This is a genomic window from Mariniluteicoccus endophyticus (assembly GCF_054780035.1).
The window spans coordinates 1-112,332 of sequence record NZ_BAAGXC010000016.1 but is presented as its reverse complement, the minus strand read 5'-3'; the positions used below and the strand labels follow the sequence as shown (position 1 = coordinate 112,332).

Below are 112,332 nucleotides of genomic sequence, written 5' to 3'. Positions count from 1 at the left end.
CGCGAGCGCGACCTCGGCATCTTCGACGGCCTGACCGGTCAGGGCATCCGCGAGCGCTACCCCGAGGAGTCCGAGCGCCGCAGTCGCATCGGAAAGTTCTACTACCGGCCACCGGGCGGCGAGTCGTGGTGCGACGTCGCGCTCCGCGTACGCAGCGTGCTCGCCGACATCCGCCAGGAGTACGCCGACGAGCACGTCTGGGTCTTCAGCCACCAGGCGGTCATCATGAGCTTCCGCCTCGTCGTCGAGGGTCTGGACGAGCAGTCGCTCATCGGCATCGACAACGAGTCGCCCATGGCCAACTGCTCCATGACCTCCTACACGCGCACCGACGACGGCTCGCTCGAGCTCGAGGCGTACGCGGCCACGGCCCCGCTCGAGGACGAGGGCGCCGAGACGACCCACGAGGAGCCACAGGACGAGCAGGCGCAGCCGTGAGCGATCCGCGCGTCATCTCCCCCGGTTTCCTGCGCGACTGGCCGCTACCCGACGGCGGCGGCAACAAGGAGAGCCAGGGCCGCGTACTCGTCGTCGGCGGCAGCGTCCCCATGCCCGGCGGCGCCCTGCTGGCGGCCGAGGCGGCCCTGCGTGGCGGTGCCGGCAAGCTCCAGATCGCCACACCCGAACCCATCGCTTTGCCGATGGCCATGCAGGTCCCCGAGGCCTTCGTCGCCGGGTTGCCCTGCGACGACGAGGGCGACCTGACCGCGGCCGGCGCCGACCGTGTGGTCGAGCTGGCCGAGGGATGCACGGCGGTGCTGCTCGGTCCCGGCATCATGTCCCCCACCGCCGCGTGCGCCCTCTTGGAACAGGTGGTGCCGCGCCTGGACGTCCCCGTCGTGATCGACGCGCTCGGCATGGCCTACCTGACCAAGCACCGCGACGGACTCCACCACCTCGAGGGACGCGCCATCGTGTCCCCCAACGCCGGCGAGCTCGCCGAGACGCTCGGCGTAGACGAGGACGAGATCGGTGACGCCCCTCTCCCCCACGCGCTCCGGCTCGCCACCGACGCCGGCACCGTGGTCGTGACGGGTGGCTCGACCACCTTCGTCGTCGATCCCTCCGGGAGCACCTGGCAGGACGAGACCGGCGGTGAGGGCATGGCCGTCTCCGGCTCCGGCGACGTCAAGGCCGGGCTGCTCTTGGGACTGCTCGGCCGCGGTGCCGAGCCGGCCCAGGCGGCCGCGTGGGGCGCGTACGTGCACGGTCGCGCCGGAGAGCGGCTCGTCGCAAGCTTCGGCCGACGCGGCTATCTGGCTCGCGACCTGCTCCAGGCGATCCCCCGGGGGCTCGCCGAGCTCGACGGCTGACAACGACGTCCGGCGTTGTCGCCCGTGCGCTACTTCATCCCCGGCGAGGCGCCGAAACCGGAATGATCGGGCGCGCTCGCGCGGGCGGCGCTGCGGTGAGGCTTCGAAACCTGACACCGAGCCCAGACCCGCTGATCCGCGCTCACTGGACTCATTCGGATGCTCAGCGCCTCGGCCAGAGTGGGTGGAGAGGCCCTCGCGGCGCGAGGGGTTTTCGTCTTCCGGGGACAGTGAGCGGGGCCGCCGCAACGTCGCGACGACCCCGCGGGAGTGTCAGCCGAAGCTGACCTGGCGGCCCAGCGTGCCGTTGAGCGACTTGAGGTACGCCGGCGACCCGACGACCTGGGCCTGCTGCTGCAGATGGGCGAGCCGGTCCTTCAGGCCGAGACGAGCGACGGGCCGCTCGTTGCCGTCGGCCTGGACGAATGCGCCCAAGTCGGCCACTCCCTTCTTGAGCAGCGCCACCTCCGCGGACTGCTTCGCGGCCAGACGCTGCGCGTACCAGCCAGACGACAGGATGGCCTCGCGCCCGAACTGTGCCCGGAACTCCGGCGAGTCGAGGGTCCAGCCCTCCTCGCTGGTGCCGTTGGCCATGATCTCCAGCAGCGCCCTCAACGGCGGTACGGCCAGCTCGACCGTCCCGTCGGCGAAGTACGCCTGGGCCACGCGCCGGTGAGTGGTCACGACGACGTCGATGCTATCGGCGAACACGTCGCGGTCCTGAAGCTCGGGCTTGAGCATCTCCTCTGTGAACACCATGTCGGGATGCAGGAAAATCCGGCCGAAGAAGGTCGCGGCGAAAGCGGCGTTCATGCGGTACCCGAGCCGGCTGGCGGCGATGGTCCGGCCGTCGTGCTCGAAGTCCTCCAGCTTGTCGAGCATGCCCTGCTCTATGAGCGACGAGGCGCGCCGCTCGTCCGGCGTCATGCGGCTGAACAGCTCGGGGACCAGCAAAGAGATGTCGTGGTCGACGCGCACGTCCGGCCCGATGACGCCGGCGCTTGACAGCCAGCCGTCGGTCTCTGTCAGGGCATAGCTGAGGAGGGCGGCGTTCAGGTCGACCGGCGCGGGCATCGCGTTGAAGGGACCTTTGGTCATGGCACCCTCGGAGCCGGCGCCGGTGGTCGACGGCGACTTGCCTGTCATCGAGCTGATGAACTCCATGAACAGCTCGGGCAGCTCCATGTAGTGCAGCGGGTTGTAGGCGCACAGTGGCGGTACGCCGTCGTCGGCCGCGTTGTTGCGGCGGCCGGCTGCGACGACGTCGACCGGCAGGCGGACGGGCTCGTCGGCGCGTACGCCCTGATGGAGGTGAACCGCGAGGTCGGCCGCAGCCGTCGCCTCGGGGTTCATGAGGTCGGGACGCCGCTGCAGGTAGCGCGGGTTCTTCGTCCGCTTGCCTCCCGCGACGATCCGTGGCTCGGAGCTCACGGCCAGGAAGCGCGGCGACTCGTCATCCTCGCCCGCGGCGAACTCGCGCACGAGGTCGGCCATCGGCGCGGTGAAGCGGCTCATGCCGGGCGCGTCGGCGACCATCTCGCGGGCCTCGGCGCGTGTCAGCGGTTGGAAGTTCGAGATGAACGAGTCGGTGCCCGCGAGGTCCTTCTCGGTCTGCTTGTCGTAGCCGCGGTGGATCGCGTCGTCGGGCCGCTGGAACAGCAGCTGCTCGCAGTTGCGGACATACTTCGCCGACACCGGGCTCGACGTCGGCTCGACCGGCGGGGCCACCACCGAGGCGGTGATGTCGTCCTCGGTCTGGACCTTCATCGCGGGCGAGAAGTCCGGACGCAGGCTGAACAGGCGCCAGCTGCCGTCGGCCTCGAAGCCCACACGCAGCATGTTGACCTGGATCTTCTCGCCGTCGAGCTGGACCGAGTTGCCGCGGCGCCCGTTGATCTGGCCGACGCTGAAGTGGGAGCGCCAGTCGTCGCCCCACTCCGGCCTGTAGTAACGCTTCACGGTGAAGACCAGCTCGGTGATGTGCGGAGGGATCGTCGCGAGCCACTCGTTGTAGGCATCGGTGTAGTCCTCGCGCTGCGTGAGCAGCTTGATGACCGAGCCCAGCGAGCGGCGGTCCGACAGCAGCGGGCGGTCGTCGTGGCGCGCAGGGTCACTGAAGCGGTCGGAGTAGTCGCGCTCGAGGAGCTCCTGCACGCGGTCCATGTCGGCGTCGAAGTTGGCGGCGTACGCGGAGCCGAACACGAACGCGTCCAGCAGCGACTTGCTGATCTCCGACTTGCCGCCGCCGCTGACGGTGGCGGGCTTGTGGCACTGGGTCGACGTCGGCGACGTGCCGACCAGGTGCCACTGGGTGGGGTCGGCCTCGCGCGGCTTGCAGTGGACGCGGTAGCCGTTGGGTGCCAGGTAGGTCAGGCCCTCGCGCAGCGGGATCTCACCGGCCGAGCCGTCGGGGTTGGTCCAGGCGATCGTCTGCTCGCGCATCGAGTAGGCGGCCCTGCCCGGCACCACCACGAGGTGCGGCTGCTCGAGGTCCAGCGCGTGGCCCTCGGGCTGCATCTCGAACCGCTCGGGGTCGCGCTCGACGACCGACGCCACGGTCTGGTCCTCGGGCGTGTACGTGTCCTCCCACTCGGTGCCGAGGTTGTATGCCGGGAAGGTCAGCGCGCCGCCGGAGTGCTCCTCCTCCGCCAGGCCGAACAGGTTGGCCGAGTAGGAGATCTGCGTCTTGACCTCCTTCTTGCAGTAGCCGTAGTAGTTGTCGGCGATGACGGTGACCATGACACCGCGCTCGTCGCGGGCGCAGACCTTGAACGCCTGGCCGCCGTTGTAGAGGTCGGACTCGTCGCTCCAGCACATGCCGTCGCGGCGCTGGCGCTCGGTCGCCTCGGACTCGTGGGGCAGGCCGAGCTCCTTCTTCGTCACCTTCGTCAGGTGGGGCGCGAGGATGACGGCGCCGGTGGTCCCGGTCCACGACTCGGGGTCCAGGGAGGCGTCGTTCTCGGGCAGGTGCGGGTCGCCCGCGTTGCCGAAGATTCCCTCGACGAAGTCGAGGTTGCTCACCAGCCCACCGGGGACGATGAAGCGGGTCTCCATGGTGCGCTCGGCGGCGAAGCCCGGGACGGCGGGCACGACAAGCGGCCGCATCAGCAGCGAGACGAAGCACGCGGCGGGCTCGGGCTGGTTCGCGGTCCACGGAAGCACCATGTCGTCGTGCGGCGGCTGGAAGGCGCGCTCGACCAGCCGACCGAACACCGCGACGGGCACGGCCAGCTTGTCGTCTGGGATGGGCAGACCGCCCTCGCTGACGTGGAAGACCCCAGCGGTCGTACGCCGGTCGTTGGCCGGGTTGTGCAGGACGCCGTTGCCGAGCCGATAGCTGGTCAGCAGCTCGGAGGAGAACTCGTCGCCGTCGGCCGGCAGGCTGAGCGTACGCGCCAGGCCAGCCTGGTCGAGGACGAACGTCTGGTGAGGCAGGCGCGGGTGCGTACCCGTCCCGGCGAGGTAGTCGTCCAGGAACGCCTGGATGCGGTTGTCGGCCGCGCAGAGCCGGTCGGCCAGTCGGCGCGACAGCTCGCGCTGGCGCGCGATGAGCGGGCGGACGAGGGCGGCGGACGCGTCGTCCCCACCCCCGACCGGCGGCAGGCCCAGCAGGGCCAGACGCATGTCGATGGCTGCGGTCGTGTCGGCAGGAGAGGTGGCCATGCCTCCATTCAAACCCGGCGAGACATGCGCACTTTCAGGGGGGCCACCGACCCCGCCGGTTGGCAGTCTGTTCTCATGACTGTCCGCGTACGCCGGGGGGCCCTGGCGCTCCTGCTGGCCTGCACGTCCTGCGCGCTGCCCCAGCTCACGAGGTCGCCCAGCGCGCCGCCTGTGGCCACCACCTCCCAGGCGCCCACGAGCGAGGCCCCGGCGGCGAGCCCGACGCCCACCGCCGAGGAGACGCTGCCACCGCCCTCCCCCGCGGCCGAGCTGACACCGTCGCAGGTGCCGGTGAACCCGCCGCCGACCCAGGCGGCTCCCGCCCCGCGCGCGCAGAACCTCTCGCTGGTGGTCGGCCAGACCGCGCGGCTGTCGTACTTCGACGTGACGCTGCTGCAGTTCACCCACGGCAAGGACGGGGTGAGCGTGGGCTGGAAGGTCCAGGTCTGCTACACACGCCCCCACCCGCAGCAGAACTCAGACGGGTCGACGCGGGTGAGCACGAACCCGTGGTCGGCCCGGATCGCCGACGGCGAGACGGGATCGGCGCCGCGGTGGATCCGCATCGACGAGATGCCCCGCGACAACGCGTGGTCACCGAACTACGCGACCCGCACCATCAGGCTCGGCGAGTGCAACATGGGCTGGATCGGCGTCACGCACGGCAACCCCGACCTGTTGTGGTCGGGGTTGCGGTACGCGCCGGCGGACTTCGGCGACGTCGTCATCTGGACCCACTGATCCGGCCTGCTGCCACAGCCGACCGGTCCGCGGGTCAGCGCAGGAGCGCGGCCCAGGTCTGGTCGCCGACCGAACCGTCGACGGACAGGCGCTCCTTCTTCTGGAAGGCGCGTACGGCTCCCTCGGTGGCCGGGCCGAACGACCCGTCCACCTCGAGCGCATGGCCCCTGGCGCGCAGCGTCGTCTGCAGCGCCTTGACCGACTCGCCACGGGCACCCTTCTTGAGGGTGGGGGTGATGGCGGCTAGGGTCTTCGGGCCCGCGTGGCCGTCCACCTCGAGGCGGTGGCGGCGCTGGTAGTCCTTGACGGCGTCGGTGGTGGCCGGACCGTACGATCCGTCGACCGCGAGTCGCGCGCCGTTGGAGTTCAGCAGCATCTGCAGGCCCTTGACGTCGTCGCCCCGGTCACCGGGGCGCAGCACGTCGAAGCCCTTGGGGTCGGGCTTCTCCGTCGGCGGCTTGGGCGGGGTGGTCGGACCCTTGCCGCCGGTCACGCGGCGCAGCTCGTTGACCATGTTGGTCCCGGCCATCCTGTGGCCCTCGACGCTCGGGTGGATGCCGTCCCAGTGGAGGCTCTTCGAGGCGAAGCGGCCGTTGGCGTCGAGGCCCTTCCAGGGGTCGACGTAGTGGTAGCCGTTGCGCTTGGCGAAGGCCTCCAGCTCACGGTTGTAGGCGTTGCGGCGCGTCGCCTGGTCGTTGAACGGCGCGATGGCCGAGATGATGACGCGGTTGGCGGGCTTGCCCGACGCCTTGATGACGCCCTGGTAGCGCTCGATGACCCGGTCGTTGGAGTGCGTACGCGGGTCGACGGCCTGGCTGGCGACGTCGTTCGTGCCGCCCATGAGGAGCAGGTAGTCGGAGCGGTCGTAGCGCTTCGCCTCGCGCAGGAAGTGGGTGCTCATGCCGCCGCCACGGGCGAGCCCGTCGTTCACCTGGAAGTCGGCGGTGCGGCTGACGTTGCAGAGCCACCCCCAGCACTTCTCGGTGTTGACCTTCGACAGGTACGCGCGGTTCTTGCTGTCCTTCGGGAGGTCGGCGAGGGTGATGGAGTCGCCGACGGCAGCGATCGTGGTGGCCGGCGTGACGGCCGACGCGATGGTCGGAACGGCCGCTGCGCCGCCCAGGAGGGTGGTGACCAGTGCGATGGCGGTGCGCTTCATGACGGGCCCTTCGGGGTTGGGTCAGGAACGGCTCCCACGCTAGGTCGATCGACCCGATGCGGGCCAGCGATCTCCCGGGGAACCTTCCCCCGGTGAACCATCGTCCGCTCGGAAGGTGTGCGCGCCCTCGACGGCCATGGTGAACCCGCGCCCCGAGGCGGTCTCGACGCAGCGCATGCCGGCCTCGCTGGAGGTGCAGGTGTAGCCCGACACCGCGATCGAGCTGCCGTACGGCAGGACGGCGGCGCCCTCGGTGATGAAGCAGCCCTGGTTGGCGCAGCGGGCGCGCGCCCCGGCCGTGCCCCCGTACGCCATCGGCGCGTTGGAGTCCATGTCGGAGCACTGCGGCAGGTTGGCGACCTTCACGAACATCTGGCAGCCGGCGCCCATCTCGCCGCGGGCGAGGATCGCGCAGCGGATGCGCCCGGAGGCCGAGGTGAAGTAGTGGGCGCCGTCCTTCGCGTACGCGCCCGGCCGCACGTCGCCGCCCTGGCCCCCCGGAGCGCCCTGGGTCGTGGGAGCGCCCGGGGTCGTGGGTAGGTGGAGGCCGGCGGGGGCGCCGGGGGCAGCGTCTCGCCCTCGTCGACCGGGCTCTGCGACGCCTCGGGCGTGGGGGCGTCCGCGGGCTCGGACGCGCTGGGCTCGACGGGGGCGCTGGGCTCGACGGGGGCGCTCGATGGGAGCTCGGGGCTCGCGATCGGACGCGGGCCGCCGGGCAGGCCCGCACACCCGGTGAGCATCAGGGCTGCGGCAAGCGCCAGTCCGGTCGTACGCATGTGTCCCCTCTCAGATCGCCCCATGCTGGCACCCGGAGGGGGTCGTCGGGGTGTGGCCACGGGCGTACGCGCGGCCACACCCCGGGCATTCAGCGGGGGGTGATGACGGCGAAGATCTTGCCGGCGGTGTCGTCACCCCGGGCATTCAGCGGGGGGTGATGACGGCGAAGATCTTGCCGGCGGTGTCGTCGGTGAACGAGCGGGTGCTGACCTTGCCCCGCCAGTTGCCGTCGACCGTGTCGTAGCGCCAGCGTCCGTCCTCGCGATGGGCGTCGGCCCGGATGATCGCGGTGTGCGAGGACCATCGGCTCTCGCGCTTCTTCCAGTGCCACATGAGCACGACGTCGCCCTCGCGCGGCTGGGACGACCTGGCGGCCCGCTGCAGGCGGTTGGAACGGGTGGCGTCGGCGAGCAGCCTCTCGTCCGACCAGCGCAGCCGGTCGTGCTCGCGGGCCCAACGGAACCAGCGGTTGGTGGAGGTGTTCACGGCGGTGCCGGGCTCGCCCAGGGTGAACAGCCGGTCGTAGCGGGCCTCGGTCCAGCACAGGCTCGCGATCTCCGAGCACCAGGCGGTGCCCGCCTCGGCCTGCTTCGGGGTGAGGACGATCGAGGACGGCTCGTCGAGATGACCGAGCGCGATCCTGGTCAGGGGGTGGCTGGTGGCGGCGTGGGAGGGGGTGGGACGGGCGGCCGGGGCAAGGACGAGACCTGCGCCGACGGTCGCCAGGAGGGTGCGGCGATTCATGTTCACGGGCGGGGACGCTAACGGTGTCCCGAGGCCCGACATGCCCACCGCCGAGGTGATGTCACGGGTGAAGTGGTCGCTCGACCAAGTCTGACGTCCAGGGCGCCCCGGCCATGGGCCGGGGCGCCAGGAGGATCAGGAGCGCAGGGTGGTGCAGGCCTTCGTGAGCGGGACGAGCTCGTCGAGCACTCCGGTCAGCTCGGCGGCACGACGCTCACCGGGCTGGAAGCCCTGGTCACCGAAGTCGGTGAACAGCGAGAGGGACACCTGGGCGCGGGTGGCCTTGAGGTAGACGTTGGCGGTGATGCCGCGCCAGTGCTCCACGGCACGGACCGCGCCGTCGGCGCCGTAGCCCACGAAGGCCACGGCCTTGTTGTTCCACTCGGGGTAGAGCACGTCCACCGCGTTCTTGAAGGCCGCGGGGACGCTGTTGTTGTACTCGGGGGTGACGAAGACGAAGCCGTCGAGCTCGTCGATCTTCTCGCTCCAGCGGCGCGTGTTCTCGCTGGCGTACTGGCGGTTGGCCGCACCGGGCACGGTCGGCTCTTCGAGCAGCGCGAGGTCGTAGTCGGCCAGGTCGACCAGCTCGAACGCCGCGTCGTCGCGCTGGACCGCGATCTCGTGGACCCAGCGGCCCACGGACTCGCCGGCGCGTCCCGGACGCGTGCTGCCGATGATGATGCCGATCTTCATGCGGGTGGTTCCCTTCGTCGATGTAGTTGCGTGCTCAACCATCTCGGCGCCGGGGAATATTCCCGCCCTCCCCCCTTGCTTTCCCCACGTACGCCAACCACACGGGAAGGAACCCCCATGGCAACGATCACGATCATCGGCGGCCACGGCAAGATTGCCCTGCTGGCCACTCCCCTGCTTACCTCCGCCGGCCACACCGTCCGCTCGGTGGTCCGTAACCCCGACCACTCCGACGATGTCGCCGCAACCGGCGCCGAGCCTGTCGTGGCCGACGTCGAGTCGATGGACACCGCCGCAATCACCGGGCTGCTGGACGGAGCGGACGTCGTCGTCTGGTCAGCCGGTGCGGGAGGCGGCGATCCTCACCGCACGAAGGCCGTCGACCAGGACGCCGCCATCCGGTCGATGGATGCCGCCAGGGCCGCCGGTGTCGACCACTACGTGATGGTGAGCTACTTCGGCGCACGTCGGGACCACGGCGTACCCGCCGACAACCCATTCTTCGCGTACGCCGAGGCCAAGGCCGCAGCCGACGAGCACCTGCGCGGCTCGGGGCTGGCGTACACGATCCTGAAGCCGAGCAGGCTGATGCTCGGCACGCAGACCGGGCGCATCAACATCCGTGCCACCGAGTCCGGTGAGGTCGACCGTGCCGACGTGGCCGCCGTGATCGCGGGCGTCGTCGAGCGCCGCGACACGCTGGCTGGTCAGGAGATCTCCTTCAACAACGGGCAGCAGCCGATCGGCGAGGCGTTGGACTCGCTCTGAGTCCTCGTCTCCGGCCGCGGGACGGCCTCCGCTCGGACAACAGAGGGTGGGACTGCGGCCTGATCGCACGACCCTCGTCGCGCTCCGAGTGAGCGCCAGTGAGACGAGGAGTCCGGAACCCGTATGGACAGGTGCTAGTGTTGACCCAAGCATCCGCCCCGTCTTGCCGCGGATGCCGGTGCAGTCGTAGCGATTCTTCGCCGCCCCATCCCTTGGGATGTTGCACGGGCGAGACCACCGTCATGTCCCAGTTGGAGCAATCTTCTTGACCACGCAGTCTTTCACCACCTTTGGCGTGCCCGCGAACCTGTCCCAGGTCCTCGCCGAGCGCGGCATCACCACACCCACCCCGATCCAGGCGGCGACGCTGCCCGACTCGCTGGCCGGACGCGACGTCCTCGGCCGAGGTCGCACGGGTTCGGGGAAAACGTACGCCTTCCTCCTGCCCCTCGTCGCCCGCCTGAGCGCCGACGGCCGCCGCCCCCGAGCCAAGGCGCCGCGTTCGCTCATCCTCGCGCCGACCCGCGAGCTGGCCAACCAGATCCACGAGTCACTCAGGCCGCTGGCCGAGGCCGCGGGCCTGCGTACGCACGCCATCTACGGCGGCGTCGGCCAGAACCCGCAGGCCGCCGCCATCAACCGTGGCCTCGACGTGCTCATCGCCTGCCCCGGCCGCCTCGAGGACCTCATCAAGCAGCGCCTGTGCAACCTGGGCGACATCGAGATCACCATCCTCGACGAGGCTGACCACATGGCCGACCTCGGCTTCCTTCCCGGCGTCAAGCGCATCCTCGACCAGACCCCGTCGACCGGGCAGCGCCTGCTGTTCTCGGCCACGCTCGACAACGGCATCAAGGTCCTGGTCGACCGCTACCTGCACGACCCGGTGACCCACCACGCCGACCCCGAACGGTCGGCCGTGTCGACGATGAGCCACCACGTGCTCCACATCTCCCCCACCGACCGGCTCGACGTGTTGACCAACCTCACCAGCGCCCCCGGCCGCACCGTCGTGTTCAGCCGCACCAAGCACGGCGCCAAGAATCTGGCCCGCCAGCTAAACGCCCGCGGCGTGCCGACAGTGGACATGCACGGCAACCTCAGCCAGAACGCCCGCAACCGCAACATGGCGGCGTTCCACTCGGGCGAGGCCACCACGCTCGTCGCGACCGACATCGCCGCTCGCGGCATCCACGTCGACGACGTCTCCCTGGTCATCCACGCCGACCCGCCCACCGAGCACAAGGCGTACCTCCACCGCTCGGGTCGCACCGCGCGTGCGGGCGCCGAAGGCACCGTCGTCACGCTCATGACCGACGCTCAGGTCTCCGACGTGCGCAGCCTCACGCGTGCCGCCGGCATCAAGCCAACGACGACGAAGGTCACCGCGGCCCATCCGCTCCTGACCGAGCTCGCCCCCGGCGAGCGCGAGCTCCTCGGCGGGCTCGCCCAGCCCGAGCCGCAGCCCCAGGGCCGTGGCCGCAGCGGCGGCCAGGGCCGCCCGGGACGTGGCGGCGGTCGCTCCGGCTCGTCGGACCGCGGCACCTCGCGCGCGGGCGGCTCGGGCCGCAGCGGCTCCGGCCGCAGCGGCTCCGGCCGTGGCGGCTCCGGCCGTGGCGGCGCCCAGCGCGGGTCCCGCACGACGACCTCCCGCTGAGCCTCTGGGTTCGGACGACCCGTTGACATCCGGACGGGGGCGATGCACTAGCGTCGCCCCCGTCCGTCATGTTCCCGGCCTCTCTCCTGCCCCGACCCCTCTCACCGACCAGGAAGGTCTCCATGAGCAACGAACTCGAGTTCATCAAGGGCGTGGACAAGCTCCACGCCTTCTACACCGAGAACGTGCGCATGCTGGCGCGCGCGTACGACCTCTCCGACGAGCAGGCAGCCCAGATGCTCGAGCAGTTCGAGTTCCGCAACGTCGCCCGCAGCATCCTGCGGCCGCCGCGCGTCGACATGACCGATATGCCCGATCTGAAGCCAGACTTGTGATCGCCGCTCCCCCTCGACCCTCGCCGCCCCGTCCAGCAGGACGGGGCGGCGTCATGTCGACACCGGGTTGTAGGGTCGGACGACCACGCGAGGGAGGACGACGATGACCGAGGCACCCGCCAGCAGACCGGGAAACCCCATCACCAACCGGCGCGTGCTGCTCGGCAGCCTGTCGGGCTCGGCGATCGAGTGGTACGACTTCCTGCTCTACGGCACCGCTGCCACGCTCATCTTCAACAAGCAGTACTTCCCACAGGGCGACATCTTCGTCGCCACGATGCTGGCCTGGATCGGCAACCTGCTCACGTTCGTCATCCGCCCGTTCGGCGGCGTGGTCTTCGCCCACATCGGTGACCGGATCGGGCGCAAGAAGACCCTCGTGCTGACCCTCACGATGATGGGTCTGGGCACCGTCGCGATCGGCCTGCTGCCGACCTACGGACAGATCGGGGTCGCCGCGCCGGCGCTGCTATACCTGTGCCGCATCGTCCAGGGCCTCGCCATCGGCGGCGAGTGGGGCGGCGCGCTCCTGCTCGCCTACGAGTACGCCCCGCGCGACCGCCGCGGCTTCTTCGGCTCGATCCCCCAGATGGGCGTCACCGTCGGCCTGCTTCTCGGCAACGGCGCCATGCTGCTGGCAGGGCTCTTGCCGGACGCCGCCTTCAACTCGTGGGGCTGGCGCGTGCCGTTCATCTTCTCGATCGTGCTGGTCGCCGTGGGCCTGTGGATCCGCAAGGGACTCGACGAGACCCCCGCGTTCCGCCGCCTGCAGGAGACGAAGACCGTCGAGAAGATGCCCCTGGTCGAGACCCTCCGCAGCCACTGGAAGGCCGTGCTGATCGCCGTCTTCACCAAGGCCGCGGAGACGGCGCCGTTCTACATCTTCGCCACGTTCGTGATCTCGTACGCGACCCGCCAGCTGGGATACACGCGCCCCCAGGTGCTGAACGCCGTCCTACTCGGCGCGCTGGTCTCGTGCCTCCTGATCCCGGTCACCGGTGCCCTGTCGGACCGGCTGGGACGCCGCCAGGTCTACTCGATCGGCATCGTGATGCTGGCCGCGGCATCCGCCGCGTACTTCCCGCTCCTGGCCACGAAGAACACCGCGGCCCTCTACCTGGCCTCGGTCCTCGCGCTGGGCGTCGCGTGGTCACCGGTCACCGCAACGCTCGGCACCATGATGTCCGAGACCTTCTCGGCCAATGTGCGCTACACCGGCATCACGCTGGGCTACCAGATCGGTGCCGCGCTGTTCTCCGGTACCGCCCCGATGATCGCCGAGTGGATGATCAAGCAATTCCACGGTGCGTGGTGGCCGGTCGCGGCGTACATCATCGGCCTGTGCGCCATCTCGTTCGTCGCCGCGCTCCTGTCCCGCCACGTGGCCGTCACCGAGGACGACCACGCCCACGCCCCGGAGGTCACCCGATGAAGCAGCCCCGCTGGATCGACGAGGAGGCCGTACGCGCGTTCGGCCCCGACCGTGCCCGCCGCGCGCTGCACGACGCGCTCGCCGCCGGGCTCGACCCCGCCACTGACCCGGCCCGGACCGCGCCCGCAGCGGGCACGGGTCACCTGCTGGTGATGCCGTCGGCCTGGGGCGCGTACGCCGGGGTGAAGGTCGCCTCCGTCGCACCCGAGAACCCGGCCAAGGGGCACCCGCGGATCCAGGCAGTCTATGTGCTGCTCGACGGCGGGACGCTGACCCCGCACACCCTGCTGGACGGCGCCGAGCTCACCGCCCTGCGTACGCCGGCCATGTCGGCGGTGGGCGTCGACGCACTGACCGCACCTGACGTCGACACCGTGGTCGTCCTCGGCACGGGGCCGCAGGCCGTCGGCCACGTCCACGCCGTGCTTGCCTGCCGCACGCCCCAGCGGGTGCTGGTCGCCGGCCGAGACGCCGCGCGTGCGCAGGCGTGCGTCGACCGGGTCGAGGCCCCTGCAGGGGTGGCCGTCGAGGCCGTGTCGACCGACGACCTGGCCGCGCTGGTCCCGCAGGCCCAGCTCGTCGTCTGCTGCACCAGCGCGAAGGACCCCGTCATCGACTCGGGCTGGGTCGCCGACGACGCGTGCGTCGTGGCCGTGGGCTCCCACGAACCCGACCGTCGTGAGCTCGACGCGGCACTCATGGGCCGCTCGCAGGTCGTGGTCGAGGACCGCGAGACCGCGCTGCGCGAGGCCGGTGACGTGATTCAGGCCATCGACGAGGGCCCGTTGACCGCCGACGCGCTCGCCGGCATCGCCGATGTCGTCGCCCGGCGGGCGGAGGTTCGGCGCGACTGTCCGCGCGTTTTCAAGACCGTCGGGATGTCGTGGCAGGACCTGGTGGTCGCGGCGGCCGTCGCCGAGGCCTGAGCGGCTACGACAGCCGCGTGCGGGCGTCGAGTGCTGCGAGGCAGAAGCCCACGATGATGAGCACGCCACCGATGGGCGTGATGGCGCCCAACCAACCGATGCCGGTCAGCACGAGCAGGTACAGCGAGCCGGAGAAGATCGTCAGCCCGGCGACGAGCAGCCATGCAGCGCGGCCGGCCGCCCCGGCGGCGCCCAGCGCGATCAGCGCGAGCGCGACGTAGATGTGGTAGCGGACGCCCGTCTCGAACGTGCCCAACCGCTCTGGCGTCACCATCGCCTGCAGCCCGTGGGCGCCGAACGCGCCGAGGGCCACCCCCAGGGCGGCGAGCATGGAACCGAGGAAGACCGTGGTGCGCTGGGACATGGGGTCATTCTCCCCCACCTCGTCCCCCCGACCGGACGCCGGCGCGCCACGGAGGCGGGGCTCAGAGCCCAGCCATCAGCGGCAGCGCGGCGGTGATGCCGGCGATCGTGACAAAACCGGCCAGGGTCGTGAGCGTGACCGAGTGTGCCACCGAGTCGACGTCTCCGCCGTACTCCATCGTCAGCAAGTAGCCGTTGACCGCCACCGGCATCGCCTGCGCCAGCACGAGTGCCTGCAGTGCTGTGCCGTGCAGACCGCACAGCAGGCCGATGCCCAGCGACACCGCCGGCAGGACGACGATGCGCAGCAGGGACCCGGTCACGACGGGCCGCGAGAGGCGTACGCGTCCGCTCGCGGCCAGCTGCATGCCGAGCGCGAACAGCGCCATCGGCAGGCAGGCGTCGGACAACAGCTCGATGCCGCGCATCACGCCCAGCGGAGGGGTGAAGCCGACCAGCCGCAGGACGGCCGCCACGAGCACAGCCCACAGCACCGGCAGACGCGCCATTTTCACCGCGGCCGCCCGCAACCCCTCCTCCGAGCCCATGATCATCGGCACGATGACGAACATCAGCACCGTGGAGGTCAGGAACATCAGTACCGTCTGGTCCAGCCCCGCCTGGCCCAGGGCGAACAACGAGATGGGCAGGCCCATGTTGCCGCTGTTCACGCTGCTGGCCGAGACCATCACCGCGCGACGTGCCGACGCGGCCATCCCCGGCGCCGCGACCAGCCCCAGCACGACGGCGACCACGGTCGCGATCGCGTACGCTACGACGATGCGCGCGCCGAGGCCGCTGGACACCTGGGTGGTCAGCAGCGTGTCGAGGGCGATGGCCGGCGTGAGCGCGTGCAGGGCGATGCGCCCCACAGTGCCGGAGTCGAGGGTGAACCGGCTGCCCATGACCGCCCCCACGCCCGCGACTATGACGACCGGGAGAATGACGTTCCACAGCGCACCGAGCAGAGCCACCCCGGCACTCTAGGGGTCCACCCCGATCCTGCGGCGACCGTCCGCCCCACGGAACCCGGGTCGTCCCCTGAACCGACCCCGGGAACGGTCCGGTCGTGGCCCGCGATGCCCCACACTGGACGCATGAACACCACGCACCCCCTGTCCCGACCCTCCAGCGACGAGTGCACCGCTGCCGTCCTGAGCCACCTCTCGGCGATCATCGCGATGATCGTCACCGCAGGCTGGCTGTCGTTCGTCGGTCCGCTCGTGCTGTGGCTCCTCTACAAGGACCGCTCGCGCTTCGTCCGCACCGCCGCGGCCGGTTCGTTCAACTTCAACCTGTGGGCCTGGCTCATGAACGTCGTCGGGTGGATCCTGGCCTTCACCGTCGTCGGCATCATCCCGGCGATCATCCTGTGGTGCGTCGCCGGCATCATGACCCTGTGGTGCCACATCCGTGGCGCCATGCTGGCCTCCCGCGGCGAGGTCTACCGCTACCCCGCCCAGTTGCGGATCCTCTCCTGATTCTCGGTCCCCCGGCGCCGGGCCCGCCCCACTACGGTGGGTGCGTGCTCGGCGCCTATCATTTCCGGCCGGTCGTCGCCCGGACGCGTACGCGGCCCCCGGCCGTTTTCCGGTCCGGGCTGCTGTGGCTGTCCACGCCCCGAGCCCGCCGGCGCATGGCCGCGCTCGGCATCACGTTGGTCGTCGACCTCCGCTCCCCCGCCGCGGCGCGGTCCTTCCCCGACCGGCCCGTGCCCGGCGCCCGTCGCGTCCTCGTCGACGTCATCGGGGCCGACGACGTGCTGGGCACGCCGGAGGGCCGCGACCTGTTCGGCGAGGGGCTGATGAAAGCCCGCTACGTCGCGATGGCCAACCGCACCGGCCAACGTGCCCGTGTCGCCGAGGTGCTGCGGACGATCGCCGACCACGACGGCGGCGTGCTCGTCCACTGCACCGACGGGAAGGACCGCACCGGCTGGGTCGCCGCCCTGCTGCAGCACATCGGCGGTGACGACGCCGCGGCGGTGCGTGAGGCGTACCTCGCCTCGGGCCGGCGCGTACGCCTCATGGGCGCCGCACGGCTCGTCGGCGACCTCGTGCGCCACGGTCCCGCGTACGCGCATCGCCGGATGCCGGTGAACACCGTCGCGGCGGCGTACCTGGACTCCGGCCTGAACGCGGTCACCGCCGAGTGGGGCGACCTCGACGGCTACCTCCGCGAGGGACTCGGCCTCGACCGGGCGACGCTGCATCGCCTGCGCGACCGCGTCGTCTGACGGGCTCAGGCCCAGCGGGGCCACCTCTGGCGGGCCCTCGCGGACACCCAGGCCGCCAGTGGCCACAGCGCCAGCGAGGTGCCGAGGCCGAAGAACAGGCCGGCGAGCACGTCGGTGGGCCAGTGCAGACCCAGGTACATGCGGGCGAACATCACCGCAGCCACGAGCAGGCCGCCGACGACGACCACCCAGCGGGCGCGGCGACCGGACACGTGCAACGCGAAGGCCAGCGCCACGACGAGCGCCGCCGCGAACGAGGTATGGCCCGACGGGAAGCTGTTGGCGCCGGGGCCCGAGTACTGGAACACGGGATTCACGTCGGCCGGCGGGCGCGGACGCATGAACATCTTCTTGGCGAAGAAGCCCGGAAGCCAGCCGAGGAAGGTGAGGGCGGCCACGAGCGCGCCCAGCACGGCCCGGCGCAGCACGACCAGCAGGATCGCCACGGCGACGGTGAGGAACGGGGTGACCTTCGGGCCGCCCACGAAGTCGAGGGCCATGGCTGCATTCGTGACCGGGTCGACGCGGTGGGTGCCGAGCCAGTGGAGGAGCTGGTGGTCCCCGAAGGAATGGGGATCGACCTTCTGCGTGAACGGCCCGAGCAAGAACGCCAGGGCCACCATGACGGGCCCGGGGACCTGCTTGGCGGCCTGCCAGGGCGACGTGTCGCCGCGGACGACTGTACCGTCACGCTCCTGGGCGCGTTCCATCTCGTGGGTGGCCATGCGTTGCCCCTCTCGGCCGTCCGGGCCGTCCCCGGTGAGGAGAAAGAATAGCGACAAGTCGCTGGAGATCCGCTACGGCGAGGTCGTCGACCTGCGCGACGGCGACCCCGAGCAGACCGAGCAGACCGACGACGTCCCCACCACCATGGACACCGTCCTGGAGGGGGACGGTGACTGATCGTCGAACGGCCGGGTGACGCAACCTGATCGTCACCTGGACGTAAGGTCGCCTCCCGCCGGAACGACTAACGTCGAGGCCATGGAACTTGGCATCGATCTCGGCACCACGAGGACGGTCGTCGCCTGCGTCGACCGCGGCAACTACCCCGTCGTCAACTTCACCGACCACCTGGGTGACACCGTCGACCACGTGCCGTCGGTCGTCGCCCTCGACGGTGACACGCTGGTGTACGGGTTCGATGCCATGGCCGCCGCCGAGGCCGGTGCTCCCCTGCTGAGGTCGTTCAAGCGGACGCTGGCCGACCCGACCGTCTCGCCGTCGACCACCGTCACGGTCGGCACGCGCGAGGTGCCGCTGCTCGACGTCATGACGGGATTCCTCGTCGATCTCCAGACCTCGCTGCGCACGAGGTCGAACCTCGGCCCCCAGCTCGCCGAGCTCGGCATCGGACGCACCGTAATCGCCGTGCCCGCCCACGCGCCGGGCGCCCAGCGCTTCCTCACCCTCGAGGCCTTCCGCAGGGCGGGGTTCGAGGTCAGTGCCGTCGTCAACGAGCCGTCCGCGGCCGGCTTCGAGTACACCCACCGCCAGGGCCGCACCCTGAACTCCAAGCGCACCCGCATTGTCGTCTACGACCTCGGAGGTGGCACGTTCGACGCCTCGCTCGTCCGCGTGGACGGCACCGCCCACGAGGTCATCGACACCATCGGCCGCAACCGGCTCGGCGGTGACGACTTCGACCTGCGCCTCGCCGACCTGGTCCTTGACGAGGCAGGTGTCACGGCCGACTCGCTCGGTCGACGGGCGTACGCCGAGCTGCTCGACGACTGCCGCGACGCCAAGGAGCACCTGTCGCCGCAGTCCAAGCGCATCACCCTCGAGGTGCGCGGCGAGGCCGTGACGGTGCGCGTCGCTGACTTCTACGAGGCTGCCGCACCGCTGGTCGACGACACGCTGTCGACCATGTCGCCCCTGGTGAGCGGGCTGGACGACGACACCCCGCTCACCACCGACATCGCGGGCATCTACCTGGTGGGTGGCGCCTCCAGCCTCCCGCTGATCCCCCGCCACCTCCGGGAGCGGTTCGGCCGCCGCGTCCACCGTTCTCCCTACCCCGGCGCGTCGACGGCCATTGGTCTGGCGATCGCCGCCGACCCGACGGCGGGCTACTCCCTGACCGACCGGCTCTCGCGCGGGTTCGGCGTCTTCCGCGACGCCGAGGGCGGCCAGCTGCTCCAGTTCGACCCGATCCTCTCGCGCGACGAGCTGGTGGGCGCGAAGACCCGCGTGGTCACGCGACGCTACCGCGCGGCCCACGACGTGGGCTGGTTCCGGTTCGTGGAGTATGCGTCGGTCGACGCCGACGGTCAGCCGACTGGGGACATCGTGCCGTTCGCGGACGTGATCTTCCCATTCACCCCGCAGCTGCAGTCGATCGACGCCCTGCCGCGCAACATCGCCGTCCAGCGTCTTGGCCACGGCCCGGAGGTCGAGGAGCGCTACGAGATCGACGCGAACGGCATGGTGTCGCTGACGATCACTGATCTCGACACCGGCTACTCGATGCGCCGGGCGCTCGGCGACTGATCCCTCGGCCCCCAGCCGAACCGATTCGTGCACAGTTGGGATCTCCGGCGGATCCGGGCAGGACGAGTCGGGCCCCGGGGATCTGCCCGGGGCCCGACTCGTCGTGGGGATCGATCACTTGAGCGCGGCGAGCGCGGCGTCGTAGTCCGGCTCCTCGGTGATCTCGTCGTTGAGGCGCGTGTATGCCACGTTGCCCTGCTCGTCGAGCACGACGACCGAGCGCGCGTTCAGACCGGCGAGCGGTCCGTCGGTCATGCGTACGCCATAGGCGTCGCCGAAGTCGCTGCGGAATGTCGAGGCCGACACGACGTTCTCGATGCCCTCCGCACCGCAGAAGCGGCTGAGCGCGAACGGGAGATCGGCCGAGACACAGACGACCTTGGTGTTCTCGAGGCCGGCGGCGAGCTCATTGAAGCGGCGCACGGACGCGGCGCAGACGCCGGTGTCGACCGAGGGGAAGATGTTGAGCACGACGCGCTGGCCGGCGAAGTCGCTGATGCGCACGTCAGCGAGGTCGGTGCCGACGAGCACGGAGTTGGGGGCGGTGTCTCCCAGGTTGGGAAGATCGCCGGCGGTGTTGACAGGATTGCCCTTGAACGCAGTGGTTGCCATGACTTGTGTCTAGCACACCGCGCCGCAGGCGGTCCGCTCAGCCCGCGTACAGGCCGTCCTCGCCGGGCTGCTCGCCGACAGGACCCGACGGGGTCCAGTCCTCGTCGTCCTCGTCGTCGAACTCGCTGAGGTCGGGCAGCATCACGGCGACGCGCTCGGCCAGGCGCCAGCGCTTGCGCGGCCCGAACTCGACGACCTTCTCGTCGCGTCCGCCGCACGCACGGACGGTGAGCTCGCTGCCGACCTCGCCGACGGGCTCGTTGCGGTTGGCGTCGAGGTCGTACGCGCGGCGCTTGGAGTCGGCGACGACGACGATCTGACCGCCCACGCCGACCTGGCCTGACAGCTTCTCCCACGGATGGGCCTTGAGCAGCGTGCGCATCGGTGACTCGATCGACCAGCCGGCCAGCGCCCCCGCGAGGCAGCCACCCGCGAGCGCCGCGAGACCCACGAGCAGCCACAGGCCCCAGGAGTGCTGGATGACACCGAGGACCGCGGCGACGAGACAGGCGAGGGCAGCCACGGCGCCGACCGAAGCGGCGACGATGGTGGGTCGCAGGCGGTCGGCGGCCCTTCGGCGGGTCTTCTCGTCGTCCCAGGCGGTACGCGCCGCTGCGGTGTCGCCGACCGGTGTCGCGGAGACCGCCGGCACGACCTGGGTCTCCTGCTCGTGGGCCCGGCCCGTCGCGGGAGCCGGGTGCGTGGCGATCCGGTGGGTGGTGTCGGCATCTGCGTGGGGGTGGGCTGGGGAGGGCGTCGGGTGCTGGCCATGCTGCACGGGCTGAGAACCCGACACGGACACCCGCGCGGGCGTGCGCTGAACCGGCTGGGTGGGCGCCTCAGGGGGGACGGGACGGCCTGCAGCGGGCGGTCGCGGTGCACGCGGCTGGTCCAGTGGTCCCACCTGTACGGTGCGCTCGACCCGCGGGATGACGCGGGTCTCGACGTGCATGCCCTGATCGGCGGCCTGGCCGGCGGTGACGGTCGGGTCGTTGCCGGTCTTCTTCTCGGGCGGGACGTCACTCATGCCGCCCAGTCTGCCGCACGGCGCGGGGCTGTCCAATCAACCGAAAGCGCGCGGCGCCGCGCTGACGGGCCTTCTCTGCCTCCACCTCCCGGTCCTTCGGGGGTGCGCTGGTGACGAGCCCGTAAAGCAGCTTCCGGGTCGCGCCAGCCAAGTTGTGGAAGACCCTGGTGTTGCGGCACATGCGTACACGGGTGCCACCGACCTTGACCGACGTGTCACAGTGGAGACGGTGGACTCCCGTCGGATCGCTGACCTCCTGTGGCCGGGACATCCGAGGACCTGGGCCGAGGTGCCCTACCGGATCGCCCCGGTGCTGCTGCACGCCCTCAGGCTGTCGTTCGGGGCGGTCGTCGCCTACCTGCTGACCATGCCGCTCATGTCGCCGGGAGTCGTCGACCTGACCGGCTGCCTCACCGCGCTGCTGGTCCTGCAGGCCTCCACGCAGGCCACGTTCAAGATGGCGGCCGTGCGCGTCGGCGCCGTCCTGACCGGCGTCGCGGTGGCCCTGGTCGTCACGAGCCATGTCGGTCTGTCGTGGTGGAGCCTCGGCGTCGTGGTGGGCGCCGCGCTGCTGCTCGCGCGCATCTTCCGCCTCGGCGAGCAGGCGCTCGAGACGCCGATCAGCGCCATGCTGATCCTCGCCACCGCCGGCCAGGAGATCGCCGTCGAGACCCGTGTCGTCACGACCCTCGTCGGGGCGGCGGTCGGCGTCGTCATGGGGGTCGCGCTCCCGCCGGTGGTGCCTGTCCGTCATGCCGCACACGCCGTACGCCGTGTCTCCGACCGGCTCGGGGGCTGCCTGCGCCAAGCCAGCGTCGACGTGGCCGATGGCCCGGTCACGCGCGAGCGCGTCGCGGTCTGGCTGGCGCGTACGCGCGAGACCCACGAGGCCCTGCTGGCGGCATCCACCCGGGTGAGCGACGTCGGCGAGGCCCGCCGGTGGAACCCCCGGGCGATCGGCACCGCCGATCTCGAGCCGGTGCTGAGGTCGGGCACCGCCGTCCTCGAGCAGACGTTGTTCGCCGTCCGCACACTCTTCGCCACGATCGAGCGCGAGGCACCGGCGAGCGACGACGCCGACGACCCCTTCGGCGAGGAGGCGCGGCAGGCCTTCGCCGTCGTGCTCGACGACCTCGCCGACGCGGCGGAAGCCTTCGGGCGGCTGGTCCAGGCCGAGGCCCACGGCACCGACGATCAGGTGCGCGACCAGCTCGGCGAGACGCTGGAGGTCCTGCGCGAGACTCGCGTACGCCTCACCGAGCTCATGTTCGTCGACGCCCGCGACCAACCTGGGCTGTGGCTGCTCCGCGGGACGGTGCTCGACTCGATCGAGCAGGTGCTGCGTCATCTCGACCTGGACGCCCACCTCGACTCGCAGCGCGAGTGGGCGACCCGGGAGGCCGGTCGGCGCCTGTCGTCGGGGCAGCTGGTCAACCGGGACACGCTGGCCGCGCTGAGGCGACGGCAGAGGCCAAGGCCCGCGCCACGCGTACGCCCACCGGGCACCCGTGCCGACGGAGGTCCCCCACCCTGACGACCCGAACTGGGTTGCGGACATCCCCGGTGGGTTCTGGGCGATCGCCCGCGTAGCCTCGATGCATGGACCCGATCTCTCTCGTCAAGACCGCCCTCACCTCCCGCACCACCGATGCCGGTGGCCCGACCGTGCTCGAGCTCGACCTCGCCCGCGGCGTGGTCAGCGCGCAGCCCTCGAACCCTCTGGAGGCGTTCCGCCAGCGCCAGTCGCCGTCGATGCGGGAGATCCGTGACTCGCTGCGTCGCGCCAAGGATGACGACGTCGCGGGCCTGGTCGTTCATCTGGGCACGTGCCCCCTCACGACCAGCCAGGGCGACGAGCTGGCTGAGGTCATCGCCGACTTCAGGCGGTCGAAGCCCGTCATCGCGTGGACCGAGTCGTTCGGTGAGCTGACCAGCGGCATGCTGGCGTACCGCATCGCGCTGGCCGCCAGCGAGATCTGGCTGCAGCCCACCGGAGCCTTGGGCTGGCCCGGTGTCGAGCTCCAGGTGACTCTGCTGCGCGGCGGTCTCGAGAAGCTCGACATCGAACCGCAGTTCGGTCAGCGCAAGGAGTACAAGTCGGCGGCCGACCAGTTCGCGGCCCGTGAGGTCTCCGAGGCCAACCGCGAGATGATGCAGCGCATCGCCGACTCCGTCGTCGACGACACCGTCGCCCGTGCGGTGGCCGCGCGCGGGCTCAGCGAAGAGGTCGTCCGCGCCGCCATCGACGACTCGCCCCTCCCTGCCCCCGTCGCCCTCGAGCACGGCCTGGTCGATCACCTCGGTTACCGCGACGAGGTGTACGCCGAGCTGCGCCGCCGCTGGGGTGCCGACGAGAAGGTGGAGCTGCGGTACGCCCACCGCTACCACCGCCCCAGCCGGGTCGAGGCCATCGAGGGGATGCTGAACCGCAACAAGCCGGCCATCGGGGTCGTGTCGCTGAGCGGGGCCATCGTGGACGGCCCGGGTCGGCAGGGGTCCCCGATGGGCGGCCGCGAGGCCGGTTGCGACACCGTGGGGGCCCATCTGCGCGAGGCGGCCCGCGACGACTCGGTGAAGGCCGTCGTCCTGCGCATCGACTCCCCCGGCGGCTCGTACATCGCCTCCGACGTGATCCGTCGCGAGGTGCTCCAGCTGAAGGAGGCCGGCAAGCCGGTCATCGCCACGATGGGCGATCTCGCCGCGTCGGGCGGTTATTTCGCGGCCATGGGCTGCGACACGATCGTCGCGAACCCGACCACCCTCACCGGGTCGATCGGTGTGCTCGCCGGGAAGATGGTCACCCAGGGCCTCTACGAGCGCCTCGGTCTGGTGCGCGAGGCGATCCGCTCGGGCCGCAACGCCGGCTGGTTGTCGCCGGTCGAGGGTTTCTCCGACGAGCAGTGGGCCAAGCTGGATGCCTGGCTCGACGAGGTGTACGCCGACTTCACCACCAAGGCCGCCCACGACCGGGGCATGGACCTGGCGGATCTCGAGAAGGTCGCCCAAGGACGTGTCTGGACCGGTGCCGACGCCCACGACCGGGGGCTGGTCGACGAGCTCGGCGGCATGGGCAGGGCCCTCGAGCTGGCCGCGGAGAGGATCGGTCGGCCCCTCGACAAGGTCGCAGTCCGCATGGTTCCGACGATGCCCTGGCTCGAACAGCTCAAGCCGGCCGAGTCGTCGGAGTCGCCCTCGGGTCTCAACGCCCGATCCGTGACCCTGGCGTCCGGACCTGAGGGTCTCATCCTCGGCGCGGCCCGGCTTGCGGGCGTCCACGTGCCCATGGGCGTTCTGTCGCTGCCGTGGGACATCCGCATCTCCTGACCCGCGCTCCCGCTCCTCCAAGCCCAGCTCGCACGGACGTCGACAGGTTGGCCCCCTGCTCGCCGGTACGGGACCAACCTGTCGACGTTGTGCACGAGTTGGGCTTCGGGTGGGGGTGGGGCCGGGTCAGCCGCGGCGCATGGGGACGTGCGGGATCCCGTCCTCGACGAATCCCGAACCGCTGACGGCGAAACCGAACCGGGCGTACCAGTGCTCGAGGTGGGCCTGCGCATCCAGCACCACGGGCGCGTCACCCCACTCGGCGAGCGCGGCCTCCATGAGCCGGGCCGCCACGCCGCGGCCGCGCGCGGCGCCCGAGGTGGCCACGCGCCCGATCCGGCGTACGCCCCCGGCATCGGTCAGCAGGCGCAGCGTGGCCAGCACGTCGTCACCCTCGTGGGCCCAGAACCATACGCAGTCCGGTTCGAGGTCGCGCCCGTCCAGCTCGGGGTACGCACACTCCTGCTCGACGACGAAGACGTCGGTGCGCAGCCTCAGCAGGGCGTACGCGGTGGCGAACGGCAGGTCGGCCGGGCGGGCCCGGGAGACCTCGATGTTCACAGCGCGATCCCGACGTACTTGGTCTCGAGGTATTCCTCGACGCCCTCCCGGCTCCCCTCGCGCCCGAGTCCGGACTGCTTCACCCCGCCGAACGGTGCGGCGGGCTGCGACACCACGCCGGAGTTGAGGCCGACCATCCCGGTCTCGAGGCCCTCGGCCGCCCGGAGGGCCTCCCCGAGGTTCTCGCCGAACACGTAGCCCATGAGCCCGTGCTCGACGTCGTTCGCGAGCGCCAGCGCCTGATCCAGATCGGTGAACGTCGTGATCGGCGCCACGGGGCCGAAGATCTCCTCGTGCATGACTCGGGCGTCGTCGGGCACGTCCACCAAGACCGTCGGCTCCCAGAACCAGCCGTCACCGGCCGACCGTTCGCCCCCGGTGAGGACGCGTGCCCCGCGGTGGACCGCGTCGGCGACGAGGCCGGACACCTTGTCGAGGGCCACATCGGTGATCAGCGGCCCCACCTCGACGCCGTCGGCCAGGCCGGGGCCGACCTTCATCGCGCCCATCCGCTCGGCGAGACGACGGCCGAACTCGGTGGCGTGCCTCTCGTGGACGAGGATGCGGTTGGCCGAGACGCACGCCTCGCCGCCGTTGCGCATCTTCGCCGCAAGGGCCCCGTCGACGGCGCGGTCGAGGTCGGCCGACTCCAGCACGAGCAGTGCGGCGTTCCCGCCGAGCTCCATGGACGTGCGCAGCACGTGCTCGGCCGACTGGGCGATGAGCTTCTTGCCCACGGCCGTCGAGCCGGTGAAGGTGAGCTTGCGCAGGCGCGGGTCGCCGATGATCGGAGTCGACACCCCGGCGGCGTCGGACGTCACGACGCAGTTGACGACCCCGTCCGGCACGCCCGCCTCCGCGAGGATCTCCATGAGCACCAGCGACGTCAGCGGGGTCTCGGCGGCCGGCTTGAGGACGACCGTGCAGCCGGCGGCCAGCGCGGGCGCGATCTTGCGCGTCCCCATCGCCAGGGGAAAGTTCCACGGCGTGATCGCGTACACCGGGCCGACCGGCTGCTTCATGATGAGCATTCGCTGCTCGTTGTTCGGCGCCTGGCCCCAGCGCCCGTCGATGCGTACGGCCTCCTCCGAGAACCAACGCAGGAACTCCGCCCCGTAGGTCACCTCTCCCCTGGCCTCGGCCAGCGGCTTGCCCATCTCGAGCGTCATGAGGGTCGCGAGGTCGTCGCCTCGCGCGATCACGAGCTCGTACGCACGGCGCAGGATCTCGGCGCGCTCGCGGGGCAGGGTCCGCGCCCAGTCGCGGGCGGCCGCGCAGGCCGCGTCGAGAGCGCGTACGCCGGTGTCGGCATCTGCATCGGCCACCGTCGTGAGGACCGCTCCGGTCGCGGGGTCGTGCACCTCCATCGTGGGCAGATCGGTGGACCACTGCCCACCGATGAACTGGGTGCGGGGTACACGACCCAGCAGGGCACGGACTTGGTCGGACTCGTGTGCACGGACGCTCATCATCCCACCATGCCACCTTCGGTGGCGCACGGCGAGGGCGCCTCCCCACCCACCGGGACGCCCCATCCCACGAGCAGGTGTCCCAATCGTTATTCGGAGCTGACCCACCGACCAGAGTGCAGGGTTTAACGTCTGTGCCATCTTCGGACAGAGGAGAGCCATGAGCACCAGCGTCAAAGACGACGACCTGATCCCGGGCGACGAACCTCGCCCGGTGCGCACCGATCCCGACCGGCCGCCCGTGGCCGTCGTGGAGGGTGCCCACAGCACCACCGCCAACAAGGCCATGTTCACCGTCATCGCCCTGCTGTGCGCAGTTGGCTGGACGATGATCGCGTTCATCCGCGGCGAGCGAGTCAACGCCGTCTGGTTCGTGGTCGCAGCCGTCGGCTCCTACCTGCTCGCGTTGCGCTTCTACTCGCGCTTCATCGAGCGGAAGCTCTGCGAGCCGCGTGACACGCGCGCCACCCCCGCCGAGCAGTACGCCAACGGCAAGGACTTCATGCCGACCGACCGCAAGGTCCTGTTCGGCCACCACTTCGCCGCCATCGCCGGCGCCGGCCCGCTGGTCGGCCCCGTCCTGGCGTCCCAGATGGGCTACCTGCCCGGCACGATCTGGATCATCGTCGGCGTCATCCTCGCCGGTGCCGTGCAGGACTACATGGTCATGCACCTGTCGATCCGCCGCGGCGGGCGCTCGCTCGGCCAGATGGCCCGTGACGAGCTCGGCCCGGTCGGTGGCTGGGCCGCCCTGATCGGCGTGTTCACGATCATGCTGATCCTGATCGCGGTTCTCGGCATCGTCGTCATCGGCGCACTGGCCGACTCGCCGTGGGGCGTGTTCTCCATCGCCATGACCATCCCGATCGCCCTCTTCATGGGCGTCTACCTGCGCTACCTGCGGCCGGGCAAGGTCACCGAGGTCTCGATCATCGGCGTCGCCCTGCTGCTGTTGGCGATCATCTCCGGCCACTGGGTCGCCGAGTCGGCCACGCTCGCCCCGATCTTCACCCTGACCAAGGTCGAGCTGGCGTACTGGCTGGCCGCGTACGGCTTCGCCGCCTCCGTGCTGCCCGTGTGGCTGCTCCTCGCGCCCCGCGACTACCTGTCGACCTTCATGAAGGTCGGCACGATCGCACTGCTCGCCGTCGCCATCCTGCTGGCCGCGCCGACCATCACGCAGCCGGCGGTGTCGAAGTTCGCCCATTCCGGCACGGGTCCGGCGTTCGCTGGCTCGCTGTTCCCGTTCCTGTTCATCACGATCGCCTGTGGCGCGCTCTCGGGCTTCCACGCACTCATCTCGTCGGGCACCACGCCGAAGCTCATCGAGAAGGAGTCGCAGGCTCGCATCATCGGCTACGGCTCGATGCTCACCGAGTCGTTCGTCGCGATCATGGCGCTCGTCGCCGCCTGCTGCATCGACCAGCACATCTATTTCGTCATGAACGCCCCGGCCGGCGTCACCGGCGGTACGCCGCAGACCGCCGCCGAGTGGGTCAACAAGATGGGACTGGTCTCCCCCGGCGGACAGCCACTGCCTGCGATCGACCCGAACGTGTTCGCCCAGGCCGCCCAGGACGTGGGTGAGAAGACGATCATCTCGCGCACCGGTGGTGCGCCGACGCTCGCCTTCGGCATGGCGGAGATCATGCACCAGATCCCGCTCATCGGTGGTCTGAAGGCCTTCTGGTACCACTTCGCCGTCATGTTCGAGGCGCTGTTCATCCTGACGACCATCGACGCCGGCACGCGCGTGGCGCGCTTCATGCTGTCCGACACCCTCGGCAACATCAAGGGCCTCGGCAAGTTCAAGGACCCGTCGTGGCGCGTGGGCGCCTGGCTGTGCTCGGCAGTCGTCGTGCTCGGCTGGGGCTCGATCCTCGTCATGGGTGTCACCGACCCGCTGGGCGGCATCAACATGCTCTACCCGCTGTTCGGCATCGCCAACCAGCTGCTCGCCGCCATCGCGCTCACTGTCGTGTTCGCCGTGGTGATGAAGCAGGGCAAGTTCAAGTGGGCGTGGATCCCGGGCCTACCGCTGGCCTGGGACCTCATCGTCACCATGACCGCGTCGTGGCAGAAGATCTTCTCCCCCGACACCAAGATCGGCTATTGGTCGCTCCACAGCGCGGCCAAGCAGGCCCTTGCATCCGGCAAGACCACGTTCTCGACCGCCAAGAACCCCGCCGAGATCGAGGCAGTCGTCCGCAACACCTTCGTCCAGGGCACCCTGTCGATCGTGTACGCGGTGCTCGTCCTCATCGTGTTCGCCGCCGCCATGTGGGTCTCCATCAAGGCTCTCCGCCAGGGCGGCCTGCCCACGACCGAGGACCCGGACGTCCCATCGAAGATCTTCGCGCCGAAGGGCTTCTTCGCCACCCCGACCGAGAAGAAGGTCGCCCAGGAGTGGAAGGACGCGGGCCTGGAGGCGAATCCCTACGTGGGGGCGCACCACGAATGAGTGTCGTCGACACGCTGAAGAAGGTGCGCTGGTACGTCCACGAGGTGATGGGCGACAACGCGTACGCGAAGTTCGTCGCCCACCAGCGCACCCACCACCCGGGCGCCCCGATCCCCACGGAGCGGGAGTTCTGGGCAGCTAAGCACAAGGACGCGGAGCTCAACCCGCGCTCCCGCTGCTGCTGAACGCCACGAGCGGCCCCGCCCTGGGGTGGGGCCGCTCGTCGTCTCGTGAACCGCCGGTGTCCTGGGATGTCGGCATGGCTCCTCCGATCCCCTCAGACCCGAAGAACGCCCTCGACGTCGTGTGCCGCATCGCGGCGCCCGATGACACGTCGTGGACGTCGCCCCACCGGAGCGCCAGCCCGGCTACTGTGAGGCGCGCCCACGCAGTGAGACGTTCGCCACATCGAAACACATTCGGGCTACTGTTCAGTAACACGCTAGACGACCCAAGGAATCGACCCATGACGACCACCGAGGCTCAGCCTTCGACGTCCACCCGCATCGGCCCCGAGCTCGCCCGCAGCTGGCTGCTCGTGAACGCCACGCACGTCGAGCGGTTCGACGCCGCCGTAGCTTCTGCAGCAGACGTCGTCATCCTCGACATCGAGGACGCGGTCGCCCCGAAGGACAAGGAGACGGCACGCCAGAACGTCGTCGACTTCTTCGAGCGCGGCGGCGAGGCCTGGGTCCGCATCAACGGCTTCGGCACCGAGTGGTGGGAGGCCGACTGCAAGGCGCTGGCCCAGTTCCCGAACTGCCTCGGCGTCATGCTCGCGATGGTCGAGTCACCCGAGCACGTCATCAAGACCGCCGGCCTGCTGTCCGACTCCCAGAAGATCGTCGCACTGGTCGAGACCGCGCGCGGTGTGCAGCATCTCGACTCGATCGCCGCGTCGCGCTCGACGTTCCGCCTCGCTTTCGGCATCGGCGACTTCCGTCGCGACACCGGCTTCGCCGACGACCCGATGACCCTGGCGTACGCCCGCTCGCAGTTCACGATCGCCGCCCGCGCCGCCGGCCTGCCCGGTCCGATCGACGGCCCGGCCGTCGGCGCCCTGGGCGTGAAGCTCGCCGACGCCGCCGCCGTCACCGAGCAGTTCGGCATGACCGGCAAGATCTGCCTGATGCCGGAGCAGTGCGCCACGGTCAACGAGATCCTGTCGCCGTCGCTCGAGGACATGTCCTGGGCGCTGGACTTCCTCACCGAGTTCGACGCCGACGGCGGCGAGATCCGCAACGGCTCCGACCTGCCGCGTCTCGCCCGCGCGCGCAAGGTGCTCGACCTGGCCGCGGCGTACGGATTGAAGCCGCCGGCCGGCTACGACGTGCACTTCCCCGCGCCGACCGACACCTACCACTGCTGAAGCTCCACCCGCTCGTGCGCATCTGCGCCAACGGCTTCGACTGACGCCGCAAGCCCCTCGACCGCCGGAGGCCCACGCCGAGGGGATCGCGCGAGCGATGGACGTGGCGCCCTGTCCCGGATTGTCCCCCGCGACAATGCGGCTCGACGAACCCCGCGGCACGCGTGACACCTACGACTACTGGATCTTCGGCGCCGGGATCATCCAGCTCCCGGTGATGGGCGAGGGCTCCGAGCTGCTCCGCCTGCGTGCGATCGCCCTCTGACACTCAGCCTTCACCACTGGTCGTCACTGCTCGATCAGGGTGATCACCAGCCGCTCGGGGTTCGAGGCGTCAACGCGGTAGGCACGGGCGGGCGCCCCAGCAAGCCCGACCCGCACGAGCGCGCGCCCGTCCTCGCCGCTCACGAAGGCTACCCAGGCCGCCCCGGGGTTCCGGTCCCTGATCTGTAGGTGCTGCGTCCCACCCGGCTGGCGGTCGCGGTAGCGGCGCGGCTCCCACGTCGGGTCCGCCGGCGCGAGCGCGACCGTCAGGACCTGCTCGCCCGGCGCGGCCTCCTGCGGCGCGTACTTACCCTGCGCCGCCGCGGGCAGTCCCGAGTAGCCCGCCTCCCAGGCCGGCGTACCGCCGGAGAGGTCCACGGTCACGCGCAGGCCGCAGGGGGTGTCGAGCAGCCCCACATCGCCCACGCGGATCGCGCCGGAGCCCCTACCGCCGCTGGTGCGCTCGAGCGTGTGCTCACCGCAGACCACACGCTGGACCGGGGCCCGACACCCCGTGACCAGGAGCGCGAGCAGGGCGGGGACGACGAGCAACTTCTTCATGCGTCCCACGCTAAAGACGCAGGGGTCCGCATCGGTCCGACCGCGGTTCCGGGTCGGCCCGCCGCCGTCAGACCTGGAACGGGGTGGGATCGCCCGCGCCGGCGCGGGCGATCACCGGCTCGTCGCCCGTCCAGTCGACCACCGTCGTCGCGGCGTTGCCCACGTCGCCGGAGTCGAGAACGGCGTCGATCTGGTTGCCCAGCTCGTCGTTGACCTGCCAGCCGTCGGCCAGCGGCTCGGTCTCTCCCGGCAGGATGAGCGTCGAGCTCATCAGTGGCGCGCCGAGCGCCTCGAGCAGGGCGAGGGCCGTGGTGTGTGGCGGGATGCGTACGCCAACCGTCTTCTTCTTGGGGTGCAGCATCTGGCGCGGCACCTCCTTGGTGCCGGGCAGGATGAACGTGTAGTGGCCCGGGGTGCGGGCCTTCACCGCGCGGAACACGTGGTTGTCCATCTGGACGAACTGCCCGAACTGGGCGAAGTCGTGGCACACCAGCGTGAAGTTGTGCTTGTCGTCGAGCTTGCGGATCGCGCGGATGCGGTCGAGACCCTCCTTGTTGCCGAGCGAGCAGCCGAGGGCATAGCCCGAATCGGTCGGATAGGCCACCAGACCACCGTCGTTGACTATGTCGACCACCTGCGACAGGGAGCGCGGCTGGGGGTTGTCGGGGTGAACATCGAGATACCGTGCCATGAACGGATACTAGACCGCAGGACGCGAGACGAGAAGAGGGCCACGTCCGCCGCGGCTACCCTCGTCCCATGGCAATCCTCGACCTGACCCTCGACCAGCTGCGGACGCGTACGAGCATGAAGTGGCGGGCCTATCCCGACGACGTCCTCCCGGCGTGGGTCGCGGAGATGGACTGCGTGCCGGCCGAGCCGATCCGCGACGCGATCCACCGCCTCGTGGACGCCGGTGACACCGGTTATCCGTCGGGGCGCCCCTACGAAGAGGCGCTGGCCGCGTACGCGCAGCAGCGCTGGGGTTGGACGTTCGACGTGGAGACCCGGGCCGTAACCGTTCCCGACGTGATGCAGGGCGTCGTGGCCGTGCTGCAGCGGTTCACCTCCGACGGCTCGTCAGTCATGATCAACCCGCCCGTCTACCCGTTCTTCTACCGCGCGCTGGAGGCCGCCGGGCGTGCGCCGCTGGACGTTCCGCTGACCGCCGACGGCCGTCTCGACCTGACCGCGATCGGTCGGGCGTTCGCCGAGCAGCGGCCGGCCGCGTACCTGCTGTGCTCGCCGCACAACCCACACGGCACCGTCCACACCGGCGACGAGCTCGCCCAGGTCGCGAAGCTCGCGGCCGAGCACGACGTGCTGGTCATCAGCGACGAGATCCACGCTCCGCTGGTCTCGTCGTCGGCGACGCACATGCCGTTCCTGTCGATCGCGGGCGCGCGGCGCTCCGTCGCGCTCCTGTCCGCCTCGAAGGCGTGGAACCTCGCCGGGCTGAAGGCCGCCGTCGCCGTGGGCACGCCCGACCTGGCCGCCGAGCTCCTCGCACTTCCCATCACCACCACCCACGGCGCAGGGCACCTCGCACTCATGGCCCATACCGCAGCACTCACCCAGGGCCAGCCCTGGCTCGACGAGCTGATGGGCGAGATCGAGGCCAACCGCCAGCTGCTGGTCGAGCTGCTCGCCGAACACGTGCCTGGCGCGGTCTACCGCCCGGGTCCGGCAACCTATCTGGCGTGGGTCGACTGCTCGGCGCTCGGCCTCGACGAGCCCTACCAGGCGTTCCTCGACCGGGGCCGGGTCGCGCTGAACCGCGGCGCCGACTTCGGTCCCGGCGGTGAGCAGTGCGTACGCGTCAACCTCGCGACCTCCCCGGAGGTCCTGCGGGAGGTCGTACGCCGGATGGCCTCCGCCCTCTGATCACCGATCAGAGGGGCCCGATGATCAGCCAGCCCCCAGCAGGACGAACCTGATCAGGTCGATCGCGCCGTGGGCGATGTCGGTAGCCACATCCAGCCGACCTCCGTGCTGTACAGCACCAGACGCAGCGCGATGAGCACGGCGCCCCAGCCGGCGAGGACGGCCCTGCCCAGACCATCCCACTCACCCCCACCGTGCCGCCGCCTCCTCTCGACGCCGATGCCACGCACGTGGCGACGTCAGGCGCGCAGCAGAACCGACTCGGCGTACGCGCCGGCGCTGACCTCGCGCACACCGACGATCGACAGGAAGATCGTGGGCGCACCCACCCTCGTCCGCACGCGCACGACGCCGCGGTCGAGCTCGACGCTACCCGCCACGCCGCTCGCCGTCAGGTGCGCGCGGGCCGCCAGCACCGCCACGCCCGGGTCGGTACGCCCGCCCAGCCGGCTCGTCGCCGCCGCGTCGGTGGCGGCGCGGGCGGCCCCGGACGCCGCACCCTCGGCCCGCCGGGCGGCATGGACGCGCTGCCCCCCGTCGACGGCCAGTCCTGCGATGACGACGAGGGCCATCACCCACAGCGTCACCATCACCGACATCGACATGCCCCGCTCGTCCCGCACGCGAGGATGGTGCCAGAGCGCCGGGGTGTCGCAGGAGGTCACCTCGGCGAACTCGAGGTGAACGATCAGGTCAGCCGCGCTGCCTCCGCCCGCGTGGGCAGGGGGCGCAGCCGGTTTCGGCCGTCGGGCATTCAGAGATCGTCGTTCGCGGCGATGGCCCCGAGCAGCGTCCGCCCGGGGCAGCTGATCGGGGTCAGACCTACCCCAATAGTGTTGGGGCGAACACGACGTCCACAGGAGGTTCCATGGTCAAGAAGGTTGCGATACTCACGGCGGGCGGCTTCGCGCCCTGCCTGTCCTCGGCGATCGGAGGCCTGATCCAGCGATACACCGAGCTGTCCCCCGAGACGGAGATCATCGCGTACAAGCACGGCTACCAGGGCCTCCTGAAGAGCGACTCGATCACCGTCACGCCCGAGATCCGGGAGAAGGCCCATCTGCTGCACGAGTACGGCGGCTCACCCGTCGGCAACTCCCGCGTCAAGCTCACCAACGCCGCCGACCTCGTCAAGCGCGGCCTGGTGAACGAGGGCGACGACCCGCTGAAGGTCGCCGCCGACCGTCTCGAGGCCGACGGTGTGGAGGTGCTGCACACCATCGGCGGCGACGACACCAACACCACCGCCGCCGATCTCGCCGCGTTCCTCGCCCAGCACGACTACGGCCTGACCGTCGTCGGCCTGCCGAAGACGATCGACAACGACGTCATCCCGATCAAGCAGTCGCTGGGTGCTTGGACCGCCGCCGAGATGGGGTCCCGCTTCGCGCAGAACATCGTGGCCGAGCACAACTCGGGCTCGCGCATGCTCATCGTCCACGAGGTCATGGGCCGCAACTGCGGCTGGCTCACCGCCGCGACCGCCCAGAAGTACCGCGAGTGGCTCGACTCGCGCGAGTGGCTGCCCGAGATCGGCCTGTCGAAGGAGGCCTGGGACGTCCACGCCGTGTTCGTCCCCGAGGCCCACATCGACATCGAGGCCGAGGCCAAGCGGCTGAACGAGGTCATGGACCGCGTCGGCAACGTCACGATCTTTCTGTCGGAAGGGGCGGGCCTCGACTCGATCGTCGCCGAGATGGAGAAGGCCGGCGAGGAGGTCCCCCGTGACCCGTTCGGCCACGTGAAGCTCGACAAGGTCAACCCCGGCAAGTGGTTCGGCGACCAGTTCGCCAAGCTCCTGTCGGCCGAGAAGGTCATGGTCCAGAAGTCGGGCTACTACTCCCGCGCCGCGGCGGCCAACCAGGCCGACCTCGACCTGATCAAGCAGTGCACCGACATGGCCGTCGACTGCGCCCTCAAGGGCGAGTCGGGCGTCATCGGCCAGGACGAGGAGAACGACGACAAGCTGTCGGCCATCGACTTCCCGCGCATCAAGGGCGGCAAGCCGTTCGACATCACCACTGACTGGTTCGTGGCGATGCTGGACGAGATCGGCCAGGGTACGCCGCAGGCCGCCGAGGGCGGCTCGGGCCACTGTCGCATGCCCGGTGCCGGCGCCCGGTGCGCGTTCCGCCGTGCCACCTCGGCGGACGCCGCACTGGTCGCCGGCCTGTTCGTGGACTTCGCACGGGAGTTCGACGACCCCGTCGGGCCGCGAGAGGTGGTGGAGCGGCGCTTCCACCGGCTGCTCGGGCTGGCCGAGGTGGTCGTGCTCCTCGCGGAGATCCCGACGGCCTGTGACCACGCCGACGACGGCGCCCGCCGGGACGTCGCCGGCTTAGCGTGGGCCACGCTGCGCCCCAGCCCCTACGACGACGGCCCGCTCCCCGTTCTCGACGAGCTCTACGTGCGGCCCCACCTGCGCTCCCGCGGCATCGGCGGGCGACTGATGGCAACCCTGGAGAGGACGCTGCGGACGCACGGCTGCGCGGAGCTCCACGTCAACACCGACGAGGAGGACGTGGACGCGCAGCGCTTCTACTCCCGGTTGGGCTACCGCAGCGGCGAGCCGGGCACGGGCAACCGGTGGCTGCTCCTGCAGAAGGACCTCGGCTGAGTCGACTGGTCCCAGACGCCCAGGATCACCCCCGGCCGAGCCCCTGGCGCCCCCGGACCCGCCGATCGTGGGACCGTGGGGCCACGGGTCAGCGTCGCCGGCGCAGCACCCAGGCCAGCACAGCCCCGAGGCCGGTCCCGGTCACGGCCCCGGTCACCCAGCCCAGGCCCAGGCTGGTGCGGGCGGCCGTCTCGGCCGCGTCGCGGGCCACGGTCGCCTTCGGGTCGCGCTCGACCCGCGCCCGCTCCTGCTGCTCGCGGCGGCGGGCCTCCTGCGCGAGCCCTGCAGACACCGCCCGTGCCTCGGCGGCGTTCTTGGCGGCCGTCGCGCCGCCAGCGCTCCCGCCGCCCCGGGACGGCGGGACGACCTCGGGCCCCGGAACGGGGTACGCCGGCGCTGCCTTGCCCTCCTTGGCCGCCTCCTTCTTGGCCTTCTCCCATTCCTTGACGCGCTTCTCGTGGGCCTGGCGCTCGCGGTCGGCGTCGGCCTCCTCCCAGTGGCCCTCGACGACGTCGGCCTTCTCACCCATGTCGCGGATCGGCTGGTCGGCGTCGGTCCACTTGCGGGCGATGGCGGGCTGCTTCGCCGTGGCGATCCAGGCGGCGATGAAGAGGATCAGCCGGGCGAAGAGGTTGAAGAACAGCATGATCACGATGACCGGGCCGAACAGCGCGGCCGCCGGGTTCTTCGTGAACGAGCCCATGAGGATGCCCGTCGCGTACTGGAGCACCGCCAGCAGGATCGAGCCAGCCAGCGCGCCCTTCCAGATGTCGCGGACCTTGAGCTTCTCCTCGGGCAGTGTCTTGTAGAGGTAGGCGAACAGCAGCCAGCCAGCACCGATGGACACGATCAGCGGCACAAACCTCAGCAGGAACGACACGCCGGGGATCTGCTCGAGGTGGAGCGCGGACACGATGGTCCCGGTGAGCGCGGTCGCTGCGGAAGCGAGGCCGAAGGTGATGACGATGAAGAGCAGCAGCATCACCAGGATGCCCATGTTCTTCAACGTCTCGACGACAATGTTGGACTTCTGCTCCTCCTGCTCGAAGTCGGGGCGCCACTGGGCGCGCACGGCCGACTTCAGGTTCGCGATCCAGCCGGCGCCCGCGTAGCCGGCGGACAGGATGCCGATGATGCCGATGCCCTGCCAGCTCTTGAGGGCGTGGGTGATGACGCCCATCACCTTGTCCTTGGTGTCGCCCGGGGCGCCCTGCAACTGGGACTGGACGGTGCCGAGGACCTGGTCCATGAGGTCGGGGCGGAAGACCGTGAGCGTCATGCCGGTCAGGGCGAACGCGAACATCAGGATGGGCACCATCGCCAGCACCGAGAAGTAGGTGATGGCGGCACCGAACTGGTTGCCCAGCCGGTTGCCGAACCGCGCGTTGGCGCGCAGCAGGTGGGCGATGGCCGGCTTGGCCATCAGTGCCTTGAGCTTGTCCACAGTGAACTCCCCTCGGGGTGGCTTTGCCGACACACTACCGAGGAGTTCGCCGACGACCCCCGGCCCCACACGACCCTGTGGGAAATCTCAGGCACGCGCCGGTCGCCCGGCGCGTCCCGAGTGCTCAGCCCTCGTACGCCTCAAGCGGCGGGCACGAGCAGACGAGGTTGCGGTCGCCGAACACGCCGTCGATGCGGGCGACGGCGGGCCAGTACTTGTCGCGTCCCGCTCCCGCGATCGGACCCAGGTGCTGACCACCGGGGTACGCCGCCTCACGCCGCGAGTACGGGTGGGGCCACTCGTCGGCCGTGACGCGCGCCAGCGTGTGGGGCGCGTTGTGCAACGGGTTGTCCCCGGCCGGCCACTCCCCCGCCGCCACCCGGTCGATCTCGCCCTTGATGGCGATCATCGCGTCGCAGAAACGGTCGAGCTCGGCCTTCGACTCCGACTCGGTGGGCTCCACCATGAGGGTGCCGGCGACGGGGAACGACATGGTTGGGGCGTGGAAGCCGTAGTCGATGAGGCGCTTGGCCACGTCGTCGACGGTCACCTTCGTCGCCTTCGTCATCGGGCGCAGGTCGAGGATGCACTCGTGGGCGACCAGTCCGCCCTGGCCGGCGTACAGCACCGGGAAGTGGTCGCCGAGGCGCTTTGCGATGTAATTGGCGTTGAGAATCGCGTTCTGGGTGGCCACCTTCAGGCCCTCTGCACCCATCATCGCGATGTAGGCCCAGCTGATCGGCAGGATGCCGGCCGAGCCGTGCGGCGCGGCGGAGATGGGACCGACTCCCGTCCCGGGTCCGGCGGTGTCGGACAGCGGGTGGTTCGGGAGGTACGGGGCCAGGTGCTCGGCCACCGCGACCGGGCCGACGCCGGGTCCGCCACCGCCGTGGGGGATGCAGAACGTCTTGTGGAGGTTGAGGTGGGACACGTCGCCGCCGAACCGGCCCGGCTGGGCGATGCCGCACAGCGCATTGAGGTTGGCGCCGTCGATGTACACCTGGCCGCCGGCGTCGTGGACGAGCGCGCACAGCTCGGTGACGGTCTCCTCGTAGACGCCGTGGGTCGACGGGTAGGTGATCATGATGGCCGCGAGCTCGTCGCGGTGCTTGTCGAGCTTGGCGCGCAGGTCGTCCATGTCGACCGAGCCGTCGTCGGCGCTCTTCACGACGACGACGCGCATGCCGGCCATGGCCGCCGATGCGGCGTTGGTGCCGTGGGCCGAGGACGGGATGAGGCAGACCTCGCGCTGGTCGTCGCCGTTGGCGCGGTGGTAGGCGCGGATCGCCATCAGGCCGGCGAACTCGCCCTGCGAGCCGGCGTTGGGCTGGATGGACACGCGGTGGTAGCCGGTGATGGCGGCCAGCCAGTCCTGCAGGCTCGAGATCAGCTCGTGGTAGCCCTCGGCGTCCTCCTGCGGCGCGAACGGGTGGAGGTTGGCGAAGCCCTCGTAGGAGATGGGCTCCATCTCAGCGGTCGCGTTGAGCTTCATGGTGCACGAGCCGAGCGGGATCATGCCGCGGTCGAGCGCGAAGTCGCGGTCGGAAAGCGCGCGCAGGTAGCGCAGCATCTCGGTCTCGGAGTGGTAGGTGTTGAAAACCGGGTGCTCCAGGAACGGCGTCGTACGCGTCCGCTCCCCCATCGAGCCGTGGGAGGCCGAGGCGTCGAAAGCGGCCTTGACGGCCTGGCACACGACCCCGAGGTCGGAGTCGTCACCGGAGCGCTCACCGACCGAGATGCCGACGTGGTCGTCGTCGACGAGGCGCAGGTGGACGCCGCCGTCGCGGGCGTCGTCGACGATGGCGCGGGCACGGCCGGGGGCCTTGACGAGCAGGGTGTCGAAGAACCGGTCGTGGACGACCTCGAGGCCGGCGGCCACCAGCGAGCCGGCCAGCGCGCGGGCGGCCCCGTGGATGCGCCCAGCGATGTTCCTCAGCCCTTCCGGGCCGTGGTAGACCGCATACATCGCCGCCACCACGGCGAGCAGGACCTGCGCGGTGCAGATGTTCGACGTGGCCTTCTCGCGGCGGATGTGCTGCTCGCGGGTCTGTAGCGCGAGGCGGTACGCCGAGGTGCCGTCTGCATCCTTGGAGACGCCGACGAGACGACCGGGCAGCGACCGCTCGAGCCCGGCGCGGACGGCGATGTAGCCGGCATGCGGGCCGCCGTAGAACAGCGGCACGCCGAAGCGCTGCGACGAGCCGACGGCCACGTCGGCACCCCACTCGGCCGGTGCTTCCGTCACGGTCAGCGCGAGCAGGTCGCAGGCGGCGATGACGAGGGCGTTGTTGTCGTGGGCCTTGTCGGCGATCTCGCGCAGCTCCTGCAGGGACTGGAGGCGGCCCGACGCGCCGGGGGTCTGGACGACGACGGCGAAGGCCTCGTGGGTCTGGAGGGCCTCGACCAGCGAGCCCTCGGCCACGACGACCTCGTGGCCCATCGCCTGGGCGCGCGTACGCACCACCGCGATCGACTGCGGGAGCATGTCGCCGTCCAGGACGACGACCGAGCCCTTCTTCGTGGTGCGGCGGGCCAGCATGATCGCCTCGGCGACGGCGGTGCCCTCGTCGAGCAGCGACGCGCCGGAGGTCGGCAGCCCCGTCAGGTCCGAGACCATCGTCTGGAAGTTCAACAGGGCCTCGAGGCGTCCCTGGGAGATCTCGGGCTGGTAGGGCGTGTACGCCGTGTACCAAGCCGGGTCCTCAAGGACGTTGCGTCGGATCACCGCCGGGGTGATCGTGTCGTGATAGCCGAGGCCGATCATCGCGCGCAGCGGGTTGTTCATGGCGGCGAGCCCCTGCAGTGCCTCGAGCACGCCCTGCTCGCCGACGGGCTGGGGCAGCTGGGGAAGGTCGGAGCGGATGCCACCCGGCATCACCGCGTCGACGAGGGTGTCGAGGCCGTCGAGGCCCAGCGCCTCCAGCATGGCCCGCTGCTCGGCCGGGTCCGATCCGATGTGGCGTCCGACGAAACCCTGCGTTGTCTGGTCCATTCCCCGTGCTCCTTCGCTCGCGGCGCCGTCCGACGTGGGGTGCCGTCCGGCCGGATTGCCGGGGCGCCGGCCGCCAACACTAGTCGACCCCCGCCCACCATGTGGACAGGGGCCGCGATGACGTCGGGGTGTGACGCAGGCTCAGCCGACGTCGCGCGCACGACGGCGACGGGACAGCTCGTCGTCGAGCATCGGCTGCTCGTGGGCGCGCTCGCCCGGCAGCTGCAGCAGGCTCCCCTCGAGGTCACGCCAGACCGAACCCAGCGCGATGCCGAACATGCCCTGTCCGCCGCGGAGGAGGTCGATGATCTCGTTGTCGGTGGTGCACTCGAACACCGAGACGCCGTCGGACATCAGCGTGACCTGGGTGAGGTCCTGGACGCCGCGGGCGCGGAGGTGGTCGATGGCGCGGCGGATCTGCTGCAGCGAGATGCCGGCGTCGATCAGCGACTTGATGACCTTGAGCAGGAGGATGTCGCGGAACGAGTAGAGGCGCTGGGAGCCGGAGCCCGACGCGCCACGGACCTCGGGGGTGACCAGACCGGTACGCGCCCAGTAGTCAAGCTGGCGGTAGGTGATGCCGGCTGCGCTGCAGGCGACCGGGCCACGGAAGCCCATGTCCTCGGGCACCGGCGAGAAGTCGCCGTCGAACAGGAGATCTTGCGCGACCTCGGGAGAGCTCTGCTGCTCCGGTTCGTGCCTGGTGTTCACGTGTCCTCGCTCAAGGGGGAAGGCGACGCGTGGAATACCACGCATGGGATTACTGGGAACCTATTCGCCGGTGGGTCCCCGGTCAACGAGCCCGGTCGCCGTGTCGGTCACGAATTGGTGGAGTTTTGCCCACGGACGTCGCCGCCGATGTGCTTCTGACTACGGAAAATGTACGCCGGCCCGAGCGGGGGGCAAGGTCTCGAGGACGCCTCGACCCCCACTTGAGGTGTGGCCCCTCCGTCTGTCCCCCAGCCACCCATCGTCCTGCCCCAGCGATGCGCGCCCGCCCCAGCGATCCGACCCCCTGCCTGCGCCACGAGTGCGGCCTTGGCGGCACAACAGGCCGAGAACTCCACAACAGGCGATCGATGACCTGTCGTGGAGTTCTCGACCTGTCGTGAGGTGGGAGGCGTGGGACTCAGCCGCGGTCGGGCGGGTCCTGCGGGTCGTCGCCTGTGAAGAAGTCGTCCGGGTTCACGTGGTCGAGGAACTCCCGGAACTCCTCGACGACGTCCTCGCTGGCCTCGTCCGGGTCGGCGGGGTCGCCCTCGTCGTCGGGCACCTCGATGCCTGCAGTGTCAAGAACCTCGTCGGCGCACAGGATGTCCGCACCGGCCCGGACCGCCAGCGCGATGGCGTCGGACGGGCGGGCGGAGACGGTGCGGCCGTCGATGACGAGCTCGGCGTAGAACGTCCCCTCGTTGAGCCTGGTGATGCGTACCTCGTCGAGGACGTGGCCGAGGTCGAGGATGATGTTCAGCATCAGGTCGTGGGTCAGCGGACGTGGCGGCACCAGGTCTTCCTGGGCATTGGCGATCGCGGCGGCCTCGTTGGCACCGATCCAGATGGGTAGGTATCGCTGTCCGCCGACCTCGCGGAGCAGGACCATCGGGATGTTGGAGGGCATCTCCACCCGCACACCCATGACATCGACTCGGCGCATGGGGCCAGCGTACGCGATCCCCGACCGGCGCGGTCGGGCCGCACGCCTGCTATCTGTCGGCGGCAATCCGCATCATCGCGGCGTGCACGTGGATCATGAGCTGGGTCGCCTCCTGCGCGACTGGCCGGCTGGAAGCCCGGCGCTGGTAGGGGGCCACCGCCTGCTCGATGAGGCTGTACTCGCGCTGGGCGTAGCTCTTGACCTGACGGAGGTGGCGGGCGTCGATGCCGTACTCGGCGAGGCGGCGTGCCGCGATCGCGATGGTGACGGCCTCACGGCCGTAGTAGGAGGTCCCGCGCCGCGGGGTGACCAGAAGCTCCTTCTCCAGCTCGATGAGCTGGGGCTCGCTGAGGCCGCTCGCCGCCAGCAGCTCTCGCCGCGACATGCGCAGCGGCGGCCGCTTCTGGGCCTGAGCGGGGGTGATGTTGCCCGCCCGCGCCCCCGTGGGCTCGTCGGGCCCGGCCTCGGCCACCGGGGACTCGGCGGCCGGCGTCGGCGGCTCGATCCGTGGCGGTGCCATGCCGCGGTCCATCATGTCGAGGTGTTCGCGGATGACCTTCAGCGGCAGGTAGTGGTTCTTCTGGACCGTGAGGATGTAGCGCAGACGCTCGACGTCGTGCTCCGAATATTTCCGATATCCCGACGACGGCGCGCGCTCCGGCGAGACCAGACCCTCAGACTCGAGGAACCTGATCTTTGAGATCGAGATATCGGGAAAGTCGGACTTGAGGATGGTCAGGACCTGCCCGATGCTGCGCATCGGACCGGGCATCACACCAAACCGTGGGGGCTGGCGAAGTAGACCATCCGGAACTTGCCGATCTGGACCTCGTCTCCCTGTTTCAGGGGGACCTCGCCGTCGATCAGTGTCCGGTTGACGTAGGTGCCGTTCAGGCTGCCCGTGTCGGCCACCATCGTCGTGTCGTCCTGGCGGGTGAACCGCACGTGGTGGCGTGACACCGTGATGTCGTCGAGGAAGATGTCGGAGTCGGGGTGCCGGCCCGCGGTCGTCGTCTCACCGTCGAGCAGGAACCGTGCGCCGGCCGACGGGCCGCGCAGCACGATCAGCAGCGCCCGCCCCGCGGGCAGCGACGCGATGGCCGCCTCCTCGTCGGTGGACAGCTCGTTGACGCCTGCGGTCAGCTGTTCGTCGACGACCGGGATGCGGCTGGTGTCGCCCTGGCTGATCTGGGTGGTCTCAGGGTTGGTGAGGGCATGGCCGCACTGGGCGCAGAAGTTGCTGCCTTCGGGATTCTTGTGCCCGCAGCGCGTGCAGTAAGGCATGCGTGGTCTCCTCGCCCTCTCGCGGCCGGGCGCCGCGTCCGAACAGTTTAGCGATGGCCGCCCGTGGTGGTGTCACCGCGGGCCACTTCTGGCGTGCCAGCCCCCCGAACACGGGGAGCCGGTCAACGCCGTGCGATCAGGCGCCGACCGACTCGGCGTACGCGTCGGCGTCCATGAGGTCGTCGACCTCGGACTCGCCGGAGACCTCAACCTCGAACAGCCAGCCGTCCCCGTAGGGATCGGCGTTGATGATCTCGGGCGAGTCGGACACGACCTCGTTGACCGATGTGATCACGCCGGACACCGGCGAGAACAGCTCGGAGACGCTCTTGGTCGACTCGAGCTCACCGCACGCGTCGCCGGAGCTGACCTCCTGACCGAGCTCGGGCAGGTCGACGAAGACGATGTCGCCCAGCTGGTCTGTGGCGTACTCTGACACGCCGACGCGGACGGTCGCGCCGTTGCCAGGACGCACCCACTCGTGCTCGGCGCTGTATTTCAGGTCCTCGGGAAAGTTCACCTTCGACTCCTTCGACTGGTGCGGCTGTGATCAGCGCGCGGGGCGAGCGTACTGAGGCGCCGCCACGGCGTGCAAGGACGTCACCTCGATGCGCTCCGAGCGCTCGATGGTGATCGCGGCGCCGACGGCCGGGCTGGTCACCTCCGTCGCGAGGCCACCGCGGAACCGTGCGGCCTCCTCGAGGGCGTGCGGGTCGCCGATCACGTCGAGGACGATCGTCCCGGCGACGGGGCGGCCGTCGACGGTGGTGGCGCCGGGGGTTCCGCCCACCCACGACTGGGCGACGACACGGACGGCGTCGTTGAGCTCGATGGCCTCGGCCCCCGCGTCACGCATCTCCTCCAGTGCGTCGAGCAGCATGGCCACGTCGACCTTGTGCTTCACGTCGGTGATCGTGATGCGTACGCCCGGGCCCTGCGCCGGCGCGGTTCCGGCCAAGATGGCCAGCTCGTCCAAGCGGGCGCGAGAGGCGCTGCGGGCGACCTCCGCGGAGCCGCGGTTCGATTCGAGCGCACGACGGGTCTCCTCCAGCGCCCGCAGGTCGCCCTCGAGACGACGCGCCTCCGCGTCCAGGCCGTCGGCCATCTGGACGAGGTCTGCGCGGCGCGCCGTGGCGTACGACGTGTCGTTGGCGCGGGCGCGGACCTGCATCACGAAACCCATGGCGAGCAGCCCCAGGACCACGGCGACGACGACCTGGGAGCGGCTGACGTGCAGAAGCGCCTCGCGCACCCGCACGCCGGCGGCAGTCGACGCGGCGTGGCGTGGGCTTTGCTCGTCGTACTCCTTCAACCGGTCGCCATCGATCTCGTGCCCGTCGTCGCCCCGAGACCTCGCCTCGCCGGCGGCCGCCCCAGGCTGGGCGTGTGGCGCCCCAGCACACTCCTGGCCGTCGGGCTCGGTGCACTGTTGGTGCTCGGCTCGCTCCTGGGGCTCGTCGCGCTCGAGATCAGGCATGGAACACCGCCCTGCGGATGGCGGCGGCGTTCGTGAAGATCCGGATGCCGAGAACGACGACGACACCGGTGGACAGCTGGGCGCCGACGCCGATCTGGTCGCCGATCCACACGATGAGCGCCGCGATCAGCACGTTCGACACGAACGAGATGACGAAGACCTTGTCGGTGAAGATCCCGTCCAGCCAGGCGCGTGCACCGCCGAACACGGCGTCGAGTGCGGCCACGATGGCGATCGGCAGGTACGGCTGGAGGAAGGGCGGCAACGTCGGCTCGAGCAGGATGCCGAGCACGATGCCGATGATGAGTCCCAGGATCGGGATCACGAAGCCCTCCTCGCGTGCCTCAGCGCGATGCCCGGGTCGGCGGGCAGCCGCAACTCCTTGTTCTCGGTGACGTCGTAGCGGAGGCCGTAGCGGTCGCGCAACAACGCCCAGGTGCGACCGCCGGGAGCGGCGGCCAGCTTGTCGGAAAGCGTACGCGGGTCGCCGATCACCGTGACCTCGTAGGGCCGCACCAGCGACCGGTAGTCCACGGTGATGCTGTCCCCCGCCCCGCGGATCGCGGTCAGCGACGACAGGCGGTGGCCATTGATGGCGACCGCCTCTCCCCCGGACAGCCACAGCGCGTTGACCAGCTGTTGCAGGTCGCGGTCGATGACGCGGTTCTGGGACCCGCCGCGCGCAGCATCGTCGACGACGATCACGAGTCCGGGCCCCGTGACAGGCATGGTGCCGGTGATGGCGCCGACGGTCTCGAGCTGGTCGGCGAGCCGGCGGTCCGTCTCGTCGTAGGCCTCGTCCAGGCGCAGCTGCCGAACCGTCGATCGCTCGGTCTCGACGTCGCTGCGCAGCGCGGTGTTGCGGCGCTGCCCCTCGGTGACCTGGTCGACGAGCGTGCGGTGCTCCAGTTCCGCAGCGGGCAGCTGTTGGGTCGTGTGGGTGGCCGCCAGCGTGAAGAGCAGGCCCACGCCGGCGGCCGCCGCGCCGAGTCGCCAGCGGTTCTGGGCGGGGCGGTCGGCGCTTTCGGCAACCCGCCGGTAGTCGGGATCGATGGGGTGGGACATCACGTCGTTGAGCAGGCTCATGCTCGCGTCGACCCGGCGTGTCGGCGGGGTCGCGCGCGCGGAGGTCGAGCCTGGGGACGCGGACATCTCCACAGCCTAACCCGGGTGGGCACCGCGGGCTCGTCGCGCGCGCGCCGTTGCGTACGCCGCCTCCAGGCGCGGGCCGACCGACGCCCAGTCGTAGCGTCCCACGTGGTCACGCCCACGCTCGTCGGCCGGCCGTCGGATCGCTTCGAGGACGGCTCGGGCCAGCGCGTCGGCATCGGCGACGGGGACGAGGTCCGCATGCACCCGGCCGTCGCCATCGGTCACGACCGCCCGGAACGACGCCAGGTCGCTGGCGACCACGTGGGCGCCGGCGGCGAGGGCCTCGATCACCACCAGCCCGAAGCTCTCCCGACCGGTGTTGGGGGTGACGACGACGTCCGAGGACCTCAGTAGCCGGGCCCGATCGGCGTCAGACAGGATGTCGAGACGCTGCATCGGCGCGGGCAGCGTACGCCGTCCCGGGCCGGCGACCACCAAGTGGGCGTCGGGTCGTGCGGCGTGGATCGCGCCGGCGGCCGCGACGAACGTGTCGAGTCCCTTGCGTGGCTCGTCCACGCGTCCCAGGAAAGTGATCCGGGGCCTCGCGGTGCGGGAGACGGCTCCGGCGAACTCGGCCTGCCGGAACCCGTTCGGGACGACGGCCGGGTCGACCCGGTAGGGCGCCCGCACCTGCTCGGCGGCTGCCTCGCTCACGGCCACGGCGACGTCGATTCGGGCGAGGCAGCGGCCGAGCACCGCCCCGGCCGCCTCCCGGAGCCGCGACGAGTCCGCCACGGAGTGGAACGTCGCTACGACCGCGGTCCGGCGGGGGGCGGCCCAAAGCGCATGCAGCGACGCCGACGGCGTGACCGGCTCGTGGAGATGGAGCACGTCGGGACGCAGCCGGTCGATCCACGCCCGCGTACGCGCCGCGGTGAGCGGGCCGAAGCCGATCCGCGCGGTGGATCCGTTGGCTGGCACGGGCAGTGCCAGACCCGTGCTGGTGACCCGCTCGGGTGTCAGCCCGTGGGCGGCGAGCTGGTCGGGTGCCGGGCTGCCGGGGGCGAGGACGTGGGCCTCGTGCCCGGCGCCGACGAGGTGGCCCGCGAGCCCGAGCACATGGTTCTGCACTCCTCCGGGCCGGGCCAGCGAGTAGGGGCAGACCAGGCCGATCGTCAGTCGTTCAGCCATGGTCGGTCGTGGTCCGGTCGACGGCGAGGAACGGCTGGAACATGTGCCAGTCCTGCGGGTGGCGGCGTACGGCGGCGCAGAAGTGGTCCGCGAGGTCCTGGGTCATGGCTTGGAGACCGTCGCGACCGGGACGGTGCTCGACCGGATCGGAGATCTCGATCACTATCCCGTCGGGCGTGTAGTGGGTCGCGGCGGCGAACAGCGCGGCCCCGGAGCGGCGCGCGACCATCGCGGGACCGGGCGGCAGGGTCACCTCGTGGCCCGCCCAGTCGACGGACAGCCCGGTTCCGGGCAGGTCGCGGTCCCCCATCAGGCACACGACGCGTCCCTCGCGGACCGCCGTGACCAGCGCACGCATGGCGCCGGGGTCGTCGTGGGCGTAGACCTCCATGCCGATGCGGCGGCGGATCGCGGTGAACGCGGCGAACTCCTGCTCGCCGAGACGCTCGGCGACCGTCGTGACGGGCATGCCCGTGGCGCAGGCCCAGGCACCAGCGAGATCCCAGTTGCCCATGTGCGGGAGCGCCACGACGGCGCCGGTGCTGGCGTACGCCTCCCGCAGGCGGGCCTCCTGGACGGGATCGACACACACCGAGGCGACCGCGCGGCCGGGGTCCCAGCCGGCCACGGCCTGGACCTCGACGTAGACCCGCACCCACGAGGCGATCGCGGCGCGCATGAGCGCCGGTGCGGGCTCGTGGCCGAGCGTCAGCGTGAGGTTGCGACGCAGTGTCTGCAGGTGGCTCCAGTCGACCGGGAGCGCGACGCGGCCGACGGCGCGCCCCAGCAGGGTCGTCTGGCGGGCCGACAGTCGGGGCGCGACGCGGCCCACGGCGCGGAAGACCCGTCGGTTGACCGCGTCGACGAGCTCGGCGCGGGCGCGCATCAGTCTCCGGCGTGCTCGGCCCAGGCCTCGGCCAGGCGGCGGCGCGAGTCCTCGAGGAGCTGGGGCAGGGGCTTGGTCTGGGCGATGATCGGCATAAAGTTGGAGTCGCCCTGCCAGCGGGGCACGACGTGCTGGTGGAGGTGGGCGGCGATCCCCGCCCCGCCGACCGCTCCCTGGTTCATGCCGAGGTTGAACCCGGCGGGGTTGGACACGACCCGGAGCACACGCATGGCCTGACGGGTCAGGATCGCGACCTCGATGGTCTCCTCGGGCGTGAGCTCGGGGTAGCCGGCCACATGGCGGTACGGGCATACGAGCAGGTGTCCCGGCGAGTAGGGGTAGAGGTTCATCACGACGAACGCGTGCTCGCCGCGATGGACGACCAGGCCGTCGGCGTCGTCGCGTCCAGGAGCCCGGCAGAACGGGCACTCCGGCTCCGAGGCGTCCTTCGGCTTGTTCTCGCCGCCGATGTAGACCATCCGGTGGGGCGTCCACAGGCGCTGGAACGAGTCCGGCACCCCCACCAGGCCCGAGGAATCCTCGGCCTGGTCGCGGTGCAGGTCGCCGTACTGGTCGGGATCGGTCATGTCAAACCTGCGCGCGGTTGGCGATGGCCTGCGTGATCTCGGCGATCGCCTCGTCGACCGGGACCTGGTTCTTCTGCGAACCGTCGCGGTAGCGGAAGCTGATGCCGCCGGCCTCGACGTCGTCGCCACCGGCGATGAGCATATAGGGCACCTTGGTCTTCTGCGCGTTTCGGATCTTCTTCGGGAAGCGGTCGTCGGAGTCGTCGATCTCGACGCGTACGCCGGCGGCCCGCAGCTTCGCCGCCACCTGCTCGAGGTACGGGAGGAAGTCGGCGGCCACGGGAATCATCTGGACCTGGACCGGCGAGAGCCACACCGGGAAGGCGCCGGCGTAGTGCTCGACCAGCACGCCCATGAACCGCTCGATCGAGCCGAACTTCGCCGAGTGGATCATGACCGGCTCGGCGTGGGAGCCGTCAGCGGCGGTGTAGTGCAGGCCGAAGCGGTGCGGCTGGTTGAAGTCGTACTGAATCGTCGACATCTGCCAGGTGCGGCCGATGGCGTCGCGGGCCTGGATGGAGATCTTCGGGCCGTAGTAGGCGGCACCGCCCGGGTCGGGGACGCACTCGAGGCCGGTCTCGTTGGCACACTCCTCGAGGATGCGCGTCGCCTCGGCCCACTGCTCGTCGGAGCCGATGAACTTGTCCTTCTTCTTGCCGTCCTCGTCGCGTGTGGACAGCTCGAGGTAGAAGTCGTCGAGGCCGAAGTCGCGCAGGAGGCCGAGCACGAAGTCGAGCAGGTGCTTGATCTCGTCGGGCGCCTGCTCCGGCGTCACGTAGGAGTGGGAGTCGTCCTGGGTGATGGAGCGTACGCGGGTCAGGCCCTGCAGCACGCCGGACTTCTCGTTGCGGTAGACGGTGCCGAACTCGAAGAAGCGCAGCGGGAGCTCACGGTAGGAACGGCCGCGCGACTTGAAGATCAGGTTGTGCATCGGGCAGTTCATCGCCTTGAGGCGGTAGGGCTGGCCGTCGTCGTCCATGGCGGGGAACATGCCGTCCGCGTAGTACGGCAGGTGGCCCGAGGTGTGGAACAGCTCCTCCTTGGAGATGTGGGGCGTGCCCACGTAGAGGAAGCCGGCGTCGATGTGGCGCTGACGGACGTAGTCCTCCATCTGGCGCTTGATGACGCCGCCCTTCGGGTGGAACACCGGCAGGCCAGCGCCCAGCTCCTCGGGGAACGAGTAGAGGTCGAGCTCGGCGCCCAGCTTGCGGTGGTCGCGCTTGGCGGCCTCCTCGAGCCGGGTCTTGTAGGCCTGCAGGTCTTCCTTCGAGGCCCACGCCGTGCCGTACAGACGCTGCAGCTGGGGGTTGGTCTGGTCGCCACGCCAGTACGCCGCGCTCGTCCGCATCAGGGAGAACGCGGCCTGGTTGATGTAGCCGGTGTGCGGCACGTGCGGACCGCGGCACAGGTCGCCCCAGGCGCGGGAGTCGTCACGGCGGACGTTGTCGTAGATCGTCAGCTCGCCCGCGCCGACCTCGACCGACGAACCGTCGTCGTCGGACGCGTTGCCCTTGAGCTGGACCAGCTCGAGCTTGAACGGCTCGTCGGCGAGCTCCTCGACGGCCTCGGCGTCGGTCACGACGCGGCGGACGAAGCGCTGCTTCTCCTTGATGATCTGGACCATCTTCTTCTCGATGGCCTTCAAGTCGTCGGGCTGCAGGGCGTTCTCGAGCAGGAAGTCGTAGTAGAAACCGTCGGTGATGGGCGGGCCGATGCCCAGCTTGGCGTCGGCGTACAGGTTCTGCACGGCCTGGGCTGAGACGTGGGCGCACGAGTGGCGCAGGATCGCCAGACCCTCGTCGGAAGTGACGAGCACCGGCTCGACCGTGTCGCCGTCGACGAGCACCACTGCCAGGTCCTTGGTCTCGCCGTTGACCTTCATCGCGACGACGCTGCGATCGTCGCCGAACAGGTCGAGGCCCGTGGTCGTCGTGTCCACCTGTCGCTCCTCGGTCGATCCAGAGCTGACCAGGGTAATGCTGAGGGACACGTCGTTTCCTTTCGGTGCGGGCCGCGGCTCGGCTCGGTGGCCCATTCTGCCAGCCCGCCGCCTCGTGGGCGACCGACCGCTCCCGCACCCGCGTGACTGCTCTCCCAGCCACGGCACAAGCCGCTCTCTCAGAGCGAGGGCCGGCGAGACAGGAGTCAGCCGCTCCACTCCTTGATCTGGCAGACGGCGTCGTCATGCCACGGATCGGGCCCAGGGTGGCCATCGGGTCGGCGGCCAGCCCGTTGATCGTGACGTCGACCTCGCGGAAGCCACGCATCATCGCGTCGTCCACGACCGGTGCGACCGACTCGATGAAGGACGTCTGCAGACGGTTGACCTCCGCCGGGGCGAGGTTGGTCGCGAGCGTTGAAACCAGCCAGGCACCACGAACCCGACCAGGTCGGGGACGACAAAGGCCCCCGACCGCTGTCAGGGGCCTTGCTCGGTGGGCGGTACTGGACTCGAACCAGCGACCTCTTCGGTGTGAACGAAACGCGCTACCAACTGCGCCAACCGCCCGTGCGTCGTTGAACTATAGCCGATCTGACCACCCTTGTCGCATCCGTGCATCCTCGACAAGCCCTGATCGTCAGGCAGGGTCGAGATCGGCCGAAGCCCGCTCGTCCCACACCTCACGCAGGCGCCTGGTCATGGGACCGGGTGCCTGCCACGTGGTGTCGTCCCAGCGCTCGACACCCTGCACGTCGCGCGACGACGACGTGAGGAAGACCTCGTCCGCGCCCTTCGCCTCGTCGAGGCTCATGTCGCGCTCGACCATGGATACGCCGGCCTCACTCCCCCATTCCAGGACGAGGCCGCGCGTCACGCCAGCCAACGGGGCCGCCGACAGCGGCGGGGTGACGACCTCGTCACCGAAGACGCAGAAGATGTTGGAGCCCGTGCCCTCGCACAGGTTGCCGTCGGTGTTGGTGAAGATCCCCTCGGTCGCGTCGCGGTCGATGGCGTACGCGAGCCCGCGGACGTTCTCCGCGTACGAGGTCGTCTTCACCCCCGACATCGCGCCCCGCACGTTGCGCTCCCACGGGGTGGTGACGATGGTCGTCGTGAGGGGCTTGGGCGCGGACGGCTGCAGGGCCACCACCAGTGTGGTCGGGCCGGATGCCTTGCCGGAGCCCAGCGGGCCGCGGCCGCCGGTGTACGTGATCCGGAACAGGCCCAGGGGCTGGTCGAACCCGTCCAGCACCGCGTCCATCCCCTCGCGTACGAGCCCCAGGTCGAGCTCCGGCAGCCCCAGGGAGGCCGCTGAGCGCTGCATGCGGGCCAGGTGACGGGTGGGAGTGAAGGCCGCGCCGTCGATCGCCTTGAACGCCTCGAAGACGCCATCGCCCACGACGATGCCGTGGTCGATCGCGGAGACCCTCGCCTCGTCAGACGTCTCATACAGGGTGCCGTCGACCCACACCCGGGTCTGGTCGAAGTCATCTGCAGCCATGGGCATATTGTGCCTCTTGCCGAGCGACGCGACGACGGCGGGCCGCAGGGGTGCCGCAACGATCCGTCGAGGTCGGCGGGAACCCGTCGAGAAGCCCGGCGCGCCCGCAGCGGCCGCGATCTCGAATCATGGACACGACGGGCGGGGAAGGGCCGAGCGCCCTGGCAGGTGGGCGACTTGGACGTCCATGGCCCGGGTTACGGCGATCGGTAGCGCGCCGTGTCGGTGTCCAGGACGACCACCCTCCTTCCATCGAAGAGACGGCCGTCGGGTTGGTGATGCGTCAGCTGCCGGCACCCACGTTACGAAGAGACCTCATCTGGACCGTGTCCCTATCAGCGGTCGGCTGGCGCCGCCGGACCCGCGCTTTTGGGTCTTGTGTTGCATGCGTGCTCAGGTCCGCCCCTACACGCATCAAGACTTTTCTCAGTCGCAACGCCGGCACGCGCGAGCTCACGCAACGTCCACTCGGTGAGGTGGGCGCCGGAACCGGAGTTTGCCACTTCGGCTGCTGCGACTCATCTCCTCTACACGGAGCCTGAGGAAGCCCTGCCTATTCAGTGCTCAACTGCTCCGCGACGTCAGTGATGCACACGGCGGTTCATCACCGACTTTGGCAGGTACGCAGTGACTACCCAGTTTGGTGCGTCGACGAGTTCGCTGATCTTGAGGTCCACCACGACGCTGCACAACAGATAGGCGTCCGCTGGTTCTAGCGAATAGTTTTGCCCTAGCAGTTCGATCATGCCTCGGACCGCTTCCTTACTGGCCGTCATGAGGTCAGGCGCGATACCCATCGTCGCGTGGTAGCCCGCGTCCTCTATGCCCGCTCGAAGCGGACCTGAGGTCTCGAACCGAGGAGCAGAGATGGTTCGCCCCTTGTGCAGACGAACGCGGACCTCGCCATACATGCTCCCCAGTTCCATGGCCGATACGCAGACCTCGCCAACTCCTTGCGCTCCATGGGGGACTCGACGTGAGCGAGCAGGTGGCGCGACGGATGCGCGCGGCCCCGGCCGACGTCCGCCCCGGTTCGACGAGGTCTCGTTGGGCCTGAACTGCACCAGAGGCATTTCTCTGCCTCCTTGTCGGCGGTCCGAAGAGGCCGCTGACGAGGGGTGTTGCTGGTGGGCGGTACCAGATTTGAACTGATGACCTCTTCCGTGTCAGGGAAGCGCGCTACCAACTGCGCCAACCGCCCGAGGTGGGTACCGGATTTGAACCGGTGTAAACGGATTTGCAGTCCGTTGCCTCGCCTCTCGGCCAACCCACCACGTGTGGGGCAGAAACCCCATGGGGGGAGGCCCCACTCCGAGCGGACGACGGGATTCGAACCCGCGACCCTCACCTTGGCAAGGTGATGCTCTACCAGCTGAGCCACGTCCGCATGCTTTTCACTCGGCGTTTCCGCCTCGTTCAGCGCGTGGATAAACATAGACCACCTTCTGCCAGGAACACAAATCGTCGGTCTGTGGCGTGTCGCGGAGGGCATCCGCCGGGCCGCAGATCCCCTCCGCAGACGTCATCTGCCGAGCCAGCCGCCGTCGACCGCGAGCACCTGTCCGTGCACGTACGCAGCCGCGTCGCTGGCCAGGAACACGGCCGCCCCGGCGATATCCGATGCCTCGCCCCAGCGTCCCGCAGGGATGCGCTCGAGGATCTGGCGGCTGCGCGTCTCGTCGTCGCGCAGCGCCTCGGTGTTGTCGGTGGCGATGTAGCCGGGCGCGATCGCATTCACGCGTACCCCCTTCGCGGCCCACTCGTTCGCCAGGCCCTTGGTGATGCCGGCGATGCCGTGCTTGGAGGCCGCGTACGCGGGGACGGTGATGCCGCCCTGAAAGCTCAGCAGCGAAGCCGTGAAGATGATGGCCCCGCTCCCCCGCTCCACCATGGCGCCGCCGACGGCTCGGGCCAGCACGAACGCGCTGCTTAGGTTGGTCTCGATGACGTGGTCCCAGTCCTCGTCTGTGGTCTCCGCGGCCGGCGCCCGCCGGATGGTGCCCGCGTTGTTGACGAGGATGTCCACGCCACGCAGTTCGTCGGCCAGCGCGCGAGTCGCGGCACGGTCGGACAGATCGCACTCCTTCGAGGTGAACGAGCGCCCGAGGGCGGTCACCTCCCGGTCGGCCCGACCGCCCGCGCAGCCGCGCGAGGAGACGCCGATGACGTCGGCGCCGGCCTGGGCCAGACCGATGGCGATGGCCTCGCCGATGCCGCGCGACGCGCCGGTGACGGCGGCCGTGCGGCCAGCGAGGGAGAACAGCGCGCCCGGGCCCCGCATCAGCGCAGCGCCGTGATCGGGGCAGGCTCGACGTCGGTGTAGTCGAGGTTCTCGCCCGCCATCGCCCAGACGAAGCTGTAGCTCGACGTGCCGAAGCCGCAGTGGATCGACCACGCCGGAGAGATGACGGCCTGCTTGTCGGACAGGATCACGTGGCGGGTCTCCTGCGGCTCACCCATCATGTGCACGACGCGCTGGTCCTCGGGCAGCCCGAAGTACAGGTAGCACTCGGTGCGGCGGTCGTGGACGTGGGCCGGCATGGTGTTCCACATCGAGCCCTCGGCGAGGTCGGTGACACCCAGCACCAGCTGGCACGACGCGGCGCCGTCGGCGTGGATGTACTTGCGGATCGTGCGCTCGTTCGACGTCTTGATGTCGCCGAGCTCGATCGGCGCGGCCTCCTCGGCGGAGACGTGGGTCGTCGGGTGCTCGGCGTGGGCGGTCGCCGACGCGAGGTAGAGCGCGGTGTCGCCCGAGAACGTGACGTCCTTGGTCCCGCGGCCCACGTAGAGGACCTCCTTGGGCTTCAGCGTGTAGTCGGTGCCGTCGCAGACAACCTTGCCGTCGGCCGTGCCGACGTTCACGACCCCCAGCTCGCGCCGCTCGCAGAAGAACTCGGAGCGGACCTCGGCCGGTGCCTCGAGCTTCACCTCGCCGGAGCCGGGGAGGACACCGCCGAGGATCATGCGGTCCTCCATGGCGTACGTCAGCGACACCTTGCCCTCCTGGAAGAGGTCGGTCACGACGAAGCGGTCGTAGATGTCGGCCGTGTCGAGCAGTGGCATCTGGTCGGGGGCGGTGCTGGGTCGGGTGTCCATGATCACTCCTGGTGGTGGTCGTCGGTGCGGTCTGATTCCTCGCGCCGGGCGCGTACGGCCTCAGCGTACGCACGCAGCGCGAGGCCCTGTCCCCAGGGCTGGATGCGGTCCGAACGGATGACCGCGTACCCGAAGGGGATGAGCTGGAGGATGGTGCCGGCACTCGTGAGGGCGAGCGTCCCATCCTGTTCGGTGTAGGCGTGGACCGCGCGCATCGCGAGGTCGGCGGCCCGGTCGTGGCCATCGTCGCCGACGCCCAGCCGGCGCGCCCGCCACAGCGCTGCGGCGATGCCCGCCGCGGCCGACGTCTCGAGGATGCCGCGTACCTCGGGGTGGGAGTCCACGAGGACGTCCCACACGCCGTGATCGGGCTGCACCGCGACGAGCGAGCGGAGCTGACGCCTCAGGCGTACGCGGACCTGGTCGGCGAGCTCGTCGAGCTCCGGGTCGCCCAGGTCGCGGGCCACCTCGAGGATGTCGGTCGCCGAGAGCGCGAGCCAGGCGTTGGCCCGGCCCCAGAAGCACCAGATCGTCTCCCCGTGGTGGGAGCCGTGGGCCATCAGACCACTGTCGGGGTGCTGGAGGATGTCGGCGTGGGCCAGCCACTGCCGGGCGATCGTCCGCGCGGGCTCGGGATCGACGAAGCGACGCGCCTTGGCGAGCAGGAACAGCCCCATCATGTGGACCGTGTCGGCCCACACGCCACCGGGCCAGTGCTCCACCGCGCCGTTGGGCGCCCGGGTCACGTCGGCACCGTCCAGCCACGCATCCAGGATGCGGACGAGGTCGGCGTGGTCGAGCCGCACGGCCGCCCCGCCGGGGGCGAGAGAGTTCACGTGGTCGGGGCGTACGCCGACCGCGCGTGCGTTGGCGAGGAACTCCCCCACCGACGCCGGCTCGGGGCGCCCGTTGGCGTCGGCCCAGTCGAGCAGGCCGTGCAGTACGACCCCCTCGCCCCAGAACCAGCGGTGCAGGCGCATGGCCTCGGCGCGCCGTGCGACCCGGTCGCCCGCATCGACGAGGTCCGCCGTCGACAGCGCGGGAGTGGGCGTACGCGGCGGCTCTGCAGCCTCCGAGACGGTCGGGTCGAGGCCCACGTCTTCGCTCACAGCGCCCTCCCTCGGGTGAGGTCCACGTGGTGCTCGAGGCCCCCGCACCGGGCGACCAGCGTGCCGTCGACCACCTCGCAGAACGGGGACTCGAACGGGACGAAGGGTCGCGGCGAGCCGTCGGGCTCCAGGTCGACGGGGCGGCCGTTCACCAGAAACGGCCCGTCCCAGGTGAGGGCGTGCTCGCGGCCGGCGTACGCCACCTCGACCAGGTCCCGGCCGAAGCGGGGCTCGGGCAAGCCCGCGGCGAACGTGGCGAGATCACCGTGGGTGGGCGCATCGCCCACCACGCACACCCACGCCCGGCCGTCGCCGCGCGGGCGGAGCTCGTGACGCGCGTCAGGGCCCGCCTGGGTGAGGTCGACACCACCTGCGCAGGCAATCGCCACATAGCCGTCCCCGCGACGCCCGACCGCCCACGGACCGGACAGCGTCCACTCGTCCAGCCGCGAGGTCGGGAACCAGGCGTGCGTGAACCCCATCGGGTCGCCGTCACGCAGACGGTAGAGCGCCAGCAGCACCTCGTGGTGCTGGCGTACGCGGGGCAGCTCGCGATTGCCCGCCCACGTATTGGGCCGAGCGGACGGCGAGTAGGAGGTGTTGGGCGCGTGGGTGACGAACACCTGGCACTCGGGGCCCAGCGTGGCGCCCCACACGTGTTCCTGCAGCCCGGGCAGCCCCGGGCGGTAGTCCTGCGCGGAGGCCAGCATCACGTGCGGCGTGGTGAAGATGGCGGTGTCGGAGCCGAACTGGCGGTCGAGCAGGTCGTGCTCGAACAGGTGACGCCCGCGGTAGCGCTGCACCGCCCAGTAGCGGTCGGGCTGGGCGACCGCGATCGCGCGGGCGACCTCGGGCACGCGGTAGAGCTCGGCGGTCGCCACGACCGCCGTCGGCAGGGTCATGTCGTTGAGCGCGCCCACGCCGAACAGTACCCACGACAGCGGGGCGGTCTCCTCCAACCGGGACGAACGGAGGGTCTGGACGTAGGAGCGACCATGGGCCGAGCCGTGGATGCCGCGCCACGAGTTCGCCGCCAGCGAGATGAGGACGCGGTCTGCCAGGCCGGCCGCCAGCTCGCGGAGCTCGGTGTCGTGGGCGTGCTCGGCGAGCGAGACCAGGGCGAGCGTGTCGATCGCCAGATAGGCGTTCGAGTCGAACTCGCTGAACCCACCAGCCAGGCGGGCGCGGATCCAGTCCTTGGCCAGCTGCAGGCCGTGCTCGGCGTGCTGGGCGCCGGTCCAGCCGTTGTTGGAGAACGTGCGGTCGGCCAAGAGCTGGCCGACCAGCAGCTCGGCGGTGTGCCAGACGAGCTGGTGGTTCTCGGTGAACCAGCACATGGCGTCGAGACCAGGCTCGTCGATCCAGTACTTCATGTCGGCCAGCGCGTCGAGCACGTCCTCGCGCAGGCCCGGAGCCCAGCGTCTGGCCCGGTGCAGGAGGTTGACGAGCCCGACGGTCTCGAAGTCGGCGCAGTCGCAGCGTGAGCGGACCATGCGCAGCGCGTCGGCCACGTCGTCAGGGGTGACCTCCCGGTCGGGGTCGAGGGCCACGGCGGACAGCGCCCCGCCCACGCCGCCACGGACCGACGCGTGCTCGAGGAACTCCCGCCGCCACGCCTCGGGCTCCCCCTCGGGGGCGTCCCGGTGACGCTGTGGCAGCCGTCCGACCGGGAAGGTCACGTGGACGGGTACGCGGACCGGGTCGGCACCGGCCAGGCGTACCTGGATTGAGCCGAACCGGGCCAGCAGGCCACTGGCCTGTGGTTGGACGCAGTCGAGGCTGGCGCAGCCGTCGACGAGCTCGACGACGTCCTCACCGGCCTCGGAGGTAACGGCGAGCCGGAGACCGTCCGGCCCGACGAGGCGTACGCAGCCGTCGTCGCTTCCCCAGCCGTCGGTCCCCACGGCCGCCAGGGCACGCTCGGCGACGGCGCTCTCCCACTCGTCCGCCCCCGGCGACGGCAGCACCACGCGCACGGGGAGGCCGGCCACGCGTACGCGCAGCACATGGCGACACTCGCGGCAAGCGACCTGCCAGCTCACGACGGTGAGCACGCTGCTGCGCGAGGGCAGGAAGACGTCGACCGACACCTCTGCCGGCTCCATGTAGGTGACGGTGTCACTCGCGGCCACCTCCCGCCCACCCAGGTAAGCCCGCCACGGGCCCGTCGACGCGATCAGCAGACGACGCCGGTCGGCCTGATCGACCTCCAGGACAGTGGTGGCGGCCGCGATGCGGTAGACGGGGGTGAAGCAGAACTGGCTCCAGTCGACGAGCCCGTCGGCACTGGTATGCAGGCGCGCCCACGTCCCGCTCAGGTCGTGTCCGGACCAGTGGTACGCCACCTCTCCCCCGGCCTCCGGGGCGCCGGTCGGCGGGTCGTCGCCGAGGGGGCGCCGCGCGTGCAACGCCTCCTTGCAGGGCGTGACGTCGGGGCCGTTGGTGAGGACCCAGCGGCCCAGCCCCGCCTCGGTGTCGTGCCAAGGGGAGCCGTCGGCGGCCAGGACCTCGTCCAGGTCGTCAGCGGGCACCTCCCAGGCGGGGCTGACCAGCCAGTGGCGGACGGTCCCACACTCGTCGAGCGCGTGGACCGTCCGCCCGGAGGCCGGATGGTCATCGGGTCGTGCGACCTCGTTGCTCACCGGGACTTCCTTCTCAGGGGAGGGTCTTCCTTCGGATCAGGACGTCACTTGAGGCCGGAGCTCGCGATGCCGGTGACGATCTGACGCTGGAGGAACAGGAAGATGATGATGACGGGGATCATCGAGACCACCGACATCGCCAGGATGTAGTTGAACGGCACGGTCTCCTGGCTGTTGAACTGCGCGAGCGCCACCGGGAGCGTGTACATGGCCTCCTTCTGACTGATGATCAGCGGCCACAGGAAGTCGTTCCAGCGCCACATCACCGAGAAGATGGTCACGACCGCGATGGGCGGCCCGCACAGCGGCAGCATCACCCGCAGGAACGTGCGGAACTCGCCCGCCCCGTCGACGCGTGCCGCCTCGATCAGCTCGTCCGGCAGCCCCAGCATGAACTGACGCAGCAGGAACACCCCCGTCGGCGTCGCCGCCGGCGGGATGATCAGGCCGAGGTAGGAGTTGACCAAGCCCAGCTGGGCAGCCACCTGGTAGACCGGGATCAGGATCACCTGAAGCGGCACCATGATCGTGGCGAGCACGAGGAGGAACAGGAAGTTGCGCCCTCGGAAGTTGTACTTCGCCAGCCCGTACGCGCACATTGTGTTGACGATCACCGTGAGCAGCGTCGCGCCCACGGTCACGATGACGGAGTTCTTCAGGTAGGTGGAGAAGCGGAACGTCTCAATCGCCTCGGTGTAGTTCGTCGGCGCGAAGCTCTCCGGCAGGACCCGCGGAGGGATCATGCCGAGCTCGGCCTGCGACTTGAAGCTCGACAGGACGGTCCAGACCAGCGGGGCAAGCACGATGATCGCCATCGCCACCAGCAGCACGTAGCGGATGACCGACCACGTGGCCGGGGGCTTGTTGCGCTGAGTGCCCGTCCAGGTCGGTTCCTTTCTTGCGGGCTTGTCCGCCACCTCGTCCGGGATGTTGGCCGTGGTGCTCATGCCGCCTCCTGCCGACGTCCGTTGAAGAAGTTGATCAGTGTGAACGCGAAGACGCAGAGGAACAGGATCACGCCGCCCGCGAAGCCGAGGCCGTACCGGATGGGGCTGTCGAAGGCTGCCTCGTAGATGTACTGCACGATCAGCGTCGTCGCGCCTACCGGGCCGCCGCCGGTGAGGGTGTAGATGAAGTCGAACGACTGGAAGCCCGAGATCGTCGACAGGATCAAGACGACCAGCGACGTCGGGCGCAGCAGCGGCCACGTGATCTGGAAGAACCGCTGCATGCCGGTCGCGCCGTCGACTTTGGCTGCCTCGTAGACGTTTGGGTCGATGCCCTGCAGTCCCGACAGCATGATGAGCGTGTAGAAGCCGGTGTGCATCCACAGCGCCACGAGCACGATGACGAACAGCGTCAGGCGGCCCTCCGTCAACCAGCCGGGCTGGGGCAGGCCCAACGAGCCCAGCATGATGTTGAGCAGGCCGTTGCCGCGGTCGAGGATCCAACCCCACAGCAGGCCGACGACGACCGCCGACAGCAGCGAGGGCAGGAACAGCACCGAGCGGAAGAACGAGCGCCCGGGGAAGGCGTCGTTCAGCAGCACCGCGAACAGGGTGGACAGGATCACCGTGAGGCCGACGAAGCCGACGGTGAAGATGACGGTGTGGAGGAAGACGCGGCCGAACTCGTCGCTGGTGAGCAGCTCGGCGTAGTTGGCCGTACCGACCCACTTGAACGTGCGTCCGTTGTTCGAGTCGTACAGCGAGTAGTTGAACATGTTGATCGCCGGGTAGATCGTGAAGAGCCCGAAGATCAGCATGTTCGGCAGCACGAACAGGTAGGGCGCGACGTTCTTGGCCGTGAAGATGCGGCGGCGGCGCCTGGGCGCCGCCGCCTGGGCCCCGGCCTTCACCGGGGCGTCCACGTCACTTCGTGGCATCCTTCAGCGCCTTGTCCGCGCCGGCCTTGATGTTGGCGGCGGCTCCCTCAGGGGTGCCCTTGCCCGCCAGCACAGCCGACAGCTCGTTCTGGACCGTCTTGGCAGCACCCGAGAAGGCCGGGGAGTACGCCGTGCCGAACGCCGCATCCGAGGTCTTCGACACATCGCTCAGGAAGACGTCCATGTCCTCGGCGCGCGTCGTGTACTTCACGCCGCTGGAGATGAGGTCCTTGCGGGTCGGCAGGAAGTTGGCCTCGGCCGACATCTGCTCCTGCGACTCCTTGCTGTTCATGAAGGCGATGAACTCAGCGGCCAGCTTCTGCTTCTTCGACTGCTTGAACGCCGCCATGAACTTGCCACCGGGGAAGCCACCGCAGTTGGCCTGACACGGGTTGGGGACGGCCTTCCAATCGAACTGGGCCGTCTTCTGGAACGCCGCGACCTGCCAGTTGCCCGAGATGTAGACGGGGGTCTGCTGGGCGAGGAAGATCTCGTTGGCGGCCTTGTATTTGGAGCCCGACTGGATGAACAGATCCTTCGGCATGGCCCCGGACTGGTTCAGGTCGTTGAACTTCTTGATGGCCTCGGCACCCTTGGCCTCGTCGAACGCGACCGACTTGCCGTCGGCCGAGTAGAGCGTCGTGCCGTACTGAGCCAGCATAGTGGAGATGCGGTGGCCGGAGACGTCCATCGCGATGGCGTACTCGGTCTTGTTCGCCTCCTTGACCTTCTGGGCAGCCTGGGCCATCTCGTCCCACGACTTCCAGGGGTTCTCCTTGGTCGGCAGCGGCACGCCGGCCTTCTGGAACAGTGCGGCGTTGACCAGCGGACCGTTCATCGTCAGGTCGCTGGGCGCGGCGATGAGTTCGTCTCCGTTGTGGGTGATGGCCTTGTAGCCGTCAAGGAACTGTCCGTCGAGGGCCGCCTTCTGGGTCTCATTGAGGTTGAGCAGGTCGTTCTTGAACGGCGTGACCGCCGCGAGGCGGGCGACGTCGGGCGCGTTGCCGCCGGCCAGGCGGGCCTGGAGCTGCTGCTCGAGGTTGGCGAAGGGAACGATCTCGATGTTGACCTTCGCGCCGGTCTTCTCCTCGAACTTCTTGACCAGGTTGCGCGTCGCCTGCTCGTCGGGGCCATCGGTGAAGTACAGGTAGGTGAGGGTCTTGTCCCCCTCGTCCTGCTTGGTGGGGGCCTCGGTCTGCGCGCCGGGCGCACATGCCGAGAGCGTCATGGCGCCCGCGACAGCAAGGGCGCCGACAGCTGTGGCGAACTTCTTCATGACTTTCCTTTCGTGGTGTCCTGCATGTTCGGTGTGACAGGTCTGGCGGTGTACGCGGTCGTCGGGCAGCCGAGCCGCAGGCTGATCTCACGGGCGGTGTTCATGACCCGGGCGCTCAGCTCGGCCGAGCGCGGCTCGATCCGTTCCCGCGGCCCGGCGATGGAGATCGCGTAGACGGGCATCTCCCGGTGGTCGAGGATCGCCGCGCCGAAGCACATGACGTCGGGGTCCTGCTCGCCGTCGTCGATGGCGTAGCCCCGGGCGCGGGTCGCGGCCAGCTCGGCGCGGAAGGAGGCGGCGTCGGTGAGGGTGGTGGGCGTGCCCGGCACGAAGCCGAGGAGGGGGATCAGTGCCTCCACATCAGCCGGCGGGAGCGCGGCCGCGTACGCCTTGCCCAGGGAGGTGACCTCGATCGGCCGGCGTACGCCGAGGAGGCGGCGTACCCCCACCACGTGGGAGCTGCGGTCCTCGTGGGCGACGTAGACGACCTCTCCCCCGTCGACGACGGCCATCAGGGCGGCCTCGCCGGTCTCCTCGGCGAGCGCGCGGATGAGGTTGTGCGCCACCTCCCAGACGTCCGACTGCGCCAGTGCGGTCATCCCGAGGAGGATGGCGGAGTCACCAAGGGTGATGCGGGCACTGGACGACGAGTCCCATCGCACGAGACCGTGGTCACGCAGGACGCCGAGGATGCGAAAGGTGGCGCTGCGACTGAGGTCGAGGCGCTCCATCAATTCGACGACGGTGGGCGCCTCGCCGGCGCCGAGATGGGCCAGGATCGCGAGGCCGCGCTGGAGCGTCCCGGACGGGAATGACTCCTCGCCCTGGGTGCGCAGTGCCATGTCGGCCGTCATCGCCCGCCTCCGAGTTCACTGAACGATCCAGCGAACCGCTCATAGGGATGAGCGTATTCCCTTCCCCGGGAGGATTCATAGCACCCCCCAACACCCATGGACAAACGTGACCAACCCGCAACTTCGACGTGACAGCCGTTCACAAATCCCACTATTCGAGATTTTATCTCAGATAGTGATATCCGGTTTGATGTGGTCCCCCAGAGGGGGATTCACTCGGGGCATCGAGCCCTTGGCCGCCGCGGTGACCCCGCTGCCCGAGGATCACCGACCCCCACAAGGGGCTGACCGCCCGAACCGGCACTGCTGCCGGCCCACACCACACGGTGTCGTCCGCGGGCGCGTGCCTGCCGACGCACCCCGATGCACTGCGAAAGGCACGACCATGACCGCTCCCGCGCTCATCCTGCTCGCCGATGGCTCCGCCGACCCGAAGGTCGCCGAGATCGTCCACGCCCTGCGCGTAGGCATGCAGTCGATGCGCAGCGAGGTGAGCGTCCACGTGTCCTTCCTCGATCACTGCCCGCCGTCGGGCCCCCAGGTGATCTCGCGACTCGCCCGGCAGGATGTCCGCGAGGTCGTGTTCGTCCCCTTGAACCTCTCGTCGGTCTTCGCCGACTCTCCCCCCATCGACGCGATGGTTGAGAAGGTGCGCGCCTCCCACCCGCAGATCTCGTTCACCGTGGCTCGCCCCCTCGGCCCCGAGGCGTCGCTGCTCACGATCGTCGATGCGCGCCTCCGCTCCGCGCTCGCCGCGCGCCACGTCACCGAGCTCGACGGCCTCGTGCTGGCGACCGAAGGTGCCACCGACCAGCGCAGCCAGAGCCTCATGGCCCGACGCGCCCGCCAGTGGTCGCTCCACCACCGCCTGCCGGTCGTCGTCGCGTCCGCCCACGAGTCAGGGCCGTCGATGACCCAGGCCATCGCGTCGCTGCGTGCCCAGGGCCGGCGCCACATCGCGGTGGGCTCGTTCCTCCTCACCCCGGGGGACGCCTGGACCCAGCAGGCGCGAGCGGCCCTGCGGGCCGGCGCGGTCGCCGTGGCCGCCCCGCTCGGCGCCGAGGAACCGGTGATGGACCTCGCCTGGGGCAGGTACGCGGTCGCCTCGATGGACCTGCTCGACTTCGGCTTCGCCGAGGCCACCGAGGAGACGCCCGCACGACGCCACCTCCACGTCGTCGGAGCCTGAGCCCACGGACACAGAACGGGCCGGGTCCCGCTCATCGGAGCGGCCCGGCCCGTTCGCCGTCGGTCAGCTGGACCGGCCGTCAGCTTGCCTCGACGCGCTTCTTCTCGGCCTCGACGTCGAAGTCGGCACCGGGCCACTGGGGGTCCATGTCGCGCAGCTCCTCGAGCAGGAGCCGCGTCACGGCCCAGTTGCGATACCACTTGCGGTTGGCGGGCACGTGGTACCAGGGCGCGGAGTCCGGGTTGCAGCGTTCCAGCAGCTCGGCGTACGCCTCCATGTAGGCTGGCCACTTCGAGCGGGAGTCGACGTCGCCCGGGTTGTACTTCCAATACTTCTCCGGGTTCTCAAGCCGCTCGAGGAGGCGGGCCTTCTGCTCGTCGTGACCCACGTTCAAGAAACACTTGATGACGCGCGTGCCCGAGGCGACGACCTCGGCTTCGAACTCGTTGATCTGGTCGTACCGCTTGCGCCACTGCGCCTCGGGGACCAGCGAGTCCACGCGCACGACCAGCACGTCCTCGTACTGGGAGCGGTCGAAGATGCCGATCATGCCCGGCTCCGGAAGCTCCTTGCGGATGCGCCAGAGGAAGTCATGCCTGCGCTCCTCCGCCGACGGCGCCTTGAACGCTTTCAGGTGGACGCCCTGCGGATCGACCAGCCCGATCGAGTGACGGATCACGCCGCCCTTGCCGGAGGTGTCCATACCCTGCAGGATCACCAGGACGCTCTGGGCGTCCTCGGCGCCCGTACGGCCCTGTGCGTACAACCGCTCCTGGAGATCAGACAGCTCGTCGGCCATCCCGGCGGTCGCGTCGGCCGCGTCCTCCTTGCCCTTGCCGGGATAACCGGGCTTCGCCCCGGGGTCGAGATCGGCCATGTCGACGGGGCCTTGCGGGATGCGCAGCAGGCTGCGCAGGTCGAGTTCTTCGGTCTTCGCCATCCCTCAAGTCTGCCGTACGCGGCCCTGCCGGGGCGGCAGCCCCACCCCCTGGGTCAGCTCGTCCGGTCCTCGACGGTGCGTGCCCGGCTGGGCTGCACGCGGCTCGGCTCGCCGGGCATCTTCGGGTATTCGGGCGGATAGGGCGCCTCGCCCTCACCGGCGGCCTCGTCGCGGGCATACCACTCCAGCGCGGTCTCGATCGAGCCCGGAACCTGCGCATACAGCGGCGCCCAGACGTCGCCCCGCTCGGCGAAGCGGACGGGCATGGTGCGGACCGTGAAGTCGTCGGGTCGGGCATCGCCGAGCTCGTCCCACGTCAATGGGGCCGAGACGCGTGCCTCGGGCACCGGCCGGATGGAGTACGCGGAGGCGATTGTCCGGTCGCGCGCCATCTGGTTGTAGTCGACGAAGATCTTCTCGCCCCGCTCCTCCTTCCACCAGCTCGTGGTGATCTTCTCAGGCATGCGGCGCGCCAGCTCGCGGCCGAGGGCGAGCACGGCATGGCGTCCTTCGACGAACGAGCAGCCCCGGATCGGGACGAACACGTGCACGCCGCGGCCGCCGCTGGTCTTGGGCATGCCTTCCAGCCCGGCGTCGGTGAGCACCCCCCGGAGCGCGTACGCGGCCTCGACCGCGTCGGCGAAGTCGGTGCCCGGTTGGGGGTCGAGGTCGATGCGCAGTTCGTCGACCACCTCGGTGTCGGCCATCCGCACGGGCCAGGGGTGGAAGCGCAGCGTTCCGAGGTTGGCCATCCACGCCAGGGTGGCGACCTCGGTCGGGCAGACCTCGTCGGCGGTCCGGCCGCTCGGAAAGCGGATCGTCGCCGTCTCCACCCACTCCGGGGCCCCCTTGGGCACGCGCTTCTGGTAAAACGCCTCCCCCTTCTCACCCGTCCGGGTCGTGAGCCTCATCCCGGGCTGGACGCCGCCCGGCCAGCGTTCCATCGTCGTCGGGCGCTGGAAGAGCGCGGCCAGCAGCCCCTCGCCGACGGAGACGCAGTAGGTCACGACGTCGAGCTTGGTGATCCCGAGCTCGGGGAAATACACCTTGTCGGGGCTCGACACGCGTACGACGCGCTCCCCGACCTCGACCTCAACGGATTTGGTCGCCATGCGGTCAGCCTAGGGGGTGCGCCTACCATTGAGGCATGACCAGCCAGGATAACGAGAAGCAGCCCTTCACCCCCAAGGTCCTCAAGACCGAGGCCGAGTGGCGCGCGCAGCTGTCCGACCTGGAGTTCGACGTGCTCCGCCGGGCTGGCACCGAGGCTCCGTTCGTCGGCGAGTACACCGACACGACGACCGAGGGCGTCTACCGGTGCAAGGGCTGTGGCGAGGAACTGTTCCGCTCCGAGACGAAGTTCTCGTCGCACTGCGGCTGGCCGTCGTTCTTCTCGCCGCTGGGCGAGGACCGCGTCGTCTATGTCGAGGACGACTCGCTGCCCGGCCGGCCTCGCGTCGAGGTGCGCTGCGCCTCGTGCGGGTCCCATCTGGGTCACGTCTTCGCCGGTGAGGGCTACGACACGCCGACCGACCTGCGCTACTGCATCAACTCCATCGCCATGACGCTGGAACCCACTCAGCGCGGCTGATGCCACTGTCCGCTCGAGGTCGTCTCTAGGTCGTCGTCGTGGGGGCGGCCCCTTGCCGCGGGTCGGCTCAGCCGCGCCACGAACGGACGATCTCGCCCAGCTCCCGGCGCCGTCCACTGTAGAAGGGGACCTCGACGCGTACGTGTCGACGGGCGCCCGAGGCGCGCAGGATGCGCATCAGGTCGACGATGCGGCCCATCTCGTCGGCCTCGAAGGCAAGGATCCACTCGAAGTCGCCCAGTGCGAATGACTGCATGGTGTTGGCGCGCACGTCGGGGTAGTCGCGGCCCATCGAGCCGTGCTCGACCAGCAGCGCACGACGCTCCTCGTCGGGCAGCAGGTACCACTCGTACGAGCGCACGAACGGGTAGACGCAGACATGGTCGCGCACCCGCTCGTCAGCCATGAAGGCCGGCACGTGGGACTTGTTGAACTCGGCCGGGCGGTGGACGGCCAGCTGGGACCACACCGGCTCGAGGGTGCGGCCCAGCGCGGTGGCACGGAACGTGTGGTATGCCTGCTGGATCGTCTCGTACTCCGGCGCGTGCCACCACACCATCAGGTCGGCGTCGGCGCGCAGCCCCGCCACGTCGTACCACCCGCGGACGACAAGGTCGCTGTCGCCACCGGTCAGCGGCTCCAACGCGGCGAGCGCGTCATCGGCGAGGCCAGCCTCCACGATCTCGGTGCGGCGGAAGACCGACCACATCGTGTAGCGCTGTGAGGCGTTGATCTCCTTGAGGCGGCTGGCGTTGGACTGGTGGTCGCTCATTCCTGCTCCTTCTTCTGATCCAGCGCGGCCCTGCGCAGCGCCGGTCCTTCGTCGTGGACGAGCTCGACGACACGGGTGAGCACCGTCGGGTCCGCCGACGGCGGGACGCCGTGACCGAGGTTGAAGATGTGACCGGGAGCGCTGGCGCCCTCGGCTACGACCCGTCGCACCTGGTCGGCCACGACCTCCCAGGGCGCCCCGAGGACAGCTGGGTCGAGGTTGCCCTGCAGCGCGAACCGCCCGCCGAGACGACGGTTGGCCTCGTCGAGCGGGATGCGCCAGTCGACGCCGACGACTTCGGCGCCCGCCTGGCCCATCAGCGGCAGCAGCTCGCCCGTGCCCACGCCGAAGTGGATCCGGGGGACGCCTGTTGCGGCCAGGCGGTCGAGGACCGTCGAGGCGTGCGGCATCGCGTACGTGCGGTAGTCGCGCGCCGACAGCGAACCGGCCCACGAGTCGAACAGCTGGATCGCCCGCGCTCCCCCGGCCACCTGGGCCTCCATGAACGTCGCCGACATGTCGGCCAGGCGCTGGCACAGCGCGTGCCACGTGTCGGGGTCGCCGAGCATCATCGCCTTGGTCGCGGCGTAGTCCTTCGACGGCCCGCCCTCGACGAGATAGCTGGCCAGCGTGAAGGGGGCACCCGCGAAGCCGAGCAGCGGGACCGGTGCGGCCTCACCGCCGAGCTCGGCGACCACGAGGCGGGCCGCCTCGGTGACGAATCCCAGCTGGTCGACGGTCAGCGGCGGGATCGCATCGACATCGGCCCGCGTGCGGACCGGCCGGCCGATGACCGGGCCGCGCCCGGGGACGATGTCGAGGTCGACCCCGGCCGCTTTCAGGGGGACGACGATGTCGGAGTAGAAGACCGCTCCGTCGACCCCGTGGCGTCGCACGGGCTGCATGGTGATCTCGCAGACCAGGTCGGGACGCATGCAGGCGTCCAGCATGGCGATGCCCTCACGGACCTGGCGGTATTCGGGCAGAGACCGACCCGCCTGGCGCATGAACCACACCGCCACGCGGTCCCCCTGGACGCCGCGGGCGGCATCGACGAGCGGGCTGGCGGTGGGGGTCGTCTCATTCACGCCCCACATCTTGGCACGTCCGACCGACGAACCCGCTCCCACAGGTCTCCGCGCCGGTGCCCCTCCCACCCGCTCCGCCGCCCGGCGCGCCTCACGGGCCGGGGATGGCCTTTGTGCGTACGCTCAGCAGGTGGCCGCACACACTGACTCGTTGATGGTCCCTCGGGCGTTCCGCCGCGTCGTCGCCGACATCGAGGGCCACGCCTGGAGACCCGAGCTCTCGATCGAGGAGATGCCCGCCCCCCAGCGCATCGCGCCGTTCGCGGCGGCGCTCACCGCCGACGTCGTGACCCACGAGGTCGAGGTGGGCAATGGTCGACTGGTGCTGCTGCACGACCCGCGCGGCAACGAGTCGTGGCAGGGCACCTTCCGCTGCGTGACGTACGCGAAGGCCGAGGTCGAGCCCGAGATGGTCGTCGACCCGCTGCTCGCCAGCGTCGGATGGTCGTGGCTCATCGATGCGCTCGACGCCCACGGCGCTCGCTACGAGGTGCCGTCCGGCACGGTCACCTCGGTGAACTCCGAGTCGTTCGGCGGCATGTCGGACGACCCGGCGCGCGCCGAGATCGAGATCCGGGCGTCCTGGACCCCCGACCTCGACGAGGACGGCTCCGGCATCGACGCCCATCTCGCCGCCTGGGGCGACCTCCTGTGCACCACCGCCGGCCTCCCCCCGCTGCCCCCGGGCGTCGTCATGATGCCGTCGCGGCGGGGATCCCACCGATGACCCCCCGCGGCGACGACGCCGCCCCCGCTGACACCGAGCCGGTCGAGGAGTTGCCCGTCCTGGCCGAGCCCGCCGACGGCACCCCCGCGGTCGTCGACACGCCGGAAGGGTTGCGTGCCACCGTCGAGGCGCTCGCCGCAGGCACCGGACCGGTCGCCGTCGACGCGGAGCGCGCCCACGGCTTCCGCTACTCCACCCGCGCCTACCTCATCCAGCTGCGCCGCGAGGGCTCCGGCACCCATCTGGTCGACCCCGTTGCCTTCCGACCAGACGGGCCCGGCAACGATGCCGCCGAGGCCGACCTCCACGAGCTCGCCGACGCCATCGCCGGCGCCGACTGGATCATCCACGCCGCCAGCCAGGACACCCCGTGCCTCGCGGCCGTGGGCATGGTGCCCAGGACGCTGTTCGACACCGAGCTGGCCGCGCGGCTCCTCGGGCTGCCGCGCGTGGGGCTCGGTGCGCTGGTGGAGCACTACTTCGGCGTACGCCTGCTCAAGGAGCATTCGGCGGCCGACTGGTCCAACCGCCCCCTGCCCGCCAACTGGCTGACGTACGCGGCGCTCGACGTCGAGCTCCTGATCGAGATGCGCGAGAAGGTCGCCGCCAACCTGGACGAGGCCGGCAAGTCCGAGTGGGCGCGGCAGGAGTTCGCACACCTCGCCGAGAAGGCGGCCCGGCCGCCCGTGGAGCGCACCGATCCCTGGCGACGCACGTCCGGGATCCACGGCGTACGCACCCCCGTCGGCATGGCGGTCGTCCGTGAGCTCTGGTACGCGCGCGATGAGATCGCACGTCGCCTCGATCGCTCACCGGGCAAGATCCTGCAGGACAGGGCGATCTCCGAGGTCGCCGCGGCCAAGGACCTTTCCCGCGCGACGCTGCGAGCCCACCCGGGCTTCCAGCGACGCTCGGCCAAGCGCTACGAGACGAACTGGATGGCCGCGGTCGACCGTGCGCAGGCGCTCGCCAGGGCCGACCTCCCGCCCGTCCACACCGCGCTCGACGGGCCTCCGCCCCCGCGCTCGTGGGAACACCGCCACCCGGAACGGTTCGCCCGTCACCAGCGCATGCGTGAGGTCATGAACGCGCTGGCCGACGAGCACACGATGCCCGCGGAGAACCTGCTGACCCCAGACACCTGGCGACGCCTCGCCTGGGAGAAGGACAGCCGGACCACCCGCGACGAGGTGGACGCCTTCTTGGCGGCGCACGAAGCGCGGCCGTGGCAGCGGGAGCTCACCGTGGCCGGTCTGCACGACGCGCTGGCCGACCCGGCCTGACGACCCGGGCGCACAAAAATAAAAAAGAGCGGCCACCGGTCCGCGAGACGCGCGCCTCCGGACTCTTCCGTCGCGATCCTACTTATGAGTAACATCACCCGCATGCGACGTGAGAACCACGAAGTCGTCTTCGTCGACGGCGTACGAACCCCCTTCGGAAAGGCCGGGTCCCTCTACGGGGAGACCCGAGCCGACGACCTGGTGGTGCACTGCATCCGTGAGCTGATGCGGCGCCACCCCGAGCTGCCCGCCGAGCGGGTCGACGAGGTCGCCATCGCGGCGACCACGCAGACCGGCGACCAGGGCCTGACCATCGGCCGCACCACCGCTCTGCTGTCCGGGCTGCCCAAGTCGGTGCCCGGCTTCGCCATCGACCGCATGTGCGCGGGCGCCATGACGGCGGTGACCACGACCGCGTCCGGCATCGGCTTCGGCGCGTACGACGTCGTCATCGCCGGCGGTGTCGAGCACATGGGCAACCACCCCATGGGTGAGGGCGCCGACCCCAACCCGCGCTTCATCGCCGAGAAGATCGTCGACGAGGACGCGCTGGTCATGGGCAAGACGGCCGAGAACCTCCACGACCGCTTCCCGGCCATCACCAAGGAGCGCTGCGACCAGTACGCAGTGATGAGCCAGGAGCGCGTCCAGAAGGCGTACGCCGACGGCGTCATCCAGGAGTCGCTCGTCCCGGTGGGCGTACGCTCCTCCGAGCTCGGCTGGGGCCTGGCCACGGTGGACGAGCCGCCGCGCCCCGGCACGACCGTCGAGGCGCTGGCCGGGCTGAAGACCCCGTTCCGCCCGCACGGCCACGTGACCCCGGGCAACGCCGCCGGCCTCAACGACGGCGCCACGGCCTGCATCCTCGCCTCCGGTGAGGTCGCCGAGGAGCTCGGGCTGCCGGTCGCCATGAAGATGGTCGGCTTCGCCTTCGCCGGCGTCGACCCGGCCGTGATGGGCGTCGGCCCCGTCCCGTCGACCGAGAAGGCGCTGGCCAAGGCCGGCCTGACGATCGACGACATCGGCGCGTTCGAGATCAACGAAGCCTTCGCCGTCCAGGTGCTCGCCTTCCTCGACCACTTCGGAATCGCGCAGGACGACGAGCGCGTCAACCCCTACGGCGGAGCCATCGCGCTCGGCCACCCGCTGGCGAGCTCCGGCGTACGCCTGATGATCCACCTGGCCCGGCAGTTCCGGGAGCGCCCGCAGGTCCGCTACGGCATCACCACAATGTGCATCGGACTGGGCATGGGCGGCACCGTCATCTGGGAGAACCCGAACTGGAACGGAGAGCAGGCATGACCGATCAGAGCACGGACTCCCTGACCATGTACGACGACTTCGACGCCATGCTCGCCCGCGCGGCCGACATGACCGCCGGCGACGCGGAGACCGGAGAGAAGGGCGAGGTCATCACCAAGGCGCTCGCCCGTGACATCGACCTGCCCCGCGGAGCGGGCAAGGCGGTGCTCATCACGCTCGACAACGGGCTCGACCACACGCGTCCGAACACGTTCGGCCCCGGCTCGTTGCGCGAGCTGTCGAAGGCGATCGACGCCGCCCAGTCGCGCGACGACATCGTCGCCATCGCCGTCACCGGCAAGCCGTTCATCACCGCCGCGGGCGCCGACCTGTCGCAGATCGCGAAGATCTCCGAGCACGACCAGGCCCGCCTGGTCGCCGAGGTCGGCCACGGCACCTTCTACAAGCTGTCGGAGTCGAAGGTCCCGACCTTCGCGTTCATCAACGGCCTGGCGCTGGGTGGTGGTTTCGAGGTGTGCCTGAGCTGCCACTACCGCACGATCAGCGCCTCGGCTCCGGCCGTCGCGTTCCCCGAGGTCTTCCTAGGCATCCTGCCCGGCTGGGGCGGCACCTACATGACGCCGAACCTCGTCGGTCCCCAGAAGGCCGTCGAGATCATCATCGGCAACGCGATGAACAACAACCGCATGATGAACGCCCCGCAGGTGCTCGAGGCCGGTCTGGCCGACGCCATGTTCGAGGGCGCCGACTATCTGGCGCGCTCGATCGACTGGATGGCCGGTGTCGTCAAGGGTGAGATCACGGTCGACCGACCCGAAATTCCGCGCGACGAGCAGACCTGGGTCGCAGCGCTCGAGGCCGGCAAGAAGATCGCCGACGGCAAGGTCTTCGGCGCCGCCCCGGCCCCCTACCGCGCTCTCGACTGCATCGCCGCTGCCCGCACCATGGACCGCGCCGAGGCCTACCGCAACGAGGACCAGGGCCTCGCCGACCTGGTGATGACCGAGGAGCACCGCGCGTCCCTGTACGCGTTCGACCTCGTCAACCGCCGCGCGAAGAGGCCCGCCGGTGCACCCGACAAGTCGCTGGCCCGCAAGGTCACCAAGGTGGGCGTCGTCGGCGCCGGTCTGATGGCCTCCCAACTCGCGCTGCTGTTCATCCGCCGCCTCGGCGTACCCGTCGTAATGTCCGACCTCGACCAGGAGCGCGCCGACCGCGGCAAGTCCTACGTGGACGGCGAGATCGACAAGCTGCTGGCCAAGAAGCGCATCTCCCCCGACAAGGCCAACGGCCTGAAGGCGCTCGTGTCGGTGACGACTGACCAGGCCGACTTCGGCGACTGCGACTTCGTCATCGAGGCCGTCTTCGAGGAGATGGGCGTCAAGCAGAAGGTGTTTGCCGGCGTCGAGGAGCACGTCCGTGAGGACTGCATCCTGGCCACCAACACCTCGTCGCTGTCGGTGACCGAGATGGCGTCGCAGCTCAAGCACCCCGAGCGTGTCGTCGGCTTCCACTTCTTCAACCCCGTCGCGGCCATGCCGCTGCTGGAGATCATCAGCGGTGAGAAGACCGACGACGAGACCCTCGCCACGGCGTTCGTCGTCGCCAAGGGCCTGAAGAAGAACGCCGTCGGCGTGAAGGACGCACCCGCGTTCGTCGTCAACCGCGTCCTGACCCGCCTGATGGGCGAGGTCATGGCGTGCGTCGACGAGGGCACCCCGCTCGAGCTCGCCGACCAGGCGTTGGCGCCGATCGGCTTGCCGATGACCCCGTTCACGCTGCTCCAGCTCGTCGGCCCCGCCGTCGCGCTCCACGTGGCCGAGACCCTGAACGGCGCCTTCGGCGGCGAGCGGTTCCCGGTGTCGAAGTCGCTGCAGGCGATCGTGGAGGCCAAGCTCCCTGGCGTCTACGACCGCGACGAGAAAGGCCGCCCGTTCATCCCCGAGCAGGTACGCGGCCTACTGGTGCAGGGCGACTCGCCGTCGACCGCCGAGCAGGTGCTCGAGCGTGCCGAGAAGGCGCTGGCCGAAGAGATCGGGCTGATGCTCGCCGAGGGTGTCGTCGCAGCCCCGATGGACATCGACCTGTGCATGATCCTCGGTGCCGGCTGGCCCTTCCACGCCGGTGGCATCACGCCCTATCTGGACCGTCGCGGCACGTCCGAGAAGGTCAACGGGCAGCGGTTCCTGCCGAAGGGCGTGGCCAGCCTCCCGGCCTGATCACCCCTGGTACGCGACGGCCCGGCACCCCCGAGGTGCCGGGCCGTCGTCATTCCCGGGTGCTTCTCAGCTGACGGTGATGTCGACGGCCACCGGGACGGTGTTGGTGCCGCGCCCGGCCTCGCACGGCACCGAGGTCTCCTGCCTCGAGCAGTACTGGTAGCTCAGGCTGGTCGTTCCCGGGCCCGTGGCCGTGACCTCCACGTAGGTTGGGCGCGTGTCTCCGCCGGGTGGCGGGTTGGCGGGTCCGGGTCCGGTGGTGATCCTCGCCGTGGCGATCGCCGGGTCAGGCTCGACCACGACCGCCCAACGGCCGCCGATGCTTGAGTTGGTCGTCCCGATCTCGATCTTCCTCGTCACACCGGGCTTCAACGTCAGCCCCCTCGGCTTGGGGGGTGTGGCCGTGCTCGTGCCGGACGGCGTACGCGTGGCCTCTGCGGTGGGCGAGGGGATGGAGGTCCCGGTCGGCGGCGTCGCGGTAGGGGTGGGCGTCGGGGCCGGGACGGGGATGCAGGCGGTCAGGGCAAGGCCCACGACCAGAAGGGGCGGGAACGGCTTCATCGACCAACGATCCCACTCGGCGGGGCCGTGCGGCCACCCGCACGACGTTGTCGAAGCGCTGCTCCCCTGCCAGGTTGTATCCCTCGCACGGCCCGGACCGGCAGAGACGGACGGTGACGCGCGTGCCCGTACCGGCACCGGGGGACGCTCTGAGGCAGGCAGTCCGTCGTCATCGACCGAGTCCGGACCCATCGGTCCCCTGCGCCCACGGTTCGTGGATCAGGCGAGCGCCTGCTCGATCTTGGTGATCACGCCCTGCTCGACGCCCGAGTTGCCCTTGGCCGCCTCGGCGACGTCGTGGGCCGACTGGAGGACGAAGGCGCGGAAGCCGTCGGCCAGTGCAGGCGACTTGGCGGCCAGCAGCTGCTTCGAGGCGGTCAGTTCGGCGAGGACGGCGGTCTCGAGGCCGGCCTTGTCCTGGGCCTTCGGCATGTCGGGCAGGCCGCCGGCCTTCATGATGTCCTGAATCTCCGGCGTGGCGCTCTGGAGCGCCTTGCCGGCGGCCATCGACTCCTTGAGCGCGTCGAAGAAGCCGGGCTCGGCACCCGACACGAGGGCACCAGCCATCATGGCGGCGGAGCGTACGCGCTTCTTCTCCTCGTCGGTCAGCGGGGCACCGCTGGGGGCCGCCTGGGGAGCCGCCGGCTCGGTCGGCACGTCGGGCGTGCCCTTCGGCTCGGTCTCGATGCTCTGGGGCTGCTGGTTTTCCGTCATGGGAACCCTCCGTCCCGCGGCCGTGGCCGCGTCGTGATGTGGCTCACCAGTCTGCCGTACGCGTCGGACGCGGCGGGAGGGGGTCCCCGAAAATGTCGACTTTCTCAGCGGGCTCAGAGCTGGGACGACTCGCGCTCGCGCAGGGCGGTCTCGGTGGCCGCCCGTGCAATGTCCTGGGCCGTCAGGCCCAGCTCGGCCAGGATCTCCGAGCGGGAGCCCTGGTCGAGGAAGCGCTGCTCGATGCCGAACTCGCGCAGCGGCGTGAACACGCCCCGGCGGCGGAACTCCTGCGACAGACGGGCGCCCATGCCCCCCACGAGGCCCGAGTCCTCGATCGAGAGAACGAGGTCGTGGTCGACGGCCAGGGCGGCGAGGGCCGGGTTCACCGGGAGCGCCCACACGGGATCGACCACGGTCACCCCGATGCCATGCTGGGCGAGGCGGTCGGCCGCCTCCAGCGCCGTCTCGACCATCGGCCCGTACGCCACCACGAGCACGCTGGCGTCCTCGTCACGGCGCAGGATGTCGAGGCCGTCGCGACAGTCGACGGGCTCGACGTCCGGACGCAGGTCCTTGCCGTATCGCACGACGGAGACGGCGTCGTCGATCTCGACGGCCGTGTCCAGCGCCGCGCGCAGGCGTTTCTCGTCACGGGGAGCCGCCAGATGGATGCCCGGCACGACGTTCAGGATCGACATGTCCCACATGCCGTTGTGGCTCGCGCCGTCGGGGCCCGTCACACCCGAGCGGTCGAGGGCGAACGTGACGCCCCGTCGATGCAGCGCGCAGTCCATCAGGACCTGATCGAAGGCCCGGTTGAGGAACGTCGAGTAGACGGCGACGACCGGGTGGAGGCCGGAGGCCGACAGTCCGGCGGCAGACGTCGCCGCGTGCTGCTCGGCGATGCCGACGTCGAAGGTGCGGTCGGGGAAGGCCGCTGCGAACCGGTGGAGACCCGTGGGGTGCAGCATCGCTGCGGTGATCGCCACCACGTCCTTGCGGCGGCGGCCGATCTCGACCATCTGCTCGCTGAAGACGTCAGTGCAGGTGCGGGTCACGGTCGCGGAGAGGGGCTCGCCGGTGACGTCGTCGATCTTGCCGACGGAGTGGAAGCGGTCCTCCTCGTGCTCCTCCGCGGCCTTGAAGCCCCGGCCCTTGTCGGTGATGACGTGGACGATCACGGGGCCGCCGAAGTTCTTGGCCTGTCGCAGCGCGCGCTCGAGCGCGGTGATGTCGTGGCCGTCGATCGGCCCCACATATTTCATGCCGACGTCGGCGAACAGGCCTTGGGGTGCAAGGACGTCCTTGAGGCCGATCTTCAGGCCGTGGAGCCACTCGTACGCAGGCTTGCCGACCACCGGGGTGTTCGTGACGGTCTGGCGGAGCACGTCGAGGGTCTGCTCGTAGCGGCGGTCGGTCCGCAGACCCGTGAGCTGGTCGGCGAGACCACCCACCGTCGGCGTGTAGGAGCGACCGTTGTCGTTGGCGACGATGACCAGCGGAAGGTCCTTCTGGACGGCGATGTTGTTGACCGCCTCCCAGGCCATGCCGCCGGTCAGTGCGCCGTCACCGATCACGGCGACGACCGTGCGGTCGTCGGCGCCCTGCAGGTGGAGACCTTTCGCCAGCCCCTCGGCCCACGACAGCGACGAGGACGCGTGCGACGACTCGACCCAGTCGTGCTCGGACTCGGCACGGCTCGGGTAGCCGGAGAGCCCACCCTTTTGTCGAAGGGTCGGGAACATCTCACGCCGACCGGTGAGGATCTTGTGGACATAGGACTGGTGACCGGTGTCGAAGATGAACGGGTCGCGCGGCGAGTCGAAGACGCGATGGAGCGCCATCGTCAGCTCGACGACGCCGAGGTTGGGGCCGAGATGGCCTCCGGTGCGACTGACATTGGTGACGAGGAACGCACGGATCTCGGCCGCGAGCTCGTCGAGCTGAATGCGGTCGAGGGCGCGGAGGTCGTTCGGCTCACCGATCCGGTCCAACAAGGGCATGCTGGCCAGTTTAGGGGGTTCGCCCCCAAAACGTCGTCAGCCGGCGGTCGTGGTCGGCCACGGGTCGCGTACGACCACGATCCCCGCCCCTACAGGCGGCGGATGAAGACCTTGCCGCGCAACGCCTCCTCGACCAGCGCGACGCCTCGGCGGACGCGTACGAGATGGGCCGACTCTCGCTGCCAGGCCTCGGCGGCGTCGTCGACGACCTGGGGCGGCACGTGGTCGCCCAGGCTCGCCCGCACCCCGGCGAGCCCCGTCTTCGTCGCTTCGATCTGGCTCTCGACGAACCGTGCGGCGAACCCGGCGAGCACGACCGGATGACGTCGCAGCACCGGGTAGGCACGGAAGTCTGCGGGGCACTGGTCGAACAGCCACGCGGTCGCCGTCGCCTCCCAGTCGGGCGCGCCCGGCGGGCGCACCTCGTCGGGCCAGCCCGGCGGCACGTAGATCGCGCTCGCCAACTCGTCGTCGCGTCGGCTCCCCCGCCGCATCGCCAGCTGTGTCATGACCCCTCCTCGGATTCGAACTCGTGTTCGATGCTAGGTGATGGGTCCGACAGTTTTCAATGGCGCTCCAACCGGGTGGACGCCGGGCGTCACCGCGGTCGGTCCTCCCGCTCGGCCAACTCGTCGGCCAGGACGCCGTCGCGGGGGAAGCCGCCCCGGCGGCTGGACGTGATGGCGTAGGCGAGCAGTAGGATCACCAAGTAGGGCAGCCCCGCCAACCACGCCACGCGCAGGCTCTCGATGAAGACCAGGCTCACGCCCACCGCGACCAGCGCCACGATCGCGATCCCAGCGGTAAGACGCGGGGCCGCAAGGGTCATGGACGCCCGGGGCAGGGCCAGCCGCGCGCGACGCACCTTGAAGGCCACATAGGTGCACATGATCATCAGCCAGGTCAGCCACAGACCGAAGACGAGCACGCCGAAGAGCATCTGGAACGCGTCGTCGGGACGCACGATCGCCAGCACCGACGCGACGGCCATGCCAATCGTGGCGAGCAGCACCGCGTTGCGCGGGGCGCCCGTGCGCGTCGTCCGGCCGACGGCCGCCGGGGCCATCCCCTGCTGACCCAGCGAGTGCAGCATGCGCGAAGACGCGTACAGGCATCCGTTGCCCGACGACATGGCCGCGGTGATCAGGATGAAGTTCATGATGCCGGCGGCGGCCGGGATGCCGGCGGCGGCCAGAACCCGCACGAACGGGGAACTGGCGACGGTGCCGTCGCCCTGGGCCGAGACCGTCCACGGCTCGAGGGTGACGACGATCGCGATGGCACCCACGTAGAACAGCACGAGGCGGAAGATCATGGCGCGCGCCGCACGCGGGATGTCCCGCTCGGGTTGCGAGGACTCGGCCGCGGTGAGCGAGACGTTCTCGGCGCCGCCGAACGAGAAGATCGCCATGACCGCGCCGACCAGGATCGCGCCCCAACCGTTGGGCGCGAAGCCGCCGTGCTCGGTCAGGTTGCCGAACCCCGTCGCCGGGCGTGACGGCAGGCCGACCACGATGAGCACCAGACCGAGCAGGATGAAGACGACGACCATCGTGACCTTGATGATCGAGAACCAGTACTCGGACGCGCCGTAGATCTTCACCGCGAGGATGTTGATCACCACCAGCAGCAACGAGAACATCACCGTCGCCAGCCCGAGGTTGACCTCGGGCCACCAGAACGTCAGATAGCTCGCCGACGCGACGACCTCGGCGCCGACCGCGATGCACATCGTCACGGCCACGTTCCAGCGGGCGATCCAGCCCCCGAGCGGGCCGAGGTACGCGTGGGCCGACGCGCCGAACCCTCCGGCGACCGGGTGCTTCACGGTCATCTCTGCGAGCGCGAACACGATGACCAGGGCGAGCAGGCCGCACAGGGCGTACGACACGATGATGCCCGGGCCGGTCACGGAGATCATCGATCCCGAGCCCAGAAACAGGCCGGTGCCGAGCGCACCTGACAGACCGATCATGGAGATCTGGGCACTCGTCAAGCCACGCTGCAGACCGTCGTGGTCGCCGTCGTGGAAGTCCTTGGGCTCGTCGTGCGGTGTTGCCATTGGGTGTTCCTTTCGTCACCGACGACCGTAGGACCGCCTGACCCCTGGGCACGGCGAGTGAGACCCACATACGGCGTGATGATGATCACGCGTGCTCACAGAAGGCGGTCTGCGGGAGACTCGGTGCATGGACCACGACATCGTCTGTGCCGCCGTCCGCGGCGACCTCGAGGTCGTCGAGGTGCTCCGTGACGACCACGTCATCGCCTTCCTCGACCACCGCCCGCTCTTCAAAGGCCACGTGCTGGTGTGCCCGCTCGCCCACGTCGACGACCTGATGACGCTGCCGGCCGAGTCGGTCGGCCCCTTCTTCGAACACGTCCAGCAGGTGTCCACCGCCGTCGTCGAGGCCCTGGGCTGCACCGGCACATTCGTGTCCATGAACAACCGCGTCTCGCAGTCGGTCCCGCACCTGCACTGCCACGTCGTCCCGCGCACGAAAGGCGATGGCCTCAAGGGCTTCTTCTGGCCGCGGACACGGTACGCCGACGGCGAGGCTGAGGGGTATGCGATCCGCATTCGCGCCGCCCTGCAGGCCGGGTGACGGGACTCCCCCCGATGGCACCCTGACCGTTCCCGAGGGCGACCCCGGGAACGGTCCCGGGGCGCACCGCGGCCACCTAGATTCTGGGCCATGACCACCGCACCGATCGTCGCGCACGAGGCCATCACCGACGCTACTCCTCGCCTGCCCCGTCTGGCCGCCCTCACCCTCGCACTGTCCTTCGTCGGCATCGTCGCCGCCACCGTCCCGTTCCTCGACCCCGCCACCGCCTACCCCGAGTGGCTGACCGCCGCCGGGCGATGGATCCCCGGCCTCGCGTCCCTCGTCGCCCTGCTGGTCCTCCGCCCGCGGAGCCTGCGGGACCTGCCGACCCTGTGGGGTCTGCGTACCGGGGGCTGGCGCACGGTGCTGGCCGGGATGCTGACCGCGGTTGCGTCTCTGCTCGCGGTGACCTTCGCCGTGGTCCTTCTCGGCACGTGGCTCGGTTGGGTCGAGATGAAGCCGCTGCCGCTGGTGGGCGCCGCGCTCCTCGCCCTGCCCCTCTACCTCGTCGTGGGCTCGATCAGCACGCTGGGAGAGGAGGTCGTCTGGCGCGGCCTGCTCCCCCGGACGCTCGGGTCCGGGATCTGGCCCACCGCAGCGCTCGTTGCGGTCCTGTGGATGCTGTGGCACGTCCCCCAGCTCGGGATGTTCGTGGCCCGTGGCGAGATGCCCGTGCGGGAGATGGTTGCCTCGCTGGTGGGCATCGCCTTCTGGTCGCTGCCGCTGAGCGCTCTGGCGCACCGGTTCGGGAGCGTCTGGCCGGCCGTCGTGGGCCACGCGCTGCCGTTCCGCCCGGGGTCTCTGGCGGCAGCCCTGCCCGCCGACACGGTGGCGTTCTGGGCGTTCTGCGCGGTGGAGTGCGCCGCGAATCTCGGCCTCGCCCTGTTCATCGCGCGCCGCTGATCCCGCCACGACCCATCATGGGCGGGGTCGACTCCACGGCGCCGTCACCCCGACATCGTCGCTGCGCTGAGGTCAGCCTCAGGGGACGCACGAGGGGCCCCGGGCGAACCCGAGGCCCCTCTGGGGTGCTGCTATGGCTGAGTATCAGGCTTTGGCCATGTTGCGCAACACGTACTGCAGGATGCCGCCGTTGAGGTAGTAGTCACGCTCACCCGGCGTGTCGATGCGGACGACCGCGTCGAACGTAGTGACCTTGCCGTCGGGCGCGGTCGCGGTGACCTTCATGGTCTTGGGCGTGACGCCCTGGTTGAGCTCGGAGACACCCGCGATGTCGAAGGTCTCCTCACCCGTGAGGCCCAGCGAGTCGGCCGACTCGCCCTCGGGGAACTGAAGCGGGAGGACGCCCATGCCGATGAGGTTCGAGCGGTGGATGCGCTCGAAGCTCTCGGTGATGACGGCCTTGATGCCGAGCAGCGCCGAGCCCTTGGCCGCCCAGTCGCGCGACGAGCCGGAGCCGTACTCCTTGCCGCCCAGGACGACCAGCGGGGTGCCGGCGGCCTGGTAGTTCACCGAGGCGTCGTAGACGAACCCGACGGGGCCACCCTCTTGGGTGAAGTCACGCGTGTAGCCGCCCTCGGTGCCCGGGGCGATCTGGTTGCGCAGACGGATGTTGGCGAAGGTGCCGCGCATCATGACCTCGTGGTTGCCGCGGCGCGAACCGTAGCTGTTGAAGTCCTTCGGCGCGACGCCGTGCTCGATCAGGTACTGACCGGCCGGGGTGTCGGCCTTGATGTTGCCGGCCGGCGAGATGTGGTCGGTCGTGACCGAGTCGCCGAGCTTGAGCAGCACGCGGGCACCGGTGATGTCAGTGACCGGGGTGGGCTCTGCCGGCATGCCCTCGAAATACGGGGGCTTGCGGATGTAGGTCGACTCCTCGGCCCACTCGAAAGTCTTGCCCTCCGGCGTCGGCAGCGACTGCCACTTCTCGTCACCGGCGAACACGTCGGCGTAGTTGCGCGTGAACATCTCCGAGTCGATCGCTCCGTCAATGGCGGCCTGGATCTCGTCGGTCGATGGCCAGATGTCGGCCATGAAGACGTCGTTACCCTGCTCGTCCTGGCCGATCGGCTCGGTGGCGAGGTCGATGTCCATCGTGCCGGCGAGGGCGTACACGACGACCAGCGGCGGCGAGGCCAGATAGTTCATCTTGACGTCGGGCGAGATGCGCCCCTCGAAGTTGCGGTTGCCCGAGAGCACCGCGGTGACGGCGAGGTCGTTGTCGTTGATCGCGGTCGAGACCTCGGGGATCAGCGGGCCGGTGTTGCCGATGCAGGTCGCGCAGCCGTAGCCGGCCAGGTTGAACCCGACCTTGTCGAGGTACGGCCACAGGCCAGCCTTCTCGTAGTAGTCGGTGACGACCTTCGAGCCCGGAGCCATCGTGGTCTTGACCCACGGCTTGCGGGTCAGGCCCTTCTCGACGGCCTTCTTCGCGACGAGACCAGCGGCCATCATGACCGACGGGTTCGACGTGTTGGTGCACGAGGTGATCGACGCGACGGTGACGGCGCCGTGGTCGAGGGTGAACGTCTCCCCGGTCGACAGCGTGACCTCGGTCGGGTTCGACGGGCGGCCCGGGACGAGCTTGCGGGCAGCGCCCACCACGTCACCGGCGACCTCGATGGCCTTCTCGACCAGGCCAGCGACGCCGACCTTCTCGCCCTCGGTGTCGGCGTTGGACGCCGGGGCGTCAGAGGCGGGGAACGAGTCGGCGACGGTCTTGTCGTGGCCGGCCTCGTCCGAGAGTTCCTTGGCGTAGTTCTTGACGTCGGCGCGGAACTGCTTCTTCGAGTCGGACAGCAGGATGCGGTCCTGCGGACGCTTGGGTCCCGAGATCGACGGGACGACCGTCGACAGGTCGAGCTCGAGGTACTCCGAGTACTTCGCCTCGCGCGTGGTGTCGAGCCAGAGGCCCTGCTCCTTGGCGTACGTCTCGACCAGGGCGATCTGCTGCTCGTCGCGGCCGGTGAGGCGCAGGTAGTCGACCGTCTTCTCGTCGATCGGGAAGACGCCGATGGTGGAACCGAACTCGGGGCTCATGTTGCCGATCGTGGCGCGGTTGGCCAGCGGGATCGAGGCAACGCCCTCACCATAGAACTCGACGAACTTGCCGACGACCTTGTGCTCGCGAAGCATCTGGGTGATCGTCAGGACCAGATCGGTGGCGGTGACACCGTCGTTGAGCTCACCGGAGAGCTTGAAGCCCACGACGCGCGGGATGAGCATCGAGACGGACTGGCCGAGCATCGCCGCCTCGGCCTCGATGCCGCCGACGCCCCAGCCCACGACGCCGAGGCCGTTGACCATGGTCGTGTGGGAGTCGGTGCCCACGCAGGTGTCGGGGTAGGCCTGAAGGACACCGTTCACCTCGCGCGGGAAGATGACGCGCGCCAGCTTTTCGATGTTGACCTGGTGGACGATGCCCGTGTCCGGCGGGACGACCTTGAAGTCGTCGAACGCGGTCTGGCCCCAACGCAGGAACTTGTAGCGCTCCTCGTTGCGCTCGTACTCGATGTCGACGTTCTTCTGGAACGCCTGCGGGGTGCCGAAGGCCTCGATGATGACGGAGTGGTCGATGACCATCTCGGCAGGCGAGAGCGGGTTCACCTTCTCGGGGTCGCCACCCATGTCGGTGATGGCTTCGCGCATCGTGGCCAGATCGACGACACAGGGGACGCCGGTGAAGTCCTGCATGATCACGCGGGCCGGGGTGAACTGGATCTCCTTGGACGGCTGGGCGTTCTCGTCCCACTGGGCGAGCGCACGGATGTCGTCGGCGGTGATGTTCGCGCCGTCCTCGGTGCGCAGGAGGTTCTCCAGCAGCACCTTCAGGCTGTAGGGGAGGTTCTCGGAACCCTCCACCGCGTCAAGCCGGAAGATCTCGTAGGTCGTGCCGGCCACATCGAGGTTGGCCTTGGCTCCAAAACTGTTGACACTCATGCGCTCAGCTCCTGGGCTCGTTCTTCGTCTTCGGCGGCGCTGTCACCGCGCAAAATCTCTTGACGTCAAGATATCACGTCAGGATCAAGACAAGTCTGCTCCCCCGTGCCCGCGCCACGTCACTTAGGTCCGCCTCACCTGCCGGGAGCGGTCACCGCATCTTGCTCGGCGACCGCCCGCATCACCGGCCGCAGGTCCATCCACCACTGGTTGCGCGGTCGGCGCACGACGGTGTCGGCGTCATCGAACATCCGGTCCATCCCTCGGGACTGGACCCGCCCCTCGACCAGCCCCACGTGGAACGAGCCGGGCTCGTCGCTGGCGATCTCGGCGTCGAGGCGCTCCAGCGCGTACGCCACCATGCGCGTGGCCAGCACCCGGTCCGCGGGGGTCGGGTTCCCGCCCTGCTGGAGGTGACCCAGCACGGCCTGGCGGACGTCGAACAGGTCGCCGCCCTCCTCCTCGAAAAGACGGGCCATGAAGTCGGTCGTGTAGAGCGGGTTGGCCTCCTCGTTGCGGATCGCGAGGTGGAGACGACGCCCGTTGCGGAATCCCTCGTTGAGCTTGCGGCAGTCCTCGACGAGGTCCGAGAGTGTGACGCCCTCCTCGTTGAGGTAGACCCTCTCGGCGCCCCCGGCCAGCCCACCCATCAGGGTCAGGTAGCCGCAGTGGCGCCCCATGGTCTCGACGACGAAGCACCGCTTCGACGCCGACGCGGACTGCTTGATGCGGTCGATGCACCCGACGATCTCGTTCAGCGCGGTGTCGGCGCCGATGGCCGTCTCGGAGAAAGGGAGGTTGTTGTCGATGCTCGCGGGGATGCAGGCGATCGGGATGCGGAACCCCGGGTAGCGGCCCTTCTCGTCGTGGAGGAGCTTCGCCGCCAGGTAGGCGTTCCAGCCGCCGATCACGAGGAGCCCGTCGATGCGCTGGTCCTCGATGGTCCGGCCGATCGGGTAGAGCTCCTCGACCGGCGGGATCGTCCGCCGGGTGCCCAGCTCGGCACCACCCAAGGGCGCCCAGCCCTCCACGTCACCCCATGACAGCTCGCGTACGCGACCGTCCCGCAGGCCCGGGAACCCGCCGTTGACGCCCAGCATCTGGTAGCCGCGCTCCAACCCGAGCCTTACGGCGGCGAAGGCCGCGGCGTTCATGCCCGGTGCCAGCCCGCCGGCGTGCACGATCGCGATGCGCTTCGCGTCGGCCGGCGCCTCGACCGCGGGTGGCTCAGACATGTTGGTGAAGATGTCGAACAGCTCGGTGAACGAGCCACCGCGCATCGCCATCGCCGCTTGGTGATCACCGGCCGCGATCAGTCGCGGCACCTCACGCGTACGCTCGACCGCCTCCATGAGCGGGACCTTCGCGATTCGGTTGAACCGGTCGCCGATCACGTGTGCGGTGGACTCCGGCGTGGCCTCGAGCACCTCGTGGGCCGCCGCGTAGCCCAGCCAGGTCGACATCCACCGGTCGAAGGCGCTCGGCGACCCGCCCCGCTGCACGTGGCCCAGGATCGTGACGCGTGTGTCTTCGTCGAGCTCGGCCTCGATGACGCCGCGCACGTACTCGGCGGTGATCGGCTTGCCGGAGGCGTCCTGGGCGCCCTCGGCGACGATCACAATGGAGTCGCGTCGTCCGGCGGCCCGGCCACGACGCAGCTCGGCGCACATGCGCTGCTCCCAGCCGTCGGCGGGCGGGGACTCGGGCAGCAGGACGAAGTCACAGGGTCCGGCGATGGCGGCCATCAGTGCGAGATAGCCGCAGTGGCGTCCCATGACCTCGACGACGAACCCGCGCTGGTGGGACGCCGCGGTCGAGCCCAGCGCGTCGATGGCGTCGACGATGCGCTGCAGGGCCGAGTCGGCCCCGATGGTGGTGTCGGTGCCAACGAGGTCGTTGTCGATCGACCCCACGATGCCGGCGATCATCAGCATCGGGTGGGCCTCGGCGGTCTCTGCGTCGATCTCGCCCGCGTCGCGCAGCGCCGCCACGTGGTCGGGCCACTCCTGACGGAACTGGTCGAGGCCCGACAGCGAGCCGTCGCCACCGATGACGACGAGGCGGTCGATCCCCGCCCTCAGCAGGTGCAGGGCCGCCTTGCGTCGCCCCCACTCCTCGCGGAAGTCCTTGGAGCGGTAGGTGCCGATCACCGTGCCGCCGCGGTGGAGGATCGAGCCCACGTCGTCCCAGTCGGCCCTGGTGATGCCCTCTCCCCCATCGACGAGCCCCTGGAACCCCTCGTGGACGAGGTGGACCTCGGCCCCCAGGTTCAGGGCGGTCCGGACGACTCCGCGGACCGCGGCGTTCATGCCCTGCGCGTCACCACCCGAGGTGAGAACGGCCATCTTGACGGGGGCGGCATCGGTCATGGGTCCTCCTTGGAGCGGGGCGTCGGCTCCCATCCTGCCGTTCGCCCCGACGCGGCCGGGGCGGGGGTGTGACCGTGACCCTCGCGCCCGCACGCCGCCGCAGATCGATCACGCCCGCGGCGCGCCCGTCGATCTGCGCGGGGTCCTCGTCGGAGGCCACGTGCGTGCCAGATCAGCCAAAAGTTCACCCCAGACCCGCCTGGATGGGCTTCCAGGGCCAACTTCTTGATGATTCGGCACGCCTGCGCGGCCGTCGTCTCATCGCCGCAGGATCGCCACGCACTCCACGTGATGGGTCTGCGGGAACAGGTCGAACGCCCGCAACCCGTCCATCCGCCAGCCGAGCCCCAGCAAAGTCGCCAGGTCACGTCCCAGCGCCGCCGGGTCACACGCGACGTACGCGATCGCCCGCGGAGAGCGTGCGTCCACCGCGGTCACGACCTTCCTGCCCGCGCCGGCGCGCGGCGGGTCGAGCACCACCAGATCGGTGCGCCGCGGCATCCGGTTGAGCACCTGCTCGACGCGCCCGGCGGTGAACCTCGCACCGGGGACGTTGGTACGCGCGTGGGCGATCGCGGACCGGTTCCCCTCGACACCCCAGACCTGGGCGCCCCGATCGGCGAGCGCGCCGGCGAACAGCCCCACACCGCAGTAGAGGTCGAACGCCCTCTCCCCCGCCCGCGGCTCCAGCCCGGCCACGACGGCGGAGACGAGCGTGTCGGCGGCCCGCGGATGGACCTGCCAGAAGCCCTGGGCATCGACGGAGTACGGCCGTCCGTCGGCCCGCTCGGTGACCACGGCGTCGTCGTCGCCGACGAGGGTCACGGCGCCCGAGGCCGCGTCGACGACCGACACGGGCGTCCCCGGGCCGAGTGCGGGCAGCGTCCCCGGCTCACCGCTCGCGATGAGGCAGCCGGTCTCCGGCACCGTGACGACGCGGCTGGACCTGTGGACCCGCAGGCCCAGCGGGCGCTCTCCGTCGCCCGTCGCGGTGTACCTCATGCGGGTACGCCAGCCGGTCACCGGCGCGACCCCCTCGACGTCGCCGTCCCAGACCACCCCCGCCATGCGTTCGAGCTGCTCGGCGACCACGGCCCGCTTGAGCCCGCGCTGCGTGGCGGCGTCGGCGTGCTGGAAGTCGCAGCCCCCGCAGCCGCCCGGCCGGGCCACCGGGCACGCCGGCTCGACACGGCCAGCAGCGGGCTCGACGACCTCGACGGCGTCCGCGCGCCAGAAACGGTCCTGGGAGGCATCGGTCACGCGTACGCGCACGACCTCGCCGGGCAGGGCGTGGCGCACGAACAGCACGCGCCCGTCGTGCCGGGCCACGCAGTGGCCCCCGTGGGCGACGCTCTCGATGATCACGGGTCCAAGCAGCTCGCCGGGCGGGATGGAGGTCACGCCGCCACTGTAGGCGCTGTGGCGACGCGGGCACGCCCGCTGCGGTAGCGTCGGTCGGGATCTTCGTCGAAGGAGCACCGTGCACATCGTGATCATGGGCTGCGGCCGCGTGGGCTCACGCCTCGCGCGCAGCCTCGAGAAGCGGGGCCACAGCGTGGCCATCATCGACACCAACCCGGAGTCGTTCCGTCGTCTCGGCCCTGGTTTCCAGGGCCGCACGATCAAGGGCGTTGGCTTCGACCGCGGCATCCTGATCGACGCCGGGATCGAGCACGCCGACGGCTTCGCAGCCGTCTCCAGCGGCGACAACTCCAACATCCTGGCCGCCCGCGTCGTGCGGGAGGCGTTCGGCGTCGACAACGTGTGCGCCCGCATCTACGACCCGGGCCGCGCCGAGGTCTACGAGCGCCTCGGCATCCCCACTGTCGCCACGGTGAAGTGGGCGTCCGACAAGGTCCTGCGCCGGCTCCTGCCCGAGGGCTCGGAGCCAGTCTGGCGCGACCAGGCCGGCCACGTCCGCCTCATGGAGGTACGCGTCCACCCGGCCTGGGTCGGTCGCACGGTCGGGTCGATGCAGGACGCCGCGCGTACGCCCATCCCGTTCCTGCTGCGCACCGGCACCGGGCTCGTGCCCCAACCGGGCACCCTGTTCCAGGACGGCGACCTCGCGTACGTCGCCGTCGAGACCGATCGGGTCGGCGACGTCGAGGCCATCCTCGGCGCCCCACCCGCCCGCTGACCCGCGCCAACCGCTGACCCGCACCAGGAGAAGCCATGAGAATCGCCATCGCCGGGGCCGGCAACGTCGGCCGCTCCATCGCCCGCGAGCTCATCGACCACGGCCACGACGTGCTGCTGATCGATCGCGACCCCAATTCGATCAAGCCCGACAGCGTGCCCCAGGCGGAGTGGCTGCAGGCCGATGCCTGCGAGCTGACCTCGCTCGAGGAGGCGGGCCTCGACTCGTGCGACGTATCGATCGCCGCCACGGGTGACGACAAGGCCAACCTCGTCCACTCGCTGCTCGCCAAGACCGAGTTCGGCGTGCCGCGCACCGTGGGTCGGGTCAACCACCCCCGCAACGAATGGATGTTCGACGAGGTGTGGGGCGTCGACGTGGCGGTGTCGACGCCGCGGCTGATGTGCGCCCTTGTAGAGGAGGCCGTGACCGTCGGCGACCTCGTCCGCCTGTTCACGTTCGAGAACGGCACCTCCAACCTCGTCGAGCTGACGCTCCCCGAGGACAACCCGGTCATCGGGCGACGCGTCGACGAGGTCGACCTGCCCGGCGACGCCATCCTGGTGGCGATCATCTCCCAGGGGCGCGCGAGCGCCCCCGAGAAGGACATCGTGTTCCGCCCCGGCGACGAGCTGCTGTTCATCACCAGCGACGCCCACGAACGCGAGCTGGCCGACCGGCTGTCACCCAAGGGCGTCACGCCGCAGGTGGTGCAGAACACCAACCTCCCGCTCTGACCTGCGCGCGGGCCCGGACGCGGGTCAGGCGTCCATGCGCAGCAGGCGGTAGCGCGGGTTGTAGATCTTGCGGACGGTTCCGTTGCACGAGACGCGGCCCTCGACCTCGAGGATGCTGCCGACGGCGATGCCGCCGATGGTCCGCCTGCCCATCCAGATGATGGTCACCGAGCCCGACCCGTCGTCGAGTTCCGCGACGAGCCGCGGCGCCTCGGCCTCAAGGCTGGGCGTGACCGATCGCAGCTCCCCCCGCACCGTCACCACGCTGCGATCGGTGCACGAGCGCACCGGCTGTGCGTCAGGGTCGGGCTCGGGCGGGCGCGCCGGGGCCGCCTCGACGGCACCGAGGCGACGCAGACGGTCGAACAGCCCGGGCACGGTCAGGCCTGGGCCTGCTCGGCGTCGGCCTGCTGCTGGGCGGCCTGGAGCTCCGGCGGGAGGGTGAGGGCGAGCACGTCACCCACGGGCATCGGGGTGTCGCCACGGCGCACGACGACATCGCAGAACGCGTCGTAGAACGGGCCGACCAGGTCGTCGTCGTGCTCGTCGGTCATCGCCGCCTGGCCGAACAAGACGCCGCGCAGGAGCCAGCGCGGCCCCTCGGCGACCCACGTGCGCGACGGCTGGAACGCGAGCTGACCCTCCGGCGTCTGGACCGGCAGGTTGCGGACGAGCTCGGTGCCGAACGGACCCTCGACACAGTCGGCGGTGCCGCCGGCGGCCTGGGTGCCCTCGATGATCTCATCGCGGATCTCGGCCCACATGCCGGGCGTGCGGGGGGCGGCGTACGCCGACAGCTCGATGGCCGACTCGTCCTTGACAAGCAGCGCCGCGATGATCTGCTGGGAGTCCTCGGTGACCTGGAGCCGGATTTCGCACTCGGGCAGCGGCGTGATCACCAGCGAGCCGAAGTCGAGCCGCTCGATCTCGTCGTCGTCGAGGTCGACCTCCTCGATGTCGAACGGGCCGTCCTCGCGCCAGTCGCGGGACCTGTCGAACTCGGCCCAGCGCTCGGCCTCCTCGTCGGTGTCGTCGCCCGCCCCCGGCAGGGGGCCCTCGGCCTCGTCGGCCTCCGTGTCGTCCGTGTCGACCGCTTCGTCGGGCTCAGCCTTCTCGTCGTCCGCCGCGTCGGCGTCGAGGGCCTCGGTCGTCTCGACCTCAGGTGTCTCGACGTCCTCGTCGGAAGCCTTCTTCTTGCGCCCAAAGATCATGGGGTGCCCTCTCCTCGCTCGGGGGTTCGACATCGCGGCGTACGACATCGCAGTCTGTCAGTTCGTGGGGCCGCCTTCAAAGGCCCGGGTGCCGGTCGATCCGTGTCCCAGCTCACCCCGTTCGCTGGCGCCCAGCTCGTCGACGACGACCAGCCTCGCGTACGCCACGCGCTGGACCACCAACTGGGCGATGCGGTCGCCGCGCTGCAGCCGGACCGGGGTGGCCAGGTCGGTGTTGAGCAGACACACCTTGATCTCGCCACGGTAGCCCGCGTCGACCGTGCCGGGGGCGTTGACGACCGTCAGCCCGTGCCGCGCCGCCAGTCCGGAGCGCGGGTGGACGAACGCCGCGTAGCCGGGCGGCAACTCGATCGCCACGCCCGTGCCGACCAGGCGCCGCTCGCCCGGGCCGAGCACGACGTCCTGGGTGGTCATCAGGTCGGCCCCTGCATCGTCAGCGTGCGCGTACGAGGGCGCGGGCAACCCGGCGTCGAGCAGGCGTACGCGGACCTCGGGCTGGTCCAGCCCAGCGATCGGTTCAGGACACATCGGTGCGCTCCTGGAGCCGTGCCCCGATCTGGGCGGCGAGGTGCTCGGCACGGCGCGACGACACCAGCCAGTAGGGGTGTGGGTCGGCCGGGTCGTCGATGGTGACCTCGACGGCCTCACGGATGTAGCTGCGCATCTCGAGGTGGGCGCGGGCATCGGCCTCGGTGCGAAGCCGCCGCTGGGTGGCCTCGGGGTCGAGATGGCGTACTCCGCCGACCCAGCGCCACTCGATCCGGCTGTCACCGACCTGGAGGGCCTCGTCGTCCACGACGATGCGGGTGCCGCCGTAGGACAACACGACCGCGAGGGCGACCGCGGTGAAGAGGACCGTCATGAGGGCCGCGGCCGCCGGGCCGAGGCTGAATGCTCCTGCGACGAACACCGACACGACGAACACCGCGAGGACGGCCCACCACGACGCGGGCACCGACAGCCGTTCCCGGAACGCTGGACTCGGCACGACTCACCCCTTCTCGACCGACGCCCCAGGTCCGGGCGTCCCTGCGAGCGTACTCCAGCGCCCGGTAGGGTTGGTGTAGTCGAACCAATACGAGGAGGCCCGCATGGGACCCACGCAGGGACTGGTCTGGAAGATCTACACCGGCGTCCTGGGCGCTGTCACGACGATCGCCGCCCAGAAGATCGTCACCAAGGGCTGGGAGCTCGCCACCGGCGAGGAGCCGCCGGAGCCCGGCGATCCCGACACCCCGCTCACCGCCGCGCTGTCGTGGGCGCTGGCCAGCGCGATCGGCGTGGGTGTCGTCCAGCTGATGACGAACCGCTTCACCGCACGCCGTTTCCGCGCCAACTTCGTCGAGGGGGAGCCGAACCCCCGGCCGATCAAGCTCAAGATCTGAGACCGCGACGACGACGGGCCCCGGAGCGATCTCCGGGGCCCGTCGTCGTTGGTTCGCGCTGTCCGTGCTCAGCCGGCACAGTCCATGCAGTAGGCCTTGTCGCCCTTCTCCTCCACGATCTGGGAGCGGTGGCGAACGAGGAAGCAACCGGCACAGGTGAACTCATCGGCCTGGCGCGGCAGCACCCGGACGGTGAGCTCCTCGTGGGAGAGATCGGCGCCGGGGAGCTCGAACGACTCGGCCGCCTCGACCTCGTCCTCGTCGACCTTGCCCGACTGGGCGTCGTTGCGGCGGTTCTTGAGCTCCTCGATGGAGTCTTCGGTGCTGTCCTCTTCGGTCTTGCGCGGTGCGTCGTAATCGGTCGCCATGGGGCCCCTTCCTCAACAATCCAAGCCCCGAAGAACGGGGACGTCGGGCGACAACGGCCTGCAGGGTCGGGATTATTCCCGGTCCTGCCTGTCGGTCCGGCGTATGGATATCACACCCCGTGGGCGCGTGCACCATCTGACGAGAACATTCTCAAGTGCCCTTCAGCCTCTCAGGTGGGTCGGTCGACCCGGTCGCACCGGCGCCGGGCAGCAGACGGCCGGGCACGTCGAGGTGCCGGAACACCCTCCGTCGACCACCTGCGCGTCGCCGGCCTCCCCCCGGGCCTCCGCCGCGCGCTCCTCCATGAGGTCGACGAGCGAAGCCACGAACGCCGGATGGGTGCGTGCGGTCGCCGCCCTGGCGAACGCGAGGCCCAGCTCGCGCGCCGTTGCGGCCGCCTCGGTGTCGAGGTCGTGCACGACCTCCATGTGGTCGGAGACGAAACCGATGGGGCTCACGACCACGGCGGTCACCCCGTCACCCGACAACGAGGCGAGGTGGTCGTTGACATCGGGCTCGAGCCAGGGCTGCTGCGGTGGGCCCGAACGCGAACAGTAGGCCAGGGTCCAGGCCGGGGTGCGCCCGAGGCGCTCCCCCACGGACTCGGCGACGCGCCGGGCAACGACGCGGTGCCACGCGACGTAGTGCCCCTCCGCGGGCCGCGGCTCGGTGCCGGACGTTGCGTTCATCGACGTGGGGATCGAGTGGGTGACGAACACCAGGTGAGCCTCGGGCCCGACCGCGCCGTACGCGTCGGCCACGGCATCCGCGTTGGCGGCGACGAAACCCGGGGTATGGGCGAGGTGGCGTACGCGGTCGACCAGGGGTGCCTCGGACCCGAGCGCGGCCCGGGCCCGCTCGATGTCCTCCAAGTATTGGCGGCACGAAGAGTAGGAGGGGTATGCGCTGGTAGTCAGCGCCAGCACCCGGCGGCGTCCGGCGCCGGCAAGCTCGGCGATGACGGCGTCGGTGTGGGGCACCCAGTTGCGGTTGCCCCAGGCGACGGGGACGTCGTGGCCCCGCGCGGCGAGCTCCGTTCGCAGGGCCGAGAGCAGCGCGCGGTTCTCGTCGTTGATGGGGCTGCGGCCCCCGCGGGCGAAGTAGTGCTCCCCCACCTCGACGAGTCGTTCGGTGGGGATCCCGCGCCCGCGCGTCACGTTCTCGAGGAACGGCACGACTTCGTCGGGGCCCTCGGGCCCCCCGAAGGAGAGCAGGACGATGGCATCGTAGGGGTCCAGAGACATATGACGAGTCTCTCACCACCACCGACACGCCCGCTGGCGAACGCGCCTCGGTGTCCGCCGACGGCCCCGGCCGCTAACCTGACCTGACACAACCGAACCCCGCGCACGGCGTGCCGCCGACCGCTAGGTTGGGCCTGCTCTTGTAACGTCGGGAGGAACGGGACGCCATGCGCATCGCGCGCCCACTGGGCCTCAGCCCCGATGGTGCGGTGCTCGTCGTCGTCACCGACGACGGCGAACAGCTCGGCGTCCCGGCCGACGCGCGACTGGTCGCGGCCCTGCGCCGGGACACGCCACGACTGGGACAACTGGAGATCGAGATGGACAGCCAACTTCGACCACGAGAGATCCAAGACCGGATCCGAGCCGGGCAGAGCCTCGACGAGGTCGCCCGTGAGGCGGGCGTGCCCACCGAGCGCATCGAGCCCTTCGCCGTCCCCGTCCTTGCCGAGCGCGCCCACGTCGTCGGTGTGGCGCTCTCGTCGGCCGTGCGCCGCCGGGGCGAGACCCACGGACACCGCAACCTCCGCCAGACCGTCGCCGAACGGCTCGTCTCGCGCGGCATCGACCCCGACACCGTCGACTGGGACGCGTGGCGCAACGCCGACCGTCGCTGGAGCGTCCGCGCGGCGTACAAGTCCGGCAGCGCCGACCGCGAAGCCCTGTTCGGCTTCGACCTGGCCGGGCGCTTCTCGTCGGCCCAGAACGACGACGCCCGCTGGCTTCTGGGCGAGCCCTCCCCGTCGACGGGTCCCCAGCCCGGCCGCAATCGCCCTGTCGCCGACGACGACTCCGACGAGCTCGCCCTCCTGCGTGCGGTGTCCGAGGACGTCGACGAGACCGACCCGGACGCCGAGCCCACCGTCCCCACGCCCCGGCCGGATCAATCGGGCCAATTCGACCAGTTCGATCGGTTCGACCAGTTCGATCAGGCGGTCGACGCCGAGGTCTCCGGCCCCACCCGGACGCTCCGCAGCGTGCCCGACCTCACCGACGAGCGCGACGCCGGCGACGAGGCCCACCAGGACGACTCCCCCGCCGGGTCACCCACCAGCCAGCCGAGCCCCCAAGACATCGGCGAGGAGGTCGAGGCCGAGCTCGACGCCTACGACGTCTTCCCCGAGGGACACTCCGAGCTCGACGTCCTCTACGACATGCTCGGCGGCATCAACGAGGACTCGATCAACGTCTACGCGGGGCTGGACCAGCCGGTGGTCGACTACTCGGGGTCCGACGACCTCGGTGCCGAACCGGCCGACGAGGACATATCCGAGCCGAACACATCGGCTGGGCAGCCGTCCGACCTGCCGGAGGCCGAGCCCACCGCCCCGGAGCCCGCCACCCAGGAACGCCGGACGTCCGACGACCGGCCCGACCGTGGTGACGAGGCCGCGCCCAGCTCGACCCACGCGCCCCGCCCGGTGCCGGAGATCGGCCCCGAGCCGGAGCCCGCACCGGACCTCGAACCCGTCCGCCCCGCCACGCCCGTCGAGCCGGAGCAGCTCTCGCTGATCGACGCTCTCGACGACCACGATGCCGAAGAGGTCGCCGCCCCGGTGGAGAAGAACCTCCCTGCCGCGTCCACCGACGCGGCCACGGAGGACGAGGTCCGACCCTCCAGCCCTGCGGAGGTCGCAGCCTCGGCGAAGAAGGCCGAGGAGACCGACGCCGGCACGCCGGCCACGCCCGAACGACTCAAGCCGAAGCCGCGCAAGCGCAAGGGACGGGCATCGGTGCCCAGCTGGGACGAGATCATGTTCGGCGGACCCGCGCCGAAGGAGTGAGGGTCGCGCCGCAGGGGCGATAGCTGGTCAGCCCCTCGCCACGGGCGGCGCGGGCGCCACCGAGGGCGAGGAACTCGGCCTCGCCGGTGTTGCGGGCGTGACGGGCGACGGGCGACGGGCGACGGGCGACTCGATCGGGCCCTCGTGCCCACCGTGGGTGATCACCACCTTTGTGTGCCACCGCCGGGACAGGATGCAGTCGCTCACGCTCCTCGGCGAGCATTCCACCGGAGGCCGGCGGGTGACCCGGTGAGCCCGGGCGTTGACCTTGGTGCAGAACTGCTCGCACGCGGCTTCCAGGACACCCTCGGCGGCTTGACGCCCATCGAGTTCGAAGTCATGCTGGCCAAGCCGCTCACACTCGCGGCCCAACCGAACCTGTCACCAGCTCGTTCCTCATGCCCGCAAGCAACCGCCGATCACGAGCCTGAACGGCGAAAGTGTGATGTCCCAGACAGGTCGTGCTCAACCCCCCGGTGTCGAACATCATCGGAATCTGGCTCATGCCGCTGCTGGTGTACTTCTCGTCCGCTGCGGTGCTGGACCGACTCCTGTTCAAGCGAACCCGCAACCCGTATCTGGGTGGCCTCATCATGGGGGTGCTGATGACCATCATCTCCTGCGCGAACACGCTCACGCAGGTCTGATCAAACGACCGGTGGCCGGGGCCCAGCCCCGGCCACCGGCCTTCCCTCGGACAGGAAGCGGCTTCGACGGGCGGCTGTCACGCCCCGGCCTGCGACACCTCGGCCGTCACGGCCGCCGCGTCGCCCCCACGGTCCACGAGATCAGCGACTCCATCCGCCCGGCCGCCCGCAGATCGTCCTCGACGGTGCGCAGGCGGTGCATCGCGTATCACCCTCCAGCTCGGCACTCAGCTCGTCGGCGCTGATCAGCACGTTCATCTCAGTCCTCCTGGTCCGGCGACCCGAACGGCAACGGGTCGGGGCTGAGGGTCGCCCGGGCCACCATCCGGCTCACCTTGCGCCGGTGGTGACGGCGGCAAAGGACCTCGTACGCCACCTCCGGCACGTCCTCGGCCGGGGTGTCGGCCGCGGTCGTGTCCCCGACGACGACCTGGCTCCCTTCGGTCACCATCTTGCCGTTGATCGTGCGCGCGTTGTGGGTGCCCCGCTGGCCGCACCAGCACAGCGGCTGGACCTGCAGGGTCTCGATGCGGTCGGCGAGCTCGACGAGCCGCTTGGAGCCGGGGAACATCTCGGTGCGGAAGTCGCTGAGGATGCCGAAGGCGAACACGTCAAGGTCGAGCTCGTCGACGATGCGGGCGAGCTGGTCGACCTGTTCGGGGGCGTAGAACTGCGACTCGTCACAGATGAGGTAGTCGATGTGCCCACCCTGGGTGAGCTCGTGCACGACGTGCTTCCAGAAGTCGAAACCGGGCGCGACCTCGGTGGCCCGCTCCTGCAGACCCAAGCGCGAGGTGATGACAGCCTCCCCCGACCGGTCGCGGCAGGTGAACAGCTCGCCCCGGCGTCCGCCGAGGCGCTGCGTGTGCTCCATCTGCAGCGCCAGGGTCGACTTGCCGCAGTCCATGGGGCCGGTGAAGAAGACGAGATCTGCCACGACCCCCATCCTCCCGGGGAACGCCTCCGAACCCCAAGTCGGGGGCGGCCGTCAGGAGACGAGGAGGGGAACCGTCATCTCGACCGGGGTCAGCGACCCGTGCATGCCGACCAGCCCGAGCTCGCGCGGCAGGCGGCGCGTCATCAGCGCCCAGTCGGTGCGCTGGGCCACCAGCACGTCGCCGAAGCGCAGGCGGACGTGGTCGGCCACGGGACCGAACCAGCCCTCGTCGATGGCCTCGTCGCGCGTACGCACCCAGGCGTGGTCACCGAGGCGGTCCGCGTAGCGGCGGGCGACCTCGTCGGGCCGGCGGGTGAAGAGCTGACGCAGGCGGCCCTCACCGGCGATCTCGTCGATGTCGGCGTCCAGACCGGGCTCGTCCTCGACGATCAGGAAGTTGCGGCCCGGGATGTCGATCATGCCGTGGTCACCGGTGACCACCAGGCGGACGTCGTCGGGCAGCTCGGCGCGCAGCCGCGCGCACAGGGCGTCGACCCGGCGCAGGTGGGCGTGCCACTGGGGTGATGCGACGCCGAGCCCGTGACCGGTGTGGTCGAGCTCGCGCTCGTACGCGTACACCAGGGTCCGATCGGCCCCGGTGGCCGCGGCGACGGTCCTGGCTACCCGGTCGTCCTCGTCAGCCTCGTCGATGCCGTGGAAGACCGGTCCGCGCAGGGAGGCCCGCGTCAGTCCCGACCCCTCGAAGCGGGCCGGGGAGACCGAGCCGACCGCGACCCCGGCCGCGGCGGCCATCTGGAACCACGTCGGGCACGCCTGGAAGTCGTCGGGGGCGACGTCGACGTCCCACAGCAGCGGGTTGAGGATCTGCCCGGTCTCGGGGACGCGGCACATGTAACCCGCCATGCCGTGCTCGCCCGGGGTCCGCCCCGTGCCCAGGCACGTCAACGAGGTCACGGTGGTCGACGGCACGCCCGACGTGATCGCTGTCGCGCCCTCGCGCAGCCTGGTCAAGAACGGCGCTTCGGCGGCGGCACCGGCCAGGACGAGGTCCCCGAGCCCGTCGACGAGCATCAAGACCCATCGCTCCGCCTCGGGCAGCCCCAGCACGTCCTCGGCACCGGGGACGCCGAGCTGGGATGCGATCGACGGGAGGACGTCCGACAGCGTCGAGCGCCCATAGGCAGGCAGGACCATCTCCTGCGGGAACACCGCCATCAGCGGCCGCCGACGTTCGTGGCCACCGTCCCGCGTCCGGTGACGCGTTGGAGCGCGGTCGAGAACGCCACGAGCCGGCGCACGTTGTCGGCGCCGTCGGCGGCCACCGACATGCGGACCGTCAGGTCCTCGGGGGCCATGGTGCCGGTCAGGCCGTGGTCGGCCTCGCACGACGGGTCGGCGCAGCCGGCGGGCTCGAGGTCGATGCGGCGCATCGCGCCCCACGACACCGACAGCCACGCCTCGGCGGCGACGGCACCGGGCCGGAACGTCTCCGGACGGTCGACGACGCGGGTGAGGGCGACGGCGTTGACGGAGGTGAGGTCGATCGACTCCGTGGAGGAGGCGGCCTGCGGGACGGCACCGACGCGTCCCTCGGCGGGCTGCTCGTCGGTGTGGCCGATGAGCAGGCGCGTCGGGGTGAGCACCAGCACGGTGAGGTGGCGGCGGATCTCGTCACGGTTGAACGTGGGCTCGTGGTGGACCACGTAGTCGGTGAACGGCTCATCGCCGAGCGCCAGCAGGATGGAGTCCTCGACCAGCGCCGGGAAGTAGCCGCAGTTCTCGAGGTCGGCACGCAGGCCGGTCAGAAGATCGGCGTCTTGGGAGGTCATTGCGCCATCCTTGCACGAATCGACCGGCGGCCGCCGCGCGCCGGGGCCGTCACTCGAGCGAGCGCGACTGGGCGTCGCGTTGGTCGGTGGACGGGCTCACGCGTACGGTCGCGCCGACGACGGCGAGGCCCTGCGCCGAGGCGATGCACGGGGTGAGCGTGACCTCGGCCAGCTGGGGATGGTCGTCGGCGAGCCGTGCGACACGGCCGAGCAGCTCCTCGATGGCTGCCCGGTCGGCGCCGGGTGCGCCGTCGTGCCCGGCCAGCGTGGGGGCGGCCCGGAGCTCGTCGATCATGCAGGCTGCGTCCGCCGTGGTCAGCGGCGGCACGCGGTGGGACACGTCGTCCAGGAGGTCGGAGGCCAACCCGGCGAGGCCGATGCTGATGATGGGTCCGAAACCGGCGTCCTCGCGGCTGCCGACGGTCAGCGCGACGCCGGTGGGTGCCATCGCCTGCACGACCGGCGCGGCGAGCCGTTGCGGCTCGACGCCGTCGGGCACGTCCAGACCGAGCTGTTCGACGAGGAGGCCGAGGTCGCACCAGGCCTCGAAGACCTCCGTGTCGGTCTGGAGGTGTCGGAAGACGCTGGGGGCGTCCGGCAGCCCGCGCACCGCCGGGTCGGTGGCCTTCAGGACCACGTCGCCCGCCACCGCGGCAGCGGCTGCGATGGCCTCGTCGACGGTCGTCACGTGGGTGCGGGGCACGACCTCGATGCCGTACGCGTCCAGCAGCGCCCGCGCCTCCGCAGCGGTCAGGGTTCGGCCTTCGGGAGATGCCTCGAGGACGCCCTCGATGACGCCGGTCGCCGCGGCCGCGTCGACGTCGATCTCCGCGACGGTGCCGTGGTCGGTCTCACGCCAGCGCGCGTACTCGGTGACCTGCCCGAGGGCGGAGATCGCGTCGGCATAGCTCGAGTAGGTCGGCAAGCCTCCCTCGACGTCGTCGTCGTGGTCGTCCGCGGCGACCCGGACGAAGTCGGCGAACACCCCCAGCACGGGCTTGGTGGCGTCGTGTGCCACCTCCGTGAGCGCGTCGTGGGTCGCGTCGGCGGTCGAGGAGAAGATGTCGACCACGCACACGACCACCGAGTCGACACCGCCGTCGGTCAGCGCGGCGCGGGCGGCCTTCGCGTACGCCTCCGCGGGCGCGCTGAGCGGGAGGACGACCTCGTCGCACACCAGCCCGTTGCGGCGGCCCACGCGCTTGATGTGGCCGTACAGCGCCGGCGAGTTCGTGATGACGCGTACGCGGTCGCCGGCCGGCAGCGGCTGGCGGGCGAGGATCTGGGCGACGTCGTACATGGCATCGCGGCGGGAGCAGACGATGATGCCCGACTGGCGGAACATGGCGTCGACGGCACGCTCGCCGGCCAGGGCGAGGCCGCGGGCCGCGCCGTGACGCGACTCGCGCTCCGACCGCCCCGGGGAGAACAGGACGACGGGCTTGCGAGACGCGAGCGTACGGGCGATGCGGGTGAACTTGCGCGGGTTGCCGATGCGGTCGAGCGACAGCAGGCACAGGCGCGTGGCGTCGTCGTCCATCCAGTACTGCATGACGTCGTTGGCCGTCACGTCGGCGAACAGCCCCGACGAGATGAACGAGGCCAGACCGAGGTTCTGGTCGATGGCCGTCGACAGCAGGATCACCGCGACGCCGGACGACTGGCAGAACATGCCGATCCCGCCGCGGCGCGGCATGGGGGCCGGGCTGGCGTTGAGGCCGGTGGCGGTGTTGATGATGCCGAGCGCGTCGGGGCCGAGCGCGCGCAGGCCAGCGGCGCGTACCTGGGCGACGACGGCGCGGTTCTGCTCGCCGCCGAACTCGCCGGCGTGCAGGACGTAGAGGCCGAACGCACCCGCGGCCTCGGCACGCTCGATGACCGGTCCGAGCTCGTGGTGGGCCAGCGAGGTGACAACGATGTCGACGGGGTTGGTCTCGCCGAGGTCCGCGAGCGCCAGCGCCGGGACGCCGTCGACGTGACCGTCATCGGTGCAGACCACGACGACAGAGCCGGTGAAGCCGCCGTCCAGCAGGGAACGCGCGAGCTGGCCGGCACGGTCGGCGGGGGCCACGACGGCGAGCCGCTCGGGGTGCAGGAGGCGGCGCACGGAGTTGGCCTCGGCACGGTGCTCGCGTCGCTGCATGACCTCGACCGATTTCTGCGTCGGCGAGATGGGGAACTCCACCATGATCATGCCGTCCTCGTACCCACGGTGGACGGTGTAGCCGGCGTCGACGAAGACCTGGGCCATGCGACGGTTCTGGGGCAGGATCTCGGCGACGAAGCGCTGGACACCGCGCTCGCGCCCGGCCTCGGCGAGGTGCTCCAGCAGGAGCTGGCCTACGCCCTTGCCCTGCACCGAGTCCTCGACGAGGAACGCGACCTCGGCGTCGGAGTCGCTGATGCGGTCGTAGCGCCCGACCGCGACCATGTTGCCCGCAACGGTGAGGATCAACGCCACGCGGTCGCAGTGGTCGACGTGGGTGAACCGGCGCACGTCGGCGTCCGACAGGACCGGGTAGGGGGCGAAGAAGCGCAGGTACTTCGACTCCGGCGACACCCGCGAATAGAAGGCCACGAGCAGCTCGTCGTCGGTGGGCAGCATGGGCCTGAGGTGGGCGGCGCTCCCGTCGGAGAGAAGCACGTCGGCCTCCCACTCCTGCGGGTACGCCGGGTCCGCCGCGGCGTCGTCGTCGCTGGTCACGATGCCAGCCTAGATGACCCTCGACCCGGGGTGGGGTGAACGCCCCCGATGCTGGGTCGTTAGGGTTTCCAGCATGTCGAAGCCCTTCATCGCCGCGCGCATCGAGGACAAGCTGAACCGCCAGATCGACCGCACCGTCCGCGGTCGGGGGTGGCAGGAACGCGTCATCGGCTACACCGGCTACGGCTCCTCGAAGTTCGTCCGCGTGCTCGGCCGCGTCATCCTGACCCCGCCCGGAACGACCGAGGAGGTCCCGTCGCCGGAGGCTCAGCGCGCCGCCGAACCCGCCGCCATGCTGGAGCAGCGCGGCTGGCGCAACTTCGTGACCGCGCCGGCGACAAACCAGAAGGTGACGGTCACCGTCGCCGGCTCCGACTGGGAGGTGCTCACCGACCGCAACGGCTACCTCGACCTGCGCCTGCCGGTGCGGGGTCTCGAGCCCGGCTGGCACGAGATCACCCTGCAGTCGGGCTCGTCGGAGCCCGTCCAGGTGCCCATGCAGATCATCGATCCCGAACAGGAGTGGGGCCTGGTCTCCGACATCGACGACACCGTGATCTCGACATCGCTCCCCCGCCCCCTGGTGGCTGCGTGGAACACCTTCGTGCTCGAGGAGAACGCCCGCCAGGCCGTGCCCGGCATGTCGGAGCTCTACGAGAAGCTCCTCGCCGACCACCCCGACGCGCCCGTGGTCTACGTCTCGACCGGTGCGTGGAACACCGCGCCGACGCTCGAGCGCTTCTTCCGCCACCACCGCTACCCGCGCGGCTGCATGCTGCTCACCGACTGGGGGCCCACCAACTCGGGCTGGTTCCGCTCGGGGCAGGAGCACAAGCGGATGTGTCTGCGCGACCTCGCCATCGACTTCCCGAAGGTCAAGTGGATCCTCATCGGCGACGACGGCCAGCACGACCCGGCGCTCTACGGCGAGTTCGCCGAGGCTCACCCCGACCGCGTACGCATTATCGGCATCCGCCAGCTGTCGCCGGGTGAGCAGGTCCTCGCCCACGGTACGCTCCAGTCGCTCGACCAGGAGGATCCGGCCGACCGCGAGGCCGAGGTCCCCGAGGTGCGCGCGCCCGACGGGCAGGGCCTGTGGCCGCTGCTCCAGCAGGCCATCACCGAGCGCGCCTGAGCCCGGCGTACGCCGTCAGCGGCGGCGCGCGTACGCCGTCAGCGGCGGCGCGTGAACCGCGGCCCGCCCCAGGGCTGGCGGTGTTCCAGCGGGCTCCTGGCGCGCACGTCGCGCACGACCCAGGCCACGGCCCCGACGGCGAGCAGCAGCGCGGCGGCGATGGCGATCCACTCGCCGACGGTGCGGTCGAGCAAGCCGGGCTCCTGGGCCTCGGCGGTCAGCCCCTCGGCGAGGTCACCGCTGTGGCGCCACACCACCGTGCGCCCCTCGACGGTGCTCGAGCCGCTGTGGCTGAGGACCTTCCCCCGGAACGACACCCTCATGTCGAGCTCGCCGACCGCGACCATCTGGTCGATGGCGTTCTTCATCGGCGCGTCCTCGGGGTCGTTGGCATCGAGGTCGGGCTTGGCGAACGTGAACCGCTGCCGGCCGTCGACGGTGTAGACCTGCACGCCGAAGTTCGCCATCTTCGCCGCGTTTGCGCGGCCCTCGATGCGGCAACCGACGCGGCCGTCCTTCGCGTAGTAGACAGGCTTGGGCGCCACCGTGGGCTGGCAGTCCTTCTTGAACTGGTCGCGCACCTTGCCGGAGTCGTCGACCGCGCTGATGTCGATGCGCAGGTCGGCGGTGTCGTCGGGGTGGACCGTGATCCGACCGTTCACCCGCCCGCAGCCCGCTAGGCCCACGGCCAGTAGGACCATCACGAGCAGGATCGCCGAGCGGCGGAGGGGCGTACGCATGCCCCAACCGTAGGACACGCTGGGCCGGATCCCACGGCGTCGCGCCGTCGCACGGGAAAATGGGGCGCTGCACGACGACCGGGGGCAGCACGACGACGAGAGACTGAGGGCATGGCGCGAGGTACCGACGTGGTGGACGACGAGTTCACCGAGAAGATCATCGACGTCGACGTCTCGTCCGAGATGCAGACCTCGTTCCTCGAGTACGCGTACTCGGTCATCTACTCCCGCGCGCTGCCCGACGCGCGCGACGGCCTCAAGCCCGTGCAGCGCCGCATCCTGTTCTCGATGGACGAGATGAGCCTGCGTCCCGATCGCAGCCACGTGAAGTCGTCCCGCGTCGTCGGTCAGGTCATGGGTCTCTACCACCCCCACGGCGACACCGCCATCTACGACGCACTGGTGCGCATGGCCCAGGACTGGAGCCTGCGCCTGCCGGTGATCGACGGCCACGGCAACTTCGGCTCGCCCGATGCCGGCCCGGCCGCCATGCGCTACACCGAGTGCCGCCTCGCCCCGGCGGCGCTGGCGATGACCGACGAGCTCGACCAGAACACCGTCGAGTTCAGGCCGAACTACGACGGCAAGGAGAGCGAGCCGGTCGTCCTGCCCGCCGCGTTCCCCAACCTGCTCGTCAATGGAGCGACCGGCATCGCCGTCGGCATGGCGACCAACATCCCGCCGCACAACCTCATCGAGGTCGTCCAGGCGCTGCGCCACCTGTTGAAGTTCCCGAACGCCACGCTCGACAAGCTGATGACGTTCATCCCGGGCCCCGACCTGCCGACGGGCGGCAAGATCATCGGGCTGGACGGCATCAAGGACGCGTACGCCACCGGACGCGGCTCGTTCAAGATCCGTGCCACCACGCGCATCGAGCAGGTCGCGCCGCGCCGCAAGGGCATCGTGGTCACCGAGCTGCCCTACATGGTCGGCCCCGAGAAGATCATCGAGCAGATCAAGGACGCCGTCGGCAAGAAGAAGCTCCAGGGCATCTCCGACGTCAAGGACCTCTCCGACCTCGACACCGGCACCCACCTGCAGATCGAGATCAAGAACGGGTTCAACCCCGAGGCCGTGCTCCAGCAACTCTACAAGTTCACCAAGCTCGAGGACTCGTTCGGCATCAACAACGTCGCCCTCGTCGAGGGCCAGCCGCGTACGCTCTCGCTGCGCGACCTGCTGACGGTCTACCTCGACCACCGGCTCGAGGTGACGCTGCGGCGTACGAAGTTCAACCGCGCGAAGGCCGCCGACCGGCTCCACCTGGTCGAGGGCCTGCTCATCGCGATCCTCGACATCGACGACGTCATCGCGATCATCCGCGGCTCCGACGACGTGGCAGCCGCGCGCGCGAAGCTCATCGAGGTGTTCGACCTCACCGAGGTGCAGGCCAACTACATCCTCGACATGCAGCTGCGCCGGCTCACGAAGTTCTCGCGCATCGAGCTCGAGTCGGAGCGCGACGACCTGATGAAGCGGATCGCCGAGCTCGACGAGATCATCAACAACGACGACCGCCTGCGCGGCGTGGTCAACGACGAGCTGGCCGCCATCGCCAAGGAGTTCGGCACGCCGCGGCGCACCGTGCTGCTGGAGTCGTCGGGCGAGGTCTCGGCCGCCGCCCCGCTCGAGGTCGCCGACGACCCGTGCTGGGTGATGCTGTCGGCGACCGGTCTCGTGGCCCGCATCGACACATCCGCTCCCCTGCCCGAGCGCACCGCGCGCGCCAAGCACGACGTGCTGACCTCGGTCATCCGCGGCACGGCCCGCGGCGACTTCGGTGTCATCACGTCGCGTGGCCGGCTGGTACGCGTCAACGCGCTCGAGCTGCCGAACGTGCCGCTGACGTCGAACGCGCCCAACCTCCAGGGCGGTACGCCGCTGAAGGACCTCGTCTCGCTCGAGCGCAACGAGCGCATCCTGTGCCTGACGACCCTGGCCGAGGACTCCCTCGGCCTGGCGCTGGGCACCGCCCAGGGCGTCGTGAAGCGCGTACGCCCCGAGATCTTCGGCAAGGACGAGTGGGAGGTCATCGCGCTCGCCCCGAAGGACGAGGTCGTCGGCGCGGTCGAGTTGACCAGCGAGGATGTCGACCTGGTCTTCGTCACCACCGATGCCCAGCTGCTGCACTTCCCCGCGTCCGCGGTGCGCCCGCAGGGCCGCGGCGGCGGCGGTGTGGCCGGCATCAAGGTCGGCGCGAAGGCCCGCGTGCTGTACTTCGGCGTCGCGCAGCCCGAGGGCTCGGTCGTCGTGACCATCACCGGCGGGTCGGAGGCGCTCATCGCCTCGGACGGATCGGTCAAGGTCACCGGCTTCGAGCACTTCCCCGCGAAGGGCCGGGCGACCGGCGGCGTCCGCTGCCACAAGTTCCTCAAGGGCGAGGAGGCCCTCGCCGTGGCGTGGGTCGGTCCCGCTCCCGCCGTCGCGTCCAGCGCGAACGGCGCGGCGATCGACCTGCCCGAGCCCGACGGCCGCCGCGACGGCTCGGGCACGCCGCTCAGCCGGCCCATCGCCGCCGTCGGTCACTGACCCCGGACGCACCACCGGTCCGGCCCGCAGTACTACGCTGACCCCATGCCCGGATTCGACGACCTGCTGGCGGCCAACAAGAAGTACGCCGAGACGTTCACCGACGGGGGGTTCGACGGCATCGCCAAGGCCGGTGTCGCCGTGATCACCTGCATGGACTCCCGCATCGAGCCCCTGCGGATGCTGGGCCTCGAGCTCGGCGACGCGAAGATCATGCGGACCCCCGGCGGCCGAATAACCGCCGACGCGCTCGTCGGCTGCATCCTCAGTGTGCATCTGCTGAACGTCGACCGCATCATGGTCGTGCCCCACACCCGATGCGCGATGGGCTCCGGTGACGACGCGATGATCGCGGAGAAGGTCCTCGCCTCCGGCGGCCCGGACGTCTCCGGCATGGTGCTCGGCTCCACCCCGGATCAACGTGCTGGCCTGCGTTACGACGTCGAGCTGCTGCGTACCCATCCTCTGATGGACGACCGCGCCGAGATAGGCGGCTTCATCTATGACGTGGACACCGGCCTGCTCGAGCAGGTCATCTGACTTCCCTGGTACCACGACCGCAACCCGCACTACCTCGGGCGCAACAACCAGGGGGTCAAGATCCTCGGGTACCGCATCGAACTCGGCGACGTCGAACACGCCCTCCGCGCGCTACCCCACATCCGTCAAGCCGCCGTCACCGTCGCCGACAGTCATGACCAGCCTCACCTCATCGGTCACGTCACCGGCACCACCCAACTCGACCCCATCGCCCTGCGACGCCAGCTGCAGGCTACCCTGCCCGCGTACGTGGTTCCCCGCACCATCCAGGTGCACGACACCATGCCCTACTCAGCCCATGGCAAACTCGATGTCGCCCGACTGCGTCACACGGCTCCCACTCACGCCGGCCACCCCTCAGCCAGTCACGCCGACTCAACCAACAACACCTCAACCAGCGAGGCTGCAGGAGCTCATGCGAGTCCAACCGTCGCCCTGTCGCAGCCAGCATGTCTGCCCACCGAGGTCGAATTGGCGCGTGCGTTCGCGGCCACGCTGCACGTCGAGACCATCGATCATCACACCAGCTTCTTCGACTACGGAGGCAGCTCCTTCGACGCTGTCCGCCTCATCCGCCAAATCCCCGGGGCGACCGTCGGCCTTCTGGCGGCCGACCCCTCGGTCCACTCTGGCCGCCGCCCTTGCTCCCGGCACCGACGAGCGACACCCCCAACTCCCGCGGCTCAGCCCAGCGCTGCCCGACTCCACCATGTTGGTCGGGGTTCCGTTCGGTGGCGGAAGTGCCATCGCCTACCGCCCTCTCGCCCAGCACCTCCCGCCACGTACCACCCTCTATGCCGCTTCGCTGCCTGGCCACGAAGAGGGAACCGACGAACCCCTGGCACGCGTGGAAGACACCAGCCAAGCCCTTGCCGAGGCCATTCTGGACCTCCAGCCGTCCCGCACCGTGCTCTACGGTCACTGTGTCGGCGTCGCTGTCTCGCTGGAGACCACCCGCATCCTGGAAGGAAACGACCACCGTGTCGACCAGCTGATCTTGGCTGGCTCTGCACCCTTCTTCCAATCCCGCGGCATCACCAAGCTCTGGCTCGACACCCAAGGCTTCCTTGTTGCCCGCGGCTGGGCGCCCATCACCGCCAACACCGTCGGCGCGCCCCTCCCCCCACCGGGCGAGTGAACAGGGCCACGAAGAAGTACCTTGCCAGCATCGGGGGCTTCACCGAGGACGTCGATGAACAGACCCTCGACTTCATCATGCGGGCGTTCCGCCACGACTTCCAGGACGCTGCCCGGTACTTCACCCAACACTGGACCATCACCGGCCTCCCCCCGCTCACGTATCTCACCGGCGCCGACGACCCCACTCACCCCTGACCCCCGCGGCGAAGCGCAGCAATGGCAGCGCTTCGGACCGTCACCGCCACTCACACGTTGCCCGCAGCAGACCAAAACTTCCTCCAGACCCACCCCGAGGCTGTCGCTGACCTCATCGCCGACACTCTGGACCCCGCCCCTCGCTCTTGTCGGCAGTCTCCCTAAGAACGACATCGGGTGCACCCCACTGGCCATGACAAACGGGCCGGGCTGGAGCAGAGGGCAGCTGGGGACACGCAAGGTGGCGGGACATGACAAGGGCGGGGAACGACCCTCGTCGTCCCCCCGCCCCGCCGAAGTCACTGCACGCGACCGGCTACGGCACTCAACACGTCGGCCAACTGATCAGGGCACGACACCATCGGCCAATGTCCGCTGTTCATGTCCGCCAACTCGACATGCTGAGCTGCCGCGAGCTCGGGAGCATCCCCGCCCTCCATCGCATCCTTGGCATCCTGGGGCGAGAACTCCGGACAGATCACCGTGACCGGTACACCAAAGCGATCCTCACTGCCCAACGACACCGTCCCTCGGCTGACCCCTTGCGGCACGCCCACCATCTGCTCTTCGATCAGGCGCTTCTGCTCGGCCGAGAGGTCCGCCGAATCGGGTCCCTCGAACTTCTCCCACCCCGGGAATCGCATCCACCCGTCAACGGGCTCAAAGAAGTCGGCATATGCCGCGCCATCAGCCTCCGGGAAGCCCCCGACGAACACCACCCCAGCCACCTCATCAGCCAGCCGATCAGCCGCCATCCATGCCAGTGACGCAGCTGCCGAGTGCCCCACCAGCAGCGGACGCTCCGCACCCTTCGCCGCGAATGTCACCGCCCGCAGCTGGTCCGCCAAGGTCGCCGTCGCGTTGTCGTCCCCCTGCCCGGGAAGTGCGACCGCGATGCCTCGGTGTCCTCGCTGAGTCAACTCTTCCACCACTGGGTCCCACACGTCAGCGGTCAGCCACAAGCCGCCGATCAACACCATATCCATGTCATTGTCCTCCTAGCAGGCAACACTTACCCACCCCAGCATCCCCCAACCGGCCCGGCCGCAGGGTGTACCTTTTTTCGACACCCCCCGCCGCTCACCTGCCGTACTCTCCACCCATGGATGCCTACACCACCGGCCCGCTCACCCCGGCCACCTGGCCGGACTTCGCCGAACTCATCGAACGCAACAACGGCGTCTACGGGGGCTGCTGGTGCATCGCGTACCACACCCCCCAACAACGCCAGGGCCTCAGCAACCGGGAAGCCAAGCTCCGACTCGTCGAACACGACAGCGCCCACGCAGCCCTGGTCTACGACACCGACGGCAAGGTTCAGGGTTGGGCGCAATACGGGCCGCCAGCCGAGCTCGAGGGCTTCAAGCACAAGCGCGAGTACGAGAAGGAACCGCCGGCCCGACCCGACTGGCGCATCGCCTGCGTCTTCGTCGACAAGCAACACCGCGGCCAGGGCGTCGCTCGCACCGCCATCACCGGGGCATTCGAGCAGATCGCCGCCGCCGGGGGCGGTCTGGTGGAAGCCATCTCCGAAGTCACCGACGGTCGCAACGCCCAGCCCCGATTCCTGTTCACCGCCACTGCGGAACTCCTCGAAGAACTCGGGTTCAGCAAGATCCGTCAGGTCGGCAAGCACGCCTGGATCCTCAGCCGCACCGTAGAGGCCAGCAACTAGGCGCCGTTCGCCGGCCGTGTACTGAGGCCGACCGGTGGCCCAACGGCGATGATCCGCGCAAGATCGGAGAAGCGACCTGGTCGGCCCGCTCCCTAGCGTGGGTGTCACCGAACGGAACACCCACGAGAGGAACCACCATGACCGCCCACCTGGCCCCCTACCTCCACCTCACCGACAACCGCACCGCCGCCGCCTTCGAGTTCTACGCGTCCGTCTTCGGCGGCGAGCCGAAGTTCATGCGCGCCGCAGACATGCCGATGGGTGAGGGCATCGACCCGCAGGCCGTGATGCACGCCGAGCTGCACACGCCCGATGGCTTCCACCTCTACGGCACCGACATGGTCCAGGAGGGCATGCCCGCCCCGCAGGCCGAGCTCGCGATCATGACCGACGACGCCGAGCTCGGTCACCGCTGGTACAAGGCCCTGTCCGAGGGCGGCGAGCTCTTCACGCCGATGGAGAGGCAGGAGTGGGGCGACGAGTACGCCAACTTCGCCGATCGCTTCGGCCAGGACTGGGCGATCAACATCAGCACGCCGAAGAACTGACCCACCGCCCATTCCCGAAGGAGAGACCATGGCCACCCACCTCGCCCCGTACATCCACTTCCCCCGCAACGACGCCGCCGAGGCCTTCGCCTTCTACGGCCAGGTCTTCGGCTGCGAGCCCTCCATCCAGCGGGCCGGCGACCAGCCGATGCCCGGGATGGACCAGCTCGACCCCCAGCGCGTGATCCACGCCCAGATCCAGTCGCCGGACGGCGTGAACCTGTACGGCTCCGACGACTGCATGGACCAGAAGATCACGCCCCAGGGCTTCGAGACGTGCATCATGACCGACGACACCGAGATGGCGGAGGCCTGGTTCGACGCGCTCGCAGAGGGCGGCCACGTCGACATGCCGTACGCGGCCCAGCCGTGGGGGGACTCCTACGGTCAGGTCACCGACCGGTTCGGCATCAGGTGGGCGGTCAACTGCGCGGGCCCGCAGCACCGCTGAACCCTCGCAGGCCGAGCGAGCGCAGCGAGTCGAAGCCTCGCGCCCGGGGGTCCCCGTGGTCATGCTGGCGCGCGCTTCGCGTCTTCGACTCGCTCGCGCTCGCCCAGCCAACGAGCCGGCCACGTCAGACTTCCGCTCGCTCAGCCAACCAGCCGGGGCTTCGACTCGCTGCGGCCGGCCAGCCAAGTGCCGGCCGGACTCACGCGTCGATCTGCTCCGCGTCGATCCGGTACGCGCCGTCCACGATGAACTCCTTGCGGGGGGCGACCTCGTTGCCCATGAGCATCTCGAACACGTTCGAGGCCATCTCGGCGTCGTCGACGGTCAGGCGGCGCAGCGTACGGTGCTCCGGCGCCATCGTCGTCACCTTCAGCTGGTCGGCGTCCATCTCGCCCAGACCCTTGTAGCGCTGGGGCTCCTTGAAGTTCTGGCCCTTCTTCTGCAGTGTCGCGGCCATGCGCTGGTACTCGGCGTCGGAGTAGGTGTAGATGTACTTGTCGAAGCCCCGCTTGGGGTTGATGAGCTCGAAGCGGTGCAGCGGCGGCACGGCGGTGTAGACGCGGCCGGCCTCGACCATCGGGCGCATGTATTTGAAGAACAGCGTCGCGAGCAGGCAGCGGATGTGGGCGCCGTCGGAGTCGGCGTCGGCCATGAAGATGATCTTGCCGTAACGGGCGGCGTCGAGGTCGAACGTACGCCCGGACCCGGCGCCGACGACCTGGATGATCTGGCCGCACTCGACGTTCTTGAGCATGTCGCCGACCGACGCCTTCTGGACGTTGAGGATCTTGCCGCGGATGGGCAGGAGGGCCTGGAACTCAGAGTTGCGGGCGCGCTGGGCGGTGCCGAGCGCGGAGTCGCCCTCGACGATGAACAGCTCACACTTGTCCACGTCGTTGGAGCGGCAGTCCTTGAGCTTTGCCGGCAGCGTCGACGACTCGAGGGCGTTCTTGCGGCGCTGGGCCTCCTTGTGGGCGCGGGCCTGGACGCGCGTACGCGAGGCGGAGACGACCTTCTCCATGACGGTGCGGGCCTGGGCCTTGGTGGCCTGCTTGGTGGAGGTGAGGAACTCCCCCAGCTCGCGCTCGACGATCTTCGCGACGATGCGGGAGGCCGCGGGGGTGCCGAGGACCTCTTTGGTCTGGCCCTCGAACTGGGGTTCGGCGAGGCGGACGGTCACCACCGAGGTGAGGCCCTCGAGGGCGTCCTCCTTGGTGATCTCCTCGCCGGACTTCAGCAGGCGGGTGCCTTCGAGGACCTTCGACAACGACTTGGCGACGGCGCGCTCGTAACCGTTGACGTGGGTGCCGCCCTTGGGGGTGGCGATGATGTTGACGAACGAGCGCGTGGTGGTGTCGTAGCCGTTGCCCCAGCGCAGGGCGATGTCGACCTCGAGGTCGCGCTCGACGTCGGTGGGGTTGAGCGCGCCGGTGTCGTCGAGCATGGGCACGGTCTCGGTGAACTGGTCGTGGCCCTGGAGACGGATGATGTCGGTCAGCGGCGCGTCGGGGGCGAGGAAGTCGCAGAACTCGGAGATGCCACCGTCGTGGCGGTGGACCTCCTCGACGACCTCGTCGCCGCGCTCGTCGCGGACGACCAGCGCGAGCCCGGGCACCAGGAAGGACGTCTGGCGGGCCCGCTCGGTGAGCCTCGTCAGCGACAGCTCGGCGTCGGCGAGGAAGATCTGGCGGTCGGGCCAGTACGTGACGCGGGTTCCCGTCGCACCGCGCTTCGCCTTCGCGACCTTCTCGAGCTTGGCGCCGGGGGTGAACCCGGCGTCCGGCCCCGGGTCGTCGAAGGTGCCGGGGATGCCGCGACGGAACGACATGCCGTAGGTGGAGCCGCCGCGGTCGACCTCGACGTCGAGACGGCTGGACAGGGCGTTGACGACGGACGCGCCGACGCCGTGGAGGCCACCGGTGGCGTTGTAGGAGCCGGAGCCGAACTTGCCGCCGCCGTGGAGCTTGGTGAACACGACCTCCACGCCGGACAGGCCGGTGCCGGGGTGGACGTCCACGGGGATCCCGCGGGCCTGGTCGGCGACGTGGATCCCGCCGTCCTTCCGCAGGGTCACGGCGATCTCGGTGCCGAAGCCGGACAGCGCCTCGTCGACGGAGTTGTCGATGATCTCCCACAGGCAGTGCATGAGGCCGCGGGTGTCGGTGGACCCGATGTACATGGCCGGGCGCTTGCGTACGGCCTCAAGGCCTTCCAGCACCAGTAGGTGACGGGCCTCGTAGTCGTGGCCGCCGGCCGCCTTGGCGGCCGACTTCTTGCCGGGGGAGCTCACGTTCTCGGACACCCGCGAAGAGTAGCCGCCGCCCCCGGCAGAACGTGGGATCCACGCCGCGCCGACCCTCAGACGGAACCCTCCTCGGACATTGAGCGAAAACTCACTGGTTTTGTCCTCCCCGGCGGGTACCGTGGAGGCAGCTCAACCGTTCCAGGGCCCGGGAACAAAACCGGGACACCGACAGTTGTCGATGGTGAGACACCCGACGGGTGACACCAGAAAGAGAGGCCAACGTGACCACCACCGTCATCGATTCCAGCCTGACTGCTGCTGATCGCTGCGACCGCTGCGGCGCGCAGGCCTACGTACGTGTTGTCATGGAGAACGGTTTCGAGCTGCTCTTCTGCAACCACCACTCGAAGCAGCACGGCGACAAACTCAAGCAGGTCGCGCTCAAGATCCAGGACGAGTCCTCCAAACTCGCCTGAGCGACACGAGGAGGGGCCCCGCACCACAGATGCGGGTTCTAACGGTCCTCGCAACACCTCGAGTTTTGGGGAGTTGCGATGACTGTGTCGATTG

The 112,332-nt window shown here is 70.1% G+C and carries 106 protein-coding genes, 4 tRNA genes and 2 pseudogenes (1 of these 112 only partly in view); 44 read left to right on the top strand and 68 right to left on the bottom strand.

Annotation, left to right across the window (positions count from 1 at the left end; genetic code table 11):
• Window positions 1-438 carry the 3' portion of a histidine phosphatase family protein gene (locus ACYVGD_RS05855; protein ID WP_460742072.1) on the top strand. Its footprint begins 339 nt before the window's first position, so 438 of the gene's 777 nt are visible here — the last part of the coding sequence; its start codon lies beyond the left edge, outside the window; its stop codon occupies window positions 436-438.
• Window positions 435-1,313 carry an NAD(P)H-hydrate dehydratase gene (locus ACYVGD_RS05850; protein WP_460742071.1) on the top strand — a complete coding sequence of 293 codons (879 nt, stop codon included), beginning with the start codon at window positions 435-437 and terminating at the stop codon, window positions 1,311-1,313. Before ACYVGD_RS05855 ends, ACYVGD_RS05850 begins: the two co-directional genes overlap by 4 nt.
• 273 nt (window positions 1,314-1,586) lie before the next feature.
• On the opposite strand, the gene ACYVGD_RS05845 is transcribed toward ACYVGD_RS05850, so the two are convergent.
• On the bottom strand, window positions 1,587-4,976 hold the full coding sequence (locus tag ACYVGD_RS05845) for a hypothetical protein (protein ID WP_460742069.1): 3,390 nt from the start codon (window positions 4,974-4,976) through the stop codon (window positions 1,587-1,589).
• Between the two features lie 75 nt (window positions 4,977-5,051).
• Here ACYVGD_RS05845 and ACYVGD_RS05840 point away from each other — a divergent pair, with 75 nt between their 5' ends.
• Entirely contained in the window at window positions 5,052-5,717 is a 666-nt protein-coding gene (locus ACYVGD_RS05840) for a hypothetical protein (RefSeq protein ID WP_460742068.1), read from the top strand.
• Window positions 5,718-5,751: 34 nt separating this feature from the next.
• Here the strand turns inward: ACYVGD_RS05840 and ACYVGD_RS05835 are convergent, their stop codons facing one another.
• From ACYVGD_RS05835 to ACYVGD_RS05820, 4 genes are all read right to left on the bottom strand, one after another.
• Window positions 5,752-6,876, bottom strand: a complete 1,125-nt coding sequence (locus tag ACYVGD_RS05835; protein WP_460742067.1) for a peptidoglycan-binding protein — start codon at window positions 6,874-6,876, stop codon at window positions 5,752-5,754.
• Between the two features lie 39 nt (window positions 6,877-6,915).
• Window positions 6,916-7,356: a DUF6636 domain-containing protein gene (locus ACYVGD_RS05830; RefSeq protein WP_460742066.1), complete on the bottom strand. Its 441-nt coding sequence runs from the start codon at window positions 7,354-7,356 to the stop codon at window positions 6,916-6,918.
• Between the two features lie 441 nt (window positions 7,357-7,797).
• On the bottom strand, window positions 7,798-8,403 hold the full coding sequence (locus ACYVGD_RS05825; protein WP_460742065.1) for a hypothetical protein: 606 nt from the start codon (window positions 8,401-8,403) through the stop codon (window positions 7,798-7,800).
• Window positions 8,404-8,532: 129 nt separating this feature from the next.
• The gene (locus ACYVGD_RS05820; RefSeq protein WP_460742064.1) at window positions 8,533-9,090 is read right to left on the bottom strand and encodes an NADPH-dependent FMN reductase; all 558 of its coding nucleotides are present in this window, start codon (window positions 9,088-9,090) and stop codon (window positions 8,533-8,535) included.
• A 117-nt stretch (window positions 9,091-9,207) separates the two neighbouring features.
• Between ACYVGD_RS05820 and ACYVGD_RS05815 the strand changes: the two genes are divergently transcribed.
• The 5 genes from ACYVGD_RS05815 (at window position 9,208) to ACYVGD_RS05795 (ending at window position 14,208) form a co-directional block, all read left to right on the top strand.
• Window positions 9,208-9,858, top strand: a complete 651-nt coding sequence (locus tag ACYVGD_RS05815) for an NAD(P)H-binding protein (RefSeq protein WP_460742063.1) — start codon at window positions 9,208-9,210, stop codon at window positions 9,856-9,858.
• A 265-nt stretch (window positions 9,859-10,123) separates the two neighbouring features.
• Window positions 10,124-11,515, top strand: coding sequence for a DEAD/DEAH box helicase (locus tag ACYVGD_RS05810; RefSeq protein ID WP_460742061.1), 1,392 nt, complete (start codon window positions 10,124-10,126; stop codon window positions 11,513-11,515).
• A 122-nt stretch (window positions 11,516-11,637) separates the two neighbouring features.
• Window positions 11,638-11,850, top strand: coding sequence for a hypothetical protein (locus tag ACYVGD_RS05805; RefSeq protein ID WP_460742059.1), 213 nt, complete (start codon window positions 11,638-11,640; stop codon window positions 11,848-11,850).
• Between the two features lie 103 nt (window positions 11,851-11,953).
• A complete protein-coding gene (locus ACYVGD_RS05800; protein ID WP_460742057.1) occupies window positions 11,954-13,282 on the top strand; it encodes an MFS transporter in 1,329 nt (442 codons plus the stop codon).
• Window positions 13,279-14,208 (top strand): ornithine cyclodeaminase family protein, encoded by a 930-nt coding sequence (locus ACYVGD_RS05795; RefSeq protein WP_460742055.1) that lies wholly within the window; start codon window positions 13,279-13,281, stop codon window positions 14,206-14,208. Before ACYVGD_RS05800 ends, ACYVGD_RS05795 begins: the two co-directional genes overlap by 4 nt.
• A 4-nt stretch (window positions 14,209-14,212) precedes the next feature.
• Here the strand turns inward: ACYVGD_RS05795 and ACYVGD_RS05790 are convergent, their stop codons facing one another.
• The gene (locus ACYVGD_RS05790; RefSeq protein ID WP_460742053.1) at window positions 14,213-14,572 is read right to left on the bottom strand and encodes a DUF423 domain-containing protein; all 360 of its coding nucleotides are present in this window, start codon (window positions 14,570-14,572) and stop codon (window positions 14,213-14,215) included.
• A gap of 61 nt (window positions 14,573-14,633) precedes the next feature.
• Complete coding sequence (locus ACYVGD_RS05785) at window positions 14,634-15,545, bottom strand: AEC family transporter (protein WP_460742051.1); 912 nt, start codon at window positions 15,543-15,545, stop codon at window positions 14,634-14,636.
• Between the two features lie 123 nt (window positions 15,546-15,668).
• Here ACYVGD_RS05785 and ACYVGD_RS05780 point away from each other — a divergent pair, with 123 nt between their 5' ends.
• Together ACYVGD_RS05780 and ACYVGD_RS05775 are read left to right on the top strand one after the other, a co-directional pair.
• Entirely contained in the window at window positions 15,669-16,052 is a 384-nt protein-coding gene (locus tag ACYVGD_RS05780; protein WP_460742049.1) for a DUF4870 domain-containing protein, read from the top strand.
• A gap of 44 nt (window positions 16,053-16,096) precedes the next feature.
• Window positions 16,097-16,807, top strand: a complete 711-nt coding sequence (locus ACYVGD_RS05775; RefSeq protein ID WP_460742047.1) for a tyrosine-protein phosphatase — start codon at window positions 16,097-16,099, stop codon at window positions 16,805-16,807.
• 5 nt (window positions 16,808-16,812) lie between these two features.
• Here ACYVGD_RS05775 and ACYVGD_RS05770 read toward each other — a convergent pair whose 3' ends face one another.
• Window positions 16,813-17,532 (bottom strand): phosphatase PAP2 family protein, encoded by a 720-nt coding sequence (locus ACYVGD_RS05770; RefSeq protein WP_460742045.1) that lies wholly within the window; start codon window positions 17,530-17,532, stop codon window positions 16,813-16,815.
• Between the two features lie 34 nt (window positions 17,533-17,566).
• Between ACYVGD_RS05770 and ACYVGD_RS05765 the strand changes: the two genes are divergently transcribed.
• On the top strand, window positions 17,567-17,710 hold the full coding sequence (locus tag ACYVGD_RS05765; RefSeq protein WP_460742043.1) for a hypothetical protein: 144 nt from the start codon (window positions 17,567-17,569) through the stop codon (window positions 17,708-17,710).
• A gap of 81 nt (window positions 17,711-17,791) precedes the next feature.
• The gene (locus tag ACYVGD_RS05760) at window positions 17,792-19,300 is read left to right on the top strand and encodes an Hsp70 family protein (protein WP_460742041.1); all 1,509 of its coding nucleotides are present in this window, start codon (window positions 17,792-17,794) and stop codon (window positions 19,298-19,300) included.
• Between the two features lie 114 nt (window positions 19,301-19,414).
• On the opposite strand, the gene tpx is transcribed toward ACYVGD_RS05760, so the two are convergent.
• Together tpx and ACYVGD_RS05750 are read right to left on the bottom strand one after the other, a co-directional pair.
• Window positions 19,415-19,912, bottom strand: coding sequence for a thiol peroxidase (tpx, locus tag ACYVGD_RS05755; RefSeq protein ID WP_460742039.1), 498 nt, complete (start codon window positions 19,910-19,912; stop codon window positions 19,415-19,417).
• 37 nt (window positions 19,913-19,949) lie between these two features.
• On the bottom strand, window positions 19,950-20,939 hold the full coding sequence (locus ACYVGD_RS05750; RefSeq protein WP_460742037.1) for a hypothetical protein: 990 nt from the start codon (window positions 20,937-20,939) through the stop codon (window positions 19,950-19,952).
• Between the two features lie 229 nt (window positions 20,940-21,168).
• Here ACYVGD_RS05750 and ACYVGD_RS05745 point away from each other — a divergent pair, with 229 nt between their 5' ends.
• Window positions 21,169-22,473 (top strand): FUSC family protein, encoded by a 1,305-nt coding sequence (locus tag ACYVGD_RS05745; RefSeq protein ID WP_460742034.1) that lies wholly within the window; start codon window positions 21,169-21,171, stop codon window positions 22,471-22,473.
• Window positions 22,474-22,538: 65 nt separating this feature from the next.
• Window positions 22,539-24,263, top strand: a complete 1,725-nt coding sequence (sppA, locus tag ACYVGD_RS05740) for a signal peptide peptidase SppA (protein ID WP_460742032.1) — start codon at window positions 22,539-22,541, stop codon at window positions 24,261-24,263.
• Between the two features lie 126 nt (window positions 24,264-24,389).
• Here sppA and ACYVGD_RS05735 read toward each other — a convergent pair whose 3' ends face one another.
• Window positions 24,390-24,824, bottom strand: coding sequence for a GNAT family N-acetyltransferase (locus ACYVGD_RS05735; protein WP_460742030.1), 435 nt, complete (start codon window positions 24,822-24,824; stop codon window positions 24,390-24,392).
• Window positions 24,821-26,293: an NAD-dependent succinate-semialdehyde dehydrogenase gene (locus ACYVGD_RS05730; RefSeq protein WP_460742028.1), complete on the bottom strand. Its 1,473-nt coding sequence runs from the start codon at window positions 26,291-26,293 to the stop codon at window positions 24,821-24,823. The genes ACYVGD_RS05735 and ACYVGD_RS05730 overlap by 4 nt, the downstream gene beginning before the upstream one ends.
• Before the next feature lie 286 nt (window positions 26,294-26,579).
• On the opposite strand from ACYVGD_RS05730, the gene ACYVGD_RS05725 reads away from it, so the two are divergent.
• The 4 genes from ACYVGD_RS05725 (at window position 26,580) to ACYVGD_RS05710 (ending at window position 30,388) form a co-directional block, all read left to right on the top strand.
• On the top strand, window positions 26,580-28,754 hold the full coding sequence (locus ACYVGD_RS05725; RefSeq protein WP_460742477.1) for a carbon starvation CstA family protein: 2,175 nt from the start codon (window positions 26,580-26,582) through the stop codon (window positions 28,752-28,754).
• Window positions 28,751-28,939, top strand: coding sequence for a YbdD/YjiX family protein (locus tag ACYVGD_RS05720; RefSeq protein WP_460742027.1), 189 nt, complete (start codon window positions 28,751-28,753; stop codon window positions 28,937-28,939). Before ACYVGD_RS05725 ends, ACYVGD_RS05720 begins: the two co-directional genes overlap by 4 nt.
• A gap of 281 nt (window positions 28,940-29,220) precedes the next feature.
• The gene (locus tag ACYVGD_RS05715) at window positions 29,221-30,123 is read left to right on the top strand and encodes an HpcH/HpaI aldolase/citrate lyase family protein (RefSeq protein ID WP_460742026.1); all 903 of its coding nucleotides are present in this window, start codon (window positions 29,221-29,223) and stop codon (window positions 30,121-30,123) included.
• A 136-nt stretch (window positions 30,124-30,259) separates the two neighbouring features.
• On the top strand, window positions 30,260-30,388 hold the full coding sequence (locus tag ACYVGD_RS05710) for a hypothetical protein (RefSeq protein WP_460742025.1): 129 nt from the start codon (window positions 30,260-30,262) through the stop codon (window positions 30,386-30,388).
• 23 nt (window positions 30,389-30,411) lie between these two features.
• Here the strand turns inward: ACYVGD_RS05710 and ACYVGD_RS05705 are convergent, their stop codons facing one another.
• Complete coding sequence (locus ACYVGD_RS05705; protein WP_460742024.1) at window positions 30,412-30,948, bottom strand: hypothetical protein; 537 nt, start codon at window positions 30,946-30,948, stop codon at window positions 30,412-30,414.
• 67 nt (window positions 30,949-31,015) lie between these two features.
• A complete protein-coding gene (locus ACYVGD_RS05700; protein WP_460742023.1) occupies window positions 31,016-31,639 on the bottom strand; it encodes an L-threonylcarbamoyladenylate synthase in 624 nt (207 codons plus the stop codon).
• Between the two features lie 68 nt (window positions 31,640-31,707).
• Here ACYVGD_RS05700 and ACYVGD_RS05695 point away from each other — a divergent pair, with 68 nt between their 5' ends.
• Window positions 31,708-32,832: a MalY/PatB family protein gene (locus tag ACYVGD_RS05695; protein ID WP_460742022.1), complete on the top strand. Its 1,125-nt coding sequence runs from the start codon at window positions 31,708-31,710 to the stop codon at window positions 32,830-32,832.
• 239 nt (window positions 32,833-33,071) lie between these two features.
• Here the strand turns inward: ACYVGD_RS05695 and ACYVGD_RS05690 are convergent, their stop codons facing one another.
• Complete coding sequence (locus ACYVGD_RS05690; RefSeq protein ID WP_460742021.1) at window positions 33,072-33,455, bottom strand: pilus assembly protein TadE; 384 nt, start codon at window positions 33,453-33,455, stop codon at window positions 33,072-33,074.
• A gap of 245 nt (window positions 33,456-33,700) precedes the next feature.
• Between ACYVGD_RS05690 and ACYVGD_RS05685 the strand changes: the two are divergent.
• Together ACYVGD_RS05685 and ACYVGD_RS05680 are read left to right on the top strand one after the other, a co-directional pair.
• Window positions 33,701-34,891: pseudogene (locus ACYVGD_RS05685) on the top strand (pyrophosphate--fructose-6-phosphate 1-phosphotransferase); the annotation flags it as partial.
• A complete protein-coding gene (locus ACYVGD_RS05680) occupies window positions 34,871-35,449 on the top strand; it encodes a GNAT family N-acetyltransferase (RefSeq protein ID WP_460742475.1) in 579 nt (192 codons plus the stop codon). The pseudogene ACYVGD_RS05685 and the gene ACYVGD_RS05680, both read left to right, overlap by 21 nt.
• Window positions 35,450-35,537: 88 nt before the next feature.
• On the opposite strand, the gene ACYVGD_RS05675 is transcribed toward ACYVGD_RS05680, so the two are convergent.
• The 28 genes from ACYVGD_RS05675 to ACYVGD_RS05540 form a co-directional block, all read right to left on the bottom strand.
• The gene (locus tag ACYVGD_RS05675; protein ID WP_460742020.1) at window positions 35,538-36,893 is read right to left on the bottom strand and encodes a YhjD/YihY/BrkB family envelope integrity protein; all 1,356 of its coding nucleotides are present in this window, start codon (window positions 36,891-36,893) and stop codon (window positions 35,538-35,540) included.
• 124 nt (window positions 36,894-37,017) lie between these two features.
• Window positions 37,018-39,885 (bottom strand): aminomethyl-transferring glycine dehydrogenase, encoded by a 2,868-nt coding sequence (gcvP, locus tag ACYVGD_RS05670; RefSeq protein WP_460742019.1) that lies wholly within the window; start codon window positions 39,883-39,885, stop codon window positions 37,018-37,020.
• 141 nt (window positions 39,886-40,026) lie between these two features.
• Window positions 40,027-40,596, bottom strand: coding sequence for a MerR family transcriptional regulator (locus tag ACYVGD_RS05665; RefSeq protein ID WP_460742018.1), 570 nt, complete (start codon window positions 40,594-40,596; stop codon window positions 40,027-40,029).
• Window positions 40,597-41,014: 418 nt separating this feature from the next.
• The gene (locus ACYVGD_RS05660; RefSeq protein ID WP_460742017.1) at window positions 41,015-41,539 is read right to left on the bottom strand and encodes a bifunctional nuclease family protein; all 525 of its coding nucleotides are present in this window, start codon (window positions 41,537-41,539) and stop codon (window positions 41,015-41,017) included.
• 49 nt (window positions 41,540-41,588) lie between these two features.
• Window positions 41,589-42,311 (bottom strand): transcriptional regulator FtsR, encoded by a 723-nt coding sequence (gene ftsR, locus ACYVGD_RS05655; RefSeq protein WP_460742016.1) that lies wholly within the window; start codon window positions 42,309-42,311, stop codon window positions 41,589-41,591.
• Window positions 42,311-42,823 (bottom strand): FHA domain-containing protein, encoded by a 513-nt coding sequence (locus tag ACYVGD_RS05650; protein WP_460742015.1) that lies wholly within the window; start codon window positions 42,821-42,823, stop codon window positions 42,311-42,313. Before ACYVGD_RS05650 ends, ftsR begins: the two co-directional genes overlap by 1 nt.
• Before the next feature lie 136 nt (window positions 42,824-42,959).
• Window positions 42,960-43,343 carry a glycine cleavage system protein GcvH gene (gene gcvH, locus ACYVGD_RS05645; protein WP_460742013.1) on the bottom strand — a complete coding sequence of 128 codons (384 nt, stop codon included), beginning with the start codon at window positions 43,341-43,343 and terminating at the stop codon, window positions 42,960-42,962.
• A 30-nt stretch (window positions 43,344-43,373) separates the two neighbouring features.
• Window positions 43,374-44,300: a DUF881 domain-containing protein gene (locus tag ACYVGD_RS05640; protein WP_460742011.1), complete on the bottom strand. Its 927-nt coding sequence runs from the start codon at window positions 44,298-44,300 to the stop codon at window positions 43,374-43,376.
• Entirely contained in the window at window positions 44,293-44,625 is a 333-nt protein-coding gene (locus ACYVGD_RS05635) for a small basic family protein (RefSeq protein WP_460742009.1), read from the bottom strand. The genes ACYVGD_RS05640 and ACYVGD_RS05635 overlap by 8 nt, the downstream gene beginning before the upstream one ends.
• The gene (locus ACYVGD_RS05630; protein ID WP_460742007.1) at window positions 44,622-45,452 is read right to left on the bottom strand and encodes a DUF881 domain-containing protein; all 831 of its coding nucleotides are present in this window, start codon (window positions 45,450-45,452) and stop codon (window positions 44,622-44,624) included. Before ACYVGD_RS05630 ends, ACYVGD_RS05635 begins: the two co-directional genes overlap by 4 nt.
• A gap of 9 nt (window positions 45,453-45,461) precedes the next feature.
• Window positions 45,462-46,583: a glycosyltransferase family 4 protein gene (locus ACYVGD_RS05625; RefSeq protein ID WP_460742005.1), complete on the bottom strand. Its 1,122-nt coding sequence runs from the start codon at window positions 46,581-46,583 to the stop codon at window positions 45,462-45,464.
• Complete coding sequence (locus ACYVGD_RS05620; protein ID WP_460742004.1) at window positions 46,576-47,469, bottom strand: phosphatidylinositol mannoside acyltransferase; 894 nt, start codon at window positions 47,467-47,469, stop codon at window positions 46,576-46,578. Before ACYVGD_RS05620 ends, ACYVGD_RS05625 begins: the two co-directional genes overlap by 8 nt.
• Complete coding sequence (locus tag ACYVGD_RS05615; RefSeq protein WP_460742003.1) at window positions 47,469-48,056, bottom strand: HIT family protein; 588 nt, start codon at window positions 48,054-48,056, stop codon at window positions 47,469-47,471. The genes ACYVGD_RS05620 and ACYVGD_RS05615 overlap by 1 nt, the downstream gene beginning before the upstream one ends.
• Before the next feature lies 1 nt (window position 48,057).
• Window positions 48,058-50,046 carry a threonine--tRNA ligase gene (gene thrS, locus ACYVGD_RS05610; RefSeq protein ID WP_460742002.1) on the bottom strand — a complete coding sequence of 663 codons (1,989 nt, stop codon included), beginning with the start codon at window positions 50,044-50,046 and terminating at the stop codon, window positions 48,058-48,060.
• Between the two features lie 446 nt (window positions 50,047-50,492).
• Window positions 50,493-50,565 (bottom strand) — tRNA-Val (locus ACYVGD_RS05605).
• Window positions 50,566-50,635: 70 nt separating this feature from the next.
• Complete coding sequence (locus ACYVGD_RS05600; RefSeq protein WP_460742001.1) at window positions 50,636-51,499, bottom strand: aminotransferase class IV; 864 nt, start codon at window positions 51,497-51,499, stop codon at window positions 50,636-50,638.
• A 581-nt stretch (window positions 51,500-52,080) separates the two neighbouring features.
• Window positions 52,081-52,572: an acetamidase/formamidase family protein gene (locus ACYVGD_RS05595; protein WP_460742000.1), complete on the bottom strand. Its 492-nt coding sequence runs from the start codon at window positions 52,570-52,572 to the stop codon at window positions 52,081-52,083.
• Between the two features lie 52 nt (window positions 52,573-52,624).
• Window positions 52,625-52,700 (bottom strand) — tRNA-Val (locus ACYVGD_RS05590).
• Window position 52,701: 1 nt separating this feature from the next.
• A tRNA-Cys gene (locus ACYVGD_RS05585) sits at window positions 52,702-52,772 on the bottom strand.
• 41 nt (window positions 52,773-52,813) lie between these two features.
• Window positions 52,814-52,886 (bottom strand) — tRNA-Gly (locus ACYVGD_RS05580).
• 135 nt (window positions 52,887-53,021) lie between these two features.
• Window positions 53,022-53,780 (bottom strand): SDR family oxidoreductase, encoded by a 759-nt coding sequence (locus ACYVGD_RS05575; RefSeq protein WP_460741999.1) that lies wholly within the window; start codon window positions 53,778-53,780, stop codon window positions 53,022-53,024.
• Entirely contained in the window at window positions 53,780-54,598 is an 819-nt protein-coding gene (gene kduI / locus ACYVGD_RS05570) for a 5-dehydro-4-deoxy-D-glucuronate isomerase (RefSeq protein ID WP_460741998.1), read from the bottom strand. The genes ACYVGD_RS05575 and kduI overlap by 1 nt, the downstream gene beginning before the upstream one ends.
• Window positions 54,599-54,600: 2 nt before the next feature.
• Entirely contained in the window at window positions 54,601-55,707 is a 1,107-nt protein-coding gene (locus tag ACYVGD_RS05565) for a glycoside hydrolase family 88 protein (RefSeq protein WP_460741997.1), read from the bottom strand.
• The gene (locus tag ACYVGD_RS05560) at window positions 55,704-58,349 is read right to left on the bottom strand and encodes a hypothetical protein (RefSeq protein ID WP_460741996.1); all 2,646 of its coding nucleotides are present in this window, start codon (window positions 58,347-58,349) and stop codon (window positions 55,704-55,706) included. Before ACYVGD_RS05560 ends, ACYVGD_RS05565 begins: the two co-directional genes overlap by 4 nt.
• A gap of 44 nt (window positions 58,350-58,393) precedes the next feature.
• Window positions 58,394-59,296 (bottom strand): carbohydrate ABC transporter permease, encoded by a 903-nt coding sequence (locus ACYVGD_RS05555; protein ID WP_460741995.1) that lies wholly within the window; start codon window positions 59,294-59,296, stop codon window positions 58,394-58,396.
• Complete coding sequence (locus tag ACYVGD_RS05550; protein ID WP_460741994.1) at window positions 59,293-60,219, bottom strand: carbohydrate ABC transporter permease; 927 nt, start codon at window positions 60,217-60,219, stop codon at window positions 59,293-59,295. Before ACYVGD_RS05550 ends, ACYVGD_RS05555 begins: the two co-directional genes overlap by 4 nt.
• A gap of 1 nt (window position 60,220) precedes the next feature.
• Window positions 60,221-61,510 carry an ABC transporter substrate-binding protein gene (locus ACYVGD_RS05545; protein ID WP_460741993.1) on the bottom strand — a complete coding sequence of 430 codons (1,290 nt, stop codon included), beginning with the start codon at window positions 61,508-61,510 and terminating at the stop codon, window positions 60,221-60,223.
• Window positions 61,507-62,364, bottom strand: coding sequence for an IclR family transcriptional regulator (locus ACYVGD_RS05540; protein ID WP_460741992.1), 858 nt, complete (start codon window positions 62,362-62,364; stop codon window positions 61,507-61,509). Before ACYVGD_RS05540 ends, ACYVGD_RS05545 begins: the two co-directional genes overlap by 4 nt.
• A gap of 385 nt (window positions 62,365-62,749) precedes the next feature.
• On the opposite strand from ACYVGD_RS05540, the gene ACYVGD_RS05535 reads away from it, so the two are divergent.
• Window positions 62,750-63,553 (top strand): sirohydrochlorin chelatase, encoded by an 804-nt coding sequence (locus tag ACYVGD_RS05535; protein ID WP_460741991.1) that lies wholly within the window; start codon window positions 62,750-62,752, stop codon window positions 63,551-63,553.
• Window positions 63,554-63,632: 79 nt separating this feature from the next.
• Here the strand turns inward: ACYVGD_RS05535 and ACYVGD_RS05530 are convergent, their stop codons facing one another.
• Entirely contained in the window at window positions 63,633-64,493 is an 861-nt protein-coding gene (locus ACYVGD_RS05530; RefSeq protein WP_460741990.1) for a PPK2 family polyphosphate kinase, read from the bottom strand.
• A 53-nt stretch (window positions 64,494-64,546) separates the two neighbouring features.
• Window positions 64,547-65,605 carry a DNA polymerase domain-containing protein gene (locus ACYVGD_RS05525; protein WP_460741989.1) on the bottom strand — a complete coding sequence of 353 codons (1,059 nt, stop codon included), beginning with the start codon at window positions 65,603-65,605 and terminating at the stop codon, window positions 64,547-64,549.
• A gap of 35 nt (window positions 65,606-65,640) precedes the next feature.
• Here ACYVGD_RS05525 and msrB point away from each other — a divergent pair, with 35 nt between their 5' ends.
• Window positions 65,641-66,084: a peptide-methionine (R)-S-oxide reductase MsrB gene (gene msrB / locus ACYVGD_RS05520; RefSeq protein WP_460741988.1), complete on the top strand. Its 444-nt coding sequence runs from the start codon at window positions 65,641-65,643 to the stop codon at window positions 66,082-66,084.
• A 67-nt stretch (window positions 66,085-66,151) separates the two neighbouring features.
• Here msrB and hemQ read toward each other — a convergent pair whose 3' ends face one another.
• Together hemQ and hemE are read right to left on the bottom strand one after the other, a co-directional pair.
• A complete protein-coding gene (gene hemQ / locus ACYVGD_RS05515) occupies window positions 66,152-66,856 on the bottom strand; it encodes a hydrogen peroxide-dependent heme synthase (protein WP_460741987.1) in 705 nt (234 codons plus the stop codon).
• The gene (hemE, locus tag ACYVGD_RS05510) at window positions 66,853-67,953 is read right to left on the bottom strand and encodes a uroporphyrinogen decarboxylase (protein WP_460741986.1); all 1,101 of its coding nucleotides are present in this window, start codon (window positions 67,951-67,953) and stop codon (window positions 66,853-66,855) included. The genes hemQ and hemE overlap by 4 nt, the downstream gene beginning before the upstream one ends.
• Window positions 67,954-68,074: 121 nt before the next feature.
• On the opposite strand from hemE, the gene ACYVGD_RS05505 reads away from it, so the two are divergent.
• The 4 genes from ACYVGD_RS05505 to ACYVGD_RS05490 all read left to right on the top strand — a co-directional run bounded on the left by ACYVGD_RS05505 (window position 68,075) and on the right by ACYVGD_RS05490 (window position 73,436).
• Window positions 68,075-68,671, top strand: coding sequence for a DUF3000 domain-containing protein (locus ACYVGD_RS05505; RefSeq protein WP_460741985.1), 597 nt, complete (start codon window positions 68,075-68,077; stop codon window positions 68,669-68,671).
• Window positions 68,668-69,954 carry an HRDC domain-containing protein gene (locus ACYVGD_RS05500; RefSeq protein ID WP_460741984.1) on the top strand — a complete coding sequence of 429 codons (1,287 nt, stop codon included), beginning with the start codon at window positions 68,668-68,670 and terminating at the stop codon, window positions 69,952-69,954. The genes ACYVGD_RS05505 and ACYVGD_RS05500 overlap by 4 nt, the downstream gene beginning before the upstream one ends.
• A 102-nt stretch (window positions 69,955-70,056) precedes the next feature.
• A complete protein-coding gene (locus ACYVGD_RS05495; protein ID WP_460741983.1) occupies window positions 70,057-71,256 on the top strand; it encodes a thiolase family protein in 1,200 nt (399 codons plus the stop codon).
• Window positions 71,253-73,436, top strand: coding sequence for a 3-hydroxyacyl-CoA dehydrogenase NAD-binding domain-containing protein (locus ACYVGD_RS05490; RefSeq protein WP_460741982.1), 2,184 nt, complete (start codon window positions 71,253-71,255; stop codon window positions 73,434-73,436). The genes ACYVGD_RS05495 and ACYVGD_RS05490 overlap by 4 nt, the downstream gene beginning before the upstream one ends.
• Window positions 73,437-73,502: 66 nt before the next feature.
• On the opposite strand, the gene ACYVGD_RS05485 is transcribed toward ACYVGD_RS05490, so the two are convergent.
• The 5 genes from ACYVGD_RS05485 to ACYVGD_RS05465 all read right to left on the bottom strand — a co-directional run bounded on the left by ACYVGD_RS05485 (window position 73,503) and on the right by ACYVGD_RS05465 (window position 78,776).
• Window positions 73,503-73,997, bottom strand: a complete 495-nt coding sequence (locus ACYVGD_RS05485; protein WP_460741981.1) for a hypothetical protein — start codon at window positions 73,995-73,997, stop codon at window positions 73,503-73,505.
• Between the two features lie 219 nt (window positions 73,998-74,216).
• Window positions 74,217-74,711, bottom strand: a complete 495-nt coding sequence (locus ACYVGD_RS05480; RefSeq protein WP_460741980.1) for a hypothetical protein — start codon at window positions 74,709-74,711, stop codon at window positions 74,217-74,219.
• Between the two features lie 113 nt (window positions 74,712-74,824).
• On the bottom strand, window positions 74,825-76,714 hold the full coding sequence (gene dxs / locus ACYVGD_RS05475; protein WP_460741979.1) for a 1-deoxy-D-xylulose-5-phosphate synthase: 1,890 nt from the start codon (window positions 76,712-76,714) through the stop codon (window positions 74,825-74,827).
• An 89-nt stretch (window positions 76,715-76,803) separates the two neighbouring features.
• Entirely contained in the window at window positions 76,804-77,223 is a 420-nt protein-coding gene (locus ACYVGD_RS05470) for a hypothetical protein (RefSeq protein ID WP_460741978.1), read from the bottom strand.
• A gap of 89 nt (window positions 77,224-77,312) precedes the next feature.
• Window positions 77,313-78,776: an amino acid permease gene (locus tag ACYVGD_RS05465; RefSeq protein WP_460741977.1), complete on the bottom strand. Its 1,464-nt coding sequence runs from the start codon at window positions 78,774-78,776 to the stop codon at window positions 77,313-77,315.
• 127 nt (window positions 78,777-78,903) lie between these two features.
• Between ACYVGD_RS05465 and ACYVGD_RS05460 the strand changes: the two genes are divergently transcribed.
• Window positions 78,904-79,320 carry an HIT family protein gene (locus ACYVGD_RS05460; RefSeq protein ID WP_460741976.1) on the top strand — a complete coding sequence of 139 codons (417 nt, stop codon included), beginning with the start codon at window positions 78,904-78,906 and terminating at the stop codon, window positions 79,318-79,320.
• 90 nt (window positions 79,321-79,410) lie between these two features.
• A complete protein-coding gene (locus ACYVGD_RS05455; RefSeq protein WP_460741975.1) occupies window positions 79,411-80,226 on the top strand; it encodes a CPBP family intramembrane glutamic endopeptidase in 816 nt (271 codons plus the stop codon).
• Between the two features lie 144 nt (window positions 80,227-80,370).
• On the opposite strand, the gene ACYVGD_RS05450 is transcribed toward ACYVGD_RS05455, so the two are convergent.
• From ACYVGD_RS05450 to ACYVGD_RS05440, 3 genes are all read right to left on the bottom strand, one after another.
• The gene (locus ACYVGD_RS05450; RefSeq protein ID WP_460741974.1) at window positions 80,371-83,223 is read right to left on the bottom strand and encodes an aconitate hydratase; all 2,853 of its coding nucleotides are present in this window, start codon (window positions 83,221-83,223) and stop codon (window positions 80,371-80,373) included.
• A gap of 134 nt (window positions 83,224-83,357) precedes the next feature.
• Complete coding sequence (locus ACYVGD_RS05445; protein WP_460741973.1) at window positions 83,358-85,592, bottom strand: 6-phosphofructokinase; 2,235 nt, start codon at window positions 85,590-85,592, stop codon at window positions 83,358-83,360.
• Window positions 85,593-85,850: 258 nt separating this feature from the next.
• On the bottom strand, window positions 85,851-86,993 hold the full coding sequence (locus ACYVGD_RS05440) for a class I SAM-dependent RNA methyltransferase (protein WP_460741972.1): 1,143 nt from the start codon (window positions 86,991-86,993) through the stop codon (window positions 85,851-85,853).
• 94 nt (window positions 86,994-87,087) lie between these two features.
• Here ACYVGD_RS05440 and ACYVGD_RS05435 point away from each other — a divergent pair, with 94 nt between their 5' ends.
• A complete protein-coding gene (locus ACYVGD_RS05435) occupies window positions 87,088-87,732 on the top strand; it encodes a potassium channel family protein (RefSeq protein WP_460742473.1) in 645 nt (214 codons plus the stop codon).
• Window positions 87,733-87,767: 35 nt separating this feature from the next.
• Window positions 87,768-88,469: a potassium channel family protein gene (locus ACYVGD_RS05430; protein ID WP_460741971.1), complete on the top strand. Its 702-nt coding sequence runs from the start codon at window positions 87,768-87,770 to the stop codon at window positions 88,467-88,469.
• A gap of 24 nt (window positions 88,470-88,493) precedes the next feature.
• On the opposite strand, the gene ACYVGD_RS05425 is transcribed toward ACYVGD_RS05430, so the two are convergent.
• From ACYVGD_RS05425 to ACYVGD_RS05410, 4 genes are read right to left on the bottom strand one after another with little or no spacing between them, the layout of a single operon-like run.
• Complete coding sequence (locus ACYVGD_RS05425; protein WP_460741970.1) at window positions 88,494-88,847, bottom strand: OB-fold nucleic acid binding domain-containing protein; 354 nt, start codon at window positions 88,845-88,847, stop codon at window positions 88,494-88,496.
• A gap of 2 nt (window positions 88,848-88,849) precedes the next feature.
• Complete coding sequence (locus ACYVGD_RS05420; RefSeq protein ID WP_460741969.1) at window positions 88,850-89,680, bottom strand: DUF3710 domain-containing protein; 831 nt, start codon at window positions 89,678-89,680, stop codon at window positions 88,850-88,852.
• A 57-nt stretch (window positions 89,681-89,737) separates the two neighbouring features.
• Window positions 89,738-90,229, bottom strand: coding sequence for a dUTP diphosphatase (dut, locus tag ACYVGD_RS05415; protein WP_460741968.1), 492 nt, complete (start codon window positions 90,227-90,229; stop codon window positions 89,738-89,740).
• Window positions 90,219-90,689 (bottom strand): DUF3093 domain-containing protein, encoded by a 471-nt coding sequence (locus ACYVGD_RS05410; protein WP_460741967.1) that lies wholly within the window; start codon window positions 90,687-90,689, stop codon window positions 90,219-90,221. The genes dut and ACYVGD_RS05410 overlap by 11 nt, the downstream gene beginning before the upstream one ends.
• 103 nt (window positions 90,690-90,792) lie before the next feature.
• Here ACYVGD_RS05410 and ACYVGD_RS05405 point away from each other — a divergent pair, with 103 nt between their 5' ends.
• Complete coding sequence (locus ACYVGD_RS05405) at window positions 90,793-91,086, top strand: DUF4235 domain-containing protein (protein ID WP_460741966.1); 294 nt, start codon at window positions 90,793-90,795, stop codon at window positions 91,084-91,086.
• A 68-nt stretch (window positions 91,087-91,154) separates the two neighbouring features.
• On the opposite strand, the gene ACYVGD_RS05400 is transcribed toward ACYVGD_RS05405, so the two are convergent.
• Together ACYVGD_RS05400 and ACYVGD_RS05395 are read right to left on the bottom strand one after the other, a co-directional pair.
• A complete protein-coding gene (locus tag ACYVGD_RS05400; RefSeq protein WP_460741965.1) occupies window positions 91,155-91,454 on the bottom strand; it encodes a DUF4193 domain-containing protein in 300 nt (99 codons plus the stop codon).
• Between the two features lie 162 nt (window positions 91,455-91,616).
• The gene (locus tag ACYVGD_RS05395; protein WP_460741964.1) at window positions 91,617-92,699 is read right to left on the bottom strand and encodes a ferrochelatase; all 1,083 of its coding nucleotides are present in this window, start codon (window positions 92,697-92,699) and stop codon (window positions 91,617-91,619) included.
• Window positions 92,700-92,866: 167 nt separating this feature from the next.
• Here ACYVGD_RS05395 and sepH point away from each other — a divergent pair, with 167 nt between their 5' ends.
• Window positions 92,867-94,483 (top strand): septation protein SepH, encoded by a 1,617-nt coding sequence (gene sepH, locus ACYVGD_RS05390; protein WP_460741963.1) that lies wholly within the window; start codon window positions 92,867-92,869, stop codon window positions 94,481-94,483.
• A gap of 461 nt (window positions 94,484-94,944) precedes the next feature.
• Window positions 94,945-95,130, top strand: a complete 186-nt coding sequence (locus tag ACYVGD_RS05385) for a hypothetical protein (RefSeq protein ID WP_460741962.1) — start codon at window positions 94,945-94,947, stop codon at window positions 95,128-95,130.
• A 259-nt stretch (window positions 95,131-95,389) separates the two neighbouring features.
• Here ACYVGD_RS05385 and ACYVGD_RS05380 read toward each other — a convergent pair whose 3' ends face one another.
• From ACYVGD_RS05380 to ACYVGD_RS05365, 4 genes are read right to left on the bottom strand one after another with little or no spacing between them, the layout of a single operon-like run.
• The gene (locus ACYVGD_RS05380) at window positions 95,390-96,067 is read right to left on the bottom strand and encodes a thymidine kinase (RefSeq protein ID WP_460741961.1); all 678 of its coding nucleotides are present in this window, start codon (window positions 96,065-96,067) and stop codon (window positions 95,390-95,392) included.
• Window positions 96,068-96,118: 51 nt separating this feature from the next.
• Window positions 96,119-97,243 (bottom strand): alkaline phosphatase family protein, encoded by a 1,125-nt coding sequence (locus ACYVGD_RS05375; protein ID WP_460741960.1) that lies wholly within the window; start codon window positions 97,241-97,243, stop codon window positions 96,119-96,121.
• A complete protein-coding gene (locus tag ACYVGD_RS05370; RefSeq protein ID WP_460741959.1) occupies window positions 97,243-97,857 on the bottom strand; it encodes a DUF5998 family protein in 615 nt (204 codons plus the stop codon). Before ACYVGD_RS05370 ends, ACYVGD_RS05375 begins: the two co-directional genes overlap by 1 nt.
• A gap of 49 nt (window positions 97,858-97,906) precedes the next feature.
• Window positions 97,907-100,561 (bottom strand): GNAT family N-acetyltransferase, encoded by a 2,655-nt coding sequence (locus ACYVGD_RS05365; RefSeq protein ID WP_460741958.1) that lies wholly within the window; start codon window positions 100,559-100,561, stop codon window positions 97,907-97,909.
• A 73-nt stretch (window positions 100,562-100,634) separates the two neighbouring features.
• Here ACYVGD_RS05365 and ACYVGD_RS05360 point away from each other — a divergent pair, with 73 nt between their 5' ends.
• Window positions 100,635-101,696, top strand: a complete 1,062-nt coding sequence (locus ACYVGD_RS05360; RefSeq protein ID WP_460741957.1) for an App1 family protein — start codon at window positions 100,635-100,637, stop codon at window positions 101,694-101,696.
• A gap of 38 nt (window positions 101,697-101,734) precedes the next feature.
• Here the strand turns inward: ACYVGD_RS05360 and ACYVGD_RS05355 are convergent, their stop codons facing one another.
• Window positions 101,735-102,436 carry an LppM family (lipo)protein gene (locus tag ACYVGD_RS05355; RefSeq protein WP_460741956.1) on the bottom strand — a complete coding sequence of 234 codons (702 nt, stop codon included), beginning with the start codon at window positions 102,434-102,436 and terminating at the stop codon, window positions 101,735-101,737.
• Between the two features lie 111 nt (window positions 102,437-102,547).
• Between ACYVGD_RS05355 and ACYVGD_RS05350 the strand changes: the two genes are divergently transcribed.
• The 5 genes and pseudogenes from ACYVGD_RS05350 to ACYVGD_RS05330 all read left to right on the top strand — a co-directional run bounded on the left by ACYVGD_RS05350 (window position 102,548) and on the right by ACYVGD_RS05330 (window position 106,843).
• Window positions 102,548-104,968: a DNA gyrase/topoisomerase IV subunit A gene (locus ACYVGD_RS05350; protein ID WP_460741955.1), complete on the top strand. Its 2,421-nt coding sequence runs from the start codon at window positions 102,548-102,550 to the stop codon at window positions 104,966-104,968.
• Between the two features lie 45 nt (window positions 104,969-105,013).
• Entirely contained in the window at window positions 105,014-105,508 is a 495-nt protein-coding gene (locus ACYVGD_RS05345) for a beta-class carbonic anhydrase (RefSeq protein ID WP_460741954.1), read from the top strand.
• A 282-nt stretch (window positions 105,509-105,790) separates the two neighbouring features.
• Window positions 105,791-106,078 (top strand): annotated as a pseudogene (locus ACYVGD_RS05340) (hypothetical protein); the annotation flags it as partial.
• A 139-nt stretch (window positions 106,079-106,217) separates the two neighbouring features.
• Entirely contained in the window at window positions 106,218-106,646 is a 429-nt protein-coding gene (locus ACYVGD_RS05335; RefSeq protein WP_460741953.1) for a thioesterase II family protein, read from the top strand.
• A complete protein-coding gene (locus ACYVGD_RS05330; protein ID WP_460742494.1) occupies window positions 106,643-106,843 on the top strand; it encodes a hypothetical protein in 201 nt (66 codons plus the stop codon). The genes ACYVGD_RS05335 and ACYVGD_RS05330 overlap by 4 nt, the downstream gene beginning before the upstream one ends.
• Window positions 106,844-107,142: 299 nt before the next feature.
• Here ACYVGD_RS05330 and ACYVGD_RS05325 read toward each other — a convergent pair whose 3' ends face one another.
• Window positions 107,143-107,829, bottom strand: coding sequence for an alpha/beta fold hydrolase (locus tag ACYVGD_RS05325; protein WP_460741952.1), 687 nt, complete (start codon window positions 107,827-107,829; stop codon window positions 107,143-107,145).
• Between the two features lie 116 nt (window positions 107,830-107,945).
• Between ACYVGD_RS05325 and ACYVGD_RS05320 the strand changes: the two genes are divergently transcribed.
• The 3 genes from ACYVGD_RS05320 (at window position 107,946) to ACYVGD_RS05310 (ending at window position 109,517) form a co-directional block, all read left to right on the top strand.
• The gene (locus tag ACYVGD_RS05320) at window positions 107,946-108,518 is read left to right on the top strand and encodes a GNAT family N-acetyltransferase (protein WP_460741951.1); all 573 of its coding nucleotides are present in this window, start codon (window positions 107,946-107,948) and stop codon (window positions 108,516-108,518) included.
• Between the two features lie 137 nt (window positions 108,519-108,655).
• A complete protein-coding gene (locus ACYVGD_RS05315; RefSeq protein ID WP_460741950.1) occupies window positions 108,656-109,066 on the top strand; it encodes a VOC family protein in 411 nt (136 codons plus the stop codon).
• A gap of 28 nt (window positions 109,067-109,094) precedes the next feature.
• Entirely contained in the window at window positions 109,095-109,517 is a 423-nt protein-coding gene (locus ACYVGD_RS05310) for a VOC family protein (protein WP_460741949.1), read from the top strand.
• A gap of 199 nt (window positions 109,518-109,716) precedes the next feature.
• Here ACYVGD_RS05310 and ACYVGD_RS05305 read toward each other — a convergent pair whose 3' ends face one another.
• On the bottom strand, window positions 109,717-111,807 hold the full coding sequence (locus ACYVGD_RS05305) for a DNA gyrase/topoisomerase IV subunit B (RefSeq protein ID WP_460742471.1): 2,091 nt from the start codon (window positions 111,805-111,807) through the stop codon (window positions 109,717-109,719).
• A 212-nt stretch (window positions 111,808-112,019) separates the two neighbouring features.
• Between ACYVGD_RS05305 and ACYVGD_RS05300 the strand changes: the two genes are divergently transcribed.
• Entirely contained in the window at window positions 112,020-112,238 is a 219-nt protein-coding gene (locus ACYVGD_RS05300; RefSeq protein WP_460741948.1) for a DUF7455 domain-containing protein, read from the top strand.
• Window positions 112,239-112,332 lie beyond the last annotated feature (94 nt).

Excerpts from the sequence above, each read along its gene's own strand:
- ACYVGD_RS05625 (WP_460742005.1), bottom strand. The coding sequence starts at position 46,583 with ATGGCTGAACGACTGACGATCGGCCTGGTCTGCCCCTACTCGCTGGCC.
- ACYVGD_RS05730 (WP_460742028.1), bottom strand. The coding sequence starts at position 26,293 with ATGAGCGTCCGTGCACACGAGTCCGACCAAGTCCGTGCCCTGCTGGGT.
- ACYVGD_RS05555 (WP_460741995.1), bottom strand. The coding sequence starts at position 59,296 with ATGAGCACCACGGCCAACATCCCGGACGAGGTGGCGGACAAGCCCGCA.
- ACYVGD_RS05490 (WP_460741982.1), top strand. The coding sequence starts at position 71,253 with ATGACCGATCAGAGCACGGACTCCCTGACCATGTACGACGACTTCGAC.
- ACYVGD_RS05800 (WP_460742057.1), top strand. The coding sequence starts at position 11,954 with ATGACCGAGGCACCCGCCAGCAGACCGGGAAACCCCATCACCAACCGG.
- kduI (WP_460741998.1), bottom strand. The coding sequence starts at position 54,598 with ATGGACACCCGACCCAGCACCGCCCCCGACCAGATGCCACTGCTCGAC.
- ACYVGD_RS05310 (WP_460741949.1), top strand. The coding sequence starts at position 109,095 with ATGGCCACCCACCTCGCCCCGTACATCCACTTCCCCCGCAACGACGCC.
- ACYVGD_RS05450 (WP_460741974.1), bottom strand. The coding sequence starts at position 83,223 with ATGAGTGTCAACAGTTTTGGAGCCAAGGCCAACCTCGATGTGGCCGGC.
- ACYVGD_RS05845 (WP_460742069.1), bottom strand. The coding sequence starts at position 4,976 with ATGGCCACCTCTCCTGCCGACACGACCGCAGCCATCGACATGCGTCTG.
- ACYVGD_RS05405 (WP_460741966.1), top strand. The coding sequence starts at position 90,793 with ATGGGACCCACGCAGGGACTGGTCTGGAAGATCTACACCGGCGTCCTG.
- ACYVGD_RS05760 (WP_460742041.1), top strand. The coding sequence starts at position 17,792 with ATGGAACTTGGCATCGATCTCGGCACCACGAGGACGGTCGTCGCCTGC.
- dut (WP_460741968.1), bottom strand. The coding sequence starts at position 90,229 with ATGTGTCCTGAACCGATCGCTGGGCTGGACCAGCCCGAGGTCCGCGTA.
- dxs (WP_460741979.1), bottom strand. The coding sequence starts at position 76,714 with ATGCCCTTGTTGGACCGGATCGGTGAGCCGAACGACCTCCGCGCCCTC.
- ACYVGD_RS05320 (WP_460741951.1), top strand. The coding sequence starts at position 107,946 with ATGGATGCCTACACCACCGGCCCGCTCACCCCGGCCACCTGGCCGGAC.
- ACYVGD_RS05455 (WP_460741975.1), top strand. The coding sequence starts at position 79,411 with ATGACCACCGCACCGATCGTCGCGCACGAGGCCATCACCGACGCTACT.
- ACYVGD_RS05750 (WP_460742037.1), bottom strand. The coding sequence starts at position 20,939 with ATGAGTGACGTCCCGCCCGAGAAGAAGACCGGCAACGACCCGACCGTC.
- ACYVGD_RS05420 (WP_460741969.1), bottom strand. The coding sequence starts at position 89,680 with ATGATCTTTGGGCGCAAGAAGAAGGCTTCCGACGAGGACGTCGAGACA.
- ACYVGD_RS05710 (WP_460742025.1), top strand. The coding sequence starts at position 30,260 with ATGCGGCTCGACGAACCCCGCGGCACGCGTGACACCTACGACTACTGG.
- ACYVGD_RS05435 (WP_460742473.1), top strand. The coding sequence starts at position 87,088 with ATGGGCTGCGGCCGCGTGGGCTCACGCCTCGCGCGCAGCCTCGAGAAG.
- ACYVGD_RS05620 (WP_460742004.1), bottom strand. The coding sequence starts at position 47,469 with ATGCGCGCCCGCGCCGAGCTCGTCGACGCGGTCAACCGACGGGTCTTC.
- ACYVGD_RS05835 (WP_460742067.1), bottom strand. The coding sequence starts at position 6,876 with ATGAAGCGCACCGCCATCGCACTGGTCACCACCCTCCTGGGCGGCGCA.
- ACYVGD_RS05350 (WP_460741955.1), top strand. The coding sequence starts at position 102,548 with ATGGCGCGAGGTACCGACGTGGTGGACGACGAGTTCACCGAGAAGATC.
- ACYVGD_RS05615 (WP_460742003.1), bottom strand. The coding sequence starts at position 48,056 with ATGACCGATCCCGACCAGTACGGCGACCTGCACCGCGACCAGGCCGAG.
- ACYVGD_RS05715 (WP_460742026.1), top strand. The coding sequence starts at position 29,221 with ATGACGACCACCGAGGCTCAGCCTTCGACGTCCACCCGCATCGGCCCC.
- ACYVGD_RS05545 (WP_460741993.1), bottom strand. The coding sequence starts at position 61,510 with ATGAAGAAGTTCGCCACAGCTGTCGGCGCCCTTGCTGTCGCGGGCGCC.
- ACYVGD_RS05525 (WP_460741989.1), bottom strand. The coding sequence starts at position 65,605 with ATGGCGACCAAATCCGTTGAGGTCGAGGTCGGGGAGCGCGTCGTACGC.
- ACYVGD_RS05640 (WP_460742011.1), bottom strand. The coding sequence starts at position 44,300 with ATGCCTGATCTCGAGCGCGACGAGCCCCAGGAGCGAGCCGAGCACCAA.
- ACYVGD_RS05325 (WP_460741952.1), bottom strand. The coding sequence starts at position 107,829 with ATGGATATGGTGTTGATCGGCGGCTTGTGGCTGACCGCTGACGTGTGG.
- ACYVGD_RS05495 (WP_460741983.1), top strand. The coding sequence starts at position 70,057 with ATGCGACGTGAGAACCACGAAGTCGTCTTCGTCGACGGCGTACGAACC.
- hemE (WP_460741986.1), bottom strand. The coding sequence starts at position 67,953 with ATGTGGGGCGTGAATGAGACGACCCCCACCGCCAGCCCGCTCGTCGAT.
- tpx (WP_460742039.1), bottom strand. The coding sequence starts at position 19,912 with ATGGCAACCACTGCGTTCAAGGGCAATCCTGTCAACACCGCCGGCGAT.
- ACYVGD_RS05430 (WP_460741971.1), top strand. The coding sequence starts at position 87,768 with ATGAGAATCGCCATCGCCGGGGCCGGCAACGTCGGCCGCTCCATCGCC.
- ACYVGD_RS05460 (WP_460741976.1), top strand. The coding sequence starts at position 78,904 with ATGGACCACGACATCGTCTGTGCCGCCGTCCGCGGCGACCTCGAGGTC.
- ACYVGD_RS05815 (WP_460742063.1), top strand. The coding sequence starts at position 9,208 with ATGGCAACGATCACGATCATCGGCGGCCACGGCAAGATTGCCCTGCTG.
- ACYVGD_RS05485 (WP_460741981.1), bottom strand. The coding sequence starts at position 73,997 with ATGAAGCCGTTCCCGCCCCTTCTGGTCGTGGGCCTTGCCCTGACCGCC.
- ACYVGD_RS05360 (WP_460741957.1), top strand. The coding sequence starts at position 100,635 with ATGTCGAAGCCCTTCATCGCCGCGCGCATCGAGGACAAGCTGAACCGC.
- gcvP (WP_460742019.1), bottom strand. The coding sequence starts at position 39,885 with ATGGACCAGACAACGCAGGGTTTCGTCGGACGCCACATCGGATCGGAC.
- ACYVGD_RS05790 (WP_460742053.1), bottom strand. The coding sequence starts at position 14,572 with ATGTCCCAGCGCACCACGGTCTTCCTCGGTTCCATGCTCGCCGCCCTG.
- ACYVGD_RS05650 (WP_460742015.1), bottom strand. The coding sequence starts at position 42,823 with ATGCCTTACTGCACGCGCTGCGGGCACAAGAATCCCGAAGGCAGCAAC.
- ACYVGD_RS05445 (WP_460741973.1), bottom strand. The coding sequence starts at position 85,592 with ATGACCGATGCCGCCCCCGTCAAGATGGCCGTTCTCACCTCGGGTGGT.
- ACYVGD_RS05720 (WP_460742027.1), top strand. The coding sequence starts at position 28,751 with ATGAGTGTCGTCGACACGCTGAAGAAGGTGCGCTGGTACGTCCACGAG.
- ACYVGD_RS05660 (WP_460742017.1), bottom strand. The coding sequence starts at position 41,539 with ATGCGCCGAGTCGATGTCATGGGTGTGCGGGTGGAGATGCCCTCCAAC.
- ACYVGD_RS05840 (WP_460742068.1), top strand. The coding sequence starts at position 5,052 with ATGACTGTCCGCGTACGCCGGGGGGCCCTGGCGCTCCTGCTGGCCTGC.
- ACYVGD_RS05355 (WP_460741956.1), bottom strand. The coding sequence starts at position 102,436 with ATGCGTACGCCCCTCCGCCGCTCGGCGATCCTGCTCGTGATGGTCCTA.
- ACYVGD_RS05795 (WP_460742055.1), top strand. The coding sequence starts at position 13,279 with ATGAAGCAGCCCCGCTGGATCGACGAGGAGGCCGTACGCGCGTTCGGC.
- hemQ (WP_460741987.1), bottom strand. The coding sequence starts at position 66,856 with ATGAGCGACCACCAGTCCAACGCCAGCCGCCTCAAGGAGATCAACGCC.
- ACYVGD_RS05540 (WP_460741992.1), bottom strand. The coding sequence starts at position 62,364 with ATGACGGCCGACATGGCACTGCGCACCCAGGGCGAGGAGTCATTCCCG.
- ACYVGD_RS05530 (WP_460741990.1), bottom strand. The coding sequence starts at position 64,493 with ATGGCGAAGACCGAAGAACTCGACCTGCGCAGCCTGCTGCGCATCCCG.
- ACYVGD_RS05705 (WP_460742024.1), bottom strand. The coding sequence starts at position 30,948 with ATGAAGAAGTTGCTCGTCGTCCCCGCCCTGCTCGCGCTCCTGGTCACG.
- ACYVGD_RS05480 (WP_460741980.1), bottom strand. The coding sequence starts at position 74,711 with ATGACGGAAAACCAGCAGCCCCAGAGCATCGAGACCGAGCCGAAGGGC.
- msrB (WP_460741988.1), top strand. The coding sequence starts at position 65,641 with ATGACCAGCCAGGATAACGAGAAGCAGCCCTTCACCCCCAAGGTCCTC.
- sepH (WP_460741963.1), top strand. The coding sequence starts at position 92,867 with ATGCGCATCGCGCGCCCACTGGGCCTCAGCCCCGATGGTGCGGTGCTC.
- ACYVGD_RS05400 (WP_460741965.1), bottom strand. The coding sequence starts at position 91,454 with ATGGCGACCGATTACGACGCACCGCGCAAGACCGAAGAGGACAGCACC.
- ACYVGD_RS05680 (WP_460742475.1), top strand. The coding sequence starts at position 34,871 with ATGCTGGACGAGATCGGCCAGGGTACGCCGCAGGCCGCCGAGGGCGGC.
- ACYVGD_RS05315 (WP_460741950.1), top strand. The coding sequence starts at position 108,656 with ATGACCGCCCACCTGGCCCCCTACCTCCACCTCACCGACAACCGCACC.
- ACYVGD_RS05630 (WP_460742007.1), bottom strand. The coding sequence starts at position 45,452 with ATGTCCGCGTCCCCAGGCTCGACCTCCGCGCGCGCGACCCCGCCGACA.
- ACYVGD_RS05595 (WP_460742000.1), bottom strand. The coding sequence starts at position 52,572 with ATGCCTCTGGTGCAGTTCAGGCCCAACGAGACCTCGTCGAACCGGGGC.
- ACYVGD_RS05395 (WP_460741964.1), bottom strand. The coding sequence starts at position 92,699 with ATGTCTCTGGACCCCTACGATGCCATCGTCCTGCTCTCCTTCGGGGGG.
- ACYVGD_RS05770 (WP_460742045.1), bottom strand. The coding sequence starts at position 17,532 with ATGGCCACCCACGAGATGGAACGCGCCCAGGAGCGTGACGGTACAGTC.
- ACYVGD_RS05465 (WP_460741977.1), bottom strand. The coding sequence starts at position 78,776 with ATGGCAACACCGCACGACGAGCCCAAGGACTTCCACGACGGCGACCAC.
- ACYVGD_RS05820 (WP_460742064.1), bottom strand. The coding sequence starts at position 9,090 with ATGAAGATCGGCATCATCATCGGCAGCACGCGTCCGGGACGCGCCGGC.
- ftsR (WP_460742016.1), bottom strand. The coding sequence starts at position 42,311 with ATGCCCGGTCCGATGCGCAGCATCGGGCAGGTCCTGACCATCCTCAAG.
- ACYVGD_RS05345 (WP_460741954.1), top strand. The coding sequence starts at position 105,014 with ATGCCCGGATTCGACGACCTGCTGGCGGCCAACAAGAAGTACGCCGAG.
- ACYVGD_RS05695 (WP_460742022.1), top strand. The coding sequence starts at position 31,708 with ATGGCAATCCTCGACCTGACCCTCGACCAGCTGCGGACGCGTACGAGC.
- ACYVGD_RS05470 (WP_460741978.1), bottom strand. The coding sequence starts at position 77,223 with ATGACACAGCTGGCGATGCGGCGGGGGAGCCGACGCGACGACGAGTTG.
- ACYVGD_RS05700 (WP_460742023.1), bottom strand. The coding sequence starts at position 31,639 with ATGGCACGGTATCTCGATGTTCACCCCGACAACCCCCAGCCGCGCTCC.
- ACYVGD_RS05335 (WP_460741953.1), top strand. The coding sequence starts at position 106,218 with ATGTTGGTCGGGGTTCCGTTCGGTGGCGGAAGTGCCATCGCCTACCGC.
- ACYVGD_RS05780 (WP_460742049.1), top strand. The coding sequence starts at position 15,669 with ATGAACACCACGCACCCCCTGTCCCGACCCTCCAGCGACGAGTGCACC.
- ACYVGD_RS05805 (WP_460742059.1), top strand. The coding sequence starts at position 11,638 with ATGAGCAACGAACTCGAGTTCATCAAGGGCGTGGACAAGCTCCACGCC.
- ACYVGD_RS05575 (WP_460741999.1), bottom strand. The coding sequence starts at position 53,780 with ATGCGGGGCCCGGGCGCGCTGTTCTCCCTCGCTGGCCGCACGGCCGCC.
- ACYVGD_RS05370 (WP_460741959.1), bottom strand. The coding sequence starts at position 97,857 with ATGACCTCCCAAGACGCCGATCTTCTGACCGGCCTGCGTGCCGACCTC.
- ACYVGD_RS05725 (WP_460742477.1), top strand. The coding sequence starts at position 26,580 with ATGTTCACCGTCATCGCCCTGCTGTGCGCAGTTGGCTGGACGATGATC.
- ACYVGD_RS05500 (WP_460741984.1), top strand. The coding sequence starts at position 68,668 with ATGACCCCCCGCGGCGACGACGCCGCCCCCGCTGACACCGAGCCGGTC.
- sppA (WP_460742032.1), top strand. The coding sequence starts at position 22,539 with ATGGACCCGATCTCTCTCGTCAAGACCGCCCTCACCTCCCGCACCACC.
- ACYVGD_RS05600 (WP_460742001.1), bottom strand. The coding sequence starts at position 51,499 with ATGGCTGCAGATGACTTCGACCAGACCCGGGTGTGGGTCGACGGCACC.
- ACYVGD_RS05375 (WP_460741960.1), bottom strand. The coding sequence starts at position 97,243 with ATGGCGGTGTTCCCGCAGGAGATGGTCCTGCCTGCCTATGGGCGCTCG.
- ACYVGD_RS05535 (WP_460741991.1), top strand. The coding sequence starts at position 62,750 with ATGACCGCTCCCGCGCTCATCCTGCTCGCCGATGGCTCCGCCGACCCG.